The sequence below is a fragment of the Brucella pseudintermedia genome (assembly GCF_008932435.1).
Lineage (GTDB): Bacteria > Pseudomonadota > Alphaproteobacteria > Rhizobiales > Rhizobiaceae > Brucella > Brucella pseudintermedia.
The window spans coordinates 113,477-228,819 of the sequence record NZ_WBWE01000006.1 but is presented as its reverse complement, the minus strand read 5'-3'; the positions used below and the strand labels follow the sequence as shown (position 1 = coordinate 228,819).

Below are 115,343 nucleotides of genomic sequence, written 5' to 3'. Positions count from 1 at the left end.
ACAAGACCAACGATATCCGCCTCGGCATCGCATACAAGTTCTAAAGCATTTTCGCGCCAAAAGGGTGAAACGCCTGCGCATCGAAATGCGACGAAACAACTAGTTAGAGCGGCTCCGATGATACCGTTAAGATAGGAACCGCTCTTAGCACCAGGCAGTTTGTTATCGCGAAAGGCCCCACACCGGTGGGGCTTTTTTTGTGCATGGATGATTTACGTCCCTTTAAACTGCCGCATTTACCCTGCACCGGATTAAGCCCTGTCTGCTTTTGCGGCACGAACCTCGCAAAGCACGCAAACATTATCAAAATGACTGGTCCGCAGCACGATCGGGCCAGCAAACGGGTGGGCGGCTCCAGACTGACATGGCATCGCGTGACGACAAAAACCGGCGCATCGAACCTTCCTTCGGTGGCGAAGAGAAAAATGATGACGAGGTTTTTCGCGTCGATGAGGAGGACCGCATGGCTCGCTCGCAGCAGCGCCGACGCAGGCAGTCAGACGAACCGGAGCCCCGCGCTTCGCGCCGAGGCAAGAAGAAGCCGCGCGGCTTTTTCGGCTTTGTGCGCCGCTCGGTCTACTGGTGTCTGGTGCTTGGCCTGTGGGGCGGCATCGCCTTTGCAGGCGTGCTGGTCTATTTCGCCGCCAAGATGCCGCCGACGACGGACTGGGCCATTCCCGACCGTCCCCCCAATGTGCGCATCGTCGATGTCAATGGCAATCTGATCGCCAATCGGGGCACGACCGGCGGCGAGGCCGTGGGCCTGCATGAAATGTCGCCCTTCATTCCGAAGGCCGTCATCGCCATTGAGGACCGCCGCTTTTATTCGCATTTCGGCATAGATCCCATCGGCCTTGCGCGTGCGGTGGTGACCAATGTCGTTTCAGGCCGCGCCGTTCAGGGCGGCTCGACACTCACCCAGCAGCTTGCCAAGAACCTGTTCCTTTCGCCCGACCGCACGATTGAACGCAAGGTGCAGGAAGTCATGCTCGCATTGTGGCTCGAGCATAAATACACCAAAGACCAGATTCTGGAGATGTATCTGAACCGCGTTTATCTCGGTTCCGGCGCTTTCGGCGTCGATGCGGCCTCCCGGCGTTATTTCGACAAGTCCGCCAAGGATGTGAACCTGATGGAAGCGGCGACCCTTGCCGGTCTTTTGAAGGCTCCGTCACGCCTGTCGCCTGCCCGCGATCCGGAAGCCGCCGCCGCCCGCGCCAAGCTGGTGCTGGGCGCGATGCGTGAGGAAGGCATGATCGACGACAGCCAAATGGCGATTGCCGAAAGCGAACCGCCGACACGGGCGCCCTCCTACTGGCAGGGTTCGGAAAACTATGTCGCCGACAAGGTGGTGGCCGCACTGCCGGAACTGATCGGCGAGGCGAAGGACGACATCACCGTCCAGACCACGATTGATCTCAACCTGCAACGCGCGGGCGAAGAGGCGATCAAGGATCAGATTTCGCAGAACGGCAAAAAGATGAATGCGAGCCAGGGCGCGCTTGTTTCCATCGACAGCACAGGCGCGGTTCGCGCCATGGTCGGCGGCGTCGATTATGCCGCAAGCCAGTTCGACCGTGTGACGGACGCTCGCCGCCAGCCTGCGTCCTCCTTCAAGCCATTCGTCTATCTGACCGCGCTTGAACAGGGCCGCACGCCGGACTCCGTGCGCAACGATGCGCCGGTCCGCATCGGCAAATGGACGCCGAGTAACGACAATGGCAAATATATGGGGCAAGTGACGCTGGCGACCGCGCTTTCTCACTCCCTCAACTCCGTCGCCGCGCAACTCGTGATGGAAGTCGGCCCGCAGACCGTGATCGACACGGCGCACCGGCTCGGCGTCCAGTCGAAACTCGAAGCCAATGCCTCGCTGGCGCTCGGCACTTCGGAAGTAACATTGCTGGAACTGACCGATGCTTATGTGCCCTTTGCCAATGGCGGCTATCGCGCGCCGGTCTATTTCATTACCAGGATAACTGATTCGAACGACAAGGTTCTCTACCAGAAAGAAGATGGCGTCGGGCCGCGCGTGATCGACGAGCGCAATGTCGGCATGATGAATGCGATGCTGCGGCGCACCGTCGAAGACGGAACGGCGAAGCGCGCAGCCTTCGGCTGGCCGGCCGCAGGCAAGACCGGCACCAGCCAGAATTTCCGCGATGCGTGGTTTGTCGGCTATACGGCCAATCTCACCACTGGCGTATGGTTCGGCAATGATGACGGCAAGGGCATGAAGCGCGTGTTCGGCGCGACCTTGCCGGTCGCGGCCTGGAAAAGCTTCATGAAGGAAGCGCACAAGGGCGTACCCATCGCAGAGCTTCCGGGCCATTACGACATCCAGAACATCGTCCCCGGTGGCAGCGACGGCATCGACCCGAATGCGCCCTACGATCCAGGCATGATGCCGCAGGATCCCTATGGCGGACAGCCAATGACGAACAATGGCGATGACGGCTATTGGCCGCTTGCGCCGGATTCTCCGGTTCGCACTGGTATTCAGCAATCAAGCGAGACCGGCTATCCGCTTGCCGAACAGCCCGGCGCGGCGACCTATCCTGCCAATGCCGATGATAATTACCGTCCGATGCCGCCCGGCGACGTGGGCGCAGGACAACCGCAACAGTCGGGAAAATCCACAACACTGCTCGATATCATAATGGGGAACTCGCAATAGACCTTAGCAAAAAAGTTATTTTTAAAGGAAGGCAAAGAGGATGAATAGTTCATCGAAACCGGTCTGCCGGATCGTCCGTCCGGGGAACACTTATTCCGGAAAACAGGGCCTCGATTATTTTGAAGGTATTGCAGCGGAAACTGTCGGGTCGTCTGGCATTTGTATGCATCTCCTGACAATTCCGCCGGGCGCCCGCGCCAAGGCTCATCTCCACGCGTCTCACGAGACTGCGATTTATGCGCTTTCCGGCGAAACGCATTGCTGGTTCGGCGACAAGCTTGAGGAACATGTCATCGTTCGCGAAGGCGAGATGTTCTACATTCCGGCTGGTGTTCCGCATCTTCCGGCCAATCTCGGCGACAAGCCCGCGACCGCCATAATAGCGCGAACCGATCCGAACGAGCAGGAAAGCGTCGTCCTGTTGCCGGAGCTGGAACAATACGTACCGGGCTGACAGGAATAGCTGCCAGTTCCCGATGAACGCGTTTCATCGGGAATTGGCCAAACCGGGTGGAGCTCTCACTTTTCAGTATGTGCTTTAATTCCGCTCGAAATCTTGAGCAGCTTGGTCTATTCAAGATTGGAGAGCGAGGTTTCCATGTCCCAAGCCACCAAAACAGACGTAGCAAGTTCCAACACCGCCAAAGCCGATACCGAACGCAAGACCCTGGTCCTGACCGGCGCGAGCCGTGGCATCGGCCACGCGACAGTGAAGCGTTTCTCGCGCGCGGGGTGGCGTGTCATCACCTGCTCGCGACAGGATTTTTCCGACAACTGCCCATGGCCGGCTGGACCGGAGGATCACATCAAGGTTGACCTGGCCGACCCGGAAGATGTCGGCAAGGCAATCGCCGAGATCCGCCGCCGTCTCGAGGCCGATGGCAGCAAGCTTCACGCACTGGTCAACAATGCGGGCATCTCGCCCAAGGCGGAAGGCGGCCGCCGCATGAACTCCATCGAAACGCCGATGGCGGTCTGGCGCGATGTCTTCCAGGTCAACTTCATGGCCCCGATCATGCTGGCGCGCGGCCTGTTCAAGGAACTGGAGGCGGCGCAGGGCTCGGTCGTCAACGTGACCTCGATTGCGGGCAGCCGCGTGCACCCCTTCGCCGGAACCGCTTATGCGACGTCGAAGGCCGCGCTTGCTGCGCTGACCCGCGAAATGGCGTCCGACTTCGGCCCCTATGGGATCCGCGTCAACGCCATTGCGCCGGGCGAAATCGATACGGCGATCCTTTCACCGGGCACCGACAAGCTGGTGGAGCAGCTTCCCATGCGCCGCCTCGGCAAGACATCGGAAGTTGCGGAAACCATCTATTTCCTTTGCTCCGAAGCTTCATCCTACGTGACCGGCTCGGAAATTCATATCAATGGCGGTCAGCACGTCTGACGCCGTGCTGAGCGCGGAGATTGAAATTCTCCGCGCTTTTGTGCTTATGTTTGTTTCAATCGATTTAACAACTGAGTTTTGTCTTCATGATCCTGTGCTGCGGCGAATCCCTGATCGACATGCTGCCACGCGAAACCGCAGCGGGCGAAACCGCCTTCCAGCCTTTCGCAGGCGGCTCGGTTTTCAATACGGCCATTGCGCTTGGGCGTCTCGACGTGCCTACCGGTTTCTTTTCCGGCATTTCGTCGGATTTCTTCGGTGAAGTGCTGCGGGATAATCTGGCGCGATCCAATGTCGATTATTCCTTTGCCGCCATATCGGATCGCCCGACGACGCTGGCCTTCGTGCGTTTGGTTGACGGACAGGCACGTTATGCTTTCTACGACGAGAATACCGCAGGCCGCATGTTGACGGAAAGCGACATGCCCTATGTCGACGATGCCGTCGACGCCATGCTTTTCGGCTGCATCAGCCTGATTTCCGAACCGTGCGGCAGTGTCTATGAAGCGCTGATGATGCGTGAAGCGCCAAGGCGCGTCATGTTCCTCGACCCGAATATCCGCGCCAGCTTCATCATCGACCGCGAAAAGCATCTCAAGCGCATGAAGCGCATGATCGCGCTTGCCGATATTGTGAAGCTTTCCGACGAAGACCTTGCCTGGTTCGGCGAAAAGGGCAATCACGACGAGATCGCCGCCGAATGGCTGAAGCTTGGGCCTAAACTGGTGGTCATCACCAAGGGCGCGCATGGGGCCGATGCCTATACGGCGCGGGCGACCGTGCACGTGCCCGGCGTGAAAGTGGATGTGATCGACACGGTTGGCGCGGGCGACACGGTCAATGCGGGCATCCTTGCCAGCCTCCACAATCAAGGCCTTCTCGACAAGTACGCACTTGCAGACCTCACCGAAGACCAGATTCATTCTGCCGTCGCCCTCGGGGTCCGGGCTGCTGCCGTAACCGTTTCGCGTGCGGGAGCGAACCCGCCATGGGCGCATGAGATGAAGGATTGACGCACGGAACGAGCGATAGACCATGGCCCAGAATATTTATGACCGCGACGATTTCTTCACCGCTTACAGCCAGCTGCCACGCTCGGTCCATGGATTGGAAGGCGCACCGGAATGGCCTTTTGTCCGCTCACTTCTGCCCGACCTGACAGGGCTTGATGTTGCCGATCTCGGCTGCGGCTTCGGCTGGTTTTGCCGCTTTGCCCGCGAACAGGGCGCCGCCTCCATCATCGGCTACGATCTTTCGGAAAATATGCTCGAACGCGCGCGCCGCGACACGCAGGATGACGCTGTTCGCTACGTGCAGGCGGATATGGACGAGCTGACGCTTCCAGAAGCGGGCTTCGATCTCGTCTATAGCTCGCTCGCCTTTCACTATATTCGCGATTTCCCGCGTCTTTTGAAAACGATCCATGCGGCCTTGCGGCCGGAAGGCCGTTTCGTATTCACGATTGAGCATCCAATCTTCATGGCGCCACTGACGCCGGGCTGGATTGAGGATCAGCAGGGCCAGAAATGCTGGCCTGTCGATCATTATGCCGTGGAGGGCGAGCGGCGAACCGACTGGCTGGCCGAGGGCGTCATCAAGTATCACCGCCGTCTCAGCACCACGGTCAACGCGCTGATCGAAGCCGGGTTTTCCATTCACCAACTGGAGGAATGGCGTCCGTCGCCAGAGCAGATCGAAGCATGGCCGGCCCTGTCGGAGGAAATGGAGCGGCCTATGTTGTTGATCATCTCCGCTAGCGTGGCTTTGAATCCCAAATTCGTTCACGGCGCTGCTCCCAAGTGATGCGAATTTCGAATTCGCCACACTAGCCGACAGACAGCTTGACCCGCCACATTTCACGCTCTTTATAGGGAGGGGCGGGACACGAATCAGACTGGCGAGGAGAAACCATGGACGTGTTGCGCATTGCTGCCTTTTCGCAAGGCAATCAGGGCGGCAATCCCGCCGGAGTGCTGATTGCCGATCACCTGCCCTCCCCGCACGACATGCAGAAAATCGCCAAGGATGTCGGTTTTTCCGAAACCGCCTTTGCCGCGCCGGAAGGCGATAGCTGGCGCGTTCGTTATTTCGCCCCGGAAATGGAAGTCCCGTTCTGCGGCCATGCCACCATTGCTCTTGGCGCTGCATTGGCCATGCGTGAAGGCGACGGCCGTTTCGCACTCAGGCTGAACAATGGCGATATCAGCGTCGATGGCCGCAAGGAAGGCGAGCTGTTCGCGGCGAGCCTGCAATCGCCGCCAACCCGCCAGCGTGCGGCCAACGACGCGGAAGTGGAGCAGGCTTTGGCACTGTTCAGTTTCGAAAAGGACGATCTGGCGCCCGGTCTTGCGCCCGCGCTGATCCACGCCGGGGCGGACCATATCGTGCTTCCGCTTCGCTCACGCGAGAAGCTCGCTTCAATGCATTACGACATGGCGCGTGGGCGCACGCTGATGAACCGTCAGGGCTGGACGACGATCCTGCTCATCTATTCCGAGACGCCGAGACGCTTCCATAGCCGCAACCCGTTTGCCTCGGGCGGCGTTTACGAAGACCCGGCCACAGGTGCCGCGACCGCTGCCTTTGCCGCATATTTGCGCGACAGCGGCTGGCCGCATGGCGGTGAGATCGAGGTCTTTCAGGGCGAGGATATGGGCAGCCCGTCGCATCTGCGCGCGCAGATCGGCAATGAACGCGGCGGTTCCATTCGCGTTTCCGGCACCGCACGGCTGATGGAATAGAGCACGTCTCCCGAAAGTGGGAACCGGTTTCGGGATAAAGACATGCGTAATCACAAATAGATCCGCCGTAGCTCGTCACACGCGGACGAGCTGCTCCACCCGTTCCTCATTTCCGAAGAATTTCAGATAGCGCGCCACTTCCTTGGGATCGCCGGTCGCCTTTTGCGGATTGTCGGAAAGCTTGACTGCCGGGCGGCCATTGGCATCCGTCACCTTGCAGACCAGCGAGATGGCATTCAGCCCCTCGATTTCCTTCGGGGCGCAACCTGCGAAATCATTGGTGAGATTGGTGCCCCAACCAAAGCTCATGCGCACCCGCCCCTCGAAGTGACGATAGGTCTCCTCGATCGTATCCACGTCGAGCGCGTCGGAAAAGATCAGCAGCTTTTCGCGCGGGTCCTTGCCGCGCGACTTCCACCATTCGATGATGCGCTCGCCGCCCTCGATGGGCGGGGCGCTGTCCGGGCGGAAGCCGGTCCAGTCGGCAACCCAGTCCGGCGCATTGCGCAGGAAGGCAGCCGTGCCGAAGGCATCGGGCAGCACGATCAGGAGATTGCCGCCATAATAACGGTTCCAGTCCTGCAACACCCGATAGGGGGCCGAGCGCAGTTCATCGTCATTTTTGGCGAGCGCCGCCAGCACCATCGGCAATTCATGCGCGTTGGTGCCGAGTGCTTCGAGATCTGTATCCATGGCGAGCAGCACATTGCTGGTGCCGGTGAAGGCATCGCCGATGCCTTCCTTCAGTGCCTCGACGCACCAGCGCTGCCAGAGGAAGGAATGGCGGCGGCGGGTGCCAAAATCGGAAATCTTGAGGTCCGGAAGGCGGCGTAGGCGTTCGACCTTGCTCCACATCTTCGCCTTGGCGCGCGCATAGAGCACGTCGAGGGAGAACGGCCCGAGGTTTTTCATTGCCGCGCGCGAGCGCAGCTCGTTGATGATGGCAAGGGCTGGAATTTCCCACATGGTCGTGTGCGACCAGGCGCCATGGAAATGCAGCTCGTACTGGCCGTCCTTGCGGCGCAACTCATATTCCGGCAGCTGGAAATCATGCAGCCAGTTCAGGAATTCGGGCTGGAAAATCTGCTTGCGGCCATAAAAACTGTTACCCGCCAGCCAGATCATTTCCTTCTTGGAGAAGCGCAGCGTGCGGGCATGGTCGAGCTGCGCCCGCAATTCGCCCTCATCGATCTCATCGGCAAGGCGCACGGAGGTGGTGCGGTTGATGAGCGAAAAGGTTGCGTCCACTTTCGGATAAAGACCCCAGATCATCTGCAGCATCAAAAGCTTGTAGAAGTCCGTATCCAGAAGGCTGCGGACGATGGGATCGAGCTTCCATGCGTGATTGTAGACACGGCGCGCAATATCAGTCTTGGCCATGACGGCCTCCATTGCATGAACAGTACTGCAACCGCCCCGGACGAATTGCAGCAAAAGAAAGGCGGGTTTTTCACCCGCCTTTTTAGTCGTTTCACTTCTGTTTGGGAAGCTCCACGACGATTTCATGTTCGCCGTCCGGCTTGATCGGCACACCCTCTTCCGGCTTGCCAATCTTGCGGCCATTGAGCCTCACTGCCTTATCCTTGCCGCCAGCCACGACCTTGACGTGGTAGAGCGCTTCGCCGAACCGGAGTTCCGCTTCATAGCCGTCCCATTCCGGCGGCAGGGCCGGATCAAGATGCAGGCGGTCGCCGCGCTTGGTGACGCCGAGGATACCCTCCGTCGCAACGCGATAGAACCAGCCAGCGGAGCCGGTATACCAGGTCCAGCCGCCCTGCCCGCGACGCGGCTCGACCGAATAGATGTCGGCTGCGATCACATAGGGCTCGACGCGGTAGATATCCGGGTTGCGGCCATGGCTGACAGGGCTAATGAGCGAGAACAGTTTCCACGCTTCCGCAGTCTTGCCCATGCGGGCGAGCGCCAGAATGGCCCATGCCGCACCATGGGTGTACTGACCGCCATTCTCGCGAACGCCGGGCGGATAGCCCTTGATGTAACCCGGCTCCTGCACGGTTCTGTCGAAAGGCGGCGTGAAGAGGCGGAGCAGTTCGCCCTCCTCATCGAGCAGCCGTTTTTCGAGCGAGGCCATGGCCTGTTCGGCGCGCTTCGGATCGGCAACGCCCGACAGCACGCTCCACGACTGGGCGATAGCATCGATCTGACACTCGTCGCTGTCCTTCGAGCCAAGCGGCGCGCCATTGTCGTAAAAGCCGCGGCGATACCATTCACCGTCCCAGCCGTCGCGGTCGAGCGCCGCCGTCAGGCTTTCCAGATGGGCTTTCCAAATGTCGACGCGCTTCTTGTCCTTGCGGGCTTCGGCAATCGGGATGAACTTGCCGAGCGTATAGGCGAGGAACCAGCCGAGCCACACGCTCTCGCCCTCGCCCTTCACGCCGACGAGATTCATGCCGTCATTCCAGTCGCCGCCCAGAATCAGCGGCAGGCCGTGCTTGCCGGTGCGTGCGACCGCCAAGTCAAGCGCCAGGGCGCAATGCTCATAGAGGCTTGCCGTGTCCTTTGAGATTTCGGGCTCATAGAAGGCGTCGTGTTCACCCTCCTCAAGCTTGCGCCCTTCGAGGAAGGGCAGCTTTTCGTCGAGGATAGCACGGTCGCCCGTCGTCTCGACATAAAGCGATGTGCCATAGCCGAGCCAGACGACATCATCCGAGATCAGCGTGCGGACGCCTGCGCCCGTTGCAGGCAACCACCAATGCTGCACGTCGCCTTCCGGGAACTGGCGCGATGCGGCATTGAGGATCTGCGCGCGGGCCAGCGTCGGATCGATCAGCAGCAGCGACAGCGTGTCCTGCAACTGGTCGCGGAAGCCGAACGCACCGCTTGCCTGATAGAAGGCGGCACGCGCCCAGATACGGCAGGCGATTGCCTGATAAGGCAGCCAGCCGTTGACCAGAAGGTCGAAAGCCGGATCGGGCGTCTTGACCTGAACGCGGTCGAACAGGCCTTCCCACTGTTGCTTTGCAGCAGCAAGCCTGTCGCCGAACGAAACCTTGCGGGTCTCGTTGATCAGCGCTTTTGCCTGTCTCTGGTCCGCGGCATTGCCGAGCAGGAAGACGATTTCACGCGCTTCACCGGGCCCGACCTCAATATCGAGGGCAAGCGCCGCGCACGGGTCGCGGCCTGCTTCGACCGTGCCCGAAAGCGCCTTGCCAGCCAGCACGACCTCCGGCCTGTCCACCGAACCGGTGGTGCCGATGAACTCGCTGCGGTCGGCGGTGACGGATTGCGGCTTCTCGGTTGCGGCGAAGAACGCGATCTGCCCGGACTTGTCGGGATGATACGGATTGCCTGCAAAGAGCGCGCCCAGCTCCTCGTCCTGCGACGGCACGATGAACGGCACATTCTTGGCGCGGGCATTGCCCAGCACCCATTCGACATAGCCGTAGACGCGCAGCTTGCGCTTGGAGCGGCCCTTGTTGGTGACGGTCAGGCGCGAGAGGCGCACCGGCTTGTCCGCATCCACGATGTGGGTGAGGTCAAGCGCCAGCTCGCCATGCTGCGCCCCGAAGCTCGAATAGCCGTGGCCATGACGCGCTTCATAGGTCACCGCCTCGTCGCGCAGCACGCTTGCGGTTGGCGCAAAAGTGCGGCCCGTTTCACGGTCGAGGATATAAATCGCCTCGCCCGGACGGTTCGTGACCGGATCGTTCGCCCATGGGGTGAGCTGATAATCGCGGCTGTTGCCTGCCCAGGTGAAGGCCGAACCTTCCGCGGAGACATGGAAACCGAAATTCGGATTGGCGATCACATTGATCCACGGATGCGGCGTGGTGGTGCGATTGTTGATGCGCACCACATAGGAGCCTTCCTCGGCAAAGCCGCCATAGCCGTTCCAGAAGCGAAGATCGTCACCGGACGGAGCCGGACGGTTCACCGCAGGCTTGACGGCGGGGCGGCGTTCTTCCGTTCCGCGTTCGATGGCGACGGGCGCGAGCCCGGCGGCTCCCAGCCCCTGAGCGGACATCTGTGCCGAAGCCTGACCGCCAATCGCGGTCTTGGCGTCGCGCGCGGCCAAATCAACGGTGATTTCCTCGCTGCGGCGCAACTGTTCGGCCAGCGAGCCGTTCTGTGCGTGCATGACGATGCGGGCCGAGGCCAGCAGCGTGTTGTAGCTTTCGTCGCTCATCTGGTCGCGGCGCACCGCGAAGATGTGCGGCTGGCCGCCGCCACGGGCGCGAAACCCTTCGACGATCCAGTCGATGGCGCGCTGCGTGTCCTGCGCATAGGAGAAGGCGCGCTCGTTGACCGCAACGACATCGACGGTGAGGCCCTTCGAGCGCCAGTATTCCTGCGCGCGCAGCACACCACGCAACACGTCAAGATCGGCTTCATTGTCGATGCGCAGCGCGAAGATCGGATAGTCGCCCGAAATCGACATCGGCCAGAGGTCGGACTGCTTGCCGAGGCCGCTGGCGATGGTTTCCGGCGGCTGGCGCAGCGTCCGCTCGGGATAAAGCAGATAGGCGGCCACCTTCTGGTAATCCGCAGCTTCCGCGGGCTTGATGCCGATATGATAGAGCTGCACCTGCGAACTGGTCCACGACAGGGAATATTCGCGCGCAAAGGTTTCGGGGTGACGATGGGTCGCCACGGCATGTTCCACCGCATCGCGGCTTCCGCCTGCGAAGGTCCAGAAAACGAGGCTCACCTTTTTATGCGCCGGAACGCGGACGCGGGTGCGCACCGAAGCAATCGGGTCGAGCACGCAGCCCTGACTGCCGGTGAACTTGGCGCCCGGATCGAAGGCAGCCGCATCGCGCAGGCTGCGGCCGCGCCCGACAAAGGCACGGCGGTCGGTTTCGACTTCCGTCTCGCGGATCGAGCCGGAAAGATCGGTCACGAAATGCGCGACATGAATATCGGGATCGGACGGCCCGCGCTTGCGGCGTTTGGCATAGATGGTCGAACCGTTATCGGAGATTTCGGTTTCCACGAACATCTTGGCAAAGGCCGGGTGGGCGGCATCGCTGTCGCTGTCGGTCAGCACCAGTTCCGCATAGGAAGTGACCTCGATCATGCGGTCGCGGGCCGACGTGTTGATGATGTCGAGCCTGCGGCCTTCACCATCGGATTCCGACGACACGATGACTTCCATGACGGTCTTGATATCACCGGCGGTCTTGTAGAACTCCGCCTTGTCCTCGGTGAAGACTGTCTTGGTTTCCTCATCCGGATTGCGCACCGGCTCGCCGGTCGCCGACCACCAGTAGCCGCTTTCCATGTCGCGCAGGAACAAGAACGTGCCCTGAAGGTCTTCCGACGCATCGGCGTGGAAGCGGGTGATGTCCCAATTGTGCCAGCGGCTGTAGCCAGAGCCATTGGCCGTCACCATCAGCGCATATTGGCCGTTCGACATCATATGCGTGGTGCGCGGTGCCTTGAACGGCTTGTCGACGATCCGCATCGGCGCGTCGTCGAAACCGCCGGAATCCACCCGCATCGGGTTTTCCGTCTTGGCATAGATCATCGGGATTTCGCGCGGGGCCTTTTCCTGCAGCAGCAGCTCGGCGGCCTCGATCACCGGATCATTATGAAAACGCTCACGCATCCGGCCTTCGAAGATCACGTTGTTGACCGCAATGATCGACATGCCATGATGGTGGGCATAGTAGTTCTTCACGACCGCACAGGTTTCACCTTCGCGAACACGCGACGGAGTGAAGTCCACCGAATCGTGGAAGCCGTAGCGCCCGAGCGCGCCGAGCTTGGCAAGGCGCTTGAGGTTGGCGACGGCTGCGGCAGGCTGGTATTGCGCGGCAAGCAGGCTCGCATAAGGCGCAATGACCGCATTGCGCGACAGGCCGCGCTGCAGGCCGAGATTGGGCACGCCGAAGTTCGAATATTGATAGTTCATATGCGCGTCGCGCGCATTGAACGCCGCTTCCGAAATACCCCATGGCAGGCCGCGCGAGGTCGCATAGTCGATCTGGCGCTGCACCACGAGCTTGTTGGTCTGGTCGAGCAGGGAACCGAGCGGCTCGGACATGACCAGCGGCGGCATCAGATATTCGAACATCGAGCCGGACCAGGAGAGCAGAGCGCCCTTCCAGCCCACCGGCACCAGAAGACGGCCAAGCTTGAACCAATGTTCGACCGGCACGTCGCCCTTGGCGATGGCAAACAGGCTCGCCAGACGCGCTTCCGATGCGAGGAGATCGTAGCAGCTTTCGTCCAGCTCGTTTTCCTGCACGCGGAAACCGATGGAGAGAAGGCGGCGTTCCTTGCGTTCCAGGAAGCCAAACTGCATGTCGAATGCCAGCTGGCGCGAACGGGTGGCGAGATCGCGCAGGCGCTCGCGCAGCGCATCCGTGTCATGCTCGCCGATGGAATCGTCCGTATGCGCCTTGCAGGTATCGACCAAAATGCGCGCCCATTCCACGGCTTCGGCGCTTGCAGGCGTTTCGATTTCGCTATCGAGTTCGTCCATCAGACGAACGATGTCGGTCGCGAAAAGCGACAGGTTGATGGTGCGGAAGGAGGCCGTTTCCGGCTCGTCCTTGATGGACAGCACGGCACGGCGGAAATTGGCGATCCGCTCTTCCAGACGGCGGCGCAACGGACGCAGAATCCGGCGGTCGTCCGGGATTTTCGCGATGGATTCTTCAAGGATGTCGTTGACATCGAGAATGCCGTCCAGATCGCCCTGCATGTAGACGGATGGCGCTTCCGCCCATTCTTCCAGCGCCGACGACAGCGTGACCAGATGGCCGGCGAGATTGCCGCTGTCCACGGCAGACACATAGAGAGGCCGCATCGGCGTCAGCGTGTCGGTCTCGTACCAGTTGTAGAGATGGCCTTGGTATTTCTCCATCTTTTCGAGCGTCGTCACCGTCGCCGCGATGCGATCCAGCGTTTCGCCGAAGCCGATCCAGCCGAAATCGCGAGCGGCTATGACCGACAGGAGATAGACGCCGATATTGGTCGGCGAAGTGCGCTGCGCGACAATCGGCGCCGGGTCTTCCTGGAAGTTGTCCGGCGGCAGATGGTTGTTTTCCTCGTTCGCAAACTCGGCGAAATAACGCCAGGTCCGGCGCGCATAGCGGCGCAGGTCGGACTTGTCGGAAGAAAGCACTTCCAGCGTGTCCTGCGGCTTGGCCGAGCGGCTGACCAGCCAGGCGATCAGCGGCGAGGCGAACCAGATGACCGCAAAAGGTGCGGCGATCAGCGCGGCGTGGCTTTCAGCGGCAAGGGGGAAGAAGATCGCCAGTCCCGCAATGGCCATCGCGGGCCACATGAGCTGGAAATAGAACAGCAGCGTATCGGGCGAGGTTCTTGCCTGCGCCGCCGTGCGCCATTCCAGAAGATTGCGGTGGGAGACGAACAGGCGATAGACGGTGCGCGCAATGGCGTCCGCCATCAGGAAGGCCGAATGGGCGATGAAGGTGGTGCGCAGCGCCACATCCGCCGTGCCGAGCGCAATGTCGGTCAGCACCGACTGCGCATGGCCTTTCAGCGAATAGTCCATGTTGCGCGGAATGAGATTGGTGACGATGCCGAAGGTCGGCGCCACGAACATGGAAAGGATGAGGAAGCCCTGCCAGACGGCGGCGGGCCCGATCGGCAGCACACTCCAGCCGACAACGGCCGCGACCAGCCACAGGATCGGGTTGAGCGAGCGGCGAAGATTGTCGACCATCTTCCAGCGCGTGATGGCGCTGACACCGGCATTGGTCGAGAACAGCCATGGCAGAAGCTGCCAGTCGCCACGCGCCCAGCGATGGTGGCGCGAAACGTCGACATTGTAGCCGGTCGGATAATCCTCGACCACCTCGACATCGCTGACGAGGGCCGCGCGCGCATAGCCGCCTTCCAGAAGGTCGTGGCTGAGCAGCGTGTTTTCCGGCACGCGGCCCTTGAGCGCCGACTCGAAAGCATCGATGTCGTAAAGGCCCTTGCCGGTGAAGGTGCCTTCGCCGAGCAGGTCCTGATAGGTGTCGGATACGGCAAAGACGTAAGGATCGATACCGCGATTAACCGAGAAGACGCGCTGCAGGAACGAGGCTTCGTCGCCGGTGGTGAGCGAAGGCGTGACGCGCGGCTGGAGGATGCCATAGCCGCGGATGACCTTGCCGGTCTTTTCGTCGATGACCGGGCGGTTCAGCGGATGGCTGAGCTTGCCAGCAAGATGCGTGACAGATTCCGGCGTCAGACGCGTATCGGCGTCCAGCGTCATCACATATTTGATTTCCTTCGGCAGGCGCTCGTCCGGCGGGAAGAAGCTCGTATCCTGATCCCCGCGCAGAAGCAGGTTCAACTCATGCAGCTTGCCGCGCTTGCGCTCCCAGCCCATCCAGCAATTCTGCTTCTCGTTGAACAGGCGGCGGCGGTGCAGAAGGAAAAAGCGCGGCTGGTCGTCGCCGGTATAGTGCTCGTTGAGCTTGGCGATTTCCTCACGCGCATATTCGTAGATTTCCATATCCGCAGGCGTGATCTCGTGCTTCGCATCGGTCCAGTCGCTGACCAGCGCGAAGTAGATTTCACCACGCGGATTGGTGAGATAATGCACTTCGAGATTGCGAATCTGCTCATCGATGGAATCACGCGAGGTGATGAAGGTCGGCACCGCGACCAGCGTGCGCGCCTCTTCAGGCAGGCCATCCTTATATTCAAAACCGATGAGGCGCGTCGGCTGCACGAACCACGGCACCAGCGCATTGAACAGCGAATAGGACGCATCCATCGCCGGGAAAAGCGCCAGCAGCGTGAAGAGCGTGCGCAGGTCGGTCGAAAGACCGGCGCGGATCATGCAATAATTGACGAGCAACAGAATGAGGATCGTGAAGATCGCCGTCGGAATGAACAGGCCCCAGAGGCCAAGCCCGCGATAGAAACGCAGCGCCCAGACGCCGAAAGGCGCCTTGTAACCGCAGACCCGTTCCAGCTCCTTGCGGCCTTCGCCGGACAGGTAATAGGCGATTGCGCCCTTGCCTTCGGCTTCCGGATGGCCCGCCTTTTCAGCGCGGTGGCCGTCTTCCGCCAGCTTGAGCGCGGCCCATGTGATATCGATTTCGCTCATGTCCGAATAGCGGGCGAGCTTTTCGATGGTGACGCGGTAGGCATTGCGGGAGCGGAAATCCAGAAGTTCGAAATCGCTGTGGTCGCGCAGGATCGCGTCGACCTCGTTGACGGTCTCGAACCATGTTTCCCAGTCCACATCGTCGATGGACTTGAGCGACCGGATGACATTGCCCATCGTCACGCCGCCGGTGGACTGGCGGGCATGTTCCTCGACGATAGCGTCTTCGGGGTTGCTGCCTTCCTGTTCCAGAATCCGTTCCAGCCAGTGGGCGGCTGCGGTGGTATCGGTGGAAGCCGAGCGCAGGCGATAAAGAAGATGGGTCGCGAACGTGCTGTCGCGGGCTGCATCGGCATATTGCGCCAGAACCGAATCCAGTTCAGCCCCATCCGCCGCAACCACGATGCGGTCAGCCGCGGTATTGGCAAGATTGCGCATGATACGCGCGCGGTCGACGCGCAGCGCCAGACGCCGCGCATTCTCGATCAGGAAATAGCGCACCGCGGAAGGCAGCGCCCACAATTCACCGATCTTCAGCGGCTCGACGGTCTGGAAACCCTTGACGATGGCCGTCAGGGTCTTCAGCGAGAAATTGCTGTCCGTATGCGCGACATAGAGCCAGGCCAGCGCGAAAATACGCGGCATGCCCTCATAGTTTTCGGACGGCGCCTTGTAGAGCGGCAACTGGCGAATGAAGCGGCGCGGCAGGTCGCGGCGGGCCTGCTGCACGTTCTTGTCGATCTGGTAGTGATTGTCGAGCAGCCATTGCGCGGCTGGCGTAATGGTTTCGCCGGCGCGCGAAGCGGCGTCGGAGGCGCGATAGGCGTGCAGGATCAGCTTGCCGTTTTCTGACAGGCGCTGATCGAACGGGAAGGCAATATAGCCCGGCAGCGGAATGTCTTCCCCCCGCGCCACGGCAGCGGCGAGCGCGCCAAGTTCTTCCTCGGTCTTGTAGAGGGCCCGGATGGGCGACGGCTGTTCAGGCGGAATCCGGCCCGATGCATCGGGTTCGCTGGATTTGGGCTCCATCGAAGGCTGCTGCATCGGCGATTTATTCTCGGTAGAGGTTGATTTGGAGAGCGAAGAAGACAATTCCGGCATCTGCCTTAACAGCCTTTCCGAAGGAAATGAGTTATATGCGGCGGGTGGATACTGACATTAGTCCAAATTTTCATTTCAGGGAAACGGCAGTATCCGTGATCGGTTCCCTGAATGTCGGGCGCATTTGGCCAAAATGCGACGGCGCAATGTGCTGATATTCAAACCGTTTAAATCGCAACGCACAATTCTTTCCGCCCATTAATGTTGCGTTATGAAACACCCCGTTTCCTGCAACCCTAACATATTGAAAATAAAAATAATACCACCGCAGGTAACCCGCCGGGAAATTTCGGTGCGGACAGGCGCCGATCCGTCGATACGTAAAGGCCCGGCAGGCTCGCGGGGGTCGCCGCACACCTGCCGGGCCTTGTCTTTGAATAGACCGGCACTTCACTCCAAAGTGACGATCAGGAACCTGCTCCCGAACCGGTATCGCCTGCCGGAAAAACCTTCCAGTAACGCGGACGGAACGCGATGCGACTCTTTTCCGCGGCTGGATGTTCGGCGGGAATTTCGATCTCGACCCGCTCGCGCGCGCCGCCTACTTCCAGTTCGACACGCCGCTTGCCGCCCGAACGGCGGCTTGCGACCACCGTGCCAGCGATGCAGCCGCCGCAACCATCCAGCAATTCGACATCGTGCGGACGGAAGAAGAGCTGCGCGTCGCCGTCTGCTACGCCGCCTTCGACGGTCAGGCCGATATTGCGGTCCACCAGCCAGATCTCGCCTTTTTCAACCCGGACCGGAAGCGTGCTGGACTCGCCAATGAAGCCATAGACGCCGGGGGAATTCGGATTGTCATAGACCTCATCCGGGGTGCCCACCTGCTCGATACGGCCCTGACTCATTACTACCACGCGGTCGGCAAGCTCCAGCGCCTCGTCCTGATCGTGGGTCACGAAAACGGTGGTGTGGCCGGTCTTGTCGTGGATCTCGCGCAGCCAGCGGCGCAGTTCCTTGCGCACCAGCGCATCGAGCGCGCCGAACGGCTCGTCGAGAAGCAGGACTTTCGGTTCGATGGCCATGGCGCGGGCCAAAGCAACGCGCTGGCGCTGTCCGCCGGAAAGCTGCGCCGGATAACGCTTTTCCAGCCCCTGCAATTGCACGAGATCGAGCAGCTCCAGCGCGCGGCTGCGAATAGCGTCGCTCGAAGGGCGCGTCGCGCTCGGGCGCACCTTGAGGCCGAAGCCAATATTGTCCGCCACCGTCATATGGCGGAACAGCGCATAATGCTGGAAGACAAAACCGACATTGCGCTCCTGCACGCTCTTCTGCGATGCGTCCTCGTCACCGAAAAAGATCGTGCCCTCAGTCGGCGTTTCCAATCCGGCAATGAGCCGCAAAAGCGTGGTCTTGCCGGAGCCGGAAGGCCCGAGCAAAGCGATCAGCTCGCCGGAACGAATATCCAGCGAGACATTATGCAACGCCGGGAAGCGAGCGAACTCCTTACGCACACCGGCAACACGAACTTCCATTCCCAATCCTTTCCCCTGCCGCCTAGCGGCTATGCTTATTCAAATGTTAGTGCCCGTTTCCGCTGCCGGCCAGTTCATCGCCATAGCGCAATTCGAGCGCCGTCTTGATGGCGAGCGTCAGCAGCGCCAGAAAAGCCAGGAGCGACGCCACCGCGAATGCACCGACGAAGTTATATTCGTTGTAGAGAATTTCCACATGCAGCGGCATCGTATTGGTGAGACCGCGAATATGTCCAGAGACGACGGAAACCGCGCCAAACTCACCCATCGCACGCGCATTGCAGAGCAGAACGCCATAGAGCAGCCCCCATTTGATATTGGGCAGCGTCACATAGCGGAAGGTCTGCCAGCCATTGGCCCCGAGCGAAATCGCCGCCTCCTCGTCGCCGGTTCCCTGTTCCTGCATCAACGGGATCAATTCACGCGCGACGAAGGGAAATGTGACGAACACAGTCGCCAGCACAATGCCCGGAACGGCGAACAATATCTCGATCCCATGCCGCGACAGCCACGGGCCGAGCAGGCTGTGACTTGAGAAAAGCAGCACGAAAACGAGGCCGGAAATGACCGGCGACACGGAAAAAGGCAGGTCGATCAGCGTGGTCAGCAGCGCCTTGCCCCTGAATTCGAACTTGGCGATTGCCCACGCCGCGGCAATGCCGAAGACGAGGTTGAGCGGAACCGCAATGGCCGCGACCAACAGTGTGAGCCTTATCGCAGCCCAGGCGTCCGGCTCGACCAGCGCCGCCAGATATTCGCCGGCGCCCTTGCGGAAGGCTTCCACGAAGACCGCAATGACCGGCAGGATGAGAAAGAGGGCCAGAAAAGCCAGCGCCAGAGCAATCAGCGTAATGCGTGTGCCCAGGCTCTCGGTGACGGCGCTCCGGCCTTCTCGGGGCGCGGAAGAGGCAGGTTCATTCGCCATGACCATATTTCCTCCGTGTCCATGCCTGGATGAGATTGATGAAAAGCAGCATCGCAAAGGAAAGCGCCAGCATCACCGTGGCAAGTGCTGTCGCCCCGGCATAATCATATTCCTCAAGCTTGATGACGATCAGAAGCGGCGCAATTTCCGAGACATAGGGCGTGTTGCCCGCGATGAATATGACCGAGCCATATTCGCCGACCCCGCGCGCGAAGGCGAGCGCGAAGCCGGTGAGGATGGCCGGTTGCAGGCTTGGCAGCAGCACCCGCCAGATGGTCTGGAACCGCGAAGCGCCGAGCGTTGCGGCTGCCTCTTCCACCTCGCGGCTGATTTCCTCCATGATCGGCTGCACCGTGCGCACCACGAAGGGCAGGCCGATGAAGATCAGCGCGATGACGATACCCGCCCGTGAAAAGGCAATGCGGATACCGAAGGGGGTCAGCAGGCCGCCGACCCAGCCATTCGGCGCGTAGATCGCGGCAAGTGCGATACCGGCCACAGCCGTCGGCAGCGCAAACGGTATATCGACAATCGCATCGACGAAGCGGCGGCCCGGAAAGCGATAGCGCACCAGCACCCATGCAAGAATGACGCCGAAGACGACATTGACCAATGCCGCGATGAAGGCGGTGCCGAAGCTCGTTTCAAGCGCCTTCAAGGTGCGCTCGTCGGTGACGAGACGCCAGAAGCCGAGAAATCCGGCTTCGGTGGAGCGCAGCACCAGGGCTGCAAGCGGAATGAGGATGAGAAGGGTCAGATAGGCAACACTGAAGCCGAACGTCAGCCCGAAACCGGGAATGACGCTCGGCTTTCTGAAGTGCGACCCTGCTCTGGCCCGTGCAGGGAGCGAAGACATGCGCTGGTTTGTTCCCTCTTCAGTATTTGATATTACTGATTGCTCTCGGTTTCCGGATTATTTTGCCGGCTTGTAGAGCTGGTCGAACGTTCCTCCATCGCCAAAATGATAGGGCTGTGCCTTGGCCCATCCCCCGAAAATGGGATCATCGATCGTCACCAGCGTCAAGTCAGGCAACTTGCGCTGCTTGTCGGCCGGGATGACATCAGGTTTCGACGGACGGTAGAAATGCTTGGCGGCAAGGGCCTGCCCTTCCGGCGAGTACAGATATTCGAGATAAGCCTGCGCGACCTTGGTCGTGCCGTTTTCCTCGGCATTCTTGTCCACGACCGCGACCGGCGGTTCGGCCAGAATGGACTGCGGCGGAACGACGATATCGAATGCGTCCTCACCAAATTCCGCGACCGAAAGATAGGCTTCGTTTTCCCAGGCCAGCAGCACATCGCCCAACTGGCGCTGCACGAAAGTGGTGGTCGAACCGCGCGCGCCGGTGTCGAGGACCGGCACATGACGGAACAGCTCGCCGATGTAATCCTTGATCTTCTGCTCGTCACCGCCGTATTGCTTGTAGGCCCAGGCCCATGCGGCGAGGTAGTTCCAGCGCGCACCGCCGGAAGTCTTCGGGTTCGGCGTGATGACCTCGACGCCGTCCTTCACCAGATCGCCCCAATCCTTGATGCCCTTGGGATTGCCCTTGCGCACGAGGAAGACGATGGTGGACGTATAGGGGGCCGAATTGTTGGGCAGGCGCTTGCGCCAGTCCTTGTCGATCTTGCCCGAAAGTTCTGCAATCGCGTCAATATCGCTTTCGAGCGCCAGGGTCACCACATCGGCCTTGATGCCGTCGATCACCGAACGCGCCTGCTTGCCCGATCCGCCATGGGATGCGCGAATGGTGACGGTTTCGCCGGTTTCCGCCTTCCAATGGGCGGCAAAGGCGGCGTTGTATTCCTTGTAGAGTTCACGCGTCGGATCATAGGACACGTTGAGAAGCGTCTGGTCGGCAAAGCTTGGCCCGACCGTTCCGGCCAGCGAAGCCGCAGCCACCAATGCCGCCAAAGTGAGCGAAAATCTCGATATCTTCATGACCGCCTCCATGTTTCATTGGTCAAGACAGTATCAGAGCTCTTTGACGACAGGATGCCACAAGCCGGTCGTTATTTGAAACGACTTCGAAAAATCCGCGCAGTTTTGACGAGATTTCGAGGATAATTTTTTCGCCGGCAGGTCGAAACATCCCGGCGACAGCATCATTAACTCATTGGGCCGGTGCCGGTATTGCGGAAGACGCGGAAGCGCCGCTCGCGGTCAATCCAAGCTCGGGCTGCTTCGGCTCGTTCCAGCCCATGAAATTGTAGACCGCATAGCGCAGGACACCGATTTCCTCGTGAAGCGCCACATCCGTCGCCAGAAAATACAGGGCCGTCGAAGACAGGTTGGTATGGGACCCCGTCAGATAGCCGGCGGCGACCGGCTCCGGCTTCACGCCGAAATGCGCCAGATAGAGAAGATCTCGGGTCATCATCGGTGCAGCCTGCAATAAAACAACCTTCGCTGGCTTGATATCACGCAGGATCGCGGCCACGTTTCTGGAATTCTGCCAGCTGTTGCGGCTCGTTTCGTCCAGCAGGATGGAAGCCGGATCAATCCCCGCCTTTTCAAGCTGCATGGCGATGGCCACAGCCTCGGAAATGCCGGTTCCGCTCATATCCGCGCCGCTGGCGATAAACTTGCAGCTAATCCGCCTGTCGACGCACTGGCGGTTCATGGCAGCAGCCGCCAGAAGCGGCCCATAGGAGAAAGCAAGAGGCTCAACCGCTTTTCGCCCGCGCTCGTCAACGGCCTGCGTTCCCATGCCGAAGATGATGAAGGCGGTATTATCTTCAAGCGGCGTCTGCAATTGCGACGAATAGGGCGATTGCAAGCGGTTCATCAGATAGTCGGGGACAATGGCTGAAGCAATCCCCCCATAAAGAAGGACGGCAAGGCCGATCAGGACAATCCCCGTCTTGCGCCATTTGAAACGGAAAAGGACTAAACCGGCAACAGCAAAGGAAACTATGATATTAATCGCCATGAAAAATCACCCGAACTCAATATAATATTTTATATATCGGCACATTTGCGATATAATTGAACGCGTTGCTTGAAAACAACCCCAAGAATTTCGGGAATATCGACCTGTTTGTTATGAGAAGCGTCCGTGCACCCGTGCTGCAGGGGTGAGGCCCGGACTGGGGTTGCGGGGGCAAGTGTTCATCCGGGCCTCGGCCAGTCTCGCGACCGGCAGGTAACAACGGACGAAATCGATTTCGGTTGCACAGAATCCCGACAGGCAACGAATATTTTTTTGCTTTCATTTGCAGGCCCTTCGGGAGTTCTTCGTTCGAACTTGAACCGCGCAGTCGAAGAGCTATTCTTCCACATCCATTGGCTGACCAGAGGATTTTTACCATGGCATTTGACAAACGCTATTTCGGCACGCTTGTCGCGATTATGGCAGGCCCGGCACTGCTTGCGGCATCTTCTCTTTCCGTCAAGGCAGAGGAGGCGAATGCGATCGAGCGGGTCGATTACATCTGCGAACGCGGGGTCGTCGTACCCGTCACCTATATCCGCAAGGGCAGCGCCCCCGGATTTGCGGTCCTCGACGCCGAGGGCAAGATGGTCGCGATGCAATGGCACGACAGCCTGAAGAAATATGTCGCCGTCGATGAGCAGGACAGCTACCGCTGGAGCGACAATGACGGTCAGGCTGTGCTGAGTCATCTTGAAGCCGATCACACCGCCAAGGAGGTGACGCTTCTTTCGGCCTGCCGTTCGGACGATGCGGAAGAATAGGAGATCCCGCTAGGGGACGAGATAGTGCCGGTCCCACTGGTCCTGAGGCACTTCATCGCCAATATCATAGCGGAAGGATACGATATTGATGTGATCCTTGTCTGTCTTGCAGACGAAAGACAGCCTGTACCAGTGCTCACGGCTGCGGAATGCCGCGCCATCAGCCTTGATGGAGTTTTTCTTGGTCACCGGATCCGAAAAGGCGTAGGCCAGAACCTTGTCTACGGAAAACTTGCCCTGTTCCCGCGTGATGCGCTCCATGGCTTCCACGTCACAACGCTGCTCAAGGCGGGTCGCCGGGTCGAGTTTTTCAAGCTGGGCTTTCTCGGAGGCATTCATGGCGAAGGACGGGAAGATCGCCAGACCGAAGGAAAGGAAACCGGCCAGAGCGGACGCAGGCAACACAACGGACATGCATTTCATCGGACTTTCGGGAACTCCTCGCACGCAAAATATTGGCCGCAATAATAAGCATGATTTGCAGCCATGTCTGGATTATCACCGGAAAGTTACCGGCGGCCAACAGCAAAGCTGCCGTTGGCGAAATTCGTCCCCCGAATAAGCGCTGTCGCGCTTCCTGCTTTTAACGGAATCGTCGGGACGGCTCTTTTGGCTCGAAAATGGACTATTATGCGCCGCTCCGATCCCCCCCTTCCACATAGATGCGGTTGCGACCGTTCTTTTTGGCGGCATAGAGGAGTTTATCGGCCTTGTCGACCGCTTGCCAGACGCCTCCCTGCTCCGGCGGGCGGACGCAGCCGATGCTGCATGTGACGCTGGTTTCCTTTGACAGTCGTTGGAAATGGTGCGCTTCGATATTGCGGCGCCCCCCCTCCATAAGCTGGAAAACATTATCGGTCTGCATTTCACGAATGCAGATCACGAATTCCTCGCCGCCCGTGCGGGCAATCAATGAGTGCTCGCCAAGGAGCCTGCGCAGGATCCCTGCGAATTCTTGCAGTACCGCGTCGCCTGCCGCATGGCCGTAGGCATCGTTTACCGCCTTGAAGTAGTCGATATCGCAGACGGCGATCCAGCCTGACGCGCCTTTGTTCGCCTGCGAAAGGGCGCTGTAGCGCATTTCCAGTCCGCGCCGGTTAAGAAGCCCTGTCAGGGGATCGCTGTCGCGCTCTTGGGAAAGCTCGCCAATACGGTCATGTCCGGCCGCCGCCAGCAAGGCGAAACCGGTCAGAACCGCGGCGATGGCCGTGGAAAACACCGTCCATTGCCAGAAGTCGGTCATGGCGAAATTGCCGCCATCGACTTCGGCAAGCAAGGAAGGCGCGGTCAGAAGCGTGCGCGGCACCAGTTGCAACGCCGCCAGAACGAGCATGGCCAGCAATAGCTTGTCCACCAGCGGGCCCTTGGACAAACGCCGCGCCTGCCATGCAAAAGAAAGAATCAGCGTCGCCATGCCGAGATTGAGCACGTAGACGCGGGCCAGAAGATTGGACTGGACGTAGCAGAAATACCAGATCCCGCCGACGATGAGTGCGAAGCTCAGAATATAGAAAGCGGGGGTCAGGCGCAGGCCGCTGCGCTGCAAGATACCGTAGCCGCCAACCAGCGTGCCGCCCACGTAGAACGCGGCTGAAAGCACGGTGTTCAGCCCGTCATTGGCGGGAAAATTGCCAAGTTGGACCAGCATTGCAAGACCGATCAGCAGGAAACAGGTTCCGCAGGATACAAGAAAACGGCGCCCACGGTCGGACAGCCACGCCGTGAAAAAGGCGAGTGAGAACAAAAGAAGGACGGCGGGAAGTACGAATTTCATTTAAACCAGATGCGCAATTTGCAGTTTCAATAAGATTTCTTATTGCGTCCTCTCGTGAAAAATACAATTCAGTAAATCAATTCGTTTTATGAAACGGCAGACATCGGCCTGTCTGGTCGGTCTCCCTCTCCCGCCATGCTTTCGCTCTTGATTTCATCGGGCGCTCCGTGCTTGTAACCTGCAAACAGTGCTGCCACATGCGCTATCATGCGCGTCATGCGGCCCCGTCGCGAAAGGAAGAGACATGAAGCCCGTTTTCCTGCAACTGCAGTGCACGCCCGGCAAGACCTACGAAGTTGCCGATACGCTGTTTCAGCGCGAAATCGTGTCCGAGCTTTATTCCACCAGCGGCGAGTTCGACCTTCTGGCCAAGATTTACATTGCCGAGGATCAGGACATCGGCAAGTTCATCGCCAAGAATGTCCTCGACATTCCCCACATCGTTCGTTCGCTGACCACGCTGACCTTTACCGCTTTCTGACAGTGCTCCTGAAAGCTGCCAGCGGGCGGCCTGAAGCTGTCAAGGAACCGGTAAAGGTTTGATTCACCATTAACGCATTATCATGCCGGGAAAAGGAACCTCTGCTTGCGCTCGCGCATTTGTTGCGTGATGGGCTTACCTCGAAAAGGGAGGCAGCGAGACAAGTGATGAACGATCTTGGACATCGGCGGGTGTTGGTGGTGGAGGACGAGGTTTTCGTCGCCCTCGACGTCGCCGCGACTGTCGAGGATGCGAACGGAACCGTTCTCGGCCCAGTCGGCACTGTCCGGCAAGCGATTGACATCATCAACCGCAACGAAATCGACGCCGCCATTCTGGACGTGAATCTTGCCGATGGCGATGTGGAAGCGGTGCTGGACCGGCTGAAAAGCCGCGATGTCTTCGTGGTCATCCACACAGGCGGCGGATTGCCCGCCCGTCTGGCGGACCGCTACCCGGAAGTACCGGTTTTCCAGAAGCCTATCCCGCCATCCGTGCTGACGCGCACGCTGGCCTCCGCCCTTGCCTCGCATCTGGTCTGACGAGGCGGGATGCAGCCGACCTTTCCCGATTTCGCAACCGTACTGAAGGAAGTCGAGGCTGATCAGCCACCCGCAGACGGCATGCGCGGCCCGCAATTCGGATTTGCTTCCGCTGTTTTTTCCGCCGACCTGCCGGACCTGCCGGCATCCCCTCGCCAGCCCGACGATCTGGAGCGCCTGTTCGACATTGGAAGCCTGCCGGAACCGGCTCCCGATCCGGAACACGAACGGCAGGCAATTGCCGCGCGCATGCAAAGCCAGTCGCCGGATGCGATCCGCCGCGAGCTTGACCTTCAGCCGGGCCTGAAACGCGCCGAACTGCAGCGCCGCCGCCGCAGCTTTGCCGCCAGCAATCACCCCGACCGCCTGCCCGAAGAATTTCGATCCGCCGCCGAACAGCGGATGAAAACCGCGAATGCCCTGCTGGACAGTGCAATGGCCAGCGCCCGTTCTTAAATCCAAGCAATTTCCTTACGTTTTTGCCGTAAAATCTTTTGCCTTATAACAATAACGTGCTAGATTGCCTTGTCTGTGCCTGCGAAAGCTGTCGCACGCCGGAACCCTTTCCGTTGTCCGCAAGCCTGCAAATGGACCAGTCCCTGGGAATATGGGGCAATTTGCGCTTTGCTCTGCGGGGGCGGTTCTGTCATAGCGGTTAGAATTAGAATAGTTCCTAAAAGGTTTGAAAATGCCTCCTTATCGTTCGCGTACAACCACCCACGGTCGCAACATGGCCGGCGCGCGCGGCCTATGGCGCGCCACCGGCATGAAGGATGAGGATTTCGGCAAGCCGATTATTGCCGTGGTGAACTCGTTCACGCAATTCGTGCCCGGCCACGTGCACCTGAAGGATCTCGGCCAACTCGTCGCACGCGAAATCGAAAGCGCTGGCGGCGTGGCGAAGGAATTCAACACCATCGCGGTCGATGACGGCATCGCCATGGGCCATGACGGCATGCTCTATTCGCTCCCCTCCCGCGAACTCATCGCCGACTCGGTCGAATATATGGTCAATGCGCACTGCGCCGATGCGATGGTCTGCATTTCCAATTGCGACAAGATCACGCCAGGCATGCTGATGGCGGCACTTCGCCTCAATATCCCGGTCGTGTTCGTTTCGGGCGGACCGATGGAAGCAGGCAAGGTCGTCTGGGACGATCAGGTCAAGAAGCTCGACCTCGTCGATGCGATGGTTGCCGCGGCCGACGATCATTACACCGACGATCAGGTCAAGGCCATCGAGCGCTCCGCCTGCCCGACCTGCGGTTCGTGCTCGGGTATGTTCACTGCCAATTCGATGAATTGCCTCACCGAAGCGCTCGGCCTGTCGCTGCCGGGCAACGGTTCGACGCTCGCCACCCATGCCGACCGCAAGCGCCTCTTTGTGGAAGCCGGCCATCTGGTTGTCGATCTGGCTCGCCGCTATTACGAGCAGAACGACGAAAGCGTGCTGCCGCGCTCGATTGCGAGCTTCCCGGCTTTTGAAAACGCCATGACGCTCGATATTGCCATGGGCGGCTCGACCAATACGGTCCTGCATCTGCTTGCCGCCGCGCAGGAAGCGGAAATCGACTTCACCATGGCCGATATCGACCGCCTGTCGCGCCGCGTGCCGGTGCTGTGCAAGGTCGCCCCTGCCGTCGCCAATGTGCATATGGAAGACGTGCACCATGCGGGCGGCATCATGGGCATTCTCGGCCAGCTCGATCACGCGGGCCTGCTGACCACCGACGTTCCGACCGTGCACAGCGAAACGCTGGGCAAGGCACTCGATCATTGGGACGTGACGCGCACCAACAGCGAAATGGTGCACAAGTTCTATTCGGCGGCACCCGGCGGCATCCCTACACAGGTTGCCTTTTCTCAGGAACGCCGTTTCGATCATGTCGATACCGACCGCGAGAAGGGCGTCATCCGCTCCAAGGAACATGCCTTCAGTCAGGACGGCGGTCTGGCCGTGCTTTACGGCAATCTGGCCGAAGACGGCTGCATCGTGAAGACGGCAGGCGTGGATGATTCCATCCTGAAATTCTCCGGCCCTGCCCGCATCTTCGAAAGCCAGGATTCGGCTGTGCTCGGCATTCTGAACGGCAAGATCAAGCCGGGCGACATCGTGCTGATCCGCTATGAAGGCCCGCGCGGCGGCCCCGGCATGCAGGAAATGCTCTACCCGACCAGCTATCTGAAATCGAAGGGGCTGGGCAAGGCTTGCGCGCTTGTCACTGACGGGCGTTTCTCGGGCGGCTCATCGGGCCTTTCGATCGGCCACGTCTCGCCGGAAGCAGCCGAAGGCGGCACGATCGGTCTGGTACGCGAAGGCGATATCATCGATATCGACATTCCGAACCGCAAGATTCATCTGGCTGTGGACGATGCGACGCTTAGCCAGCGCCGCGCCGAGCAGGATGCAGCAGGCTGGAAGCCAGCAGAGGAACGCAAGCGCAAGGTTTCCACCGCGCTGAAGGCTTATGCCTCCATGGCAACCAGTGCCGCCAAGGGCGCGGTCCGGAAACTGCCGGATTGATAGTTTGAATGAGAAAAAAGGGCCTTAAGGCCCTTTTTCAGATATGTTATTGGCTCGCAGGATATTCCATAGTTGTTCCAATACCATCAGGCGCTGGCCAGGTTCTTACCCCGCATGCATTGTCAACGGGATCACCAAATGGAAGATCATACTTTTTGGCCTCGTAAACACCCACTACGTGAAGTGGATAAAACGTGATATCTGTAGTAGAAACTTGATCACACGGATCATCTGTTCCTTCCACCCATGAAATCATGTTCTTAAAATACGCAGCCCCTTGAGCAACCTCTATTGTTCCGATTTCTTTATTATCGATAATTTTTCCGTCTCCATCAGACACTTCAACCGTACCTGCAACAACAATATGATACTGACCTCCGCTTATAATCTTTGCATTTAGCTTGTATGTATAGCCTTCATGCGTAGGAAGATCTATTGCGCAAGTAACACCCTCTTCCGCGTCCGCACCTTTGCTACAAGTATCGCTTTTTCCAACTCCATCTTTCCCAAAGTATGAAAAATGCGCTTGCCCAGGATATCCTTGCGAAAGCTGAGTCGGGTTAACTCCTATGTACATAACCCCGACATCGCCGCCCAGTAATTTTAGCAAATCAAACTGCGTAGCGACAAACTTCGTACCACGAGGAGACTCTTTAATTTTATTAAAAGTAAAAGAACTATAAATATTAATCACGCCGCCGTTGTTGTCATCCGGCATTACATTTGCGTCATAACTAATATTAATATAATTTCCATGGTTGTTTGGCGGGAAATAACCACCCTCTTTTGCCTCACCATAAGACATGCCAGCCAAAGCAAAAAAGAACAAAAACAATATACTTTTAGTTGAAAATTCCATTCTATCCCCAAAATTTAAGTTAATAAAAAAATATTATGCTAATTTTACAATTATTAAACTGTAATAAGAGACAGGATACTTAGAGCATTTCCTGTTTTTCCTGAATCATTCGAAATGCTCTATCTATTTGTTTTCAGGCACGTCTTTACCCCAAAAACCGGTTCCCGCTTTTGGGAGACATGCTCTAGAAAAGCTACAACAGGACCTCAGATCATCAATCCAAGAATAATATCTCCAATACTATTTCCGAAGCACCTTCTCCACCGCAGGCATCAGATCGTTCTTCACTGACTCCGGCGTAAACGGCCCGACATGTTTGTAGACGATTTTGCCTGTCTCATCAACGAGGAAGGTTTCGGGCACGCCGTAGACGCCCCATTCGATGGCTGAGCGTCCGGCGCGGTCGGCGCCGACGGCGGCAAAGGGATTGCCGAGGTCGCCGAGGAAGCGGCGCGCATTTTCCGGCTGGTCCTTGTAATTGAGGCCAACCACGCGGATGCGCGCGTCCTTGGCGATTTCCATCAACAACGGGTGTTCCTGACGGCAGGGGACGCACCATGATCCCCAGACATTCACCAGCGTCAGCTTGCCCTTAAAATCTTCGCTGTTGAGGCCCGGAACAGGCACGCCATCGCGCACCAGACCTTCGACAGGCGGCAGGTTCGTCTGCGGAGCCTGCTTGCCGATCAGCGCGGACGGTATCGTCGTATTGTCCTTGCCCGACAGAAGCTGCACCGCGAACACCGCCGCCAGCCCGACGAAAATCGCCAGCGGCAGCAGGGCAACCCATGTGGCACGCTTTTTCGGCGCGGCGGGTTTTTCGGTCGTATCACTCATTGTGCCTTACCGGGGGATTTTGCGGAACGGCGGCGCACGCCCTGCGCTTCAAGCCGCTTCAATTCGTTTTTCTGGATGCGCTGATCGAGCAATATCCAGCCGATGGTGACGGCAAGCGCGGCAAGCGTGATGCCATAGGAGGCGAGAACGAAGCCAAGATGGTTCATGCTGCGCCTTTCTGTGCCTTGAGATTGCGATCTGCATTGCGGGCCGCAAGTTTCTTCATCGACGCCACGCGGCGACGCCAGATTTCATTGCGCATGGCCATCATGTGCAGCGTGAAGAACAGAAGCGAGAAGCCGATGGCCATCACGAAAAGCGGGCGCAGCATGGATGCATCGATGGTCGGGCCGTCCATGCGGAACACCGAAGCTGGCTGGTGCAGCGTGTTCCACCAGTCGACCGAAAATTTGATGATCGGGATGTTGATGAAGCCGACCAGCGTGAGCACGGCCACCGGCTTGGCGCTCTTTGCCGGATCGTCCATGGCGCGCGACAGCGCGATAATGCCGAGATACATCAGGAACAGCACGAAAACCGAGGTCAGCCGCGCATCCCACACCCACCATGTGCCCCACATCGGCTTGCCCCAGAGCGAGCCGGTGGCCAGCGCAAGCGCGGTGAAGACGGCGCCGAGCGGCGCGGCGGCGCGGATCGACACATCGGCCAGCGGATGCCGCCAGACCAGCGTGCCCAGCGCCGAAACCGCCATGATCGAGTAGCACATCATGGAAAGCCATGCGAAAGGCACATGGATATACATGATGCGGACCGTCATGCCCTGCTGGTAATCCTCCGGCGAAAGGAAGAAAACCATATAGAGCCCAACGGCCAATAGCAGCGCCGAAAGCCCGGCCAGCCATGGCAGCACCTTGCCCGCAAAGGCAAGGAACCGCGTGGGGTTGGCCAGATCGAGCCAGCTCGTGGTTTTAACCGCGTCTTTGGTCATGTCTTTTTCCATGGCCTCTATTTACCTGTCCCCCCTGTGCCGTTCAATTGACCGCAATCAACTGCGTCAATCGGTCGAACTTTTGAGCGCCGCGCTTGCAGCGAGCGGCCCGAGGACGGCAAAGAACAGGGTGAGTGCAGCAAGAATGAGGAATGGCGCAAGAAAAGGCGCATTGTCTACCGTCGCTCCGTGCGAAGCTGATACACCGAAAATGAGCACCGGAATGGTGAGCGGCAGAACGATCACCGACACCAGCAGCCCGCCGCGCGGCAGCGCCACGGCAAGCGCCGCCCCCACCGCGCCGATAAAGGCGATGGCCGGCGTTCCCACCAGAAGCGTCAGCGATGTCGCGCCGATTGCCGGTGCATCCATGTTCATGAAAAGGCCCAGCATCGGCGATGCGATCACCAGAGGCAGCACGCTTGCCACCCAATGCGCCACGCATTTCACGAAAACCGTGAAGGGAAGCATGTGGCTGTCGGCGCCGATCAGCAAAAGGTCGAGCGAACCGTCCTCGCGGTCGGCCTGAAACAGCCGGTCGAGCCCCAGAAGCGTTGCCAGCAGCGCGCCGATCCACAGCATGGCGGGACCGATGCGCGCCAGAAGGTTGAGGTCGGGCCCGACGCCGAAGGGCATGACGGCAATGACCGCGAGGAAGAACAATATGCCGATCAGCGCGCCGCCACCGGCGCGGAAACTGAGGCGCAAGTCTCTGAGGAAAAGCGCTATCATCAGGCGACCTCAAGCGAATAGGTGGCCATGTCGAGCGAGGATACGGATTCCAGTCCCAGCGGAATATGCGTTGCGGCGACGATCATGCCGCCCTCGCGCATATGTGTGCGCATGATTTCCGCAAAGCGGTTTTCCGACGCCTTGTCGAGACCGGCGGTCGGCTCGTCGACGATCCAGAGCGGGCGGTGGCTGACCAGAAGCCTGGCGATGGAAGCACGGCGCTTCTGCCCCGTCGACAGATAGCCGAACGGCAGATGCTCCACGCCGGGAAGGTCCACCGCCTCCAGCGCTTCATCGATCTCCATCTGCGCAGCACCGTTGAAATTCTGCCAGAAGGACAGGTTTTCGCGCACGCTGAGCGCGGGCTTCATCGCATTCTGGTGGCCGAGATAATGGCAGGCGGCGCGCACCGGCACGGCCACGCCGCCGTCGGTGAGTTCCACCCGCCCCGCTTGCGGTGCAAGCAGGCCGCAGATGATTCGCAAAAGCGTGGACTTGCCGGAGCCGTTGGGGCCGGTCACCACCAGCGCCTCGCCGTCACCGAGCGCAAAAGAAAGGCCCGCGAAAATCGTTTCGCAGCCCCTTTCGCCCGCAAGATTTTCGGCTTCCAGCCGCATTTTATACCCTCTAAGCCCCAATGGATAAGCGCCAGACCAATAGAACCGGAAGCCCGGAAGATCTACGCAAAGGCATCGCAACATTTCGCCGCAAGGGGCCGAATTCACGATATTCTGTCTGGAATCGTTTTAGAAAACTCTCTATATGAGGGTTACCACGCCAGCGGTCGGCGTGGAAACCATTTTTGGCCGATCTCAACCTGTTGCCCTTATGGACGCAGGCTTCGGGACGGACAGCGGAAATGACTGCACCCGCACCTTGGCGCGTCCTTGAAACGCTAGCCTAGGCGTTCGTCCTGGTTTTCCGGCCAGCAGCATAAGGACGAACGCAGTGTCGCACATCGACAGCTTTAAATGCCGCAAGACCCTCACCGTCGGGGGCAAGGATTACGTCTATTACAGCCTGACCGAAGCCGAAAAGAATGGCCTCGAAGGCATTTCCAAGCTTCCATTCTCCATGAAGGTTCTGCTTGAGAACCTGCTCCGCTTCGAGGACGACCGCTCCGTCAAGAAGTCGGACATCGAAGCTGTTGCCAAGTGGCTGAACGACCGCGGTTCCGCGGGCGCGGAAATCGCCTATCGCCCGGCGCGCGTGCTGATGCAGGACTTCACCGGCGTTCCAGCCGTCGTTGACCTTGCAGCCATGCGCGACGGCATCAAGGCGCTCGGCGGCGATCCGGAAAAGATCAATCCGCTGGTTCCCGTCGATCTGGTCATCGACCACTCGGTCATCGTCGATGAATTCGGCAATCCAAGCGCGTTCAAGGCCAATGTGGACCTCGAATACCAGCGCAATGGCGAGCGCTATCGCTTCCTCAAGTGGGGCCAGCAGGCGTTCAAGAATTTCCGCGTCGTTCCTCCGGGCACCGGCATCTGCCATCAGGTGAACCTTGAATATCTGGCCCAGGCCGTCTGGACCAAGGAAGAAGACGGCGCGACCGTCGCTTATCCCGACACCTGCGTCGGCACCGACAGCCACACCACCATGGTCAACGGCCTTGGCGTTCTGGGCTGGGGCGTCGGCGGCATCGAAGCTGAAGCGGCCATGCTCGGCCAGCCGGTTTCCATGCTGCTGCCGGAAGTCGTCGGCTTCCGCCTGACCGGCAAGATCAAGGAAGGCGTGACCGCGACCGACCTCGTGCTCACCGTCACGCAGATGCTGCGCAAGAAGGGCGTTGTCGGCAAGTTCGTCGAATTCTTCGGCGAGGGCCTCGAAAACATGACGCTGGCCGACCGTGCGACCATCGCCAATATGGGCCCGGAATATGGCGCGACTTGCGGCTTCTTCCCCGTCGACCGCGAAACGCTCAACTACATGAACACCACTGGCCGCGACGAGCATCGCATCGAACTGGTCGAAGCCTATTGCCGCGCGCAGGGCATGTGGCGTGAAAAGGGTGCGGCCGATCCGGTCTTCACCGACATTCTCGAACTCGACATGGGCGACGTCGTTCCGTCGATGGCCGGCCCGAAGCGTCCGGAAGGCCGCATTCCGCTGGAAAACATCGGCTCCGGTTTCGCCACCTCGCTTGAAAACGAGTACAAGAAGACCTCCGGCCAGGCCACGCGTTATGCCGTTGAGGGCGAGGACTACGATCTCGGCCATGGCGATGTCGTGATTGCCGCCATCACGTCCTGCACCAACACCTCGAACCCGAGCGTGCTGATCGCCGCTGGCCTTCTGGCCCGCAATGCGGTCGCCAAGGGCCTGAAGACCAAGCCATGGGTCAAGACCTCGCTCGCGCCCGGTTCGCAGGTTGTCGCCGCCTATCTCGAATCCGCTGGCCTCCAGAAGGATCTCGATGCGCTCGGCTTCAACCTCGTCGGCTTCGGCTGCACGACCTGCATCGGCAATTCCGGTCCGCTGCCGGCTCCGATCTCCAAGACGATCAACGAAAAGGGCCTGATCGCGGCTGCCGTCCTGTCCGGCAACCGTAACTTCGAAGGCCGCGTTTCGCCGGACGTTCAGGCTAACTACCTCGCCTCGCCGCCGCTCGTCGTCGCCCACGCTCTTGCCGGTACGGTCACCAAGGACCTGACCAAGGAGCCGCTCGGCGAAGACCAGAACGGCGACCCGGTCTATCTCCGCGACATCTGGCCTTCTTCGCAGGAAATCCAGGACTTCATCGCCAAGAACGTGACGCGCAAGATTTTCTCGGAAAAATATGCGGACGTGTTCAAGGGCGACGAAAACTGGCAGGCCGTGCAGGTTCCCGCAGGCCAGACCTATGCATGGGACGACAATTCGACCTATGTGCAGAACCCGCCTTACTTCGTCGGCATGGGCAAGTCAGCCGGCACGATCGGCGACGTCAAGGGCGCCCGCATTCTGGGCCTCTTCGGCGACAAGATCACCACCGACCACATTTCGCCTGCCGGTTCGATCAAGGCGCAGTCGCCTGCTGGCAAGTATCTGCTCGACCATGGCGTCGGCGTCGCCGACTTCAACCAGTACGGCACGCGTCGCGGCAACCATGAAGTGATGATGCGCGGCACCTTCGCAAATATCCGCATCCGCAACCACATGCTGGGTGAAAACGGACGTGAAGGCGGCTACACCATCCACTATCCGTCGAAGGAAGAAACCTCGATCTACGATGCTGCCATGCAGTACAAGGCCGAGGGCGTGCCGCTCGTCGTCTTCGCAGGCGTCGAATACGGCAACGGTTCTTCGCGTGACTGGGCTGCCAAGGGCACGAACCTGCTGGGCGTCAAGGCCGTGATCGCGCAGTCGTTCGAGCGTATCCACCGCTCCAACCTCGTCGGCATGGGCATTGTGCCTTTCGTCTTCGAGGAAGGCACGAGCTGGCAGACGCTGGGCCTCAAGGGCGACGAAATCGTCACCATCGAAGGCCTCGCCGATGTGCGTCCGCGCCAGAAGGTCGAAGCCTCCATCACCTATGCCGACGGCACGGTGAAGAAGGTTCCGCTCATCTGCCGCATCGATACGCTGGACGAGCTGGACTACATGAAGAACGGCGGCATTCTGCAGACCGTTCTGCGCGATCTGGCCGCTTGAACGGCACCAGTTTGAAAATCGAAGCCGCCGGATTTTTTCCGGCGGCTTTTTGTTGCGGATCAGACACGAGGAATGAGGCTCTCACCGCAACGTGAATTCCTATTGATTGCAAGACTTCTTACATAATAGATGTCAGTGACAATTATTGCGGGATGAAACGAAGTGATACTCCACGCCCCCTTCTGCGGGACAGGTCCATGGCTTGCAGGCGAGCATCTGCCCGGCTGGCGTAGCATCTGTGCCGTTCTGGGGCTGGCATTCACCGGCTGCATCTCCATGCAGGGGCAGGCCAAGGCGCAGGACAGCGACAAGAAGACGGCCGTTCTGGAGCTTTACACCAGCCAGGGCTGCAAATCCTGTCCGCAGGCCGACCGCAACCTCGCCAAATATGCCGACGACCCCAATGTTCTGGCGCTGTCATTCCACGTCAATTACTGGGATTATATGGGCTGGCGCGACACGCTTGCCAGTCAGGAAAATACCGACCGGCAGAACGCCTATCGTAATTCCTTCAATGCCCGCATGATCTATACGCCGCAGGCCGTCATCAACGGCACTGCCGAAGTGAATGGCCGCGACAGCGAGGCCATCAAGACCCACATCGCGGCCAGCAAGCTGGATGTGCCGGTTTCGATCACGCAGCTCGATGACGGGCGCCTGTCCATCGATATCGGCGCAAGCGAGAAGCCCCATGCGCCCGTTCACGTCGTCCTGTTCTATTTCCGCGATTCGGTGACGATCCCGATCACGGAGGGCGAAAATGCCGGTGAAGCCGTCACTTATCGCAATACGGTCAGCGATATCGATACGATCAGCATGTGGGACGGCAAGCCGTTGAAAATCGAAATCCCGGCTTCCGAACTGAAACGCAAGGACGTTTCGGGCTGCGCCGTGGTGCTGCAGGAAACCCGCGACGACAACTCTCTCGGCCCCATCCATGGCGCAGCCATCTTCAAGCAGAAGAAGCCTGTAAGCCTGTAGGCAGCCGGTTGCTGAACGCAGCAGGGCGCGCTTTGGCGGCGTTTTTTCAAGGGAGTTCAGCGGGTGAAAGCGTCGGCCGGGCTTCGCGGAGCGGCCATCGAACCGGGCTGACAGCCAGGCCGGGAAAGGTTGGTTCGGTCCGAGCAGGTCCTTTGGGCGGGGGGCTTGGGGTCGGACTTGCCCGAACCGAACCGTCTCAGGCAACGTGTAGATGCTGAAGCCATAATCGGGCTGCAATGCGAAGCTGACAAGGCGAAAATGTGGCCAACAATCACCATTGCAAACACACATTCTCTTTTCGTGAATGAGCCCTCGCAACAGTTAGTCCCTATTTATTGGGGATTTTTTTCCGCCCATAGCGGCGATCCAGACAGGTTCGCGGAAGCGGCCCCTTGAAATTGCTTCACAAAAGCATCACCCTGTTGTCATGCGCCGGTCCGGTTCGCTGCACCGCCTTGCCGATACCGATCCCGGTTGCACGCAGTTTGTTTTGAGCGGTCCGGTTTCCGGGTGGCTCCGCAAAAGGCTGAAAGGAAGGAAATGGATACGTCAAGCGCAGCGAATGAGGATTCCGCGTCCCCTTCTCCCTCGTCTGCTTCGCCAAAGGTCGTTTCTCTCGACCGCGCGCGACCTGCCCCCGTCAGTTTCAACCGGCACGAACTCGGCAAAATCCTGAATATCTATGGCCGCATGGTCGCCTCCGGCGCGTGGCGCGACTACGCCATCGATCATCTGGGCGACCGCGCCGTATTTTCCATCTTTCGCCGCGCGAGCGAAATGCCGCTTTTCCGCATCGAGAAGAATCCGAAACTCGCACAGAAACAGGGCGCCTATTCGGTCATCGCCGCAAGCGGGCTTATCATGAAGCGCGGTCATGAGCTGGAGCGCGTGTTGCGCGTGTTCGACAAGAGCCTCAAGCTCGTGGAAAGCTGACCCTTCGATCCTTCGACAAGCTCAGGATGAGGACAGCGGCGGCATTCCCGGTTCCGTTGAGCGTCCTCCATTGAGCGGCAGCTGCATCAGCACCGTGTCGAGCCAGCGTCCGTGCTTGAAGCCCGAACCCTTGATGCGCCCGCAATGGGTAAAGCCGAGGCTTTCATGCAGCCTGACCGAACCGATATTGTGTTCGCCGTCACCGATCACCGCCAGCAATTGCCGGAAGCCCAAGGCAGAGATCCGCGCGATGAGTTCGCGCAGCAAAAGCTTGCCGACGCCCTTTCCCTTGGCATTGGGAGCGATATAGATCGAATCCTCCGCCAGCCAGCGATAGGCCGGCCTGACGCGGAAATAGCTGGCATAGGCATAGCCGAGAATCCGGCCCTCCTCCTCCGCCACGAGGATCGGAAAGCCCTGCTCAACGAATGCCGAAAACCGCTTTGCCATTTCATCCATGGTCGGCGGCTCGATCTCATAGGAACCGGCGCCGGTCAGCACGGCATCCGTATAAATCGTGGTGATGGTTTCGATATCGGCAGGCTGGAAATCGCGAACGACAGGCATGAGGGGAACCAGACAAATCTTGGACGGGTCCTCACAATGCATCAGGAGTTGCGGCGATAAAAGCAAAAAGGGCAGCGTTTCCGCTGCCCTTTCGTTCAAGCACTCTTCGGCTGACTATTCACGGTTGCCCATGAACTGCAGCAGGAAGGTGAACATGTTGATGAAGTCGAGATAGAGACGCAGCGCGCCCATCACGACCTTGCGGCCCTGTGTATCCGAAGCATCGCCTTCGTAATACATTTCCTTGATCGACTGTGTGTCGTAGGCGGTGAGGCCTGCGAAGATCAGGACGCCGATCACCGAGATTGCAAATTGCAGCGCGGTGGAGCCGAGGAAGATGTTGACGACCGACGCCAGGATCAGGCCGAACAGGCCCATGATCAGGAACGAGCCCATGGCGGACAGGTCGCGCTTGGTCGTGTAACCATAGAGTGACAGCGCGCCGAAGGAAGCAGCCGTCACGAAGAAGGTGCGAACGACGCTCTGGCCGGTGAAGACCAGGAAGATCGACGACAGCGACAGGCCGACGAGAGCTGCATAGCCCCAGAAGACGGCATTGGCGGTCGAGACCGAAAGACGTTCAATGCGGAAGCTCAGGAAGAACACTGCCGCGAGCGGCGCCAGCATCACCACCCAACGAAGCGGGGACGTGTAAAGCGCCACGCCGAGGCCGGTGAGCATCTTGCCGTTGGCGAGCTGCGCGACGGCTGCGGACGGGTCCGTGGTCGTTGCGAGTGCAGCAACGGCAAAGGCGGCAAGGCCGGTAACGGCCAAGCCGATAGCCATCATGTTATAGACGCCGAGCATATAGCTGCGCAGGCCCTGGTCGATGCCTGCATCGGCACGAGCGCCGCCTACCGGCCTCTGCTGCGCCTGAATATTGCGAAAGTCAGCCATGACTTAAATCCTTTTGCCATGTCCCGTCCGGTGTCGGGGCGCTCCAGAAAGGCCGAGCCGCCGCCAGGCGCCGCTGGCGGGACCCCAGCATGCCTACCGGACATTATGGGGATTTCACCCCTCTCGTACAAGTAGCCGATGTAAAAAAACGTGATGTGGCGCTTGAAAAGCGAACCGCATTATCCATGCGATCCAAGGGGTTACCTCATTGGAAGCTTCAACATTACAAATGATTCATATCGTTCTCAGCACCTTTGCGGGCTTCTGGCCGAGAACGCGCCATGTTCCCGCAAGGCCGAAACCGACCGTCAGCACCAGCGCTATGGCCACCGTCATCAGCGCGACATCGGGCAGGAAGCTTGCTTTCAGTTTCATGATTTCGACCACGACATACCAGCCCGCCACGCTGCCGGCGGCAAGCGCAAAAAGGGCTGTGGCAAGCCCGAGCAGCATATATTCAAGCACATAGGCCGTAATCAGCGTGCCGCGCGTGGCGCCGAGCGTCTTCAGCACCACCGCATCATGCACCCGGGCGCGGTTGCCCGCCGCCAGCGCCCCGCCCAGCACCAGAACCGAAGCGGCGAGCGCAATGGAGGCCGCGGCGCGGATGGCGGTCGCAAGCTGGCCGATCAGGTCATTGGCGACATTGAGCGCATCGGTCACGCTGACCGTGGTGACGGCGGGCCATGTTTTCGTGACCTGCCGCAGCACATCGGGCGCAAGGCTTTTCTGGCTGTCGGGAATGGTCAGCGTCGCCAGCCATGTCGCAGGCGCACCGGCAAAGGTATTGGGCGAAAACACCATGACGAAGTTCATCGCAAGCGTTTCCCACTGCACCTGACGGAAACTTGCGATCTTCGCGGTGATGTTGCGGCCAAGCACGTTGACCGTCACCGTGTCGCCGAGCTTCAGGCCCAGTTCCTTGCCCTCGCGCTCCGCAAACGAGACCAGCGGTTCACCATTGTAACCGGGAGACCACCATTCGCCTTCGCTCAGCGTCGAATTTTCAGGGACCGTATCGGAAAAAGTTATGCCGCGATCGCCGCGCAGCACCCAGGCAGCTTCCGGCGGAATGGTCATATCACGCACATTGGTGCCGTTGAAGGCGACGATACGCCCGCGCAGCATCGGGCCGGAGGTGAGCTTGCCGTCGGGCACGATGCCGCTCACCAGTTTGGTGAAATCGCCGATGTCACGATTCTGGATATCGACAAAGAAGAAATCCGGGGCTTGGGCCGGAATATTCTCGGTCACTTGTCGGCGCAGATTGCCATCGATCAGCGCAATCGCCACCATCAGCGTCAGGCCAAGGCCGAGCGACAGCACCACCGAAGGGGTGAGCGCGCCGGGCCGATGGATATTGCCGACCGCAAGCCGAAATGCGGTCGAGCGCACACGCGGGATGCGGCGGGCAAGCCAGCGAATGCCGTCTGCGACCAGCCGCAGCACGCCGAAGGCAGCAATGGCCGAGACGATGAAGATGGCTGCGATGCGCCGGTCATAGGCGACGTAAAGCGCGAGCCCCGCAAGCGCTGCAATCAGCAGAACGGCAAGGGCGAGATAAAGGAGCCGCGGCAAGCCGCGCTGCTCGAAACCCTGCTCGCGGAAAAGCGCCGTCGCCGGAATATCGCGGGCGCGGCCGAGCGGGATGATGGCGAAGGCAAGCGTGGTGATGAGGCCGAAGACGGCGGCAAGCGCCAGCGCGCCGGGAAAGAAACCGCCGCCGCCGGCGACGGGCAGATAATCGGCAAGCGCCATTGCTGCCGCATAGGGAATGATCGCCGCCAGTATCAGTCCGAGCGCGATGCCGATCAGGCCGATCACCATGATCTGCACGAGATAGACCAGCACGGCGAAACGCGCGGGCGCGCCGAGCGACTTGAAGGTCGCGATCACGCCGCGTTTGCCGTCGAGATAGGCGCGCACCGCATTGGCGACGCCGACGCCGCCGACGATCAGCGCCGTCAGCCCCACCAGCGTCAGGAATTGCGAGAAGCGCTCGATATTGGCGCTAAGCGCTGGCGCGGCATTGGCGCGGGAGCGGATGTTCCAGCCCGCATCAGGAAAATCGGCAGCGGCCTGCCGCCTCACTTCGGCAATTGCCGCATCCGTCGCGCCGTCCGGCAAGGCAACCTTGTAGATATGGTCGACAAGGCTTCCGGGCTGAATGAGGCCGGAAGCCCTGAGGCCATCCAGCGAAACCAGAAAGCGCGGCGCGAAATTGAAGCCGGACGACAGCAGGTCCGGCTCGCTCTCAATCAGGCCGCGCAGTTCAAAGGCTTGCGAACCGAGCAGCACTTTTGCGCCGAGCGGCAGGCCCATGCGGTTCAGAAAATCCTGCGTCACGGCAGCGCCATAAACGCCATCCTTCTCGCCGGTCATAGCGACCAGCGATTGCTGCGGCTGGACCTTCAGTTCACCATAGAGCGGATAGGCGGCATCGACCGCCTTCACCTCGACCAGCGACTGGTCGGAGCCATCGGGCAGGCGCGCCATGGAGCGCATGGTGGCGCTTTCCGCGACGTTGCCCTGCTTGTCGATGAAGGCGCGCTCTTCCGGCGTTGTCTCGCGCTGATTGAGCGCGAAGCTGACATCGCCGCCGAGAATGGTCTGGCCCTCCGAGGCAATGCCGGTGCTGACCGAGCGCGCCACCGAATTGACGCCGCCGATGGCCGCAACGCCCAGCGCGATACAGGCAAGGAAAATATAGAAACCGGCAAGCCCGCCGCGCATTTCACGCAGCGCAAAGCGGAGAGCGAGCGAGAAAGACCTGGCCGCACTCATGCGCCAGCCGCCAGCGTTTCGAGGACGGAGCCGCCCTGCGCAGGCTCCTCGATCCGGCCCGAGCGCACCGGAATTTCGATGTCGCAGCGCGCCGCAAGCGCCGGATCATGCGTGACAAGCACCATGGTCAGCCCGTTCTCGCGCTGCTTGGCAAACAGGAGATCGGCAATCTGGCGACCCGTCGCGGTGTCGAGATTGCCGGTCGGCTCGTCAGCGATCAGGATTTTGGGCGAAGGCGCCAGCGCGCGGGCAATCGCCACGCGCTGCTGCTCGCCGCCGGAAAGCTCGGACGGGTAATGGGTGAGGCGTTCGCCGAGACCGACGGCGCGCAATTCGCGCTCAGCCACCTCGAACGCATCGCGGCGACCGGCAAGCTCCAGCGGCACAGCGACATTTTCAAGCGCCGTCATATTGGGAATGAGATGGAAGGACTGGAACACGATGCCGATATTGGCGCCACGAAAAGCCGCCGCCTGATCTTCGCTCATACGGCTGATCGTCTCGCCCGCAATCTTCACAGTTCCGTTATCGACATGTTCCAGACCGGCCAGAACCATCAAGAGCGTGGACTTGCCGGAACCGGACGGGCCGACGATGCCGACCGACTGGCCTTGCGATATATGAAGCGAAACGCCCTTCAGCACATGCACCTGCGAGGCGGCGTGCCCAAGGGTCAGATGAACGTTCTCAAGTTCGATAATCGGGCCAACAACCTGTTCCGTCACGCGGTTTTTATCCTATATGAGTAACAGCGCGCCACAAATTTGAACCTATGTTGCGCCAATTATTGAAGAGAAGTCCGGCGGGCCATTTGCCCACAGCCCCTCAAATATGGGTTTTCGACAATGCGTTTCAAACTCTCTATTCCCGCGTGGCTCCCTATTTTTGCAGCGATTGCGTCTTTTGTGGCGGCAAGCCCCATCATTGCGGCGCAGGCGCAGGAAGAACCGACCGGCCTTGAAGACGCATTGCCGACCGAGCAACTGTCACAGATCAGGATTGTCGGCTTCGGCGACAGCCTGATGGCGGGCTATCTGCTGCCGTCCAATGCGGCGTTTCCGCAGCAGCTCGAAAAGGCGCTCAACGACAAGGGCATCGAGGTTTCGATCGAGAATGCGGGCGTGTCGGGCGACACCACCACGGGCGGTCTTTCGCGCATCGACTGGTCTGTTCCCGACGGCACCGATCTCGTGATCCTTGAACTGGGCGCCAATGACGCGCTGCGCGGCATCGAGCCCGACATTACCGAAAAGAACCTCGACGAAATGCTGGCGCGCCTCAAGCAGCGCGGCATTTCGGTCATTCTCGCCGGCATGATGGCCCCGCCCAACATGGGCAAGGACTATGCCCAAAAATTCAACCCGATCTATCCGAGACTGGCACAGAAATACGGCGTGCCGCTCTACCCGTTTTTCCTCGACGGGGTAGCAACGAAGAAGGAGTTTTTGCTCGAGGACGGAATACACCCCAATGAGAAAGGCGTCGAAACGATGGTATCAAACTTTATGCCCACGGTCGAAAAGAGCCTGACGAACATGCGAAACAAGGGGACATCGGGAGGCTGACGCCCGCCGGGAGCATAAACAGCTTGCCCCCGGTATAAAACTTTGATTCGCTCAAGTTGCATCAGCAAATATCGAATCATCGATGGAACGATGCACTGACACTCTGGGTTAGAGCGTCTTTCACGCATCCAGCCGGATGCAGGCGCTCTGACAGGGAACGCTTCGAGGAGGATGCCTTATGCCGCGTCTTTTCACTGCCCTCGAAATCCCGCGTGATGCCGCGCTTTCGCTCTCGTTGTTGCGAGGCGGTCTTCCCGGCGCACGCTGGATTGATGTCGAAAACTACCACATAACGCTGCGTTTTATCGGAGATGTGGAAGGCCACGTGGCCGACGAGGTTGCCAATGCGCTCGATCGCGTGCGGCGGCCCGAATTCATGCTCAACCTCTCGGGTGTCAATGCGTTCGGCTCCAAAAAGCCGCACAGCATCTATGCGGGTGTATCCCCCTCGCCTGAACTCAACGCATTGCAGGCGGAAATCGAACGTATCTGCCAGCGGCTTCACATTCCAGCCGATCCGCGCAAGTTCACGCCGCATGTGACGCTGGCGCGGCTCAGAAACGCCCGCATCGACGATGTGGCGCGTTATCTGTCCTCACGCGGCAACTTCGCGACGCTGCCCTTCAAGGTGGGACGGTTCGTGCTGATGTCGTCGCGCGATTCGGTTGGCGGCGGACCCTACATCGTGGAAGAGGCCTGGCCTCTGGTCGCCGTTTCCCGCACGGGCCAGAACTGGTCGGCAAGCGCGATGGAAGCCGCCAGAACCATCCGGTAGACCTTTTCGAAATCCCCGGTCCCGCCATAATAGGGGTCGGGGATTTCAACAGCGCGGCCTTCGGCAATCTCGGTGAAAAGCCCGATATGCGCGCTTGCATTGGCGGGCTGCCGCCCGGCGATCATCCGCATATTGTAGCGGTCCATCCCGAGGATCAGGTCGAAACGGCTGAAATCACCCGCGATGAGCTGGCGGCAGCGCTGCCCCGAAATATCGAGACCATGACGCGCCGCAACGCTGATGGAGCGTTCGTCCGGTTCCTCGCCGGTATGGTAGCCATTGGTTCCGGCGGAATCGACCAGCACATGACGGATGCCGCGTTTTTCGAGCACCTGCCCCATCACGCCTTCGGCCAGCGGAGACCGGCAGATATTGCCGGCGCAGATGAAAAGAATGCTGGCCGGGGCGGGCATTTGTGCGGCTATGGATAGGGTCACGGAACTCTCGCGCTCATGTTATGTTATCTGAGGAACCGCAACATAGGCGAAAGACGATGGCACGCAACCGGCTGACGGAAAACGAACTGAACGAAGCGCTCAAGGAGCTTGAGGGCTGGCAGAAGGTTGACGGACGCGAGGCGATTTCCAAAAGCTTCAGGTTCAAGGATTTCAACGCCGCCTTCGGCTTCATGGTGCGCGCAGCGCTTCACGCCGAAAAGCTCGACCATCACCCCGAATGGTTCAATGTCTATAACCGTGTCGATGTCACGCTTTCGACCCATAGCGAGAACGGCATTACCGAACTCGACATCAAGCTTGCACGCAAGATGAACGCCTTGGTCTGAGTTTAAAGTTTTGAGATGTATACATAAATCTTCCGGCGATCATAATTGAAGCTGCCCTCGGGGTTGCGGCTCGAATAGGGAAGAACACGGGTCAGATTGATGCGATCCTGCCAGTTCTGGCCGAGCTTGCCGCCGTGGACACCGCGGATATAGACGTCTCCGAGCGAAATGGCGGCATGGAAAACATGCCCCGCCTGAACGTCATAGAAACCGATTGCCTTGCCATAAGGAAGCGCCGAATAGCCGTTCCATTGTTCGCCCGCCCGGAAATTCAGGATGGGTATCCAGTTCTGGCTGGAGGTGCCGCGCAGCGTGTTGAGCGAGATTCCGGCGCCGAAGAGGAAGCGCAGATAGACGGCGGCATCGTAGCACCCCGGTTCGAACAGATCGATGGTGATATTGTCGTCCTCGCTTCCGGCGGCCAGCAGCTGGTTGCCGCGAAACAGCCGTGTTGAACGGTCGCTGCGGATGAAATTTTCCCCATAGCCGGTCAAATGCATCAAAACCTCCATTCATGCGGCATCGCTCCAGCGTGAAAGCGATCCGGTCGAATCTGTATTTTGGGGATTTGACGGGGGCGTTGTAGCTGATGGTTCTTGCAGGATCGGACCGGAGAAATCGCCCGGACTTGCAAGGGCAGCGCAAACTCCCCATTTTTAGCCGGTCATAACCTGCATTCGATGATCGGAATCAGGACGACAGGAGTTGAACGAGAATGGATGACGTCAGAATCGGTGAAATCCTCGAACCCGGCAGCGAGAGCGAATTCAAGAAGCGCAGCGAGCGGGTGAAGAACGGATTCTGGAAGGCCGCGCGCCGCGCCGGTCGCATGGTGCCGTTCATGGACGAGGTGGTCGCCGCCTATTACTGCGCGCTCGACCAGAGGACGCCGGCCCGCGTGCGCATGACGCTGATGGCCGCACTTGCCTATTTCGTCCTGCCGTTCGACGCTATTCCAGACATTCTGGCGGGTATCGGCTTCACGGACGACGTTGCCGTGCTGATGGCGGCGCTGACCGCCGTTCGCGCCCACATCACACCCGCGCACCGGCTGGCTGCGAAGCAGGCGTTGGCTGATAAGGGAGTAAGGGAGTAAGGGAGTAAGGGAGTAAGGGAGTAAGGGAGTAAGGGAGTAAGGGAGTAAGGGAGGCGAACATTATTTTGGAACATGGCAAATATTCAGCTTGCCTTATCCCCATCCGCTTCGCACCCTATTCCCCTATTCCCCTATTCCCCTATTCCCCTAACCGACTGCCTTACTGACGCCGCTTTCTTTTAATTCAACTTCCCCCAAGGGATGGCGGGGCGACTTGGCTGCTCATTCAAGTTTTCTTTCGAAACTTCACCGTTTGGTAACCCAGATTAAGGCATTTTAATCGGCAACTGAGCGGGACGGCGTGATGAACGGCGGCATCCCGATATTCAAGTTTGAAGCAAACGAAAGAGAACCGGTAAAAACCAATGCTTGGAAAATCGATCGTCGCGGCTTCTGTGTTCATGATTGGGATGGCGGGTTCGGCACTCGCCCAGACCCCGAGCCAGATCAGCCAGTTCAATGCCTGGGGCGCCTATAGCTATCAGTCGGGCAACGGCAAGGTCTGCTATGTCCTCTCCGTACCGACCCAGAAGGCTCCGGCCAATGTCGATCACGGTGACAACTTCTTCCTCGTGAGCCAGAAGCCCGGCCAGAACATCTCGTTCGAACCGCAGTTCATGGCCGGTTACGACCTCAACACCAACGCCAAGGTCGTCGTTTCCATCGGCAACCGCAGCTTCAACATGTTCGTCAACGGCAAGTCCGGATGGATGGAAAATGCCGCCGAAGAGCCGCAGCTCATCGCAGCCATGCGCGGCGGTTCGGAAATGAAGGTGCAGGCACAGTCGAAGCGCGGCACCAAGACCAACTACACCTATTCGCTTAAAGGTATTTCGGATGCGCTGAAAGCCATCCAGAAGTGCAAGTAATCCAAGCGACTGGATGCGTTTGAAAGCCGGGCCTCGTGTCCGGCTTTTCTTTCGCCCTGCATTCCTGCATGGCAGACCGGTTTTCATGTAGGATGACGAATGCGATATTGTGTGCTAAGAGCGCGCGCAACAGGGTCGCAATGTCGGCTGTCCGACCCTATTTACCCATGAATTCGAGCCAGATTGTCTGGCAAAGCTTATAGACGCGCTCAAGGCGCCCGTTTCCAACAGTTGAAGACAGATGTCCATTTCGTTCGACCTTACCATTGATGATACGCGCGACCAGCTTGCCCGCCATGCGCGCGCCAGCCTGGAGGCAAAGCCGTCGCTGATCGGCATGTCGCGCGAGGAAATGGCCGAAGCGCTGATCAAGGTCGGCGTGCCGGAACGGCAGACGAAAATGCGCATCAGCCAGCTCTGGCACTGGCTCTATGTGCGCGGCGTTTCCGATTTCGCCGACATGCGCAATATTTCCAAGGATCTGCGCGCCCTTCTGGCGCAGCATTTCACCATTCAGCGCCCCGAAGTGGTCGAGGAACAGATTTCGCAGGACGGAACTCGCAAGTGGCTGTTCCGCTTTCCGCCGCGCGGTGCGGGCCGTCCGGTCGAAATCGAAAGCGTCTATATTCCGGAGGAAGGCCGCGGAACGCTGTGCATTTCCTCACAGGTCGGCTGCACGCTCACCTGCTCGTTTTGCCATACCGGCACGCAGAAGCTGGTGCGCAACCTGACCGCGGAAGAAATTCTGGCGCAGCTTTTGACGGCGCGCGACCGGCTTGGCGATTTCCCGGACAAGGACACGCCGGATGGCGCCATGGTGCCTGCCGAGGGCCGCAAGATCACCAATATCGTGATGATGGGCATGGGCGAGCCGCTCTATAATTTCGAGGAAGTGAAGAAGGCCCTGCTGATCGCCTCCGATGGCGACGGCCTCTCCCTTTCCAAGCGCCGCATCACGCTTTCGACCTCCGGCGTCGTGCCGGAAATCTATCGCACCGGCGACGAAATCGGCGTCATGCTCGCCATTTCGCTGCATGCCGTGCGCGACGAATTGCGCGACATTCTGGTGCCGATCAACAAGAAGTATCCGCTGGAACAGCTCATAAAAGCCTGCCGTGAATATCCGGGCCTGTCCAATGCCAAGCGCATCACCTTTGAATATGTGATGCTGAAGGACATCAATGACAGCCTGGAGGATGCCAAGCTTCTGGTGAAGCTGCTGCAGGGAATTCCGGCCAAGATCAACCTGATCCCGTTCAACCCGTGGCCCGGCACCAATTACCAGTGCTCGGACTGGGAGCAGATCGAGAAATTCGCCGATTATGTGAACGCGGCCGGCTATGCATCGCCGATCCGTACGCCGCGGGGCCGCGATATTCTCGCCGCCTGCGGCCAGCTGAAATCGGAATCCGAACGCCTGCGCAAGAGCGAGCGCCTTGCGCTGGAAGCCATGATGATCGCAGGCCACGGCGAATAGACCGAGAGGGAGCGCGCTTGAACGATACTTTTGACTACATAACGCGCTTCGTCATCGTGGTATTCGGCTATTGCTGCGCTTTGCTGGCGGCAGGCTGGTTTCTGGCCGCCATCCTTTTCCGTACCCTGGGCATCGATTCGTTCATGAACGATTTCGTCATGATGGCGAGCGACACGGATGCCGGTTCGTTCTTCGCGGCCACCAGCTTCTGGAGCGCCGTCTTTGTCGGCGGCTTCGCGCTTGCCATGCTGGCTGGCGGATTCAGCTTCGTTCCCGCCCTCGTCCTGATCATTCTGGCCGAAGCGCGCGGTTATAGGTCGTCGCTCTATTATTGCGTGGCGGGCACGCTGATCGGGCTTGCCGCCGCAAGCGCATCGCTTCCCTTCAGCGACACCCGCAGCGTGTCGGAAAGTTCGCTCTGGATTGCCGCTATCGCAGGCGCCGGCGTGGTCGGCAGCTTCGTTTATTGGCTGCTCGCAGGCCGCAACGCCGGACGGCTTTTATCCCGCCCGGCTGAGTAAGCGTTTTACTTCGCCTGCGCCGTGATGATCTTCAGCGCGAAGGCCGAAAATACACCCGCAAACATCCAGTCCACGATGCGCGTTACGGTCGGGTTCTTTTTCAGGAGCCCGGCAAAGCGATCTGCCGCCACCACCATCGGAATGGTGAAGGGCAGCGCCATCGGAATGAAGGACAGGCCGAGGAAGAACAATTTGCCCATGGCATGGGGGTCGTGCGCGGAGACAAACTGCGGCAGGAAGGTCATGTTGAACAGGATGATCTTCGGGTTCAGAAGATTGATGCCAAGCCCGGTCAGCCAGTTCTGGAACAGCGTATGCTTCTTGCCGCCATTCTTTTCCGGCGAGAAGGCCGATCCCTTGCGGATCGCCTGCACCGCGAGCCACACCAGATAGCCCGCGCCCACGATCTTGAGCGCCGTGAAAGCCGCAGGCGAGGCGATGATCAGCGCCGAAAGGCCGAGCGCCACCATAGTGGTGTGAATGACGATGCCGGTGCTGGCGCCAGCCATGCAGGCAAAGCCCGCGGCCTTGCCTTCGGAAAGGGCGCGCCCGACGAACAGCGTCATGTCGGGACCGGGGGTGATGGAAAGGATCGCGGTTGCTATCGCGAACTGGACAAAGATCGTCCATTCGGGAATGAAAGTCAGGTTCGTCAGAAAAGACATCGAAATGTGCTCCAAGAGATGGCGCACGCTAGAATAATTTCCCGGCAAAGGGAACAGCGGAATGGAGACCGGAATGCTGCTGATCGTGGGGACCGTCCGCCTGCCGCCGGAAAACCTCGACCGGGCGCGCAAGGCCATGCGGGCCATGATCGCGGCCAGCCGTGCGGAGGATGGCTGCGTGGACTATGGCTATGCCGAGGACGTGCTGGAACCGGGCCTGATCCATGTCAAGGAGTTCTGGCGCGACCGCGCCGCGCTCGACCGGCATTTTGCCTCCGCCCACATTGCCGAATGGCGGGCCGCCTGGCCCGAGCTTGGCATCGGCGACCGCAATCTGGTTGTTTATGAGGTCGGCGAACCGCAGGCCACATGATACCGCATCAGTTTTCGCGATAAGTCGCAGCCCTTCGGCTTGCGCGGCGCTTGGCAACTGATAAAAGACTTGCGGATATATCAGTTGGGTTCCATCAGAGCCTCAACCGCACCGCATTGGACGGAAGTAACTATGAGCAAGCTGAAAGACGTTAAGAAAGTCGTTCTCGCCTATTCGGGCGGCCTCGACACCTCGATTATCCTGAAGTGGCTTCAGACGGAACTGGGCGCGGAAGTCGTGACCTTTACCGCCGATCTCGGTCAGGGCGAGGAACTTGAACCGGCCCGCAAGAAGGCGGAAATGCTGGGCATCAAGGAAATCTTCATCGAGGACGTGCGCGAGGAATTCGTGCGCGATTTCGTCTTCCCGATGTTCCGCGCCAATGCCGTCTATGAAGGCGTCTACCTGCTCGGTACCTCGATTGCCCGCCCGCTGATCTCCAAGCATCTGATCGAGATCGCGAAAAAGACCGGCGCCGACGCCATCGCCCACGGCGCGACCGGCAAGGGCAACGACCAGGTTCGCTTCGAGCTTTCGGCCTATGCCTTGAACCCGGACATCAAGATCATCGCCCCATGGCGCGACTGGTCGTTCAAGAGCCGCACGCAGCTTCTCGAATTTGCCGAACAGCACCAGATCCCCGTCGCCAAGGACAAGAAGGGCGAAGCGCCGTTCTCCGTCGACGCCAACCTGCTGCACTCCTCGTCCGAGGGCAAGGTTCTGGAAGATCCGGCTGTCGAGGCGCCGGAATATGTGCATATGCGCACCATTTCGCCGGAAACCGCGCCCGACAAGGCAACGATCATCAAGATTGGCTTTGAAAAGGGTGACGCCGTTTCCATCAATGGCGAGCGTCTGTCGCCTGCAACGCTTCTTGCCAAGCTCAACGATTATGGCCGCGACAACGGCATTGGCCGTCTCGACCTCGTGGAAAACCGCTTCGTCGGCATGAAGTCGCGCGGCGTCTACGAAACGCCGGGCGGCACGATCCTGCTCGCCGCGCACCGCGCCATCGAATCGATCACGCTCGACCGCGGTGCGGCGCACCTGAAGGACGAGCTGATGCCGCGCTATGCGGAGCTGATCTATTACGGCTTCTGGTTCTCGCCGGAACGCGAAATGCTGCAGGCCGCAATCGACCACAGCCAGCGCCATGTCGAAGGCGAAGTCACGCTCAAGCTCTACAAGGGCAATGTGATGGTGATCGGCCGTGAATCGGAAAAGTCGCTCTATTCCGACAAGCTCGTCACCTTCGAGGACGATCAGGGCGCTTACGACCAGAAGGACGCCGCAGGCTTCATCAAGCTCAATGCGTTGCGCCTGCGCACGCTCGCCGCGCGCGACAGGAAATAAGCCCGATTGGCTGATCCAAGCACCCTCGTCCTTCGAGGCTCGCTTCGCTCGCACCTCAGGATGAGGGTTACTGCGGGCGCTACCGCCCTTCACCTCATGGTGAGGTGCGAATGGACCCTGAGCTTGTCGAAGGGGAAATGAGCCTCGAACCGCCAAGGTGAAGGGTTCGGAAAACAGCCAAAAGTGAAACGCCTTCCCCGTCGGAGGGCGTTTTTCTTTATTCAGGCCGCATGTTTGATGCTGGCCAGCATCTTTTCCTCGCCCGGGCGCAAGGTCAGCACCCGCACGCCGTTCGAGGTGACCGCCACCGTATGCTCGAACTGCGCCGACAGCTTTCCGTCGCGCGTCACCACCGTCCAGCCGTCCTTTTCCTGCTTCACCTTGGCTGTTCCCTGATTGAGCATCGGCTCGATGGTGAAGACCATGCCTTCGCGCAGGCGAGCGCCGGTGCCGGGCTTGCCGAAATGCAGGACCTGCGGCTCCTCATGCATCTCGCGACCGATGCCGTGGCCGCAATATTCCCGCACGATGCTGTAATCATGCCGCTTGGCGTGGCGCTCGATGGCATGGCCGATATCGCCCAAGGTCGCGCCGGGACGCACGGCGGCAATCCCCTTCCACAGCGCCTCATAAGTCACCCGGACGAGGCGCGAGGCAAAGGGCGCAACCTCTCCGACCATGTAGGTCTTGCTGGAATCGGCGATATAGCCGTCCTTTTCCAGCGTGATGTCGAAATTGATGATCTCGCCGTTTTGAATGATCTCGTCATGCGAGGGCATGCCATGGCAGACGACCTCGTTCCTCGAACTGTTCAGCACATAAGGATAGTCATACTGCCCCTTGCTGGCAGGCCGCGCCTGCAGGTCGCGGGTGATGTAATCCTCAACCAGATCGTTGACCTGCATCGTGGTCATGCCCGCCAGCGGCGTGCGGTCGAGAAGGGCAAAAACCGAGGCCAGCAGCGCTCCGGATGCCGCCATCTTTTCCACTTCGGCCGGGGTCTTGGTCATGACGGCTGCTGCACTGCCAGAACCGGCAGAACCGGCAGCTCGACCTGCGCTGCGCGCAACTGCATCTGCACGATCTCGTTGAACGACAGGTCGGGATGCGCCTGCGCCAGCATGCCGATCTTCATCCAGTATTCTGCCTGCGCATTGATCGAACGGCACATGACGTCGCTCGCCTTGCGCAATTCCTCGTGCAGCTCGTCACCGATCTTTACGATACCCATGGTTTCCTCGTTATGCGGTCCATATACAGATCATATATGATTCATATATAACTCCAAAGCATGTCCGGCAAGGATTTCCATCTGCACTTCTTTCCCTTGACTCTTCGCCTGCTCGATTCAATACTAGAACAAATAGAGAACAATTTGACAGGAATCGAACGTGAGCGGCATCGACATCGCGGCGTTGCGGCGCATGGTTACGGCCATTGCAGGCAATGATCCGCAAGGCAGTTTTGCCAGCAGAACAGGAAGCGGGACGGAAGCAGGCTTCGGTCGCGCACGCAGTTTCACGCTCGGCCTTGCCGGGGCCGATGCCGCCTTTCCGCATGGTCTGGCGGGCGATGCGCTGCATGAGGTTTTTGCCGAAAATCCGGGCGCGCATATGGCCGCAACCGGCTTTGCATTGGCGCTGGTGCTGCGGGCGACGCAGGAAACAAGGCCGGTCATCTGGATCGAGGAGGAAAGTGCGGCGAGCGAATATGGCGGGCTTTATCCGCCGGGGCTTCATGCCTTCGGGATCGATCCGTCGCGGCTTCTGATCGTGCGCTGCCCCAGTGCGCAGGATGTGCTGAAAGCGGCGAACGATGCGCTGGAGGCAGGCAGCGGCGGCAAGGCTTCGCATCTGGTTTCCGGCGTCGTCGCCGCGGTGACAGGCCAGCCGAAATGTCTCGACCTCACCGCATCGCGCCGCCTGCTTCTGGCGAGCGAGACCGCGCAATTGCCGGTCATCCTGCTCAGGAGCCACCGGACGGCGGTGCAAAGTGCTGCCGTCAGCCGCTGGCGGGTGGCGCCCGCGCCATCGCGCTCCAGCGGAGCGAACGCGCCGGGAAAACCGGCCTTTTCCGCCGTGCTGGAGCGCAACCGCCACGGCACATGCGGGCAATGGATCATGGAATGGAACAATGAAACCCTTGAATTTGGTGCAAGAGAACGGGACGGCAGAACGCTTGTTTCTCGCCCTGTGGTTTCCGTTTCTGCCGACCGACCGGCTTCGCCGCGCCGTTCCGCATGACGGCAGGGAGCGCCTGCCCCTGGTGGTGACCGAGCGCACGGCCAATGCATTGCGCCTGACGGCGGTGGATGCGGCGGCGGCAAGGCTCGGCCTTTTCCCCGGCATGGCGCTGACCGATGCGCGCGCCCGCGTGGAAAGGCTGGACGTGGCGACAGCCGCGCCGCAACACGACGCGGCAATGCTCAAGCGCCTTGCCCATTGGTGCGAGCGCTATACGCCGCTCGTCGCCCTGGATGAGCCGCATGGCCTGATGCTCGACATAACGGGCTGCGCGCATCTGTTCGGCGGGCTTGCCCCCATGCGCGCCGACGCCATCCGCCGCATTGAACGCGCCGGGCTGAAAGTGCAGGCGGCGATTGCCGATAACAGTTTAGCCGCGCGGCTTCTGGCGCGGGGAACGAAGGGCGGCGTGTTCAGCAAGGCGGAGGCCGACCGCCACCTTCCCCGCCTGCCGCTATCCGCGCTTGAACTGACGCAAGCCGCCGAAACCGGCCTCAAGCGCGCCGGGTTGAAACGGATCGGCGATGTGATGGGGCTTCCGCGCTCTGCCCTCACCGCCCGCTTCGGCACCGATCTTGCAACAAAGCTTGACCGGCTGGCGCGGCAGGAACGCGCGCCGATTTCCCCCTTGCGCATCATGCCGCTCAGCATCGCCGAACGCCGCCTGTCGGAGCCGGTGACGGGGATGGAGCTGGTGGAACATATCTTGCAGGAACTGGCGCAGGCGCTTTTTGCGCAGCTTGAACCGGAGGGCAAAGGCGCGCTTCTGGTTGAAGCGTCGTTCTTCCGTGTCGATGGCGACGTGCGTCATGTCCATGTCGAAACCGGCCAGCCGCTGCGCGACGACAGGGTTTTCCTGCGCCTTGCGCGCGAAAGGCTCAACGCCTTGACCGACCCGCTCGACGCCGGTTTCGGCTTCGACATGATCCGGCTGGCAGCGCTGCGCAGCGGCGCGATAACCCAGCGCCAGACCGGACTTGACCAGCATGAAGAGGATGAAGCCGGTTTCAGCCAGCTTGTCGACCGGCTCTCGGCGCGGCTTGGACAGGACCGCGTTCTCGTTTCCTTTGCGCGCAACACGCATATGCCGGAGCGCGCTTTCGGCCTTGTCCCTGCCCTGCACACGAACGGCAAGCGCGCAGCCGAATACGAAAGCGCGCCCAAGCTTCCCGGCGATCCACCTGCCCGTCCCATAAAACTGTTTCGCCCGCCGCAGCCGATCGACAGCGTGGCGGAAGTGCCCGACAGCCCGCCCTCGTTCTTTCTGTGGCGGCGGGTGCGCCATCAGGTGCGCCTTGCCGAAGGGCCGGAACGGATCGAGCCGGAATGGTGGCGCGCAATCGGGCAGGACGTGCCGGAACTGCGCGATTATTACCGGGTGGAGGACGAAAACGGCCAGCGCTTCTGGATTTTTCGCGAGGGGCTTTTTGACGGCGTCAATCATCCGCGCTGGTTTCTGCATGGGCTTTTTGCGTGATGATTCCTTACTTTGAAATGGCTGCCGCCAGCAATTTCTCCTTCCTTTGCGGTGCTTCGCATCCGCAAGAACTGGTAGAGCATGCGCATGAGCTTGGCCTGTCCGGCCTCGGCATTGCCGACCGCAACACGCTGGCCGGCGTGGTGCGCGCCCATGCGGAATGGAAGGAGATTCGCAAGAAAAGCGATTTCCGGTTGTTCATCGGCTGCCGCCTGTCCTTCATCGACGGCACGCCGGAGATGGTCGTCTATCCGCGTGACCGCGCCGCCTATGGGCAATTGTGCCGCCTGCTGAGCGAGGGCAAGACCCGCGCCGCCATCAAGGGCGAATGCCACCTCGAATGGGGCGACCTCCTGTTTCGCGCGCGGCAATTCCAGATCGCGGTTTTTCCTCCCGAGGAAGACCAGCCGGATTTTGCCACGCGGCTGGCGGATATCGCCAAGGCCGCGCCCGGCTCGGTCTGGCTGGCGCTCGCCATGCCGCATCAGGGGCAGGACGGACGCCGCGCGGAACGCACCGCCCGTTTCGCAGCCGCAGCCAATGTGCCGCTCATCGCCACCAATGACGTACTCTATCATCACCCGGACCGCCGCCCGCTTCAGGATGTGCTGACAGCCACGCGCCACCACACGACCGTTTTCGATGCCGGGCGGCTTCTGGAAAAGAATGCCGAGCGCCACCTGAAACCGCCGCATGAAATGGCGCGGCTGTTCCGCGATTATCCTGAAGCCATCGCGGCGACCGCCGATTTCGCCGCGCCCATCACCTTCCAGCTTGATGAGCTGAAATATGCCTATCCCGATGAACCCATCCCGCCCGGCAAGACAGCACGCCAGCACCTCCATGATCTCACCTGGGAAGGCGCTGCCCGCCATTACGGCGCGGACACGATCCCGCCAAAAGTGCAGGCGCTGATCAACAAGGAACTGGCGCTGATCGCCAAGCTTCAATACGAGCCTTATTTCCTCACCGTCTATGACATTGTGCAGTTTGCAATTTCCAAGAACATTCTGTGCCAGGGCCGCGGTTCGGCGGCCAATTCCGTTGTCTGCTTCTGCCTCGGCATTACCGGCGTGAACCCGACGCAAGTGGATCTCCTGTTCGAGCGCTTCATCTCCGCCGAGCGGCAGGAGCCGCCGGATATCGACGTCGATTTTGAGCATGAGCGGCGCGAGGAGGTGATGCAATATGTCTATGATCGCTACTCAAGAGACCGCGCCGCCATTGTCGCGACCGTCATCAGCTATCGCTCGCGCAGCGCCATCCGCGATGTCGGCAAGGCGCTGGGGCTGACCGAGGATGTGACGGCGGCGCTCGCCAATACGGTGTGGGGCATATCGGGCGGGGGCATCGACAAGCAGCATATAAGGCAGGCGGGTCTCGATCCCGACAACCCGATCATCCGGCGCGCGGTGGAACTCGCCATCACGCTGATCGGCTTTCCGCGCCACCTGTCGCAGCATGTCGGCGGCTTCGTGCTCACCCGCGACCGACTCGACGAGACCGTGCCCATCGGCCCGGCGGCGATGAAGGACCGCTCCTTCATCGAATGGGACAAGGACGACATTGACGAGTTGGGGCTGATGAAGGTCGATGTGCTGTCGCTTGGCATGCTCACCTGCATCCGCAAGGCTTTCGACCTCATTCACCAGCACAAGCCGGAAAAATATGGCGGGCAGAAGCTGACGCTGGCAACCGTCGAGCGTGAGGACAGAGCCGTCTACGACATGCTGTGCACGGGCGATTCGCTCGGCGTGTTTCAGGTGGAAAGCCGGGCGCAGATGAACATGCTGCCGCGCCTGCGGCCGCAGGAGTTTTACGATCTCGTCATCGAGGTCGCCATCGTGCGGCCCGGCCCCATTCAGGGCGACATGGTGCATCCTTATCTCAGGCGGCGAAACGGACAGGAGCCCTCCACCTTGCCGTCGCCCGCGCCGGAACATGGACCGGCGGACGAGTTGCGGCAGATCCTCGGCAAGACCAAAGGCGTGCCGCTGTTTCAGGAACAGGCCATGCGCATTGCCATGGAAGCCGCAAAATTCACGCCCGACGAGGCCAACCAGCTGCGCCGCGCCATGGCCACCTTCCGCAAGATGGGCACCATCCATACGATGGAGCAGAAGATGATCGAAGGCATGGTCAGGCGCGGCTATGAGCGGACCTTTGCCGAAAATTGCTTCAACCAGATCAAGGGGTTCGGCGAATATGGCTTCCCTGAAAGCCATGCGGCAAGCTTTGCGCATCTGGTCTATATTTCCGCCTGGATCAAGTGCCATCACCCGGAAGTCTTCGCCGCAGCGCTTCTCAATTCCCAGCCCATGGGTTTTTACGCGCCCGCCCAGATCGTGCGCGATGCGCGCGAACATGACGTGACGGTGCTGCCCGTCGATGTGAATTTCAGCCAGTGGGACAATATTCTGGAGGATACGCTCGATATCCGACCGGCGCTGCGGCTCGGCTTTCGCCAGATCGACGGCTTTGCCAAGCGGGACGCCGAACTTCTGATTGCCGACCGGCAAGAGCCTTACCGCACCATCGAGGACATGCATCGGCGGCTGCGGCTCGACCGGCGCGCCTTCACGCTTCTGGCCGATGCCGATGCTTTCGGCTCGCTCGATATCGACCGGCGCGCAGCATTGTGGGCCGTGCGCCGCCTGCCCAATGACGAGACGCTGCCGCTGTTCCGCGCCGCCGCGACCAGCGAACTGGCGGAGGAGCCGCGCACGAAACTGCCTGAAATGGCGGCGTCCGAGCATGTGATTGCCGATTACGAAACGACGCGGCTTTCGCTGAAAGGGCATCCGCTACAATATTTGCGCGAGGGACTTGCGGCGGAAGGCGTTTCCACCTGCCGCGCCGTGCAGGAAGGTGCGGACGGACGCCGCATGAAGGTGGCTGGCGTCGTCACCGTGCGCCAGCGCCCCGGCAGCGCCAAGGGCGTGGTGTTCCTCACCATCGAGGATGAAACCGGCATCGCCAATATTGTTGTCTGGCCGAAGATCATGAAGGCGTTTCGCCGCGAAGTGATGGGCGCGCGGCTGATCCATATCGAAGGGCGCATCCAGCGCAGCCCGGAAGGGGTGGTGCATCTGGTGGCGGCAAAATTGCAGGACCGTTCGGCGGCCTTGATCGAGATGAGCGGGCGCGAAGCCCAGCGCCTCGTCGCGCCGTCGCAGATGGCGCATCATCCGCGAAATATGAGGATTATGCCGAACTCACGCGACTTTCATTGAGCAATCACGCGCTCGAAACCCGTTGGCTATTTTGGCTATGACGCGACGAAAATGGTGCAATTCGAGAACCGGAGCGGAGTGTACTTTAGGGTACATGAGCACCGGAAGCGCAGAAGTGTGCCATTTGCAGGCGGTCAGAGCCGAAATAGACCGGGCTTCAGTTCCATGCGCCGACAAAGAACACGGCACAATAATGCAGCGCCGCGCCCACCACGACAAAGCCGTGCCAGATGGCGTTCTGAAAACGCAGCCGCTCCCAGACATGGAAGATCACGCCCAGCGAATAGACCATGCCTCCGGCTGCAATCAGCCAGAAGACGGCAGGCGGCAGCGATTGCACCATGGTGTCGTAGACCATCACCCCGCTCCAGCCGAGCGCCAGATAAAGCAGGATCGACAGCCTGTCGAAACGCCCCGGAAGGAAGAGTTTCAGCATGATGCCGACAAAAGCCACGCTCCACACGAACAGCAGCAGCGGCAGCGCGCGGTCGCCCATATGCATGGCAAAAGGCGTGTAGGTTCCGGCAATCAGGAGATAAATCGCCGAATGGTCGAACCGGCGCAAAAACCATTTGGTCGGCGAAACCGGCCAGATATTGTAGACGGCAGAAATTCCAAGCGCCGCCAGAAGGCTCGCGAGGTAGACGCCCGACGAGATCGAGATCGCTGCGGGCATGTTCGGCAGGAAATAGACCAGCATGGCAATCGCGCCAGCAAGCGCAAGCCCCACACCCAGAACATGGATGACGCCATCGGCCCACAGTTCGGCCCGGTCATATTTCCATTTGATGGGATGCGGCAGTCTTACATTCATGCGGTTTCCTGTCGTCGGTTCCCGAGCGCGTTTCGATCTGACTGGATCAGATCGGCGCTCCGGTCCTTGTTTTAACGCGCATCCCGAAAACCGTTTCACGCTTTTCGGGATGCGCCCTCAACAGGAAACTGCCATTACATTGCAGCGTCAAGATGACAGTTCGTTATTGAGCCGCCGGTGTGTAGGAAGCCTGTATAGGTGCTACGCCCGGAAGCGGTGCGGCGGCACCTTCCGGCAAGGAAGCAGGTTCGATGGAAGCGGCTGCCTCACGGGTCGGGCCGCTGCGCTTCCAGCTGCCGTCAAGGCCGGTTTCCTGCAGCAATCCCTTGCGCTTGGCATCATAATAATAGCCGCGCGCATAATAGCGGACCGCCTGGCTCTCGTCGCCGCCGGCCACCTTGTAGGCGCCGGACAGATAGCGAACCGCATATTTCAGGTTGGTTTCCGCATCGAGCAGGCCCTTGGCCGAACCCGTATAGCCCATGCCGCGCGCAGTCGGATGGCTGATCTGCATCAGACCCCAATAGGGCCCGTTGCGAGCAGCCGGATTGAACCGGCTTTCGCGGTGCACAACCCGGCGCACAAGGCGCTCGGGCACATCATAGGCGACGGAATATTTGGTAATGAGCGCATCGAGATCTCCCGGCGCATGGTCCGGCGTCTCGAAAGCCATATTGGCGGCAACGGAAGCGGGCGAAGCTGCGGCCTGTGCGCCCGCATAGGCCATCATCGGTTCAGACTGGCCGCGAATGCCGGGAATGGGAACGATTGCCGGCAGCACCGGATCGGAAGGATCGGTGACGGCTGCGACGGTCTGCGTTCCGGCTGCAGCGCCCGCATCGGCGGTCGCCGTGCCTGCGGCATCTGTCGCCGCGCCAGCGGCAGGGCTGCCTGCGGCGGCAACGGTCTTGCCGGATGTATCGGTCTGCGTGATCAGCGCCGTTTTCACCGGCTTGCCGCCATCGGTGGTGTTGCAGGCGCTGAGCGCCACGGCACAACCCAGAAGCAGAATGCCCTTGCGGACCATATCAGCGGAAGAAGAAAGCTGGAGACGCATGACCGGACCCGTTCTCAGGAATCGAAATCTTGTTCGATGCGTTTTTCAAGCTCGACCAGATCGTCCGGCAGAGGCAGGCCGCTTGCGCGCAGCGCATTGAGCTTCTCGCGAACCGTTTCGCGGATTTCATGAGCGTCTTGCGGCTGATTCACCATTTGCTCGAAAAGCAGCGCAATTTCCGCCTTGATGTCCTCGAATGCCATCCAGATCCTCTTGGCTTTACAGGCGTCGCAGGACACCCGTTTCAGTCAATATTCTTTCGGTCGATGAGGATCATGTACCATGCAAAAGACGGCAAACGGAAGCGCTAAACGTCAGGACACGGCCAAAATGAATATTTCAAATGGTAACAAAAAGATTAACGCACTCAGAGGATGCGGCGCACCGGCATATCTACCGCGTTGAAATTCAAGGCAAAAATAGCAAGATCGTCAAAGTCCAGCCCGCCATTCGGATCGAAGAGATAAATGCTCGACCAGACGAGCGCGATCACCAGCAAGATTGCCAGAATTGTCAGAATCAAAAGACGTCGCCCGAGCGTGGCCTTGCGGCCCGCTCCTTCCGGCGGCTGTTTGGCCATAGTCACTTGCTGCCCTGTTCAGTCGTCATTGGTCGCGTTCAGTTCATCCGGCGGGGTGCCGTGTTCCGGCTCCGCCGCGAGGTAGCCCTCGCGCACCAGCCATTTGCGCAGGATAAGCGTCACCGCCTCGGTCTGGTTGAGGCCGGGGTGCTTTTCAGCGACGAAACGCTCCAAGGCGTCGTGCACGTCCTCGGGAAGATAGATGCTCATTCATGCTCCTCCGGCTGTTCAAACGACTGTGACGGACAGTTCCCCCACGCCATCCACCTTGCCTTCCAGACGGTCGCCGCGCTTCACCGGGCCAACGCCCGCAGGCGTACCCGTAAAGATAAGATCGCCGGGGCGCAGCTCAAAGAGCGACGACAGGTAGGAAATGGTTTCCGCCACTTTCCAGATCATCTGGTTGAGGTCGCCCGACTGGCGCGTCTCGCCATTGATGGAAAGCGAAATCGCGGCGTTTTGCGGGTGGCCGATTTCCGATACCGGCACGATGGCCGAACAGGGCGCGGAATGCTCGAACGCCTTCGCCACTTCCCATGGGCGACCGGCCTTCTTGGCCACGGCCTGCAAGTCGCGGCGCGTCATGTCGATGCCGACCGCGTAGCCATAAACATGGTCCAGCGCCTTTTCGAGCGCAATGTCGGTGCCGCCGGTCTTCAGCGCCACCACCAGTTCGATCTCGTGATGCACGTCCTCGGTCTTCGGCGGATAGGGGAAATCGCCGCCTTCGATCACGAGGCAATCCGGGTTCTTCTGGAAGAAGAAAGGCGGATTGCGGGTCGGGTCGCCGCCCATTTCGATGGCGTGATCGGCGTAGTTCTGGCCCACGCAATAGATGCGGTGCACGGGAAAGCGCGCATCCGTTCCCTTCACCGGCAGAAACGGCTGCGGGGGCGGCGCGAAAACATATGTCGTCATGGGGAACTATTCCGGTCGGAAACTGATGAAGCGATTTTGCCATCATGCAGACGCAGGCGCGTCGCCGCAACCCTTGAAAGGCGCAATTCCCTGTTATCCTGCGCTCATCCTGACGATAAAATCCGCCTCGCGCGACTGTGCCGCCACCAGTTCGGCATTGGGAATATCGTTGGAAAGGGCGCGGTTCCGGGCCGTTTCGGCATCGAAGCCGAAACCGAGCCAGCGGTCGACAAGGCGGCGCTCCAGCTCGTCAAAAGGCACGTCCAGATAGACCGTCATGTCGAAAAACGGCGCAAGCTGCGCCCATGGTTCCCGGTCGAGTAGCAGGTAATTGCCTTCCACCAGAAGCACGCGATGTTCCGGCCCGACCACGGATGCGGCGGCGCGGGAAAGCTCCAGCGAGCGGTCGAAGACCGGGATGAAGATTTCGCCCTCCGCCTGTTTCAGCCGTTGCAGCAGCACCGCGAACCCGGCGCAGTCGAAGGTCGGCGGCGACCCCTTGCGGCTCAGCAATCCGCGCTTGTCGAGAATGGCGTCATCAAGGTGAAACCCGTCCATGGGCACGACGATGGACGGCGTTTCGCCGCCCTTGTTGATGGCATGGAGCAGATAGTCGGAAAGAGTGGATTTTCCGGCTCCCGGCGGGCCTGCAATGGCCACGATCAGGCGGTCGCCGGTTTGCGCCAGCCGCGCAAGAATTTCCGAAGGCAGGGCTTCGCGCTCGATAGGCGTCATGTTCGGTTTCCGTGATTCGTCCTGTCAGCCTATCAGAAACTCAAGCCGCTTCCTTCGGTCTCATCGCGCCGGTCATCAGGGCCACGGCATCCGACATGGAATATTCCTTGGGGTCGATGACCGTCAGGCGGCGTCCGAGCCGGTGAATATGGATGCGGTCGGCGACCTCGAACACATGCGGCATGTTATGGGAGATGAGCACGATGGGCATGCCGCGCCGCTTCACGTCCAGAATGAGCTCCAGCACACGGCGCGATTCCTTGACGCCGAGCGCCGCCGTCGGCTCGTCCATGATGACCACCTTGGAGCCGAAGGCGGCAGCGCGCGCCACCGCGACGCCCTGACGCTGACCACCGGACAGGGTTTCCACCGCCTGACCGATGTTCTGGATGGTCATGAGGCCCAGCTCGGACAGTTTTTCGCGCGCGATCTTTTCCATCGCGCCGCGATCCAGCATTCGGAACAGCGAGCCGAGCGGCCCCTTGCGGCGGATTTCGCGGCCCAGAAACAGATTGTCGGCGATGGAAAGCGCAGGCGACAGCGCAAGGTTCTGGTAGACCGTTTCAATGCCCGCCTGCCGCGCTTCCATCGGCGAATGAAAGCTGACCGGCTTGCCGTCAAGCAGGATTTCCCCCTCGTCCGGCTTGATCGCGCCGGACAGCGCCTTGATGAGCGAGGACTTGCCGGCGCCATTGTCGCCGATGACCGCGAGGATTTCACCGGGATAGAGATCGAAATCGGCATGATCGAGTGCGGTAACGCGACCATAGCGCTTGACCAGCCCCTTGGCCGACAGAACAGGCGTTATGTTCGTTTTCATGCGGCAGCCTTTCTGATCCACTGGTCGATGGCGACGGCGGCGATGATGAGAACGCCGATGAGGAGATAGGTCCACTGCGGATCGGTGCCCCACAGGCGCAGGCCCAGCGAAAACACGCCGACGATCAGCGCGCCGAACATGGTGCCGAGGATGGAGCCGCGCCCGCCGAAGAGCGATATGCCGCCGATCACCACGGCGGTGATCGATTCGATATTGGCGAACTGACCCGCTGTGGGTGAAACGGAACCGAGACGACCGATCATCGCCCAGCCTGCAAGCGCGCAGATGATACCGGCCAGCACATAGACCGACATGAGGATCGGCTTGACCGACACGCCGGAAAGCTGCGCCGCTTCCGGATCGTCGCCGATGGCATAGACGTGCCGTCCCCAGGCGGTATGGTTCAGCACATACCAGAGCAGCAGCACCAACAGGACCATGGCGATGACGCCATAGGTGAAGACCGCGCCGCCGATGCGGATGCTCTCGCCAAAAAATTGCAGGATCGGCGCTTCCGCCGTGATTTCCTGCGCGCGGATGGTCTCATTGGCCGAATAAAGGAAGTTGGTGGCGAGGATCACCTGCCACATGCCGAGCGTCACGATGAAGGGCGGCAGGCGCACATAGGCCACCAGAAAGCCGTTGATGAAGCCGCAGAGCGCGCCGGTGGCAAAGCCGCAGAGAACGGCAAGCTCTGCGGGAAGCCCGTAGCGGAAGGTGAACTGGCCCATCACCACCGAGGACAGCACCATGATGGCGCCGACCGAAAGGTCGATGCCGGCGGTGAGGATCACCAGCGTCTGCGCCGCCGCGACGATGCCGGTGATGGCGACCTGCTGCAGGATGAGCGTCAGCGAGAAGGCGGAGAAGAACTTGCCGCCGAGCGTTACGCCGAAGATCAGCAGCGACAGGACGAGCACGATCAGCGGCACGGCAGCGGGATTGTGATGCAGGAAATTGCGCATCCGGTAAAGCAGCGACCGGTCGCCCGCATCGAAGGAGGCGACTTCCGCCGCGCTCTGCGACAGGGTCTTTTCATAGTCCTGCATAGACGGTTTTTGTGCAGCGGAAGCCGCCTGTGGCTCACTCATCTCTGTCTCCTGCCCGCAGAAAGGGCCGGCAAATCTTGCGATCTGCCGGACCTGAACCCAAAGAGCCCGTCAGCCCCAGCACTTGTCGAGCGCGGTCTTGGTGTCGATGGACGGAACGCCTTCAACCGGCTTGTCGGTGACGAGCGACACGCCCGTATCGACAAAATCCTTGCCTTCAGTCGGCTTCGGCTTTTCGCCCGTGTCGGCGAATTTCTTGATCGCCTCGATGCCAAGTGCCGCCATCTGCAACGGATATTGCTGCGAGGTCGCGCCGATCACGCCCGCCTCGACATTCTTCACGCCGGGGCAGCCGCCATCGATGGAGACGATCAGCACGTCCTTTTCGCGGCCCACGGCCTTCAGCGCCTCATAGGCACCGGCGGCGGCAGGTTCGTTGATGGTGTGGACGACATTGATGTTCGGGTCCTTCTGGAGAAGGTTTTCCATCGCGCGGCGTCCGCCCTCCTCGTTGCCGTCGGTCAGGTCGCGACCGGCAATGCGCGGATCGTCCTCGTCGCCGAGCTTGGTCTTGTCCTTCGGATCGATGCCGAAGCCGGTGGCAAAACCCTGATCGCGCAGCACGTCGACGCTCGGCTGCGATGCGGTGAGGTTGAGGAAGGCCACATGCGCGTCCTTGGCCTTGTCGCCAAGCGTTGCCGCCGCCCATTTGCCGACCAGCTCACCGGCGAGGAAATTGTCGGTGGCAAAGGTTGCGTCCGCCGCGTCGGCTGGCTCCAGCGGCGTGTCGAGCGCGATGATGAGCATGCCCGCCTCACGCGCCTTTTGCAGCGACGGCACGATGCCCTTGGTGTCGGAAGCGGTGATGAGAATGCCCTTGGCGCCATCGGCGATGCAGGTTTCAATGGCCGCGACCTGACTTTCGGAATCGCCGTCGATCTTGCCCGCATAGGTCTTGAGATTGACGCCCAGCTCCTTGGCCTTGGCGACAGCACCTTCCTTCATCTTGACGAAGAACGGGTTGGTGTCGGTCTTGGTGATGAGGCACGCGCCCGCATCGGCGGCATTGGCCGCACTCAATGGAATGGCGGCAGCGCCAAGCGCGAAGGCAGCAAAGGCTGCCGACAGAACTGTCTTCTTCATGGACTCCTCCCAGATTGAAACCGGTTCCTCTTCCCCCGGCAGGGGAGAAGCAAAACACGGCTTTAAAACAGAGTCAATTAATAAATCCACTTGATTTATTAATGTGCTGTGTCACTCTGGAAGGCGGAGGAGAGAGGATCGAGAAGGCAGACGACAAGCTGCCACTTCATCCCGGACCTATCTTAAGCGATTGTTTTTATTTGATGTCCCGCACATTTTGGGGTTTTTCTCCTTCGATGTTTGGTTTAGGAAGTCCCGCACGCCATGGCCGCATTCCGATTGCACCCCATGGGCCGGAATCTGGGAGAGGCTATGGTCAGTCATAAAGTTGAACGCGAGCCGTACAGCGGATCGGCCGATACCGTCCCCGGTACAGTTTCCAATACAGTTTACGGTACACTTTCCGGCACGCCGGGTCCCGCCATGCAGCAATTCGCCGGGCCGGGCGCGAACGTCAATCGCGGCTCCAACCAGATCGGCGTGCGCGCCTATAATGAGCGGCTGGTTCTGGCGCTGGTGCGCAGGCACGGCGCGCTTGCCCGCGCCGACATTGCGCGCCTGACCGGGCTTTCGGCGCAGACGGTTTCCGTCATCATCCGGGCGCTGGAGAAAGACGGCCTCATCACGCAGGGCGAGCGCGTGCGCGGTCGCGTCGGCCAGCCTTCCATGCCGATGCGTCTTGCCGCCGACGGGGTTTTCTCCTTCGGCCTCAAGATCGGGCGGCGCAGCGCGGAAATCATCCTGATGGATTTTCTGGGCGCGATCCGCGAGCGGCGGCACATCACCTATCGCTGGCCGGTGCCGGATGAAATCCGCAGCTTTACCATCGACAGCGTGGCCGATTTCACCATGGCTCTCGATCCCGGCAAACGCGGGCGCATTGCAGGGCTCGGCATCGCGCTTCCCTTTGAACTGTGGAACTGGGTCGAGGAAGTGGGCGCGCCAGCCGCGGACCTGGACGCGTGGCTCGGTGCGGATCTGGTCGGCGATTTCGCCCATGCATTCTCGTTTCCGGTCTTCATCCAGAATGACGGAACGGCGGCTTGCGGCGCGGAACTGACCTTTGGCCGCGGGCCTGAATTTACCGATTTCGTCTATTTCTTCATCGGCTCGTTCATCGGCGGCGGCGTGGTGCTGAACAACACGCTCTATCCCGGACGCACCGGCAATGCGGGCGCGCTCGGCTCCATGCCGATGCGCATGCGCGGCACGTGGGAGCGCGGCGAAACCTTGCAGCTTATCGACACGGCCTCGCTGTTCGTCCTCGAACGCATGTTGCAGGAGCGCAACCTGCCGTCCGACGACCTGTGGCTTTCGCCGGAAAACTGGCGCAATTTCGGCACCCCGCTCGACGAATGGGTGGCGCTTGCCGCGCGCGGGCTGGCCCATGCGGCGGTGGCGGCTGCTTCCGTCATCGACTTTCCCGCCGCCGTCATCGACGGCTGGCTGCCGGGCAATGTGCGCCACCGCATCGTGGAAGCGACCCGCATTGAGCTTTCATGTCTCGACTTGCAGGGCCTGCGCGCGCCGGAGATCATCGAGGGCAAGGTTGGCGTCCATGCCAAGGCGGTGGGCGCGGCGAGCCTGCCGCTTTCCAACCGCTACCTGTTCGACCAGAGCGTGCTGTTCAAGGATGCAGGCTGACACAACAAACACACGCTTTGTTATTTTCAATCAATAAGTTTGATCTATGTTGTCTTGCAATGACCGCAAATGCCGACAAGTTAACCGCTTGAAACCATTGAATCGAACGGGAAAAACATGACCGTCAAGACGATTGCGACCACGCCATACCAGGACCAGCAGCCGGGCACTTCGGGCCTGCGCAAGAAGGTTCCGGTTTTCCAGCAGCAGAACTATGCTGAAAACTTCATCCAGTCGGTTTTCGATGTGCTGGAAGGCTTCGCCGGCAAGACGCTCGTGGTCGGCGGCGACGGACGCTATTACAATCGCGAAGTGATCCAGAAGCTGATCAAGATCGCCGCCGCCAACGGTTTTGGCCGCATCATGGTCGGTCAGGGCGGCATTCTTTCCACGCCTGCCGCTTCCAACATGATCCGCAAATACAAGGCTTTCGGCGGCATGGTGCTTTCCGCCAGCCACAATCCCGGCGGTCCGAATGAAGATTTCGGCATCAAGTATAATATCGGCAATGGCGGGCCTGCGCCGGAAAAGATCACCGAGGCGATCTTCGCCCGCTCAAAAGTGATCGACCAATATAAAATTGCCGATGTGGCGGATGTCGATATCGACAGGATCGGCACCACACGGATCGGCGATACCGAGGTCGTCATTTTCGATCCGGTCACCGACTATGCCGAACTGATGGAAAGCCTGTTCGACTTCGATGCCATCCGCGCCATGATCAAGGGCGGGTTCCGCATGAAGTTCGACGCGATGCATGCCGTGACCGGGCCTTATGCCAAGGAAATCTTCGAGAAGCGGCTCGGCGCGCCGGAGGGCAGCGTGGTCAATTTCGTGCCGCTGCCGGATTTCGGCGGTCATCACCCGGACCCGAACCTCGTTTACGCCAAGGATCTCTACGATCTGCTGATGTCCGATAATGCGCCGGATTTCGGCGCGGCTTCCGATGGCGATGGCGACCGCAATCTCATCATCGGGCGCGGCATCTTCGTCACGCCATCCGATTCGCTTGCCATGCTTGCCGCCAATGCGCATCTGGCGCCGGGCTACAAGGACGGCATCAAGGGCATTGCGCGCTCCATGCCGACAAGTGCAGCCGCCGACCGCGTGGCGGAAAAGCTTGGCATCGGCATGTTTGAAACGCCGACCGGCTGGAAGTTCTTCGGCAATCTGCTCGACAATGGCAAGGTGACGATCTGCGGCGAGGAAAGCTCCGGCACCGGCTCCGACCATGTGCGCGAAAAGGACGGCCTGTGGGCCGTGCTGCTCTGGCTTAACATTCTGGCGGTGCGCAAGCAGAGCGTGAAGGAAATCGTCGAGGAGCACTGGGCGCGCTTCGGGCGCAACTATTATACCCGCCACGACTATGAAGCGGTCGATTCGGATATCGCAAAGCAGCTTGTTGCGGATCTGCGTGGCAAGCTTGCCGCCCTGCCCGGCACGACCGTCAACGGCCTCACGATCGAGAAGGCCGATGACTTCGCCTATCGCGATCCGGTCGACGGCTCGGTGAGCGAACATCAGGGCATCCGCATTTATTTTCCCGAAGGTGGCCGCGTGGTGCTGCGCCTCTCCGGCACCGGCACATCGGGCGCCACCATCCGCATCTATATCGAACGCTATGAGGCGGATGCCGCGAAGCACAATCTCGATACGCAGGAAACGCTGGCTCCCTATATCGAAGCGGCAGAACAGATCGCGGAAGTGAAGAAACGCAGCGGACGTGACGCGCCGTCGGTGGTGACTTAGGGCAGTAGGGCAGTAGGGCAGTAGGGCAGTAGGGCAGTAGGGCAGTAGGGCAGTAGGGCAGTAGGGCAGTAGGGCAGTAGGGCAGTAGGGCAGTAGGGCAGAGAAGGATATGGTTGGCGCGGTCATCCGCAACCAAAACATACTCCCCTACTCCCTTACTCCCCTATTCCCTTAACATACTGCCCTACTGCCTTATTGCCTTAACCCCCTACTCAAAAACAATCGCCGGCGCTGCACGAGCGCCCTTGCCGCCCTTCATGTTTTCCCAGACCTTCCGGGCAATCTCGCGATAGATTTTCGCGTGTTCGCTGTCCGGGTCCTTGACGGTGATCGGGGTTCCGGCATCCGAATAGGCGCGCACATCCATATGCAGCGGCACTTCGCCGAGGAACGGCACGTTCAGCCGCTCGGCTTCCTTGCGCGCGCCGCCATTGCCGAAAATATCGTAGCGCGTGCCGGTATCGGGCGCGATGAAATAGCTCATATTCTCGACGATACCGAGAAGCGGCACATTCACCTTGTGGAACATGTTCAAGCCCTTGCGCGCGTCGATCAGCGCGAGATCCTGCGGCGTCGAAACGATAACCGCGCCCGCCAGCGGCACCTGCTGCGCCATGGTAAGCTGCGCGTCGCCGGTGCCGGGCGGCATGTCGACCACCAGAACGTCAAGCTCGCCCCAGGCCACTTCGCGCAGCATCTGCGTCAGCGCCGACATGACCATCGGCCCGCGCCAGATCATCGGCGTTTCCTCATCGACCATGAAGCCCATGGACATGACCTTGACGCCGTAGTTTTCCATCGGCTTCAGCGTGCGGCCCTCGATCGTTTCCGGACGGCCGGAAAGGCCGAGCAGGCGCGGCATGGACGGCCCGTAAATATCGGCGTCCAGAATGCCGACCTTCAACCCGTTGGCGGCAAGGCCGAGCGCCAGATTGACCGCCGTGGTGGATTTGCCGACGCCGCCCTTGCCCGATGCGACGGCGATGATCGCGCCGACGCCCGGAATGCCGGGTTTTGCCGCCGGGCGCGGCTGGGGTGCATGTCCATGCTTGCCCTGTCCGGAAACCGCGACGGGGCGCGGTGCCGGTTGCGGCTTTGGCGGCGGCGGTGCGTCGTCGCTGGTGCGCCCGCCCTTCTTTTCTGCCGTAAGCGTGACCAGCGCGCCGGTGACGCCCGGGATTTCCTTCACGGCCTTTTCAGCGGCAAGCCGCATCGGTTCCAGCGCGTCGGCGCGCTCGGCAGGGACCGTGATGGAGAAGAAGACCTTGCCGTCGGCAATGAAGATATCCGACACCAGACCGAGCGACACGACATCGCTTTCGAAATCCGGTCCCGTCACGGCCCTCAGCCGTTCCTGAACCTGTTCGCGTGTTACGCTTGTCATTCCGATTCCTTTAATGAAGGCAGGAAGGGAGTAAGGGAGTATGTATGGAACATATTGCCCTACTGCCTTATTGCCCTATTCCCTTATTCCTTATGCCTTTTTCACCAAAAGGCCAATGCCCACCCGGGCTCGTTTCACGCGGCCTCCTCACAAACGGCAGCCTCGGGGCGATGGCCCATGAGGTAAAGCGCGCAGGTCGTGCGCAGCATGGAGGCGAAGTTGGGGATCGCGCCATTGGCCTCCAGCGCTTCATCGTAAAGCGTGGATATGAAGCGGGGCGTCGTCAGGTTCTGGCTGGCCGCGATCTCGTCCAGCAGGCGCCAGAAGGTGGCCTCCAGCTGAATGCTGGTGGAATGGCCGCCTATGCGCACGGAGCGATTGATCTGCCGGTAGCCTTCCGGGTCCTGCTCGGCGAAAACCTTGCACATGGGTTCCTCCGTTGGTTCAGAGCACGAACTTGGCTGTGGTAGCCGATTGCCACCACGCCGCCGTTTTTTCTACCATAATCGACAACCAGCAAGACAATCGCAAGCCGCATTTGACGAAGCGGCAAAGAAACAGGAGCAGCTTGTGGCCAAAGCCATTCATTCGATGATCCGCGTTCTCGACGAGGAAAAATCCGTTTCCTTCTACAAACAGGCCTTTGGCCTCGATATTGCCGAGCGCATCGATTTCGAAACCTTCACGCTGATCTATCTGCGCAATGCCGAAGCCGATTTCGAAGTCGAGCTGACGGTCAACAAGGGCCGCACCGAGCCTTACAATCTGGGCGACGGCTACGGCCATCTTGCCGTCGTGGTCGATGATGTCGATGCCGAACATGCCCGCTTCACGAAACTTGGCTTCAAGGTCGGCAAGCTTGTCGATTTCAAGAACAACGGCGTGCAGCTCGCCCGCTTCTTCTTCGCGGAAGACCCGGACGGCTACAAGATCGAAGTTCTGCAACGCGGCGGGCGCTACCAGTAGGCCCGCCCCATCGTCTTCCACGGCCTGGAGGAGAGGCCGTGATGGACGCAAATGCCAGCATTCCCGGTGGTGAAAATCTCCGGGAACGCACAGCCAGCCCGCCCATTCCGGACGGGCAAGCAATGGAGGAGAACCGAATGACAACCGTTTTCGACGGTCTTTCCAGCAGGCAGAAAAAGACGCTGTCGCGCCGCGACGTTCTCAAGCGCGGCGCGGGGCTCAGCCTCGGCGCCATGCTGGTCATCAGCGGCAATGCCGTTATCTGCCCGCAATTCGCATGGGCGCTTGAGACCGCCACGCTCAAGCCCGAGACCATGGCGACCCTGATCCAGCTCGCACGCGACATCTACCCGCACGACAAGCTGCCGGACCGTTTCTACGCCATCGCCGTCAAACCCTATGACGCGGATTCCGCCAAGGACGAGACGCTGAAGAAGCTGATCGAGGACGGCGTTGCCGATCTGGACAAGCGGGCCGGAGCCGGAGGCTATCTGGGACTTGGCTGGGAGGAAGAGCGCGTCGCCATCCTGCGCGATATAGAGAAAAGCCCCTTCTTCCAGAAGGTGCGAAGCGGGCTTGTGACCGGCCTTTACAACCAGAAGGAAATCTGGCCGCTCTTCGGCTACGAGGGCGAGGCCTATTCCAAGGGCGGCTACATCCAGCGCGGCTTCGACGATATCGAATGGCTGTAAGCGCCCCGGCGCGAAAACACACCGGTTACAAAGCGGCACCACCGTCCGGCAGACGCATCACGTCTTGCGGAAACGGGAAAGCATTGGGAGGAAACAATGGCTGCTCCATATGATCTCAAGGACGACAAGGTCGTCGTCATTATCGGCTCGGGCGCTGGCGGCGGCACGCTCGGCAACGAACTGGCCCAGAAAGGCATTGATGTCGTTATTCTGGAAGCGGGAAAACGCCACGAATTTGAAGATTTCATCAATGACGAATGGGACAGTTTCGCGCAGCTCGCCTGGCTCGACAAGCGCACCACATCGGGCAGCTGGCGCGTGTCGCATGATTTCCCCAACCTGCCCGCATGGATCGTGAAGGCGGTTGGCGGCACCACCACGCACTGGGCTGGCGCATCGCTGCGCTTTCAGGATTACGAGTTCCAGACGCTCACCCATTACGGCAAGATCGAAGGGGCGAACCTGCTCGACTGGCCGATCACGCTCGCCGAACTGGAGCCCTATTACGCCAAGGCCGAGGACAAGATGGGCGTCACCCGCACCAACGGGATCGAGGGCCTGCCCGGCAACAATAATTTCAAGGTTTTGAAGGCGGGCGCCGACAAGCTCGGCTACAAGGAATGCCATACGGGCCGCATGGCGATCAACTCCGCGCCGCGCGACGACCGCATGGGCTGCCAGCAGACCGGCTTCTGCTTCCAGGGCTGCAAATGGGGCGCGAAATGGTCGACGCTCTATACGGAAATCCCGAAGGGCGAGGAAACCGGCAAGCTGGAAGTCCGCCCCGAATGCACGGCGCTGAAGATCGAGCACAATGCGGCGGGCAAGGTGACGGGCGTGCTCTATGCCGACAAGGACGGCAAGCAGCATTTCCAGAAGGCGCGCGTCGTCTGCGTGGCGGGCAATTCGATCGAAAGCCCGCGCCTGCTGCTCAACTCGGCCTCGTCGAAATTCCCGGACGGCCTTGCCAATTCCTCGGGACAGGTCGGGCGCAACTATATGCGCCACACCACCGGCTCGGTCTATGCCTCGTTTGAAAAGCCGGTGCACATGTATCGCGGCACCACCATGGCAGGCATCATCCGCGACGAGGCCGCGCATAATCCGAAACGCGGTTTCGTTGGCGGCTATGAGATGGAAACCATTTCGCTCGGCCTGCCCTTCATGGCGGCCTTCCTCAATCCGGGCGGCTGGGGGCGCGGCTTCACTTCGGCGCTTGACGATTATGTCAACATGGCGGGCCTGTGGATCGTCGGCGAAGACATGCCGCAGGAGAAAAACCGCATCACGCTCAGCAAGGATGTGAAGGACGAACACGGCCTGCCGGTTCCCGATGTCTATTATGACGACCATCCGAACGATATTGCCATGCGCAACCATGCCTATGCGCAGGGCAAGGCGCTCTACGAGGCCGTCGGCGCGATCCGCACCTTCCCGACGCCGCCCTATCCTTCAACGCATAATCTGGGCACCAACCGGATGAGCGAAAAGCCGCAGGATGGCGTGGTGAACAAACACGGGCAGACGCACGACATCAAGAACCTGTTCGTTTCCGACGGCAGCCAGTTCACCACCGGCGGGGCGGAAAACCCGACCCTGACCATCGTGGCGCTCGCCATCCGTCAGGCAGATTATATCGCCGAACAGATGAAGAAGCGGGCGATCTGATCCCCGTCCATCCTCCCCTGACCGCTTGAGAGAGAAACGGCGCGACCAATGCGCGCCGTTTCTGTTTGATGCTTGGCAAAGACGGCTCGCATGGGCTAGGTAAAGTCCGCCTGCATGGAGAAGCTTTGAGTTGACGACGAGCATCGGCCAATATCGGATGTCTCTGGCGATACGCATCTTGAGCGTATTCGCCCTGATATTCGTCGCCTTTGCGCATAAGCCCGTCGACCTCAATGCGCCCGACAGCTACCTGCTGGCCCAGTACCAGTTGCCGGATGGCAGCTATCCCGTGCTCTGCATTGGCGACCATGGCTCCGATCCGGACCAGAAGGGCCATGACAGGCACTTCAGCAACAATGGATGCGAAGCCTGCCGGATTGCGTCCGCCTTCCTGTGCCCCGCGCCAGCCGGTTCCACCGGCGCCGCCCCGCACATCGCCATGGCCGACGGCATCGTGCCGCCGCAGCCCGTCCTGCGGCACAGCACCTATCCGCCTTCCGCGCCGCCGCAAGCGCCGCCCCTCGCCTGAACAGGATCGCTTGAACGAATGCCTCCCCCGCATTCGGAACTGAACGCGCCCGGACCCTGTTCGGCGTGCCTGTCCATGATTATTCAGGTTTGAAACAATGAAGAACCATCGTCTTTTCGCCTCCGCAATCTCACTTGCCGCACTGTGCGCTTCCGCGGGCCTGGCCCAGGCCCATTCCTCGCTCGACCAGCGCGAAGCCGGGGCAGGCAGTTTCTACAAGGCCACCTTCCGCGTGCCGCATGGCTGCGACGGCATGGCCACGACCGAAGTGAAGATCGAGCTTCCGGAAGGTTTCATTTCCGCCCAGCCGCAGGTGAAGCCCGGCTGGAAGATCGAAACCGTCAAGGGCGACTATGCCCAAAGCTACAAGGTGCACGGCAAGGACGTGACATCGGGCGTGAAGGAAGTCCGCTTCACCGATGGCAGCCTGCCGGGCGACTTCTATGACGAGTTCACCGTCGTCGGCCAGCTCGCCCCGTTCGACAAGGACACCACCCTCTCCTTTCCCGTGACGCAGCTTTGCGGCAGCGCCGCCTCGGTTGCCTGGACGGAAGTGCCGCAGGACGGCCAGAACCCGCACGATCTCGAACACCCCGCACCGCAGCTTCTGGTGAAGGCCGCTGGCGCTGGCGGCGATCACGGCCAGATGGACCATGGTTCCATGCAGGCGGCAGCGCCGACAAAGCTTGGCGACCTCGAAATCACCGGCCCGTCAGTGCGCGCCATGGTTCCCGGCGCCAAGGTTGCCGGCGGGTTCCTGACCATCGCCAATGACGGCAAGGAGGCCGACAAGCTGGTTTCCGCCGCCACCGAAGGCGTCAAGCGCGTCGAAATCCACGAAATGACCATGCAGAACGACGTGATGAAGATGCGCAAGCTCGAAGGCGGTCTCGATATTCCGTCCGGGGAGAAGGTCGTGCTGAAATCCGGCGGTTATCATCTCATGTTCATCGAGCCGGAAAAGCCCTACAAGGAAGGCGAGACCGTGCCGGTCACGCTGGAATTTGAAAAGGCCGGCAAGGTGACAATCGATTTCCCCGTTACCGCGCAAAGCGGCCAGAAGAGCGTAGGGCATTCGGGGCATTAGAGCACTTCCAGCACAAGCGTGAAACGGGGCGTTTCGATCCGGCTGAACCGGACCGGCGCTCCTTTCCGGCGCCCTTGGCGCAGCAATCGCAGATCGGTCAGGCCGTGGCGGAAGTTTCTCCGGAGTACCGGAATACGTCCCGTTCCCGGCATGGCCGTTCAGCTCCCTGAAAATGCGATTGCCGGGCCAGCAAGCGGGCGGATGATCGCGGTGTCTCTCCGTCGCGCATTATGCGCCCGTTTGCCGCAACCGCTGAACCCCCGCAGCGGTTGCGTTCCCTTGCAAATGCTGTAAACATGACTATTAAAGTCTAGAATAATTCCAAACTATTGAAATCTAATAAGATTTTAAAGATGAGTAATTGACTCCAGATGGATTTTCGGGCTTTTATGGATGTGCAGATTTACACCCTTTGATGTCTGGGCCTTGAACCCTTTCGATTGGAGGACCCTATGATTGGTCTCGGCGAATGCCGGTCCGCAAATGTCGACGGCCTGCCCTGGCAGCTTCGTCTCTTGCCGACCGGATATTGCAATGTGCGGACAGAAACGCAACGTTTCTCGGACAGGTCCGGCCCGCGCATCACGTCATGCTCCCGCTTCTTCGGGAGGCGGACATGAACATGCGCATATCCCAACTGAACGGCGCCAACAGCGCGGGCTATTTCGACCGCCTGCCGGAAAAGCTGGTGCTGGAAGGCTATCGCCGCTGGACGGCGGGTTTCGAGACGGGTTCGATCATCCCGTGGGAAATGACCTGGGGCCTCTATTCGGAAGTGCTTGGGCCTTCGGAAGCAAAGCGCGCCGTGGGTGAGCTGTCGCATTTCATCCGCGTTCTGCGCCATTGCGCCAGTTGCCCGTTGCGCGCTTTCCCCTTCGATTCGCACCATGTCTGCCGCGAGGAATGCCTGACGCTGGGGCTGATTTCCGGCATCCAGAATCAGGATGCGCTGCTGCTCGAAACCTGCCTTGAGGCCATTGCCTGTCATCGCCGCTGCGACGATGTGGCAGGGGCAGCCCGCAATTTTGCAGATACGCTGGCTGATTTCGGCCAGACTTTGTTGCCAATACCGATTCACGCCATCGACAGCGCACTGAATTTTACGCCGCGCGCGACTTTTCACTGACCGGCCCCGACCGGAAAAGTCCAGCGTTTGCGAATGAACGGGATTCCAGATTTTAGTCGCCGTCCGTCGGCGCAAGGAGATTGAAATGCAGGCCAGAACCGAACGACGCCTCGGCATTGCCGCCGCCCTCGTCCTGACCGCAGGAGCCTTTGTCATGCCCGGCCTATCCACCGAGGTCGTGCAGAACGAGGTCGCGCCGCAGAGCCATATTCATATGGCTTCGGCGGAAAATCTGCGCGCCGAAATAAGCCACTTCGTCAAGCTCGGCGAGGCCATGCCGAAGTCGGTGCGCTACGAATAATCGTGCCGAGGCTGAACAGGCCGTCAGGACCGGAATGCCTACGGTTACCCTACGATAATCGGCGCCTTCCCCTCCACGCGATTGTAAAGATCGATAATGTCCTGGTTCATCAGGCGGATACAGCCCGATGACATGGACTGGCCGATTGACCACCATTCCGGCGAGCCGTGAATGCGATAGCCGGTGTCGCGCCCGTTCTGGAAAATATATAGAGCGCGCGCGCCGAGCGGATTTTGCGGGCCGGGTTCCTGACCGTTGCGGTATTTTTCCAGTTCCGGCTTGCGCTGGATCATTTCCGGCGGCGGTGTCCAGCGCGGCCATTGCTTCTTGTACTGGACATTGGCGCGGCCCTGCCACTCGAAACCGGCCTTGCCGATGCCCACGCCATAGCGCAGCGCCTCGCCGCCCGGCAGGACATAATAGAGATAGTGGTCCTTGAGGCTGACCACGATGGTACCCGGCGCCTGACCGGTCGGGTCCGGCACGATCTGGCGGCGGAATTGCTTCGGCACCTTTTCATAAGGAATTGCCGGCAGATCGTAAGGGCCTTCCTTCACGGAAGCATACATGACATCCGGCGTGGTGATGGCCTTGTCGACGCTGATTTGCGGGCGCATCGGCGTAATGCCGCCTGTCGACATGGGATCGACATTCATCTGGAATGCCGACATGTCCATCGTCTGACTGCACCCGGCGGCACCGGTGAGGAGGATGGCTCCGGTGCCCAAAAGGAAATGGCGGCGGCTTAGATCATCACGCGACTTCGACATGCAACTGGCCCTGAAACAAGGGATGGAACGAAAGTTCAAAAACAGCCGCAGCGCGACCGCCATTACTAGCCAGCAATTTGCGGTCTTATGGTTGAAGAACGGTTAAACAACTCGCGCAAACGTGTCTGAAAATTGCAGTTTAAAGCTTAAATTGCAGCGAGGAACCGTATTCAATCGATTAAAAAACAAAGGCAAATGCGGCAAACATGTGTCATTCATGGTTTTTTGATGGCAAAATTGTGGTTTTTGCTATTCTTGGTTGTATTTAGACTGCAAGACCGGGTTCAAGGAACCCGGCCTGTCCCGCTCATTATTTGCGGCGCTCAATAATCTTTTTCGTAGAAAATGCCGCCGCTGGAGTCGCCTTCCGCACCCAATGCGCCCTTGGCTTTCAGATTGCGGGTAATGTCGAGATTGACAGTGCCTTTCGTCGTGCCGCCCGACCCTGCTTCCACGCCAAGATAGATATTATCGCGGATATAGCGTCCGGCACGAACCGCCGTCTGGCCCTTGTCGTCCGTCACCACATCGAGGTCATCGAGACCTGTCCCGGCGCGCAGCTTGTTCATCAGCGAGTTGTTGGAACCGCCCGCAAGTTCTGCCGCCGCGGCGGCAAGCTGCGCGATCTGGAAGGCCGACAATTCGCCGATGGAGCGCTTGAAGATCAGCTGCGCCAGCACTTCATCCTGCGGCAGTTCCGGCGTCGAGGAGAACTTGATGTCGAGATTATCGACCGTGCCCGTCACCGTCACGATTGCGGTGATTTCATTGCCTTCGGAACGGGCAACGAAGTTGAGTTGCGGATTGAGATCGCCTACCAGCGTGACATGGCCTTCGTCGAAGGTAATGCGCTGGCCGAGAATGCCGATGCGGCCGCGGATCATGTCGAAGGCCCCGACCGGCTTGATGTCGGTCACCGGCCCGGTCAGGCGAAGGCGTCCGCCCAGTTCCGTGTCAAGGCCGCGACCGCGCACGAAAATCTGGTTGGGTGCATTGATCAGAACATCAAGGCGCGGCACGGTCGGGCGCGACGTTGGCGTCGGCACCTTGCTCTTGCGCGTTTCGACCTTGGCGCGGTCCAGCGTCACCTGCACGTTCTTCGGCGTATTCTTGTGCTGCACCGGCACATAGGCCGCGCCCCCGCCGAGATTTTCCGGCACCGAGATTTCGGCACGGTCAACGTCGATCCGGCCTGAAATCAGCGGGTCGCGCATCAGCGGCCCATTGATCGTGATCCCGCCATTGACCGTCGCCACCACCAGCTTGCCGTCGGCATAGCGGGCGCGATCCAGCTTGATTTCGATATTGGCCGGGAAATTCGCCTCGGCATTGGTCGAAATCGTGCCGCTGGCAGAAACCGCTCCACCGCTGCCAAGCGCGGCATTGACCTGGCGCAGCGTGATGGTTTCGCCATCCATGCTGCCCATGACATTGATATTGTTCAGGCGGACATTGGTGTCCGGATCGACAAAGGTTGCGCCATTGGTGGAGAACATGCCGCGCAATTGCGGACGGTTGAAGCCGCCCGAAACGCTGGCCGTCAGCGTCAGCGTGCCGTTTGCCTGTGCGCCGCGATCAGCCAGGAAGCGGTTGGCAAGCGCCAGCGGAACGCTGCCGTTGACATTGACGCCAAGCCCCTGCCCCGAAAACGGCACCTTGCCATTGGCGGTGACATTGAGCCCACGCGGACCATCGACGGTCACCGACGAAAAGTCGATGGCCATGGCCGCATAGCTGCCCGCAGCCTGTAAGGTGAGCGGCGCAAGCCCGTTATCGCGCAGCGGCTTGGCCGCAAGGCCGGTGCTGCGCAGGTTGAATGTCGCAGCCGGATTGTTGAGCGGCCCGGTGACCCGCGCCGTGCCGGTGACATTGCCAGCGAGATCCTGCCCCTTGACCGCACCGTTCAGCGCCGTCAGCGGGAGATTGGCGAGATTGACATCGACCGCCAGATCACCTTTTCCAAGCGGCACGCCGCCATTGGCGCGGACATCAATGCCGCCCCCTCCGGTGACATGCGCATCGACATTCAGCCGGTTATTGGCGGAAGTGCCCTTGGCATCGGCATTGAGAGCGGCGATGCCCTGCTTCTTGAGCTCGGCTGCCGTCACGCCGCGCGCCGCCATGTCGAAGGCGACATTGGGCGCATCCTTGGTGCCGGTGATGCGGGCCGTGCCGTTGACCGTGCCGCCAAGCCCCAGTTCCGGCTTGAACGTATTGGCAAGCGCCAGCGGCAGGTTGGAGAGCGCGACCGAAAGATCGAGACGGCCATCGACGACGCCATTGACCTTGACCTGACCCGCGCTGGCATCCGCGCCCGTATTGATGACGATATCCCCGAAGGAGATTTCCTCGCCCTTCATGGAAATGGTGGCTGGCGCGGCCAGATTGGCGCTAAGCGTCCCCTGCTTCACATTGGCCGAGGCGAGACCCAGTTCAAAACCGCCATCCTTCGGCTCAAGCGAACCGGCGGCGCTCGCAACCGTGCCGATCTTCAATTTGGTATTGGCCGTGAAATCGGTCTTCGACCCGGTCGCATTGGCCTTGGCGTCAAAACTGTCGATGCCGAACGTGCCGACCAGAATGTCGCGCGCCGCGGCATTGCCGTCGACCACCGGCACACCGAACAGATCCCTTGCCGTCAGGGCAATATCCGCCGAGGTGATGCGGTTGCCATTGACCTTGATGCCCTTGGCGTTTGCGGTGACCGATGCATTCTGGCGACCGTCGCTGGCGTCCAGCGTGATATCGGCATTGGCGGCACCGGTCGCTTCGGCAAGCGCCAGGGCTGCGGCGGTAGAAATATCGGGCGCATCCAGTTTCAGCGCGCCGGTGAAAAGGCCCTTCGCGCTCTGGGTCACATTGCCGGAAAGATGCGCACCGCCCGCATTGAAGACGAGATCGGTCAGGCGCTTCTCGTCATTGACGATATCGATCACGGTTCCCAGATCGATGCGCTGGCCATTGAGGAAGGCGCTGCCGGCAAGCTTGCCGGAAAGGGCAGCGCCTGTCGTTGCATTGCCGTCAAGCATGGCGTTGAAGTCGAGACCGCCTTCGGAAAGCTTGCGTCCTGCCAGCGTGCCTTGCGGCGCATCGGCGCGGAGTGCCAGCGCGATCAGCTTGTCGTCGCCGCGCGCGCTGCCCTTGACCGTCATGCGGCCCGATGCCTGATCGGAAAGAAGCTTGAGATCGGACAGCATGACGCCGAAATCGAAATTGGCCTTGTCGGACGCAAAGGAACCGTTTGCGGTGATTTCGCTCAACTCGTTGCCGATGCGGAAATCACGCGCTGAAAATCCTTCGCTGCTGCGGCCAAGCGCGCCGCCCAGCGTAACCGCGCCGTCGAGAATGCGATCCACGGCTTCAGTGCCGGTGCGCATGTTCTGCGCCGTGCCATTGAGGTCAAGCTGGAAAGCGCCGCTGATCGGGCGCACGATGCCCTTCGCGTTGACATCGATGCTGCCCGCGAGGTCACGGCCAGCCAGAGCGCCGAAAGGCGCGAGGCTTGCCACCTTGGCGGCGATGTCGCCATTGAAGGCGAAGTCGTCAATATTGCCCTTGAGATCGAGGCTGAGGCCATTGCCGGAAATATTGGCCTGCGCAAGCTCGACCGGCGAGCCGGCGCGCCAAGCGCCGTCGACGGCGAGCGCTATCCTGTTTCCGAGCGCCTCGGCGATTTCGGCGCGTTCCGCCGAAATGCCGTCCACCCCGCCATTGACCTTGAAGGAGATATGGCGATTGGCGGCGTCATCCAGATTTTCGGCAACGCCGCCCATGTCGAGCGCGATGCTCCGCGCAGAAATCGTTGCATTCTTGAGACCGGCAACGGCAAGCGTGCCCGTCCAGTCATTGGTCGGGCGATCACCGTAGGCGATCTGAAATTTTGCGTTGTCGATATAGGTTTCGGCGCCCTTGACCGGCAGGAGAACGCGGCCCTTGCTCTCATCGGCAATGGAAGCGTCAACGCGCAGCCTGTTCAGGAAGCGGTCATTGCCGGTTTCGGCGGAAGCCTTGAGCTTCAAGGCGGCGCTGTTCAGCGCCAGATCGTCGAGGCGGAAACCGCCCGCATCCTTGAGGAAGCCATCGGCGGAGAGAACCGTTTCGGCACCGAAGAAATCACGGAAGACCGGCGGCACCAGCACCGCGATCGGGCCATTGAAGCGGGCGGAGAAAACGCGGCCGCCATCGGGGGCCTGACCTTGCCGGTTGAGCGTAAATTCACCCGTCAGCGTGCGGCTGCCATTGGTGTCGAGCGCCAGATCGACTTTCAACCCGTCGAGCGGACCGGCACCCGTCAGGGTGAGATCGACAGGGGGACGGCCATCGATGTTCAACAGGTTGGCGACGATGCCATTGGCCGGTTCGGAGACTTTCAGGTCGAGATCGACCTTCTGGTCGGCATTGGCATAGGCCGCGCGAAGCGCGAAAGTGCCGCCCGGACCGTCGAGGCGCTTGATGTCGAAACTGGAATCCAGCGAGCCATCGGCAAGCGACAGGCGGCCATTGGCCGACACTTCCGATTCGAGACCGAAAATATCAGGCCCGAAATGCAGGCGCGCTATGGCAAGCCGGTCGAGATTGATCGATATCGGCAGTTCCGGCAGGCTGAAACTGGACGATTCCGGTGACGGCAGGCTGTTGTCCGGCAATGGCTTGCGAATGAAGTCGATGCGCTCGGCGGCCAGCGACTGGATGCTGAGACGCCCGACCAGAAGCGCGGTGCGGCTCCAGTTCAGCTTGGCATTCTCGATGCGCAGCCACACCCCTTCGCGGTCGGCGATGGTGATCGAACCGACCGTTGCTTCCGAAGACAGAACGCCGCTGATGCCGGAAATGGAGATGCGGCGGTTGGGCGCGGAAAGCTGGCTTTCCACGAAGGACAGGAAATAGGATTTCTCTTCCTCAGGCGCTGCCTGCTGCGCGCTGTCCGGCTGTTGCGCCTGCGCATTAGCCTGAGCTGGGGCCAGCACCGGCGCCTCCCGCTCCGGCCAGCCGAAGATGACTGCCGTAACGGCGAAGGCGATGAAGGCGATGATTGCGAGAAATCTGGTCAAAACGCCTGTCCTATACCTACGTACAAGCCATAGCTCGGATCGCCCGAGCGGCGGTTGAGCGGAACGGCGACATCAAGGCGGATCGGCCCGAGGCCGGTCAGGTAGCGCAGACCGCCACCGACGCCGACGCGCATCTGTTCCGAGAAATCGGGGAATGATTTTTCGCCGACATAACCGGCATCGACGAATGCCACCGCGCCGATGGAATCGGTAATGCGGGTGCGCACTTCGCCATTGGCCTCGACAAGCGAGCGCCCGCCGACGATCTCGCCATTGCCCGCGCTGACGCCGATATTGCGATAGCCGTAACCGCGAACCGAGCCGCCGCCGCCTGCGAGGAAAAGCTGGCTCGGCGGCAGGTCCTCGATGGACGCGCCGACAATGGAACCGACCTTGAGGCGGCCCGCGAGAATTACCCGGTCCTTCTCGCCGAAACCATAATAGGTGCGGCCTTCGGCGGTGAAACGGGTGGCGAAATTGCCGTACTGGAATTCATAGAAGGGCTGGATATTGCCTTCCAGATAGATGCCCGAACTCGGGTCCGGCTTGTTGTTGCGGCTGTCATAGAGGAGATTGCCCTCAAGACCCGCGGTGGTGAAAGTGCGGTCACCGAACACGTCGTCGTTGAAGCGGCCATGGCTCGCCTTGGCATAGAGCGCGCCCGACAGTTCGTCGCTGAATATCTGCGTGAAGCCGGTTTTCGCATTGACCGAGGTTTCGGTATAGGCGTCCAGCACCTCGCGCTTGGCGTCGAGCGAGGCTACAAAATCCGTATCCGGCGTATAGACACCCGGCTTGGTGAACGTGGTGCCAAGGAGATAGGTGTAATTCTTCGGATCGAAGGAATTGTCCTGCGTGCCGCCAATGCCGCTGACCTTGGCATCGAAGCGCAGGCGTTCGCCGCGCCCGAAGAGGTTGCGGTGCATCCAGTAGCCCGTGACGCCAAACCCGTCGATGGTCGAATATTCGGCGCCGAAGCCGAATCGACGGGGTTTTCGCTCCTGCACGTTAAGCGTCATCGGCAGGCTGCCGTCCGGCTCGATCTTCTCGGCTTCCTCAAAGCTCATCGCCCGGAACACTTCCATGCGGCCAAGGCGCTTCTTGGCTTTCTCAATGTCGTCCGGGTCATATTCCTGGCCCTCTTTCAGGCCCGTCATCCAGGCCACGAATTGCGGGTCCATGCGCGCCGTCCCGACGACGCTGACCGGGCCGTAATGCGCCTTCTGCCCCGGATCAAGCGATATATCGGCGGAAACCCGGTTGTCGGCATGATCGGCCACGATGTCCTCGCCGGTCACGCGGGCCTTGGCGTAACCCTGCTGGCGCCACGCCTCGACGGCCAGGCGCTCGGCCTTGATGACCGTGCCCGAACGCGCCACCTGCCCCTGGGCGAAACCGGCGTCTTCGGGCGACTGCACGTGATCGCGCTTGTCGACCGGCGGCGGCGCGATATTGGAAATCGCGGTGCGGGAAAACAGGAATTGCGGGCCGGGATCGACGGTGATCGCGATCTTGGCATTGTCGGGTATGTCCGCGTCCGGCGGAATGTCGTTGGCCTCGCGCCCGTCGACCTTGATCGATATGGTGCCCCCATAACGGCCCTCGCCGTAGAGGGCGGCGAGAATGCGGCGATAATCCCCACGCGCCTTGGCCAGCAGTCCGGCGGAACCCGAAGCGGGTTTTTCCTGATCGGTAACGAGGCCCGAAGCGCCTTCAATGGTGGATTTCAGATCGGCTTCGGTGCCGTCCGCATTCTTGCGGTCGCCCGTGGTCGTGACCTCGACCGTATAGGTCTTCGGATCGATGATATCCGGGTCTTCCTTCTTGTCCTCGCCCCACAGGCGGATTCCGAACAGCTCGAATGCCAGCGCAGGCGACACCGCGAGCGAGGAAAAATGCGCCGCCAGCAAAAGCATGGCAATGCTCTTTCCCTGTATCGTCCTGCTACTCCAAGTCATACGCTTTACTGTCCGGTTCCTGTCTATGCGGTCGCCTGGCAGCGTCCCGATCGTCATCCCCAGCCCAGGACGATTCAGGGATTACCATGGGGAGAACGGAACTCCAAGCGACAACGCTAGATATGGACCATTTCAGTCAACGGAGTATTAACGTTACCACAGTCTCGTGGACGCTCGCGCAGGTTGAGCCCGCCGCGCCCATGCATTTTCTGATGATTATCGAAAATTCCAAAAAGGCACGGCCCGCCGGAAGGGTCTCGGCGGGCCGTCCATCAGGTCACGGGAGGAGGGAGGAGGATGACCTGACGAAATGTTCCGGCTATCAGCGACCGGAATGGATCGGGCGCATATTGCCGAAATGACCGCCGCCGAAACCGGGATTAAATGCAGGTCTGCTGAACGCGGGCGTGTTGAACGCAGGTCTGCTGAACGCAGGCGTGTTGAATGCAGGCCTGCTGAATGCGGGCGTATTGAATGCAGGTCTGCGGAATGCGGGCGTATTGAATGCAGGCCTGCTGAATGCCGGCGTATTGAATGCGGGCTGGCTGAAGCCGCCCCCATTGAAGTGGGGCGGGCTTACCGGAGCCGCCCACCCATAATGGTAAGCCGGCCCGGTCCGCCACGCAGGGCCGACGCCCCAGCCATAGCCCCAACCGGGATCCCAATAGCCGCCGGTTGCCCAGCCGAGACCGAGACCGAGGCCAAAGCCCGGCGCCCAGCCGTCAGAGTAGCCATTATCGACGATGACGGTCGTCGAGGACGGCGCGGGATAGGCCTGACCTTGGTAGGAACCGAAGCGGAGATAGCGCGCGGACACAAAGCCGACGCTGTTGCCGTTATAAATCTGGCACCAGCCGTTGCGGCAGGAACCGGCATTGACGGAGGCACCGGCGGGAAGTGCGGCAAGCCGGGCATAGTTGGCCCCCGGCCCCGATCGAATATTGACCGCAGCCGAGACATAGGCCGTGGCCGCGGAAGCAACCTCCGGCGCGATCAGAACTACAGCCGCAACAGCGACACCGATAAAACGATTATTATTAAGCAATCTCTTAAATAATGGCATCACATCTACTCCATATTTGCGAGTACACAGAGACGCAATAGAGTATCAATCAAAATTGATACTAACCCAATATAGGTCAATATGCAAACCTATACCTCAATAATGGTAAATTAATGACGCATATTATACTTTACTACACTTATATAATTTCCCCATCAACTTTTCCTTACGGAAAGTAATATCAATTTTACGCAAATTTTACTTGAGTCTAAGAGGTGTGAATTCTGCTACTCAACCCGCAAACGAAAGGCGCCCCGGAATGAACCGGGGCGCCACGCGGCTTTGGGGGGAGAGAGGGAGGATAAAGCCGCGATCACGGGCCGTCAGGCCACTTGTTTCGCGCAGCGCATGGAAGCATTCCCCGCAGGCGTTGCGATGCAGGGAATGCCCTTGGCGGAGCTTATGGCAGGTTGCGCACGTCTTCCGGTGACATGTACATCGGCATCATATTGGTATCGAGGTGATGCATGACCCAGATGGAGCCGGCAAGCACGATAGCCAGGATGATGACCGTGAAGATGAGCGCCAGAATGTTCCAGCCGCCTTCCGACTTCGGATCGAGGTGCAGGAAGTAAACCAGATGCACCAGGATCTGGACGACGGCGATACCGAGCACGATGGCGGCGGTGGTGGCCGGCGTGAAGTAGCCGTTCATGGCGAGCATGAAGGGAACGACGGTGAGGACAACCGCCAGCACGAAGCCGATCAGATAAGACTTCAGGCTGCCGTGGCTTGCGCCGTGGTCATGTGTTTCGTGTGCAGAGCTCATCACAGTACACCCAGCAGATAGACAAGAGTAAAGACGCCGATCCAGATGATGTCCAGGAAGTGCCAGAAGAGGCTGAGGCACATCACGCGCGTCTGGTTCTTTTCGGTCAGGCCGTCACGCAGAAGCTGGGCGGAAAGCACCAGGATCCAGATGAGGCCGGACGTGATGTGCAGACCGTGGGTTCCCACCAGCGCGAAGAAGGCGGAGAGGAACGCGCTGCGTCCCGGTCCGGCACCTTCATGGATCAGGTGATTGAACTCATAGACTTCCATCGCGAGGAAGGCGGCGCCGAGCAGGAAGGTCACGCCCAGCCAGAACAGAAGGCCAGCGCGGTTCTTCTTGAACATCGAAAGCGTGGCCAGACCATAGGTCAGCGACGACACCAGCAGCAGCATGGTTTCGATCAGAACGAAGTTCAGGTCGAACAGTTCACGGCCGGTCGGGCCGCCCGCGAACTGGTGTGCCAGAACGGCGTAGGTTGCAAACAGCCCCGAGAAGAGGACGCAGTCGCTCATCAGGTAGATCCAGAAGCCGACCAGCGTGGTCGACCCTGCATCGTGATGGTCCTCATGCGCGGGGTGCTCGTTTCCGCCCGTGAACGGAGCGGCGGTCGAAATGCTTGCGCTCATCGGAATCAGGCCTCCTGAGCAGTCAGTTGCCGGGTGCGGAGGTCTTCAACTTCCTGCACCTCTTCGGCCGAGACGTAAAAGTCCCTGTCATTATTGAAGGAGTGAGCGATGGCAACGGCCAGCACAGCGAGGGCAGAGGCGATTGCCAGCCACCAGATGTGCCAGACGAGGGCAAAGCCGAGCGGAATGTTCAGCATGCCGATGATGAAGCCGGTGCCGGTATTCTTCGGCATATGAATGCGCGCGAACTTTTCGGTGCGGCGCACATAGCCGTTCTGCTTCATATCCCACCAGGCATCGTGGTCGCGCACATGCGGCACTTCGGCGAAGTTGTAGAAGGCGGGCGGCGAAGCCAGCGACCATTCCAGCGTGCGGCCCGTGCCCCAGCTGTCGCCGTTGGTGTCGCGCAGCTTTTCGCGGTCGCGGATCGAGATGGCGATCTGCAGAACCTGGAACACGATGCCGCAAAGGATGATCGCAACGCCGATGGCGGCAACGATGAGGTAGATGTGCCATGCCGGGTTTTCGGTGTGGTTCAGGCGACGGGTCATGCCCATCAGGCCGAGCACGTAGAGCGGCATGAAGGCGAGGATGAAGCCGACGAGCCAGCACCAGAAGGCGTTCTTGCCCAGACGTTCGTTCAGCTTGAAGCCGAAAGCCTTCGGCCACCAGTAGACGACGCCGGCAAAGCAGCCGAACAGGACGCCCGAAATGATCACATTGTGGAAGTGGGCGATCAGGAACACCGAGTTGTGCAGCACGAAGTCCGCTGGCGGAACCGCGAGCAGAACGCCTGTCATGCCGCCAACGACGAAGGTGCACATGAAGCCAATGGTCCACATGACCGGCGTTTCCATGCGAACGCGGCCCTTATACATGGTGAAGAGCCAGTTGAAGACCTTCGCCCCTGTCGGGATGGAGATGATCATGGTTGCCACGCCGAAGAAGGCGTTGACATTGGCGCCGCCGCCCATGGTGAAGAAGTGGTGGACCCAGACCAGGAACGACAGGATGGTGATGGCAACGGTGGCGTAAACCATCGACTTGTAGCCGAACAGGCGCTTGCCGGAGAAGGTTGCCACGATTTCCGAGAAGATGCCGAAGCACGGCAGAACCAGAATGTAGACTTCCGGGTGGCCCCAGATCCAGATGAGATTCACATACATCATCGGATTGCCACCGGCATCATTGGTGAAGAAGTGGAAATCCAGATAGCGGTCAAGGGACAAAAGCGCCAGCGTGACGGTGAGGATCGGGAAGGCCGCGACGATCAGCACGTTGGAGCAGAGCGCCGTCCAGGTGAAGACCGGAACCTGCATCATGCCCATGCCGGGCGCACGCATCTTGATGATGGTGGTGATGAGGTTGACGCCGGAAAGCAGCGTGCCCATGCCGGAAATCTGCAAGGCCCAGATATAGTAATCCACCCCGACATCCGGGCTGAACTCCTTGCCGGAAAGCGGCGGATAGGCCAGCCAGCCGGTCTTGGCGAATTCGCCGATACCGAGCGAGATGTTGATGAGGATGGCGCCGGCAACCGTCAGCCAAAAGCTGAGCGAGTTGAGGTAGGGGAACGCCACGTCGCGCGCGCCGATCTGAAGCGGCACGGCGAAGTTCATCAGGCCGACGATGAAGGGCATCGCCACGAAGAAGATCATGATCACGCCATGGGCGGTGAAGATCTGGTCGTAGTGGTGCGGCGGGAGGAAGCCTTCATTCGCGCCCGAGGCAATGGCCTGCTGGGCGCGCATCATGATGGCATCCGAGAAACCGCGGAACAGCATCACGAGAGCCAGGATGATATACATCACACCGATGCGCTTGTGGTCGACGGAGGTGAGCCAGTCGTTCCAGAGCGGTACCCATTTGCGGTAGTAGGTTATGGCTGCCAGAATAGCGAACGCCCCGCCAGCCACCGCGGCCAAAGTGACCATGATGATTGGCTCGTGATAGGGTATCGCTTCGAGCGTAAGTTTTCCGAACATTTTTATCACGCTTCGATTGGAGCAATTCCGGGGCGGCGCAAGAGCGCGATCTTTCCGGAACCGCGTGAAACAAGGGATTGAATGCGAATGGCCGTGACCTCATTCGAGATCACGGGCCTATCGGCACATCAGTTTTCGAGCTGCGAAAGGCGCTGCGGCTGAACTGCGCAGATGATGTCGCTCGCCCACTGGCTGAAATCGACAGGCGAAGACTTGCGCAGGTTGGCGCGCGCTTCCCGGATCATCTGTTGACGATGCATTTCATCGTCGAGGCAGACGGACTTGCCGTCCCAGCAGCGGTTCACGATGTTGTGGAACAGCGTCTGGTCACTATAGGTGAAGAACTGCGGCGGAACCTTCTCGCTCGGCTGGACCAGCGAGGCGTAACGATCCCGGCTCAGCTCTTCGCCATTTGCCTTTGCCTTGACATCGGCCACCCATTTGTCGAAGTCGGCCTGGTTGTAGGCATGCGCCTTGAAGCGCATCTGGGCAAAGCCCTGACCGCTATAGTTGGCGGAGATGCCGTCGAACTCGCCTGCATGATTGGCAACCAGATGCAGCTTCGTCTGCATGCTCGGCATGGTGTAGACCTGGCTGCCGAGCTGCGGAATGAAGAAAGAGTTCATGATGTTGCTGGAGGTCAGCTTGAAATTGACCGGCACATCAACGGGCATTGCCATTTCATTGACGGTGGCGATGCCCTGATCCGGATAGATGAAAAGCCATTTCCAGTCGAGCGCGACGACTTCGACATTGATCGGCTTCGCGTCCGATACCAGCGGACGATACGGATCGAGCTTGTGGGTGCTGATCCAGGTGACCGTGCCCAGAACGACGATGATCGCCATCGGGATGAGCCAGACGGCAAGCTCGATCTTGGTCGAATGGTGCCAGTCGGGCTGGTAATCCGCCTTTTCGTTCGAGGCGCGGTACTTCCAGGCGAAGTAAAGCGTCATGAAGATGACGGGAAGCACGACTAGCAGCATGAGGCCGGTCGCAAAGAAGATGAGATCGCGTTCTGCCATGCCGACTTCCCCTTTCGGGGACAGAAGGACCTGGTTCTCGCAGCCAGCGAGAAACGCCGTGAGGGCCATGACGGCGAACGAAACGATCGTCCGGGGGGTGCCGTGTTTCATTTGTCTTTCCATCCTGCGCGCAGAGTGTCATCTCCGGCGCATGCGTCATTTCCTAGTTTTCGGTAAATTCTGAAATTTCCAAAAGTACCGTTATATCGAATAGCCGCATTTGTCACGTCTCTGACGAAAATTGTGCTGGATCGTAATGTCGCGCCCAAAACGGGCATTCTGTCTAAATAATCGGGGCTCAGCGCTGATGTGCGGGCCATTTGTCAGGCAATGTCTTATGCAATCATCGATCTCACTGTCGGGGATCGATGGGCCGACAGATCGGGCCAGATAGGGCGCAAGCCGTCAGACGCGGTGCAATAGGCCCAACGCACAGGGTTTGCAAGTTGAAACCACTGTTTTCCCTCAAAGGAACGGGATTGTGATGGGATTTTACCGGATCCGCAGGCTGTTTCTCACCTGAATTCACGGAAATACGCAATCGACACGGGCGTTTGACAGGTGCATTCGCATAATGCTGATGGTCACTGTTTCACTCCGGCCCGATTATGTTCTATTGGATTTTCACGAGGGAATTGGGGGTGAACATGATATTTGCCGAAATACCGCTCGATGAGGCCGAAGGTGCAATCCTCGGTTATCCGACGGCTGCCGGTGCGCTCACCTTGCGCAAGGGCACGGTTCTCGATGCGCTCAACCTTGCCATGCTGCGGGAGGCGGGCGTCAGCGCGGTTCTGGCCGCGCGCCTGGAAGAGGGCGATGTCGGCGAGGACGAGGCGGCGCTTGCCGTTGCGCGCATAGTCGCATCCGCCGATGTGGAAATCGGCAATGCCTCGACCGGTCGCGTCAACCTGCATGCCCGGAAGAACGGCGTGTTTTCAGCCGAGACAGGCCGCATCGATGCCATCAACGCGCATGATGCGCGCATTTCCATCGCGACACTACGCAACCATGTGCGGGTGGAAGCCGGGCAGATGATCGCTACCGTCAAGATCATTCCTTTCGCGGTGCCGAAGACCCTGCTGCACGAAATCGGCGTCGATGCGCGACCGGCATTGCATGTCCATCCGTTCAACGGCGCGCGGATCGGGCTGATCCAGTCGCGCCTCCCTTCGATCCGCGAGACCGTTCTTGAGAAGACCCGCGAGCTCTTGGAAATGCGGGTCGCCCGCAATGGCGGCAAGCTTGTTTGCGAAAAGCGCGTCGCCCACGATCAGGCCGCACTGGCTGCGGCAATCGCGGAAGTGGGCCCGGCCTGCGACATCGTCGTGATTTTCAGCGCATCGGCCGTTGCCGACGAGGCGGATATCGTGCCGCAATCGATCCGTATTTCGGGCGGCGAAATCTTGCGCATCGGCATGCCGGTCGATCCCGGCAATCTGCTGGTTCTGGGGCGGCACCACGGAAAATATATCGTCGCCGCGCCCGGATCGGCCCGCAGCGCCCGCGAAAACAGCCTCGACCGCGTGCTGGATCGGCTGATGGCGGGCATGGCGCTCTCCGCCGACGACCTTTCGCGCATGGGCGTGGGCGGGCTGGTATTGTAGGCTGCATCGCTGCAGCAATCCCGGAGCCTGAATCAAAAAGCGGCGGGCTGCGAAAAATCGCTCATGAGAGGTATGCGAGCACCGGAATGCAGAAAGCACCGTTTGCAGACCGGCGTGGCGACGAGGCACCACGACAGACTGCAACCGCTCTTCGATCTGCGCAGCTCCGAGAGCATTTCCAGCAAAAGTGCAAAGGCAGTTCCCACTTTCGGGAGACATGCGCCTGACGCGAAAAAGGCCGGGCTGAACCCGACCTTCCGCTTTCACCTGAGTTGCGCCAGTACATCCGTGGTCACGATCCCAAGTGAATTCCCGATACGCATATGGGTATAACCCGTCTGCATTTCAGGAATATGACATTGCGGACAGTGGCCAGATTGCTCCAAAACCGGTTCAACCCGGCCCTGCCCCGACAGTTTCGGCCCACAAACCGTTGCCAGAAACCGCCGTATTCTCGCGCAAGCGCCGCATTCGCGCCCAATTATGCCGGCATCCGTTCCGCTCCGCGGTCCGATGCCTGCCCACAGAACCCGCCGTCAGGCCGCCATCGGCGCTTCGGCCAGTTCCGGATGATTGTAGTTCCACACCTCGATCAGGCATTGCCGCATCAAATCGAGATCGACCGGACCGATCCGGCTCAGTACGAGATCGAGCTCATCGGGCTCCACGCCCCGGTTGAGCAATTCAACAATTGCCTCGATCAGAATTCTTTTATCGTCAAATCTGTAGCGCTGCATAAACCTGCTCCGCTAACCGCCCCATCCATGATCGCAGATTAAACAGACATGGTTAACCGAAGCTTAAGCCCGCGAAAAACCACCTGCTCCACCGACGCTGAACAGAGGCTTGCCCCAACAAATTTCCCACACGTGTCTGCGGGACCCCGAACAAAATAACTTAAAAAGAAACGTCAAACTCTTGCCCGAACGGACAAGATTAAGTCAAATTTTTAGTATATTTCCCACGAAAACCAAGAAGAAAGTTTCCAGCCATTCCATTTTTTATATCCATTCATTCGAATGAGGCCCTATGTCATTCTTTCGCAGATATTGGTCCTTTACCCGCGTCCGCTGAGCCCCACCTACGCCATGGAAAAGACATTCGAGGCTATCGAAGCCGAACTCGGCTATACCGGCTCCTGATCACTCCACAAACGCAAAACGCCGGGGTTAAACCCCGGCGTGTCTATTTCACGATTACTGCCTTATTCGAGGCCGACGATCTTGCCGCCATCCCACTTGAAGATGTCGAAGCTCGGCGAGCTGAGGTCGCCGTTTGCGCCATAGGTCAGCGTGCCGATAGCCGTTTCGATCGGCTGGCCGTCATGCAGCGCCTTGGCAACGGCAGCCGAATCATCGGTCGAACCGGCGCGTTCGATGCCAGCCTTGATGACTTCAACAGCGGCGTAGGCGTTCATGGTGAAGGCTTCAGCCGGGATGTTCTTGGCCTTCAGGGCCTCGATGGCATCCTTGGAAGCCGGGTTCTTGGTGGCGTCCTTGGCGTTGGTGAACAGCGTGCCCTGTGCATTGGTGCCGCCGATTGCCCAATATTCGGTGTTGGACAGACCTTCACCGCCGAGAACCAGAGCCTGAAGACCGGCATCGTGCAGCTGGCGCGACAGGAGACCGCCTTCGGCATGGTAGCCGCCGAAATAAACCACTTCAGCACCGGCTGACTTCAGCTTGGTGACGAGCGCGGAAAAATCCTTGTCGCCCGGCGTGACCGAATCATAATGGACTTCCGTGACGCCGCCCTTGTTGAGCGCTGCCTTGAAAGCATCGGCCAGCCCCTTGCCGTAAGCGCCCTTGTCGTGGATCACGGCGACCTTCTTGTCCTTCATGTTCTTCAGGACGTAATCGGCCATGACTTCGGCCTGCTGGTCGTCACGACCGCAGGTGCGGAACACGTTTTCCAGATTGCGCGCGGTCAGGTCCGGGCCGGTGGCGGTCGGCGTGACCATCAGGACGCCGTTTTCCGAGAAGACGTCGGAAACCGGAATGGCAACGCCGGTCGTGACCGGGCCGACAACGAACTTGATGCCGTCGCCGACGATCTGGTTGGCAGCGGAAACGCCCTGCTTCGGTTCGCCCGCATCATCGGCAAACTTCAGGACGACTTTCTCGCCCTTGATGCCGCCCGCCTTGTTGATGACCTCAACGGCGGTTTCCGCGCCCTTCTTCACCTGATCGCCGAAAGCGGCAACCGGGCCCGTCAGCGGTGCAACCACGCCGATGGTGATGTCTGCATAAGCGGCGCTGGCAAAGCCGATGCTGGCGGCAAAAGCCACGCTGGACAGAAGTTTCAGGTTCATTCTTTTTCTCCTTTGGTGGGGCGGCGTCCTCCGACGGCCCCGAGACAACCCTTGCCGGTCAAATCTCAGCGCATCCGCGCTGCCGAATTGCCGGGCCCTCCCTTTTGTTCATCGCATGATCTCAAAGGGTCAATCCAAAAGCGCACCGCCGCCTCGAACAGGCCAGAGCCATAATATTATCCGAAACTGCATCCGCCCTTTCGGAATCATGCTCCAGACAGGGAGCGCGCTTTCATGATGTAATAAGAATGCATTTCCGGCTTTCGATTGCAAGCGCCAAGTACCCGCAACTACAACGAAAATCGGCTCCTCCCAAAGTCTTAGTCTCCTCCCTTCCATGATGGTGATTTCTTCGCAAAAAAGGCCGCGATTCCCTCTGCGGCCTCCGGTGTCTCCCATGTATCGGCAAGGCGAGTGAGCGTCATGTCGATCACCGCCTCGTCTATCGGCGCGCCCAGCGCATGGACCAGCCGCTTGGATGCGGCGACGGCTGCGGGCGCGGTGGAAAAGTAAGGTTTTATTTCCGCCTCAACCGCCGCATCGAGCCTTTCGGCTTCGACCACATCATGCAGCAGCCCGATGCGCCGTCCTTCCTCGGCATCGAACAGGCGGGCGGATGTGAATGTGCGCAGCGCATTGGCCTGCCCGATACGCGCCAGCACATAGGGGCTGATAGTGGCCGGTATCAGGCCGAGTTTTGTTTCGGTCAGCCCGAAGCGCGCGCCGGAAACGCCGATCGCCGCATCGCACACGCTGATGAGACCGACGCCGCCGCCATAGGCCTGCCCGTTGATGCGCCCGATCAACGGCTTTGGCAGATCGCGCAGCGCTTTCAGCATGAGGGCAAGCTTGCGCGCTTCTTCAATGCGCTGTTCACGCGTGGCCTTGACCTGTTCCCGCATCCAGCCCAGATCGCCGCCCGCGCAAAAGCTCATGCCTGCGCCGGTCAGGATCACGATGCGTATGGCTTCGTTATCGCCCAGATGCAGCGCTGCGGTGGTTAGCTCATCGATCATCAGGCCCGACAGCGCATTGTGCTGTTCGGGCCGGTTCAGCGTGAGCGTCGCCACGCCACGTGGGTCGACCGCAATCTGGATGGTTTCGAAGTCGCTCATAATTGCTCCTAGGCCGCTTTATCCTGACGCAGCGCTTGCGCAAAAAGTGCAGCCGATCTCAGTTTTTGAATATCGAGACCGGTTTCGAAACCAAGATCATGCAGCATTTCAGCGACCAGCACCGTGTCGACATTGCCCTTCGCACCGGGCGCGAACGGACAGCCGCCAAGCCCGCCGACGGAAGCATCGAACACGCGCAGGCCCTTCTCCAGACTGACGCGGATATTGTCGAGCGCCCGCCCGCCAGTGTCATGATAATGACCGGCAAGGCTGTGCGCCGGGGCGATGGCCAGCACCGCGTCCAGCATGGCGGCAACCTTGTCCGGCGTGCCGCGCCCGATCGTGTCGCCGAGGCTCACCTCGTGACAGCCAAGCGAGAAGAGTTGCTCGGTCACATCGGCAACTGCCTGCGGGGCCACCGGCCCGTCATAGGGGCATTCGACCACGCAGCTCACATAGCCGCGAATGGCCAGGCCGTCATTGATCGCAGCACCGATGACGGGCGACAGGCGCTCGATGCTTTCCGCAATCGTGCAATTGATGTTGGCTTTGGAAAAGCCTTCGGAAGCGGAAATGAAAACCGCTATTTCATCGACATTGGCTGCTGCCGCCGCCTCATAGCCCTTCATATTGGGCACGAGAGCCGAATAACGCACGCCATCGGCGCGCCTAATACCCGCCATGACTTCCCGGCTATCCGCCAGTTGCGGCACCCATTTGGGGCTGACGAAACTCGTCGCCTCGATGCGCGAATAGCCGCTATCCGACAGGCGGTCGATCAGCGCAATCTTGTCGGCGGTCGGCACAAAACGCTTTTCGTTTTGCAGGCCGTCACGCGCTGCCATTTCGACGATTTCAACGTGTTCAGCCATGTTGTTCCTCCAGCTCCACCAGCAATGCGCCTTCACTGACCTGATCGCCCGCCGTAACGGTTACGGATGCGACCTTGCCGTCGCGCGGCGCGGTCAGTGACAGTTCCATCTTCATGGCTTCCATCGTCACCAGCGGATCGCCCCTGGCGACATGCGCACCTTCGACCACGGAAACCAGCGCTACCCGCCCCGGCATCGGCGACAGGATGCGGCTTTCGCTCGAGACATCCTCCTCCGCGCCCAGCGACTGCACATGATGAAATATGGTGTCCCAGCCTTCCAGTTGCACGGTCACATCATGGCCGATGCGCAAGACCGATGCCTCCGTCACGCGACCATCGAGGGCGAAACGGACGAGACCGTTTTCATGGGCACGGATTTCCAGTTCGCCGAAAGCAAAGCTGAAACGGTTGCCGCCTCTGGCCGCAAAGCTGACCATGCGGCGCTCGCCCCGATGATCGAGCAGAACCGAGCGCGATGCCTCGTCCCATAGACGGAAACCGCGCAGGCTTACCCATGGGTCGCCTTCTCGCGGCGCATCCAGAAGGTCGAGCGCGCCAAGCGCGGCCAGGGCAAAGGCAATATCCGAAGGCTGCTTTTCGGTGAAAAGCCCTGCCGTCTCGCGTCCGATCAGCCCGGTATCGACATCGCCGGTGCGGAAAGCTTCAAGATTGCAGAGCGCCGACAGGAACTGGCGGTTCGTGACCAGCCCCGCAATACGGGTTTTGCCAAGTGCCGCATCGAGCCGGTTCAGCGCCTCATCGCGGGTTGCGCCATGGCTGATGATCTTGGCGATCATCGGGTCATAGAACGGCGTGATCGTGTCGCCGGTGCGCACGCCGGAATCGACACGCGCCTGTTCAGGCGGCGCGAACAAGGCGAGCTTCCCCGTGGCAGGCAGAAAATCACGCGCCGGGTCTTCCGCATAAAGCCGCGCCTCGAAAGCCCAGCCGTTTATGGACAGTTCGTCCTGACGCTTCGGCAATTTTTCGCCGGAAGCCACGCGCAATTGCCATTCGACCAGATCAAGGCCGATGATTGCTTCCGTGACCGGATGCTCCACCTGCAAGCGCGTGTTCATTTCCATGAAGAAGAAGCGGTCGGGCCGCAGCCCTTCCGACACATCGGCGATGAACTCCACCGTGCCAGCGCCGGAATAACCAATCGCCAGCGCCGCCTTTACCGCCGCCTCACCCATGGCGGCGCGCATTTCCGGTGTCATGCCGGGCGCTGGCGCTTCCTCGATCACCTTCTGGTGGCGGCGTTGCAGCGAGCAATCGCGCTCGAACAGGTGCACGGCATTGCCGTGATTGTCGCCAAAAACCTGCACCTCGATATGGCGCGGCTTCGCCATGTATTTTTCGATCAGCACCGCGCCATCGCCGAACGAGGCTTCCGCCTCGCGCCGCGCGCTGTCGAGTGCTGCGGCAAAATCAGAAGCCTGATCGACGCGGCGCATGCCCTTGCCGCCGCCGCCCGCGCGCGCCTTGATCAGCACCGGATAGGTGATCCGGTCGGCCTCGCTTTTGAGAAAAGCGCCATCCTGATTGTCACCGTGATAGCCCGGCACGACCGGCACGCCCGCTTTTTCCATCAGCGCCTTGGCGGCATCCTTCAGCCCCATGGCGCGGATGGCCTTGGCCGATGGGCCGATGAAGACAAGTCCCGCTTCTTCGACCGCATCCACGAAACCGGCATTTTCGGAAAGAAACCCATAGCCCGGATGGATGGCCTCCGCGCCGGTTTGCCTTGCGGCCTTGATGATCGCATCGACATTCAGATAGCTTTGCGCCGAAATGGCAGGGCCGACACGCACCGCCTCGTCAGCCATCTCCACATGCAGCGCATTTGCATCCGCATCGGAATAAATCGCGACCGTTGCGACACCCAACTCGCGCGCCGTGCGAATGACCCGGCAGGCGATTTCTCCGCGATTGGCAATCAGTATTTTGCTAAACATCTGATTGTCTTCCTACATCCTGAAGATGCCGAAACGCGTCGGCTCGACCGGCGCGTTCAGCGTGGCGGAAAGCGACAGGCCAAGCACTTCTCGGCTCTTGCGCGGATCAACGATGCCATCATCCCACAGCCTTGCAGATGCATAGAGCGGGTGGCTCTGGCGCTCGAACATTTCGAGCGTCGGGCGCTTGAACTCCGCCTCTTCTTCCGCCGACCAAGTGCCGCCGGTGCGCTCGATCCCGTCACGCTTGACGGTTGCCAGCACCCCTGCCGCCTGCTCGCCGCCCATCACCGCGATGCGGCTGTTCGGCCATGTCCACAGGAAGCGCGGCGAATAGGCCCGCCCGGCCATGCCGTAATTGCCCGCGCCATAGGATGCGCCAATCAGCATGGTGAGCTTCGGCACATTGGCGGTTGCCACCGCCGTCACCAGCTTGGCGCCATGCTTGGCAATGCCTTCGGCCTCATATTTGCGCCCGACCATAAAGCCGGTGATGTTCTGCAAGAACACCAGCGGAATGTTGCGCTGGCAGCAAAGCTCGATGAAATGCGCGCCCTTTAGCGCCGCTTCCGAAAACAAGACGCCATTATTGGCGATGATGCCGACCGGCATGCCATAGACGCTGGCAAAACCGCAGACCAAGGTGGTGCCGAAACGCGCCTTGAACTCATCGAAATCCGAACCATCGACAAGGCGCGCAATCACCTCGCGCACATCATACGGGATGCGCGTATCGGCGGAAACGATGCCCAGAATTTCTTCCGGGTCGTAAAGCGGCGCGGCGCCAACACCTCTTGGGATAAAGCTACGCTTCTCGCTGTTGAGATTGGCGGCAATGGCGCGCGCGATCTGCAAGGCATGGGCATCGTCGTTGGCCAGATGATCGGCGACGCCCGAAAGCCGCGTGTGGACATCGCCGCCGCCAAGATCCTCCGCGCTCACCACTTCGCCGGTCGCGGCTTTCACCAAAGGAGGACCCGCCAGAAAGATGGTGCCTTGATTACGCACGATCACCGTTTCGTCGCTCATGGCGGGCACATAAGCGCCGCCTGCCGTGCACGATCCCATCACCACGGCGACCTGCGGAATGCCCGCCGCCGACATTTGCGCCTGATTGTAGAAAATGCGCCCGAAATGGTCGCGATCCGGGAAAACCTCATCCTGATTGGGCAGGTTCGCGCCACCGGAATCGACCAGATAGATGCAAGGCAGGCGATTTTCGCCCGCGATCTCCTGCGCGCGCAGGTGTTTTTTCACCGTGACGGGATAATAGGTGCCGCCCTTCACCGTCGCATCATTGCAGACGATCATGCAGTCGCGGCCCGACACGCGCCCGATGCCGGTAATGATGCCGCCGGAAGGTGCTGCCCCGCCATACATGCCATGGCCTGCCGTTAGCCCCACTTCCAGAAAGGGCGAACCCGGATCGAGCAGTTGCGCCACACGCTCCCGCGGCAGCAGTTTTCCGCGTGCAACATGACGCTCGCGCGCCTTCTCGCCGCCGCCATCAATGGCGATGCGCGCGGCTTCCGCCACCACGTCGATAGCCGCCAGCATTGCCTTGCGGTTGGCCTCGAAGCTGGCGCTTCGGGTGGAGATTTCCGATTTCAGGACCGCCATCAACGGGTCTCCTGAAAGAGTTCCCGTCCGATCAGCATGCGCCGGATTTCCGACGTGCCCGCGCCGATTTCATAAAGCTTGGCGTCACGCAACAGGCGTCCGGTCGGGTAGTCGTTGATATAGCCATTGCCGCCGAGAGCCTGTATTGCCTGCAAGGCCATCTGGGTGGCGTTTTCCGCCGTATAGAGAATGCAGCCCGCCGCATCCTTGCGCGTCGTCTCGCCCCGGTCGCAGGCTGCTGCCACGGCATAGGTATAGGCGCGCGAAGCGTTGAAGATCACATACATGTCGGCAAGCTTGCCCTGCATGAGCTGGAACTCGCCAATCGGCTGGTCGAACTGCTTGCGCTCATGCACATAGGGCACGACGACATCAAGACACGCCGCCATGATGCCGAGCGGCCCGCCCGCCAGCACCACGCGCTCGTAATCAAGCCCGGACATCAGCACATTGACGCCCTTGCCCTCGGCTCCAAGCAGGTTTTCGGCTGGCACTTCGCAATCCTGAAACACCAGTTCGCACGTATTTGAGCCGCGCATGCCGAGCTTGTCGAGCTTTTGCGCGGTCGAAAAGCCTTTAAACCCTTTTTCGACGATGAAGGCGCTGATGCCGCGTGGGCCTGCCGCCGGATCGGTCTTGGCATAGACCACCAGCACGTCGGCATCGGGGCCGTTGGTGATCCACATCTTGTTGCCGTTGAGAACGTAACGGTCGCCCCGTTTTTCAGCGTGAAGCTTCATCGAAACAACGTCGGAACCGGCCCCCGGCTCGGACATGGCCAGCGCGCCCACTTGCTCGCCGGAAATAAGCTTCGGCAGATATTTCGCGCGCTGTTCGGGCGAGCCGTTGCGGGTGATCTGATTGACGCAGAGATTGGAATGCGCGCCATAGCTGAGGCCGATGGAGGCGGAAGCGCGGCTGATTTCTTCCATCGCGACGCAATGGGCGAGATAACCCATGCCAGCGCCGCCATGCTCTTCGGGCGCGGTAATGCCAAGCACGCCAAGCTCGCCCAGTTCACGCCACAGATGCATAGGAAACGCGTTGTTGCGGTCGGTTTCGGCGGCCAGCGGCGCAATGCGGCTTTCCGCGAAACGGCGCACCGTATCGCGAAGGGCTTCGATCTCCTCGCCAAGACCGAAGTTCATGCCCCCATTTTGGCCCAAAGCAAACATACTCGTCCTCCACAAGTTCTGCCCGGCGACCATCCTTTGCAGGATGGCTTATGTGGAAGGCAGAGTGTCCCGTGGCGGTCAAATAGGCAATGGGGTTGCGCGGCGTTCTGTGGCTATTTATTACCGGATAACGAAATTTTGTTGCGCCCGTTATCCGGCACCCATTCAGTCCTGCTGCAGCTCGGCTATGTCCCGATAGAGCTCCAGTGCTTGCGGGTTGGCAAGCGCCTCACGGTTCTTCACCTCGCGACCGTGCACAATGTCGCGGACGGCCAGTTCCACGATCTTGCCCGACTTGGTGCGCGGAATATCCGACACGGCTACGATTTTCGCCGGGACATGACGCGGCGTCGCGCCGGTGCGGATTTTTGTTTTGATGCGCGCCTTGAGATCATCGTCCAGCACGGCACCTTCGGCAAGCCGCACGAACAGAACCACGCGCACGTCCTTGTCCCAATCCTGCCCGATGCACAGCGCCTCGGCCACTTCCGGCATCTGCTCGACCTGATTGTAGATCTCCGCCGTGCCGATGCGCACGCCGCCGGGGTTCAGCGTCGCATCAGAACGGCCATGGATGACGATGCCGTCATGCGCGGTCCATTCGGCAAAATCGCCGTGGCACCAGATATTGTCGAAACGCTCGAAATAGGCGGCCTGATATTTGGCATCGTCCGGATCGTTCCAGAATTGCAGGGGCATGGAGGGGAAAGCCTTCGTGCAGACCAGTTCGCCCTTTTCGCCCCGCACCGGCTTGCCGTCATCGTTCCAGACATCGACGGCCATGCCAAGGCCCGCCCCTTGAATCTCGCCCTGCCAGACCGGCTCGGTCGGCACGCCCAGCACGAAGCAGGACACGATATCGGTTCCGCCGGAAATGGAGGCGAGGTGCACATCCTGCTTGATCGCCTCATAGACGAAGGCAAAGCCTTCCGGCGACAAGGGCGAGCCGGTGGAGGAAATGGTGCGCAGCGCCGACAGGTCATGCGTCTGCCCCGGTTTCAGCCCGGCTTTCAGCACTGCATCGATGAATTTCGCCGATGTGCCGAAGAAGGTCATGCCCTCGGCTGCGGCATAATCGAACAGCACATTGCCATCGGGGTAGAACGGAGATCCATCATAAAGCAAAAGCGTCGCGCCCGATGCGATGCCGGACGCCAGCCAGTTCCACATCATCCAGCCGCAGGTGGTGAAATAGAAAAAGCGGTCGCCATCGCGCAAGTCCGCATGGAGGCGGTGTTCCTTGAGATGCTGCAACAGCACCCCGCCCGCCCGGTGCACGATGCATTTCGGAATGCCGGTCGTGCCGGAGGAAAAGAGGATATAGAGCGGATGATCGAAGGGAAGCTGCGTAAACGCCACCGGCCTTGCGGTGAATGGAGCGAGCGCCGCATCGAGCGCGATGCCCTTTTCGGCCTTGCTCGCGACCGTTTCCGCCTCGCCCAGATAGGTGACGATGACGGCGCGCTTCAGCCCCGGCAGTTTCGCGGTGACTTCGGCAACCTTGTCTGCCACCTCGATGCGCTTGCCATTATACCAGTAGCCGTCGCAGGCGAAGAACAGCTTCGGCTCAATCTGGCCGAAGCGGTCGAGCACACCCTGCACGCCGAAATCCGGCGAGCAGGATGACCAGACCGCGCCAATTGAGCTTGCCGCCAGCATCAGCGCCACTGCTTCCGGCATATTGGGCATCATGCCCGCCACGCGGTCACCGGGTTCCACGCCTTCGGCTAGCATGAATTGCTGCAACTTTGAAACCAGCGCATGAAGATCGTCCCATGTCAGGCGGCGCTGGACCTTGTCTTCGCCGCGAAAGACGATCGCATCCTCACGGCCTTTGTATCGCAGCAGGTTTTCCGCAAAATTGAGCCTTGCTTCAGGGAAGAATTTCGCCGCGCGCATATGGCCCTGATCGACCAGTGCCTTGCTGCCGCGCTCGCCGACGACCTCACAGAAATCCCACACAAGCGTCCAGAATCCGGCACGATCCTCCACCGACCAGCGATGCAGCGCGGCATAATCCGGCAGGCTGAGGCCCGACCGCTGTTCGGCGCGAATGCGGAACTGCTCCAGATTGCTGGCCGCGATGCGCCGGGCATCCGGCTGCCATAGCGGATGGTCATGCGAAAACTGCGTGGGGACTGCGTTGGTGCTCATCATTCCTCCCAGAACCATGCGGAGCCGACCCCTCTCCCGGTCAACCCCGTTACGGATTTCTAGAAGAGAGTTGCCGATACGTCCATGCTTTTCCGATGGCATGGCACTCGAGGGCGCAGCAAGAGGCATCAGGGCGCATCATTGCCGCACGAGCAGTGAGTATCTTGCCTTGCGAAAAAACGGGGCCTATTTATTGCCAGCCTCGGATGCAACTTCATGCCATCCGGTGCAAAAGAAATATCCAGTTCTCAGGGCGGGGTGAAATTCCCCACCGGCGGTAACGGGTGAAACACCCGAAGCCCGCGAGCGCCTGACATGAAAAACGTGTCAGGGTCAGCAGATTCGGTGCAACTCCGAAGCCGACGGTCATAGTCCGGATGAGAGAGAACGAGGTTGGAATCATGCTTGGCTGGACGGCTTGCCGTCTTCGTCCTGCAGTTTTTCTTCCCGTACCCTGAGGTAGCAGGCTTAAAAAAGGGAAGAAACCGTTGAGCCAACTTGCCTCTGCCCCAACTTTGAAACCCACCGTGCGCGGCGCAGCGCTAATGGTCGCGGCCTGTTCGGCCTATGCCGCGGTCAATGTCGCCACCCAATGGGCGGGAACGCGTACCGGCATTCCATCCGTCATCATCGCCTTCTGGCAATATGTGATTGCGCTGGTGCTGACACTGCCCATGATCATTCGCGATGGCGCGGGAGCCCTGCTCACCAGCCGCCTCGGCCTTCATGTCATGCGCGTCGCGCTGGCCGCCGCCGGCGTACAGGTCTGGATTTACGCGCTGACCCATGTGCCGATCTGGCAGGTGGTCGCCCTGTCCATGACCTCGCCGTTCTTCGTCATCCTTTGCGCGCGGCTGTTTCTGCGGGAAAAGGTCACGCCGGCGCGGCTGCTCACCACATTCGCCGGCTTTGTCGGCGCGCTGGTCATCATCGCGCCCTGGTCGGATTCCTATACGGTCTATTCGCTGCTGCCGGTCCTCGCCGCCGCACTATGGGCGGGCTATTCGGTGATGACCAAATATCTGACCCGTTTTGAAAGGCCCGCCAGAATTTCGGCCTATATGCTGGTGCTGCTCACCCCCATCAATGCAGCGCTCTGGCTGGCATCCGGCCTCAGCATGACGGCAATCGCAGCGCCGAGCGTAGAGATCTGGTCGATATTGATCGTCATCGGGGCTTTCACTGCCTTGGCGCAATATTTCCAGATTGCAGCCTATTCGATCGCGGATGCGGTTTATCTGCAGCCGTTCGACGATCTGAGACTGCCGATCAATGTGATTTTCGGCTGGATCGTTTTTGCCGCCGCACCCGGCATCAACTTCTGGCCGGGGGCCGCGCTGATCGTCGGCGCATCGCTCTATCTGATGCGACAGGACAGCGGCACGACGCGCACGGCCTGATCGGTCGGGTGGCACGCCTGTCTATCGGACGACAGGCAGGCCGCCTTGCGTGATTTCGGCAGAGCCGCGCTCGTATCTGGCGAGCCAGGCGTCTATCCTTTTCACCAACCGGCGGTGAAGCGGATTCTCGAACAGGTGATAGGCGGCGGCGGCAATCAACACGCTGGCGACAGCAGCGCCGCAGATGGTCAGCACCGCGCCCGCCGTCGTCTCGCTCCACCGCTCCGGGGCCATTCGGAAAAACATCATCCCGACGAGGGGATGCAGGATGAAGATGCCGAAACTGTAACGCGAGAGTTTTGCCAGCACGCGCCATTGCAGCGGCGTATAGATGCCCTGAACGGATGCGAGATAGAGCACATAAACGCTCGTATAAACGAATGCCAGCCGCAAAGGACCTTCCAGCGTATGGGGTTCACCCGGTCCGTTATACGGGTGGCAGAACAGGAATACGGCAAGGCACACGGCAAGCAGGCTTTTGACGGCCGCGCGCGGCATGACCGGATGCTCCCGCCTCGCAAGCCACATCCCGAAGAGGAAGGAAGGCAAGGTGCGGAACACGCCCACATTGGATATCTGTATGCGGGTGAGTGATAATACGCCAAGTTTCTGCGCCAGATATTCACCGCCGATGGCCGCAACGATGACGCCGACCAGAACCCAACTTCCGAAACGGCGGCACAACATGTCGAACAGCGGAAACGCCAGATACATGGCGAAAAGTGCGCTCAGCGACCAGCTCACATAATTGTAGGAGGACGTGCTGCCCAATCCCCAATTGTGAATCAGCAGGAGCTGGGTCAGCCCATCAAGCCAGCTTGTACTGGGATTGCCCAGGGGATGCAGGATTCCCGCTGCCGTGAGGATGGACAGCAGCGCGAAACAGGAAAAAGCAAGCACGTGCAGCGGATAAATCCGCGCCAGCCGTTTTCCGACAAAGGCAACATAACGGGGCCAGTTCCAGAGATAGTTTCGCCGGCGCGCCAGAAAAAGACCGGAAACAATAAAGAAGATGTCGGTAAAATAAGAGAAGGCTAATATAAATTCATTCAACGCTTCATTCTTCACCGGAATGCGGAAGGAAAAATGAAAGACGGCGATTCCGATACACAACAAAAACCGCAGCCCATCGAAATCAGGAAGCCTGCTCATTCGAAATAGCCATGCCGAAATACTTCGGAATTTCACTTACCAACTTTTTGGGAGTTGTCGAGCGGCATATCCCTGAAAGATCCGGTTAAATGTCACCCGAGATCATTTTGACGCACGAACACGTCTGTCCAAGGACAGCTATCGCGTCGATAGATACGGGTATGTCTTCCGGATTTCAGTAAGGAATTGGTGGAGCCAAGCGGGATCGAACCGCTGACCTCCTGCATGCCATGCAGGCGCTCTCCCAGCTGAGCTATGGCCCCATCAGACCTCTTTCGAGGTGGGCCAGGCAGGACTTGCTGCCCGGTGTGGCGGCTTATTAAATGGCGTTCGCGAGAAGATCAAGAGCTAAATCGCAACTCTTTTCGCATCTGCCAAAAATAATTCACAGATCGCGGCGGTCTTCCCGTGCAAGACGCGCCCAAACGAAACGAGGCGACCCGAAGGCCGCCTCGCAAAAGCATCGTATCCGGAGCGGCTGAACGGATCAGCCTTCTTCGTCGTCGCCGCCGACGCCACCGCCGAGGATACCCGACATATCGTCGTCCTCGTCTTCCTCTTCTTCGAGGAAGGTGTCGTCATCGTCGTCACCCAGATCGACATCATCGTCGTCGATATCCGGCAGATCGTCACCGCCGCCCTTGGTTTCGTCGTCAGCATCCTCGAGCGAGACGAAATCGGGCTTTTCCAGCGCCGTATCCAATTCTTCCTCTTCGGTTTCCTCTTCAACGACACGGCTTTCAAGCGTGGAATCGAAATAGGACCGCGGATAGGAAATGCCGGTGTAGGGCGAAACGATCGGATCGCGATTGAGATCGTAGAATTTCTTGCCCGTTTCCGGGTCGATACGCTTGGTACCAAGTTCAGCTTTTGCCACGTCTAGCCTCGTTAATTTGCACGGGGACACAAGTTCATAATATCGCGCCGGGATGCCTGCCTCGAAGCATACAGCCCGTCACCATGCTGTTCGCTGAGCCATATGGCAAGGGGCAAGTCTTAAGCGCGTTTATAGTGTTGTCCGGTGCATAAACGCAATTTGGCGCGTTTGTCAAAGCCAAACGCACGCGCATATGCAGACTCTTCCGCCTCAGTGTCGCCCGCGCCGCGTATTCGCGGATGACCGCACAATATTACTATGCTAGGGAAGCCCCGCTTATCTCTCAATCCCGGCGCGTGTCCGCGCCAAAATGTGACTGTGAAAAATCCATGTCCCATTCTGCATCCCCGAAACCAGCAACCGCCCGCCGCTCGGAGGCACTTACGGGCGAAATCCGCATTCCGGGCGACAAGTCCATCTCGCACCGCTCCTTCATGTTCGGCGGTCTGGCTTCGGGTGAAACCCGCATTACCGGCCTTCTGGAAGGCGAAGACGTCATCAATACCGGCCGCGCCATGCAGGCCATGGGCGCGAAAATCCGTAAAGAGGGCGATGTCTGGATCATCAACGGCGTCGGCAATGGCTGCCTGCTGCAGCCCGAAGCAGCGCTCGATTTCGGCAATGCCGGAACCGGTGCGCGCCTCACCATGGGCCTTGTCGGCACCTATGACATGAAAACCTCCTTTATCGGCGACGCCTCGCTGTCGAAGCGCCCGATGGGCCGCGTGCTGAACCCGTTGCGCGAAATGGGCGTTCAGGTGGAAGCAGCCGAAGGCGACCGCATGCCGCTGACGCTGATCGGCCCGAAGACGGCCAATCCGATCACCTATCGCGTGCCGATGGCCTCCGCGCAGGTGAAATCCGCCGTGCTGCTCGCCGGTCTCAACACGCCCGGCGTCACCACCGTCATCGAGCCGGTCATGACGCGCGATCATACCGAAAAAATGCTGCAGGGCTTTGGCGCGGACCTGACGGTGGAAACCGACAAGGATGGCGTGCGCCATATCCGCATCGTTGGACAGGGCAAGCTCACCGGCCAGACCATCGACGTGCCGGGCGATCCGTCCTCGACCGCCTTCCCGCTCGTCGCCGCCCTTCTGGTGGAAGGTTCGGACGTCACCATCCGCAATGTGCTGATGAACCCGACCCGCACCGGCCTGATCCTGACGCTTCAGGAAATGGGCGCCGATATCGAGGTGCTCAATGCGCGGCTCGCAGGCGGCGAGGACGTTGCCGATCTGCGCGTGAAGGCGTCGAAGCTGAAAGGTGTCACCGTTCCGCCGGAACGCGCGCCGTCGATGATCGACGAATATCCGGTCCTGGCGATTGCCGCCTCCTTCGCGGAAGGCGAAACCGTGATGGACGGGCTGGACGAACTGCGCGTCAAGGAATCGGATCGTCTGGCAGCGGTCGCACGCGGCCTTGAAGCCAATGGCGTCGATTGCACCGAAGGCGAAATGTCGCTGACGGTCCGTGGCCGTCCCGACGGCAAGGGACTGGGCGGCGGCACGGTCGCAACCCATCTTGATCACCGCATTGCAATGAGCTTCCTCGTCATGGGCCTTGCATCGGAAAAGCCGGTGACGGTTGACGACAGCACCATGATCGCCACGTCCTTCCCCGAATTCATGGACATGATGCCGGGACTGGGCGCGAAGATCGAACTGAGCGGCGCGCAATGATGCCGTTTATCGTCGCCATCGACGGACCGGCCGCCTCGGGCAAGGGAACCCTTGCCCGGCGCATCGCCATTCACTACGGCATGCCGCATCTGGATACCGGGCTGACCTATCGCGCCGTCGCCAAGGCGCTTCTCGACAAGGGTCTGCCGCTCGATGACGAAGCGGTGGCGGCTGACGCTGCACTCAACCTCGACCTGCGCGAGATGGACAAGGCCGTCCTTTCCGCGCATGCAATCGGCGAAGCGGCGTCCAAGGTCGCCGTCATGCCGAAGGTCCGGCGGGCGCTTGTCGAAGCGCAACGCAATTTCGCCAATGCGCTCCCCTCAAGCGTGCTGGACGGGCGCGATATCGGCACCGTCGTCTGTCCCGATGCAGCCATAAAGCTCTTCGTCACGGCCTCGCCGGAAGTGCGTGCCGAGCGTCGCTATGAGGAAATCGTGGCGCGCGGCGACAAGGCCGATCTTGGAGAAATCCTTGCCGACCTCAGGAAGCGCGACGAGCGCGACACGAACCGCGTCGATTCTCCCTTGAAGCCTGCGGAAGACGCGCACTTGCTTGATACGAGCGAAATGAGTATAGAAGCGGCATTTCTGGCCGCAAAAAAGCTGATTGATCATGCTTTGGCGCAGCATCGGGGATGAATCCGGCAGGTTTTCAAGCCTTTCGGGTATCATTGTGCCCTGAAAAGCTGGATTATCCCGAGTTCGGACCTATATAGGCTGCACTCATACTGAAAAGCCTGACTTCGCGTTCCACGCGCCGGTTGTCTGCAAAGACGGGGCCGAGGTCTGGCATAACGCAACACTAACCCCCGGCGCTGCATCCGATGAATTTTCCGGATGCATCAGGAGTATTCATGTCAGATTTCAATCCATCCCTCGCAGATTTCGAATCGCTGCTGGCGGAATCCTTTGCCACGAACGACCTTGCTGAAGGTTATGTCGTCAAGGGCCGCATCGTAGCCATTGAAAAGGACATGGCGATCATCGACGCCGGTCTGAAGGTCGAGGGCCGCGTGCCGCTGAAGGAATTCGGCGCCAAGGGCAAGGACGGCACGCTGAAGCCGGGCGACGAAGTGGAAGTTTACGTCGAGCGCATCGAAAACGCTCTGGGCGAAGCTGTCCTGTCGCGCGAAAAAGCACGCCGTGAAGAAAGCTGGGTCAAGCTTGAGCAGAAGTTCGCCAATGGCGAGCGCGTCGATGGCGTGATCTTCAATCAGGTCAAGGGTGGTTTCACCGTCGACCTCGACGGCGCTGTTGCCTTCCTGCCGCGTTCGCAGGTCGACATCCGTCCGATCCGCGACGTCACCCCGCTCATGCACGTCCCGCAGCCGTTCGAAATCCTCAAGATGGACAAGCGCCGCGGCAACATCGTTGTCTCGCGCCGTACCGTTCTTGAAGAAAGCCGTGCGGAACAGCGTTCGGAAATCGTCCAGAACCTTGAAGAAGGTCAGGTCGTTGAAGGCGTCGTCAAGAACATCACCGATTACGGTGCGTTCGTCGACCTCGGCGGCATCGACGGTCTGCTGCACGTCACCGACATGGCATGGCGCCGCGTCAACCATCCGTCGGAAATCCTCACCATCGGCCAGACGGTCAAGGTGCAGATCATCCGCATCAACCAGGAAACCCATCGTATCTCGCTCGGCATGAAGCAGCTCGAGAACGATCCTTGGGATGGCATCGGCGCGAAGTACCCGATCGGCAAAAAGATCACCGGCACCGTCACGAACATCACCGACTACGGTGCGTTCGTCGAAATCGAGCCGGGCATCGAAGGCCTCATCCACGTTTCCGAAATGTCGTGGACCAAGAAGAATGTCCATCCGGGCAAGATTCTCTCCACCACGCAGGAAGTCGAAGTCGTTGTGCTCGAAGTTGATCCGGTCAAGCGCCGCATCTCCCTCGGCCTCAAGCAGACCCTCGACAATCCGTGGACGACCTTTGCCCAGAAGTACCCTGTCGGCACCGTTGTTGAAGGCGAAGTCAAGAACAAGACCGAGTTCGGCCTGTTCATCGGTCTCGACGGCGACGTTGACGGCATGGTTCACCTCTCCGACCTCGACTGGAACCGTCCGGGCGAACAGGTCATCGAAGAGTACAACAAGGGTGAAGTCGTCAAGGCTGTCGTTCTCGACGTTGACGTCGAGAAGGAACGCATCTCGCTCGGCATCAAGCAGCTTTCCGGCGACAAGGTCGGCGAAGCAGCAGCTTCGGGCGAACTGCGCAAGAACGCCGTTGTGACCTGCGAAGTGACCGCCGTTACCGACGGTGGCCTCGAAGTCCGTCTCGTCGACCACGATCTGGAAAGCTTCATCAAGCGTTCGGATCTGTCGCGCGACCGCGACGAACAGCGTCCGGAACGCTTCACGGTCGGTCAGAAGGTTGACGCCCGCGTCATCGCCTTCGACAAGAAGACCCGCAAGCTGCAGGTCTCGATCAAGGCGCTTGAAATCGCTGAAGAAAAGGAAGCTGTCGCTCAGTACGGTTCGTCCGACTCCGGCGCTTCGCTCGGCGACATCCTCGGCGCCGCTCTGAAGAAGCAGGAAAAGAACTAATCTTTTCCGGTTTCGACCGAACATGGAAAGCCCGCTTCTCGGCGGGCTTTTTCTTTTTCAGATTACGCGAGCGCCGATACGTGCAGCCAGAGCATTTCCAGCAAAAGCGTGAAACGGTTTGCATTCGGAAATACCGGAAAAATAGATAGAGCGGATCCAACGATTCCGTTGGATTCGGAACCGCTCCAAGTCATCTCCAGTGAAATAGGAACCACTCCAGACGGACTGGCAACCTGGGTGCGTTTGGTTCGGCTTATCGCCACAGGCGCGATTGCTGTCGCCTTCGCACGGCGGTTTTTAGTCACGTAAAAATTGTACCCGCTGTATTGGACATGCGCCTATTTCAAGAGAGACGCATAATATAACCGTCTTGAAGGAGATGGTTATGAAAAACCTAGTAATGGATGTACTGACGAGATTTGCCAATTGGTATGTTTCCAATTGCATGCCGCCGCATTATTACGAGAATGACTCCTATACAGAGGAAGAGCTTCTGGCCATAGCTCATTCATCCTATTTCTGTTATTGGTTCTAGAGCGTATCTCCAGCGGGTTGAACCCGATCTTCGCTCTATTGTTTGCTTTTACCTGTGCCTTGTCCGAAAACCGTTGCGCGTTTCAGGACGAGGCCAATTGCTTTTATCGCATTATCCGACGCCAACGCGCTTCGCGTCGCTGAAAATGCCCTAGTCTTTTTAACGTGTTTGATAAATCAGCGTGTTGAAGCACCGCTCATGTCGGGCTTTGTCTTTCGCCATGGGTCACGATGGCCGAAGAGGTTGTACCTCCCGCCAGAGAAATCATTCAGGTATCGGGCGAAGCATTCATCGCCACTTTCTCCAGTATTTCATCGCGCTGTTCTGCCGTCAGGTGATCGAGAAAGAGCACGCCGTTCATATGGTCGATCTCATGCTGGAAGCAGGTGGCCAGAATGCCATCGGCATCGATCCGCTTTTTTTCGCCATTCAGGTCCGTATAGGAAACGGTAATCCGCGCAGGGCGCGAAACCGAGCCGCGATAGGCAGCCCCGACAGACAGGCAGCCCTCGTCATACGTGCTTTTCTCCTCCGAGGCGGCGATGATTTCGGGGTTGATGGCGATGATAGGCTTGGGCTCGCCATTGCGATATTCGACATCGATCGCGGTCATGCGCAGGAGCCTGCCAACCTGCACGGCGGCAATGCCCGCGCCCGACGATTCATACATGGTTTGGAGCATATCCTCCGCGAGTTGGCGGATTTCGCCATTGATGGTTTCGACAGGAAGGGACAGCTTGCGCAGGATTGGGTCGGGGATCATGGTAAGCGGCAACAGGGTCATGGCAATCTCTCACATATTGGCAAGCCCTATCGCACCATGTTCTAAAAGCCGCAACAATCGCAATTTTTGCGGAGTGCATTGGTGCCCGCGCCTGTGGCCTCAGGCAATGTTCAGCAGATGAATCAGCCCAAGGCTGATGAGGCCCAGCACAAGCAATGAGAGAATCGCAGTCAACGTCACACGGCCACCGGCGGCTGCGACGGAACGCACATCCACGCCAAGCCCCAGCGCCGCCATCGAAACGATAGTGAGGATGGTCGAGGCAGACTGAATCGCGGGGAGGATCGATTCCGGTATCAGGTGCAGCGAATGCAATGCCATCATGCCGAGAAAGCCCAGAATGAACCATGGCACGAGCTGGAAGAAGCCGGGCTTGGCATTCGCATCCTTGTTACCGGCAAGAAGCGCGAGAACAAGAATCACTGGGCCCAGCATGAGCACGCGGACCAGTTTGACCAGCGTGCCGAGCTGCACGCTGACCGTCGCGACCGGCGCAGTGGCCGCCAGAACCTGCGGCACCGCATAAACGGTCAGCCCTGCCAGCACGCCATATTGCGTGTGCGACAAGCCCAAAAGCGGCACCAGCAGCGGCAAGGTCAACACCACAACCACACCCAAAATCGCGGTGAAGGCGATGGAAGCCGCCACATCCTCGCTACCCGCGCCGATGACTGGCGCAGTGGCGGCAATCGCCGAATTGCCGCAGATGGAATTGCCGCAGGCGACCAGTGCCGCCATGCGATGCGGCAGCTTCAACAGGCGACCGATCCCGTAGCTGAGCGAAATCGCCACCACAACGACGCCCGCAATGCCGAAAATGAGCCCCGAGCCAGCAGCAACGACCGCGCTTGCGCTGATCGAAGCTCCGAGCAATACCACGGCGATCTCCAGCAGCAGCTTGGCGGAAAAGCCTATTCCCTTGTTGAACCGTGGGCCGGGCCGCAGGAACGTCCGGACGACCGTACCGAGCAGGATGGCGATAACCAGCGCTTCCAGCCATGCCCGCCCCGCATAATACTCCTCGATTTTTTCCAGCGTCAGCGCCGCGGCGGTGACGGCAATACTCAAGGCGAGGCCCGGGAGGATGTTCTGGATTTTGGAGTATGTCATTTTGGCATTTCATCGAGAAAGAAAAATATTTTCCGATCAGATGCTTGATTTTTACTGTTCATTCCATTTCATTATATGGCATATTTCATTCGATAAAATCGAACGATTATCGCTATGACACTGGAACAACTGCGAATTTTCATAGAAGTTGCCGAGCGGGAGCACCTCACCCAAGCCTCGGAAGCCCTGCATCTGACCCCTTCGGCGGTCAGTTCAGCCATCCGCACGATGGAAGACCGCTACGGCGCGACCCTCTTCAACCGCATCGGCCGGCGCATTGAGTTGACCGGCGATGGACGCATGTTTCTGGATGAGGCGCGCGCCACGCTTGCCCGCGCGCGTTCCGCCGAGCGTATGCTGTCGGAACTTGGCGGCGGCAAGCGCGGCATTCTCGCCATCCATGCCAGCCAGACCATTGCAAGCTACTGGCTGCCGCCCTTTCTGGCGCGATTTCACGCTGCCTACCCCCTGATCGATGTGCGGCTGACGCTCGGAAACACGGAAAGCGTGACCCAGGCGACAGAGGAAGGCGTTGCCGATATCGGCCTCGTGGAAGGGGCGGTGCAGGCTCCGTCGCTATCGATCACCAAGGTTGCAAGCGATCAGCTCATTCTGGTGGTGCGTCCCGACCATGACTGGGCAGGCAGCGGGAAGCTGAACTGGGACCGGCTTTTTAAGGGAAAATGGATTTTGCGCGAACAGGGATCGGGAACGCGCAGCGTTTTCGAGGATGCCATGCGCGCTTCCGGCTATGACCCGGCGCGGCTCCATGTGGCGCTGGAACTGCCCTCCAACGAAGCCATCTGTTCGGCGGTGCGCTCCGGCGATTATGTGACCGCCATATCGGAGCTTGTCGCGGCGCCGCATCTGGCAGCGGGAACACTGGTAAAGGCAGATTTTCCCCTGCCCCGGCGTCAGTTCCTCATGCTTCAGCACAATGACCGCTACAGGACCAAAGCCTTGCAGGCTTTTGCCGATCTCATTCAGCGAATCTGACGCAGCAATTCCGGTTGCGGGAAGCAGGTAGAAGCCATGCCGTTCCTGGCCTGCCACAGGCCGATGGAGCGGCGCGTCTTGAAGCCGGTCAACCCGTCCGGCTTGCCGACATCATAGCCGAGCGCCTGCATGCGCTTCTGCATTGCGCCAATATCGGAGCGATACATGGAGCCGACATCGCCCCATGCACGGCTGAAATCGCCCGCGCCATAGGCGATGCGATCACCGACATGGCCGATAAAGAGCGCATAGAGATCGCTCATATTATAGTCCTTGAGCACATAGAAATTCGGGCTCACCACAAAGGCGGGGCCGTGGTGACCGGCAGGCATGAGCAGAAAACCCTCGCCCTTCAATTCATGGGCGGGAAACGGCTTGCCATTCACCCTGGTGACGCCGAGCTTCGCCCATTCGCCAATCGACTTGCCCTGATCCGGTCCTTCCAGCGAGCATGAGACATTCTCCGGAACGTTGACCTCAAAGCCCCAGTCGCGCCCATTCTGCCAGCCATGCAGTTTCAGATAATTGGCAATGGAGGCGAGCGTATCGGGCACAGAATTCCAGATGTCGCGCTTGCCGTCGCCGTCGAAATCGACGGCGTGCTTGAGATAGGAGGTCGGCATGAATTGCGGCTGGCCGAGCGCGCCCGCCCAAGAGCTTTTCATGGCGCTCTCGTCGATATAGCCTTTCGAGGCGATTTCGAGCGCGGCGATCAGTTCCTTGCGGAACATGTCCTTGCGGGTTGCCATAAAGGCCTTGGTGCCGAGAACCTCATAGGCATTATAGGGAATCTTCACCGTGCCGAAGCCGGATTCGCGGCCCCATACGGCGAGCAGGATCGGCCCCGGAACGCCGTACTTCTGTTCGATGCGCTTCAGGAGGCTGGCATATTGGCCGTAGCGCGCCTGTCCGCCACTTGTGACGGCGCCCATCGTCTTGGCGTTAAAATATTTCCCGGGCGCGCCAAATTCCGCCTGCTTCTGCTCTTTTGGCGTCGAGGGCTTTTCGCCGGGAATGACAAGATCGGGCAGCTTCCAATTGATCGAGACACCGGCGAAAGCCTGATCGAACACGGCGCGGGACACACCTGCCGCCTTCGCTTCCGGCCAGAGATCTTTCTCCAGCCAATTGCGATACTGGCTTTCGATCTGTGCCTTCGAGGGCGCGGCGATGGCGGGGGAAATGACAAGACCGGCAAGCAGTGCGAGACCAATCTTCAGGCTACGCTTCCAATGTCCCGCTGCCATGCATGTCTCCAAACCTAGATTTGTTTTGTCGCATTATCCTGCGCAAAACCGTTTCACACTTTTGCTGGAAATGCTCTAAAGCGTTGTCCGTGCCCGTAACGCTGCGGCAAGCGTGCCTTCATCCAGATAGTCGAGTTCGCCGCCGACCGGAACGCCATGGGCAAGCCGTGTCACGCGCACATCGAAATTCGATAGCTGGTCGGTGATGTAATGCGCGGTCGTCTGGCCTTCGACGGTGGCGTTGACCGCCAAAATCACTTCCTTGATTTCACCGGCCGCGACACGTTCCACCAATCCCTTGATGTTGAGATCGTCCGGGCCGATGCCATCGAGCGGCGACAGGCGACCGCCGAGAACGTGATACCGCACATTCATCGTACCGGCGCGCTCCAGCGCCCAGAGATCGGAAACATCCTCCACGACGATCAATGTCGCCGGATCGCGGCGCTCATCGGTGCAGATCGTGCATGGATCGGACGTATCGACATTGCCGCAGCACGAACAGATGCGCACCTTTTCGGCAGCCTCCTGCATCGCGCCGCCAAGCGGCACCAGAAGCGCTTCCTTCTTCTTGATGAGATGCAGCGCCGCGCGACGGGCCGAACGCGGCCCAAGCCCCGGCACGCGGGCCAGAAGCTGGATGAGACGTTCGATTTCAGGACCGGCTATTCGTTTGGACATCTTTTAAGGCAGTAAGGCAATAGGGC

Annotated in this window: 103 protein-coding genes, 1 tRNA gene and 1 riboswitch (1 of these 105 cut by a window edge); of the genes, 44 read left to right on the top strand and 60 right to left on the bottom strand. The window is 59.9% G+C overall.

Annotation, left to right across the window (positions count from 1 at the left end; all coding sequences use genetic code 11):
* The 7 genes from F9K78_RS10350 to F9K78_RS10320 all read left to right on the top strand — a co-directional run.
* Nucleotides 1-44, top strand: the end of a protein-coding gene (locus tag F9K78_RS10350) for an outer membrane protein (RefSeq protein WP_121985762.1). Its footprint begins 649 nt before the window's first position; only the last 44 of its 693 coding nucleotides appear in the window; its start codon lies beyond the left edge, outside the window; it ends in the stop codon at nt 42-44.
* 320 nt (nt 45-364) lie between these two features.
* Nucleotides 365-2,677 (top strand): transglycosylase domain-containing protein, encoded by a 2,313-nt coding sequence (locus F9K78_RS10345; RefSeq protein ID WP_121985763.1) that lies wholly within the window; start codon nt 365-367, stop codon nt 2,675-2,677.
* Between the two features lie 40 nt (nt 2,678-2,717).
* The gene (locus tag F9K78_RS10340; RefSeq protein WP_121980693.1) at nt 2,718-3,131 is read left to right on the top strand and encodes a cupin domain-containing protein; all 414 of its coding nucleotides are present in this window, start codon (nt 2,718-2,720) and stop codon (nt 3,129-3,131) included.
* A 144-nt stretch (nt 3,132-3,275) separates the two neighbouring features.
* The gene (locus F9K78_RS10335; protein ID WP_121980692.1) at nt 3,276-4,067 is read left to right on the top strand and encodes an SDR family NAD(P)-dependent oxidoreductase; all 792 of its coding nucleotides are present in this window, start codon (nt 3,276-3,278) and stop codon (nt 4,065-4,067) included.
* Nucleotides 4,068-4,153: 86 nt separating this feature from the next.
* Nucleotides 4,154-5,080 (top strand): carbohydrate kinase family protein, encoded by a 927-nt coding sequence (locus F9K78_RS10330; protein ID WP_121985764.1) that lies wholly within the window; start codon nt 4,154-4,156, stop codon nt 5,078-5,080.
* Between the two features lie 22 nt (nt 5,081-5,102).
* Nucleotides 5,103-5,870 (top strand): class I SAM-dependent methyltransferase, encoded by a 768-nt coding sequence (locus tag F9K78_RS10325; protein WP_121985765.1) that lies wholly within the window; start codon nt 5,103-5,105, stop codon nt 5,868-5,870.
* 107 nt (nt 5,871-5,977) lie between these two features.
* Complete coding sequence (locus F9K78_RS10320) at nt 5,978-6,808, top strand: PhzF family phenazine biosynthesis protein (RefSeq protein WP_121985766.1); 831 nt, start codon at nt 5,978-5,980, stop codon at nt 6,806-6,808.
* 75 nt (nt 6,809-6,883) lie between these two features.
* Here F9K78_RS10320 and pncB read toward each other — a convergent pair whose 3' ends face one another.
* The 7 genes from pncB to F9K78_RS10285 all read right to left on the bottom strand — a co-directional run bounded on the left by pncB (nt 6,884) and on the right by F9K78_RS10285 (nt 22,279).
* On the bottom strand, nt 6,884-8,188 hold the full coding sequence (pncB, locus tag F9K78_RS10315) for a nicotinate phosphoribosyltransferase (RefSeq protein ID WP_121985815.1): 1,305 nt from the start codon (nt 8,186-8,188) through the stop codon (nt 6,884-6,886).
* Between the two features lie 91 nt (nt 8,189-8,279).
* Nucleotides 8,280-16,946 carry a GH36-type glycosyl hydrolase domain-containing protein gene (locus F9K78_RS10310; protein WP_151682175.1) on the bottom strand — a complete coding sequence of 2,889 codons (8,667 nt, stop codon included), beginning with the start codon at nt 16,944-16,946 and terminating at the stop codon, nt 8,280-8,282.
* Nucleotides 16,947-17,353: 407 nt separating this feature from the next.
* Nucleotides 17,354-18,421, bottom strand: a complete 1,068-nt coding sequence (locus tag F9K78_RS10305) for a sulfate/molybdate ABC transporter ATP-binding protein (RefSeq protein ID WP_121985768.1) — start codon at nt 18,419-18,421, stop codon at nt 17,354-17,356.
* 46 nt (nt 18,422-18,467) lie between these two features.
* Nucleotides 18,468-19,352: a sulfate ABC transporter permease subunit CysW gene (gene cysW / locus F9K78_RS10300; RefSeq protein ID WP_121985769.1), complete on the bottom strand. Its 885-nt coding sequence runs from the start codon at nt 19,350-19,352 to the stop codon at nt 18,468-18,470.
* A complete protein-coding gene (gene cysT / locus F9K78_RS10295) occupies nt 19,336-20,202 on the bottom strand; it encodes a sulfate ABC transporter permease subunit CysT (RefSeq protein ID WP_121980684.1) in 867 nt (288 codons plus the stop codon). Before cysT ends, cysW begins: the two co-directional genes overlap by 17 nt.
* A gap of 57 nt (nt 20,203-20,259) precedes the next feature.
* Nucleotides 20,260-21,288: a sulfate ABC transporter substrate-binding protein gene (locus F9K78_RS10290; protein ID WP_121985816.1), complete on the bottom strand. Its 1,029-nt coding sequence runs from the start codon at nt 21,286-21,288 to the stop codon at nt 20,260-20,262.
* A 172-nt stretch (nt 21,289-21,460) separates the two neighbouring features.
* Nucleotides 21,461-22,279 carry a YdcF family protein gene (locus F9K78_RS10285; RefSeq protein WP_121985770.1) on the bottom strand — a complete coding sequence of 273 codons (819 nt, stop codon included), beginning with the start codon at nt 22,277-22,279 and terminating at the stop codon, nt 21,461-21,463.
* 377 nt (nt 22,280-22,656) lie between these two features.
* Between F9K78_RS10285 and F9K78_RS10280 the strand changes: the two genes are divergently transcribed.
* A complete protein-coding gene (locus F9K78_RS10280) occupies nt 22,657-23,043 on the top strand; it encodes a hypothetical protein (protein ID WP_121985771.1) in 387 nt (128 codons plus the stop codon).
* A gap of 9 nt (nt 23,044-23,052) precedes the next feature.
* Here F9K78_RS10280 and F9K78_RS10275 read toward each other — a convergent pair whose 3' ends face one another.
* Together F9K78_RS10275 and F9K78_RS10270 are read right to left on the bottom strand one after the other, a co-directional pair.
* On the bottom strand, nt 23,053-23,382 hold the full coding sequence (locus tag F9K78_RS10275; protein ID WP_235925407.1) for a DUF930 domain-containing protein: 330 nt from the start codon (nt 23,380-23,382) through the stop codon (nt 23,053-23,055).
* A 289-nt stretch (nt 23,383-23,671) separates the two neighbouring features.
* Entirely contained in the window at nt 23,672-24,817 is a 1,146-nt protein-coding gene (locus F9K78_RS10270) for a GGDEF domain-containing protein (RefSeq protein ID WP_121985772.1), read from the bottom strand.
* 244 nt (nt 24,818-25,061) lie between these two features.
* On the opposite strand from F9K78_RS10270, the gene F9K78_RS10265 reads away from it, so the two are divergent.
* The 4 genes from F9K78_RS10265 (at nt 25,062) to ilvD (ending at nt 28,364) form a co-directional block, all read left to right on the top strand.
* The gene (locus tag F9K78_RS10265; RefSeq protein ID WP_121980680.1) at nt 25,062-25,298 is read left to right on the top strand and encodes an Lrp/AsnC ligand binding domain-containing protein; all 237 of its coding nucleotides are present in this window, start codon (nt 25,062-25,064) and stop codon (nt 25,296-25,298) included.
* A gap of 167 nt (nt 25,299-25,465) precedes the next feature.
* Nucleotides 25,466-25,840 (top strand): response regulator, encoded by a 375-nt coding sequence (locus F9K78_RS10260; RefSeq protein WP_121980679.1) that lies wholly within the window; start codon nt 25,466-25,468, stop codon nt 25,838-25,840.
* 9 nt (nt 25,841-25,849) lie between these two features.
* Nucleotides 25,850-26,296, top strand: a complete 447-nt coding sequence (locus tag F9K78_RS10255) for a hypothetical protein (RefSeq protein ID WP_121985773.1) — start codon at nt 25,850-25,852, stop codon at nt 26,294-26,296.
* 232 nt (nt 26,297-26,528) lie between these two features.
* On the top strand, nt 26,529-28,364 hold the full coding sequence (ilvD, locus tag F9K78_RS10250) for a dihydroxy-acid dehydratase (RefSeq protein ID WP_121985774.1): 1,836 nt from the start codon (nt 26,529-26,531) through the stop codon (nt 28,362-28,364).
* Between the two features lie 46 nt (nt 28,365-28,410).
* Here the strand turns inward: ilvD and F9K78_RS10245 are convergent, their stop codons facing one another.
* From F9K78_RS10245 to ccmA, 6 genes are all read right to left on the bottom strand, one after another.
* Nucleotides 28,411-29,223, bottom strand: coding sequence for a hypothetical protein (locus F9K78_RS10245; protein WP_121985775.1), 813 nt, complete (start codon nt 29,221-29,223; stop codon nt 28,411-28,413).
* A gap of 240 nt (nt 29,224-29,463) precedes the next feature.
* Nucleotides 29,464-30,060, bottom strand: a complete 597-nt coding sequence (locus tag F9K78_RS10240) for a DsbE family thiol:disulfide interchange protein (protein ID WP_121985776.1) — start codon at nt 30,058-30,060, stop codon at nt 29,464-29,466.
* Entirely contained in the window at nt 30,057-30,227 is a 171-nt protein-coding gene (gene ccmD / locus F9K78_RS10235) for a heme exporter protein CcmD (RefSeq protein WP_121985777.1), read from the bottom strand. The genes F9K78_RS10240 and ccmD overlap by 4 nt, the downstream gene beginning before the upstream one ends.
* Nucleotides 30,224-31,009 (bottom strand): heme ABC transporter permease, encoded by a 786-nt coding sequence (locus F9K78_RS10230; protein ID WP_162929744.1) that lies wholly within the window; start codon nt 31,007-31,009, stop codon nt 30,224-30,226. The genes ccmD and F9K78_RS10230 overlap by 4 nt, the downstream gene beginning before the upstream one ends.
* A gap of 66 nt (nt 31,010-31,075) precedes the next feature.
* Nucleotides 31,076-31,741: a heme exporter protein CcmB gene (gene ccmB, locus F9K78_RS10225; protein WP_121985779.1), complete on the bottom strand. Its 666-nt coding sequence runs from the start codon at nt 31,739-31,741 to the stop codon at nt 31,076-31,078.
* Nucleotides 31,741-32,358: a heme ABC exporter ATP-binding protein CcmA gene (gene ccmA, locus F9K78_RS10220; RefSeq protein ID WP_121985780.1), complete on the bottom strand. Its 618-nt coding sequence runs from the start codon at nt 32,356-32,358 to the stop codon at nt 31,741-31,743. Before ccmA ends, ccmB begins: the two co-directional genes overlap by 1 nt.
* Nucleotides 32,359-32,689: 331 nt before the next feature.
* On the opposite strand from ccmA, the gene acnA reads away from it, so the two are divergent.
* From acnA to F9K78_RS10200, 3 genes are all read left to right on the top strand, one after another.
* A complete protein-coding gene (acnA, locus tag F9K78_RS10210; protein ID WP_121985781.1) occupies nt 32,690-35,377 on the top strand; it encodes an aconitate hydratase AcnA in 2,688 nt (895 codons plus the stop codon).
* A gap of 246 nt (nt 35,378-35,623) precedes the next feature.
* Entirely contained in the window at nt 35,624-36,358 is a 735-nt protein-coding gene (locus tag F9K78_RS10205; RefSeq protein WP_121980807.1) for a DUF1223 domain-containing protein, read from the top strand.
* 540 nt (nt 36,359-36,898) lie between these two features.
* Nucleotides 36,899-37,291, top strand: coding sequence for a DUF2794 domain-containing protein (locus F9K78_RS10200; RefSeq protein ID WP_121985782.1), 393 nt, complete (start codon nt 36,899-36,901; stop codon nt 37,289-37,291).
* Nucleotides 37,292-37,312: 21 nt separating this feature from the next.
* Here F9K78_RS10200 and F9K78_RS10195 read toward each other — a convergent pair whose 3' ends face one another.
* The 4 genes from F9K78_RS10195 to F9K78_RS10180 form a co-directional block, all read right to left on the bottom strand.
* Nucleotides 37,313-37,858: a GNAT family N-acetyltransferase gene (locus F9K78_RS10195; protein ID WP_121985783.1), complete on the bottom strand. Its 546-nt coding sequence runs from the start codon at nt 37,856-37,858 to the stop codon at nt 37,313-37,315.
* A gap of 114 nt (nt 37,859-37,972) precedes the next feature.
* Nucleotides 37,973-38,755, bottom strand: coding sequence for a Bax inhibitor-1/YccA family protein (locus F9K78_RS10190; RefSeq protein ID WP_121980666.1), 783 nt, complete (start codon nt 38,753-38,755; stop codon nt 37,973-37,975).
* Between the two features lie 234 nt (nt 38,756-38,989).
* Nucleotides 38,990-41,539: an ABC transporter permease gene (locus F9K78_RS10185; protein WP_122066361.1), complete on the bottom strand. Its 2,550-nt coding sequence runs from the start codon at nt 41,537-41,539 to the stop codon at nt 38,990-38,992.
* Nucleotides 41,536-42,264, bottom strand: a complete 729-nt coding sequence (locus tag F9K78_RS10180; protein ID WP_121980664.1) for an ABC transporter ATP-binding protein — start codon at nt 42,262-42,264, stop codon at nt 41,536-41,538. The genes F9K78_RS10185 and F9K78_RS10180 overlap by 4 nt, the downstream gene beginning before the upstream one ends.
* Before the next feature lie 120 nt (nt 42,265-42,384).
* On the opposite strand from F9K78_RS10180, the gene F9K78_RS10170 reads away from it, so the two are divergent.
* A complete protein-coding gene (locus tag F9K78_RS10170) occupies nt 42,385-43,104 on the top strand; it encodes an arylesterase (RefSeq protein ID WP_121980663.1) in 720 nt (239 codons plus the stop codon).
* Between the two features lie 178 nt (nt 43,105-43,282).
* Complete coding sequence (gene thpR, locus F9K78_RS10165; protein ID WP_121980662.1) at nt 43,283-43,879, top strand: RNA 2',3'-cyclic phosphodiesterase; 597 nt, start codon at nt 43,283-43,285, stop codon at nt 43,877-43,879.
* On the opposite strand, the gene F9K78_RS10160 is transcribed toward thpR, so the two are convergent.
* On the bottom strand, nt 43,783-44,292 hold the full coding sequence (locus tag F9K78_RS10160; RefSeq protein ID WP_121985785.1) for a low molecular weight protein-tyrosine-phosphatase: 510 nt from the start codon (nt 44,290-44,292) through the stop codon (nt 43,783-43,785). The genes thpR and F9K78_RS10160 overlap by 97 nt on opposite strands.
* 80 nt (nt 44,293-44,372) lie before the next feature.
* Here F9K78_RS10160 and F9K78_RS10155 point away from each other — a divergent pair, with 80 nt between their 5' ends.
* Nucleotides 44,373-44,663, top strand: a complete 291-nt coding sequence (locus tag F9K78_RS10155) for a 4a-hydroxytetrahydrobiopterin dehydratase (RefSeq protein ID WP_121985786.1) — start codon at nt 44,373-44,375, stop codon at nt 44,661-44,663.
* Between the two features lie 2 nt (nt 44,664-44,665).
* Here the strand turns inward: F9K78_RS10155 and F9K78_RS10150 are convergent, their stop codons facing one another.
* Nucleotides 44,666-45,163: a hypothetical protein gene (locus tag F9K78_RS10150; RefSeq protein ID WP_235925406.1), complete on the bottom strand. Its 498-nt coding sequence runs from the start codon at nt 45,161-45,163 to the stop codon at nt 44,666-44,668.
* Between the two features lie 215 nt (nt 45,164-45,378).
* On the opposite strand from F9K78_RS10150, the gene F9K78_RS10145 reads away from it, so the two are divergent.
* From F9K78_RS10145 to F9K78_RS10130, 4 genes are all read left to right on the top strand, one after another.
* The gene (locus tag F9K78_RS10145; RefSeq protein WP_121985787.1) at nt 45,379-45,759 is read left to right on the top strand and encodes a YkvA family protein; all 381 of its coding nucleotides are present in this window, start codon (nt 45,379-45,381) and stop codon (nt 45,757-45,759) included.
* Nucleotides 45,760-46,124: 365 nt separating this feature from the next.
* On the top strand, nt 46,125-46,628 hold the full coding sequence (locus tag F9K78_RS10140) for an invasion associated locus B family protein (RefSeq protein WP_121981392.1): 504 nt from the start codon (nt 46,125-46,127) through the stop codon (nt 46,626-46,628).
* Nucleotides 46,629-46,869: 241 nt separating this feature from the next.
* On the top strand, nt 46,870-48,105 hold the full coding sequence (gene rlmN / locus F9K78_RS10135) for a dual-specificity RNA methyltransferase RlmN (protein WP_121987059.1): 1,236 nt from the start codon (nt 46,870-46,872) through the stop codon (nt 48,103-48,105).
* 17 nt (nt 48,106-48,122) lie between these two features.
* On the top strand, nt 48,123-48,626 hold the full coding sequence (locus tag F9K78_RS10130; protein ID WP_121981390.1) for a hypothetical protein: 504 nt from the start codon (nt 48,123-48,125) through the stop codon (nt 48,624-48,626).
* A 5-nt stretch (nt 48,627-48,631) separates the two neighbouring features.
* Here the strand turns inward: F9K78_RS10130 and F9K78_RS10125 are convergent, their stop codons facing one another.
* Nucleotides 48,632-49,291, bottom strand: a complete 660-nt coding sequence (locus F9K78_RS10125; protein WP_121981389.1) for a LysE family translocator — start codon at nt 49,289-49,291, stop codon at nt 48,632-48,634.
* A 73-nt stretch (nt 49,292-49,364) separates the two neighbouring features.
* On the opposite strand from F9K78_RS10125, the gene F9K78_RS10120 reads away from it, so the two are divergent.
* Together F9K78_RS10120 and F9K78_RS10115 are read left to right on the top strand one after the other, a co-directional pair.
* Nucleotides 49,365-49,664: a putative quinol monooxygenase gene (locus F9K78_RS10120; protein WP_121987074.1), complete on the top strand. Its 300-nt coding sequence runs from the start codon at nt 49,365-49,367 to the stop codon at nt 49,662-49,664.
* A gap of 132 nt (nt 49,665-49,796) precedes the next feature.
* On the top strand, nt 49,797-51,017 hold the full coding sequence (locus F9K78_RS10115; RefSeq protein WP_121981388.1) for an argininosuccinate synthase: 1,221 nt from the start codon (nt 49,797-49,799) through the stop codon (nt 51,015-51,017).
* A gap of 221 nt (nt 51,018-51,238) precedes the next feature.
* On the opposite strand, the gene map is transcribed toward F9K78_RS10115, so the two are convergent.
* Together map and F9K78_RS10105 are read right to left on the bottom strand one after the other, a co-directional pair.
* Nucleotides 51,239-52,027 (bottom strand): type I methionyl aminopeptidase, encoded by a 789-nt coding sequence (gene map, locus F9K78_RS10110; RefSeq protein WP_121987060.1) that lies wholly within the window; start codon nt 52,025-52,027, stop codon nt 51,239-51,241.
* Nucleotides 52,024-52,248, bottom strand: coding sequence for a ParD-like family protein (locus tag F9K78_RS10105; protein WP_121987061.1), 225 nt, complete (start codon nt 52,246-52,248; stop codon nt 52,024-52,026). Before F9K78_RS10105 ends, map begins: the two co-directional genes overlap by 4 nt.
* A 160-nt stretch (nt 52,249-52,408) precedes the next feature.
* On the opposite strand from F9K78_RS10105, the gene F9K78_RS10100 reads away from it, so the two are divergent.
* Genes F9K78_RS10100 through F9K78_RS10090 form a run of 3 tightly spaced genes read left to right on the top strand, consistent with a single transcriptional unit; the run spans nt 52,409 to nt 57,970 of the window.
* Nucleotides 52,409-53,260, top strand: coding sequence for an ImuA family protein (locus F9K78_RS10100; RefSeq protein WP_121987062.1), 852 nt, complete (start codon nt 52,409-52,411; stop codon nt 53,258-53,260).
* Nucleotides 53,196-54,737, top strand: a complete 1,542-nt coding sequence (locus F9K78_RS10095; protein WP_121987063.1) for a Y-family DNA polymerase — start codon at nt 53,196-53,198, stop codon at nt 54,735-54,737. The genes F9K78_RS10100 and F9K78_RS10095 overlap by 65 nt, the downstream gene beginning before the upstream one ends.
* Nucleotides 54,737-57,970, top strand: a complete 3,234-nt coding sequence (locus F9K78_RS10090) for an error-prone DNA polymerase (protein ID WP_121987064.1) — start codon at nt 54,737-54,739, stop codon at nt 57,968-57,970. Before F9K78_RS10095 ends, F9K78_RS10090 begins: the two co-directional genes overlap by 1 nt.
* Before the next feature lie 157 nt (nt 57,971-58,127).
* On the opposite strand, the gene trhA is transcribed toward F9K78_RS10090, so the two are convergent.
* The 10 genes from trhA to F9K78_RS10035 all read right to left on the bottom strand — a co-directional run bounded on the left by trhA (nt 58,128) and on the right by F9K78_RS10035 (nt 65,086).
* A complete protein-coding gene (gene trhA / locus F9K78_RS10080) occupies nt 58,128-58,784 on the bottom strand; it encodes a PAQR family membrane homeostasis protein TrhA (protein WP_121987066.1) in 657 nt (218 codons plus the stop codon).
* Nucleotides 58,785-58,947: 163 nt separating this feature from the next.
* Complete coding sequence (locus tag F9K78_RS10075) at nt 58,948-59,841, bottom strand: lytic transglycosylase domain-containing protein (protein ID WP_121987067.1); 894 nt, start codon at nt 59,839-59,841, stop codon at nt 58,948-58,950.
* Nucleotides 59,842-59,855: 14 nt separating this feature from the next.
* Nucleotides 59,856-60,044 (bottom strand): hypothetical protein, encoded by a 189-nt coding sequence (locus tag F9K78_RS10070; RefSeq protein WP_121981380.1) that lies wholly within the window; start codon nt 60,042-60,044, stop codon nt 59,856-59,858.
* Nucleotides 60,045-60,208: 164 nt separating this feature from the next.
* The gene (locus F9K78_RS10065; RefSeq protein ID WP_121987068.1) at nt 60,209-60,421 is read right to left on the bottom strand and encodes a hypothetical protein; all 213 of its coding nucleotides are present in this window, start codon (nt 60,419-60,421) and stop codon (nt 60,209-60,211) included.
* A gap of 18 nt (nt 60,422-60,439) precedes the next feature.
* Entirely contained in the window at nt 60,440-60,631 is a 192-nt protein-coding gene (locus F9K78_RS10060; protein WP_121981378.1) for a ribbon-helix-helix domain-containing protein, read from the bottom strand.
* 18 nt (nt 60,632-60,649) lie between these two features.
* The gene (locus tag F9K78_RS10055; RefSeq protein WP_121987069.1) at nt 60,650-61,339 is read right to left on the bottom strand and encodes a fumarylacetoacetate hydrolase family protein; all 690 of its coding nucleotides are present in this window, start codon (nt 61,337-61,339) and stop codon (nt 60,650-60,652) included.
* Nucleotides 61,340-61,432: 93 nt separating this feature from the next.
* The gene (locus F9K78_RS10050) at nt 61,433-62,074 is read right to left on the bottom strand and encodes a nucleoside/nucleotide kinase family protein (RefSeq protein WP_121987070.1); all 642 of its coding nucleotides are present in this window, start codon (nt 62,072-62,074) and stop codon (nt 61,433-61,435) included.
* A gap of 40 nt (nt 62,075-62,114) precedes the next feature.
* Complete coding sequence (locus F9K78_RS10045) at nt 62,115-62,894, bottom strand: ATP-binding cassette domain-containing protein (protein WP_121987071.1); 780 nt, start codon at nt 62,892-62,894, stop codon at nt 62,115-62,117.
* The gene (locus F9K78_RS10040; RefSeq protein ID WP_121981375.1) at nt 62,891-63,985 is read right to left on the bottom strand and encodes an ABC transporter permease; all 1,095 of its coding nucleotides are present in this window, start codon (nt 63,983-63,985) and stop codon (nt 62,891-62,893) included. Before F9K78_RS10040 ends, F9K78_RS10045 begins: the two co-directional genes overlap by 4 nt.
* Before the next feature lie 69 nt (nt 63,986-64,054).
* Nucleotides 64,055-65,086 (bottom strand): sugar ABC transporter substrate-binding protein, encoded by a 1,032-nt coding sequence (locus F9K78_RS10035; RefSeq protein WP_121981374.1) that lies wholly within the window; start codon nt 65,084-65,086, stop codon nt 64,055-64,057.
* Between the two features lie 312 nt (nt 65,087-65,398).
* Here F9K78_RS10035 and F9K78_RS10030 point away from each other — a divergent pair, with 312 nt between their 5' ends.
* Nucleotides 65,399-66,730, top strand: coding sequence for an ROK family transcriptional regulator (locus F9K78_RS10030; protein WP_121987072.1), 1,332 nt, complete (start codon nt 65,399-65,401; stop codon nt 66,728-66,730).
* Between the two features lie 117 nt (nt 66,731-66,847).
* On the top strand, nt 66,848-68,479 hold the full coding sequence (locus F9K78_RS10025) for an alpha-D-glucose phosphate-specific phosphoglucomutase (protein WP_121987073.1): 1,632 nt from the start codon (nt 66,848-66,850) through the stop codon (nt 68,477-68,479).
* Between the two features lie 208 nt (nt 68,480-68,687).
* Here the strand turns inward: F9K78_RS10025 and apbC are convergent, their stop codons facing one another.
* Nucleotides 68,688-69,863 carry an iron-sulfur cluster carrier protein ApbC gene (gene apbC / locus F9K78_RS10020; protein ID WP_121986937.1) on the bottom strand — a complete coding sequence of 392 codons (1,176 nt, stop codon included), beginning with the start codon at nt 69,861-69,863 and terminating at the stop codon, nt 68,688-68,690.
* Between the two features lie 134 nt (nt 69,864-69,997).
* Entirely contained in the window at nt 69,998-70,291 is a 294-nt protein-coding gene (locus F9K78_RS10015; RefSeq protein WP_006471202.1) for a ribbon-helix-helix domain-containing protein, read from the bottom strand.
* 142 nt (nt 70,292-70,433) lie between these two features.
* Here F9K78_RS10015 and F9K78_RS10010 point away from each other — a divergent pair, with 142 nt between their 5' ends.
* The 5 genes from F9K78_RS10010 (at nt 70,434) to F9K78_RS09990 (ending at nt 74,805) form a co-directional block, all read left to right on the top strand.
* Nucleotides 70,434-70,829 carry a VOC family protein gene (locus F9K78_RS10010; RefSeq protein WP_121981370.1) on the top strand — a complete coding sequence of 132 codons (396 nt, stop codon included), beginning with the start codon at nt 70,434-70,436 and terminating at the stop codon, nt 70,827-70,829.
* A gap of 137 nt (nt 70,830-70,966) precedes the next feature.
* Nucleotides 70,967-71,521 carry a gluconate 2-dehydrogenase subunit 3 family protein gene (locus F9K78_RS10005; protein ID WP_122066375.1) on the top strand — a complete coding sequence of 185 codons (555 nt, stop codon included), beginning with the start codon at nt 70,967-70,969 and terminating at the stop codon, nt 71,519-71,521.
* A gap of 96 nt (nt 71,522-71,617) precedes the next feature.
* Complete coding sequence (locus tag F9K78_RS10000) at nt 71,618-73,189, top strand: GMC family oxidoreductase (protein WP_121986938.1); 1,572 nt, start codon at nt 71,618-71,620, stop codon at nt 73,187-73,189.
* A gap of 130 nt (nt 73,190-73,319) precedes the next feature.
* Nucleotides 73,320-73,718: a hypothetical protein gene (locus F9K78_RS09995; RefSeq protein WP_121986939.1), complete on the top strand. Its 399-nt coding sequence runs from the start codon at nt 73,320-73,322 to the stop codon at nt 73,716-73,718.
* 97 nt (nt 73,719-73,815) lie between these two features.
* Nucleotides 73,816-74,805: a DUF1775 domain-containing protein gene (locus F9K78_RS09990; protein ID WP_121981366.1), complete on the top strand. Its 990-nt coding sequence runs from the start codon at nt 73,816-73,818 to the stop codon at nt 74,803-74,805.
* Here the strand turns inward: F9K78_RS09990 and F9K78_RS21885 are convergent.
* Complete coding sequence (locus tag F9K78_RS21885) at nt 74,802-74,957, bottom strand: hypothetical protein (RefSeq protein ID WP_162929745.1); 156 nt, start codon at nt 74,955-74,957, stop codon at nt 74,802-74,804. The two genes, F9K78_RS09990 and F9K78_RS21885, sit on opposite strands and share 4 nt — an antisense overlap.
* 464 nt (nt 74,958-75,421) lie before the next feature.
* On the opposite strand from F9K78_RS21885, the gene F9K78_RS09985 reads away from it, so the two are divergent.
* Both F9K78_RS09985 and F9K78_RS09980 read left to right on the top strand, forming a co-directional pair.
* On the top strand, nt 75,422-75,931 hold the full coding sequence (locus tag F9K78_RS09985; RefSeq protein WP_174813447.1) for a hypothetical protein: 510 nt from the start codon (nt 75,422-75,424) through the stop codon (nt 75,929-75,931).
* Nucleotides 75,932-76,016: 85 nt separating this feature from the next.
* Nucleotides 76,017-76,232: a hypothetical protein gene (locus F9K78_RS09980; RefSeq protein ID WP_121986940.1), complete on the top strand. Its 216-nt coding sequence runs from the start codon at nt 76,017-76,019 to the stop codon at nt 76,230-76,232.
* A gap of 44 nt (nt 76,233-76,276) precedes the next feature.
* Here F9K78_RS09980 and F9K78_RS09975 read toward each other — a convergent pair whose 3' ends face one another.
* The 8 genes from F9K78_RS09975 to cyoA form a co-directional block, all read right to left on the bottom strand.
* Nucleotides 76,277-77,002: a L,D-transpeptidase gene (locus tag F9K78_RS09975; RefSeq protein WP_121986941.1), complete on the bottom strand. Its 726-nt coding sequence runs from the start codon at nt 77,000-77,002 to the stop codon at nt 76,277-76,279.
* A 323-nt stretch (nt 77,003-77,325) separates the two neighbouring features.
* Nucleotides 77,326-82,053, bottom strand: coding sequence for a translocation/assembly module TamB domain-containing protein (locus tag F9K78_RS09970; protein WP_121986942.1), 4,728 nt, complete (start codon nt 82,051-82,053; stop codon nt 77,326-77,328).
* Nucleotides 82,050-84,011, bottom strand: a complete 1,962-nt coding sequence (locus tag F9K78_RS09965; protein WP_449247252.1) for an autotransporter assembly complex protein TamA — start codon at nt 84,009-84,011, stop codon at nt 82,050-82,052. Before F9K78_RS09965 ends, F9K78_RS09970 begins: the two co-directional genes overlap by 4 nt.
* 322 nt (nt 84,012-84,333) lie before the next feature.
* A complete protein-coding gene (locus F9K78_RS22410; RefSeq protein ID WP_121986944.1) occupies nt 84,334-85,074 on the bottom strand; it encodes an SH3 domain-containing protein in 741 nt (246 codons plus the stop codon).
* A 400-nt stretch (nt 85,075-85,474) separates the two neighbouring features.
* Nucleotides 85,475-85,843: a cytochrome o ubiquinol oxidase subunit IV gene (locus F9K78_RS09955; RefSeq protein WP_121981359.1), complete on the bottom strand. Its 369-nt coding sequence runs from the start codon at nt 85,841-85,843 to the stop codon at nt 85,475-85,477.
* Nucleotides 85,843-86,472: a cytochrome o ubiquinol oxidase subunit III gene (gene cyoC, locus F9K78_RS09950; protein WP_121981358.1), complete on the bottom strand. Its 630-nt coding sequence runs from the start codon at nt 86,470-86,472 to the stop codon at nt 85,843-85,845. The genes F9K78_RS09955 and cyoC overlap by 1 nt, the downstream gene beginning before the upstream one ends.
* A gap of 5 nt (nt 86,473-86,477) precedes the next feature.
* A complete protein-coding gene (gene cyoB / locus F9K78_RS09945; protein ID WP_121986945.1) occupies nt 86,478-88,457 on the bottom strand; it encodes a cytochrome o ubiquinol oxidase subunit I in 1,980 nt (659 codons plus the stop codon).
* Nucleotides 88,458-88,585: 128 nt separating this feature from the next.
* Complete coding sequence (cyoA, locus tag F9K78_RS09940) at nt 88,586-89,593, bottom strand: ubiquinol oxidase subunit II (RefSeq protein ID WP_121981356.1); 1,008 nt, start codon at nt 89,591-89,593, stop codon at nt 88,586-88,588.
* A gap of 536 nt (nt 89,594-90,129) precedes the next feature.
* On the opposite strand from cyoA, the gene F9K78_RS09935 reads away from it, so the two are divergent.
* The gene (locus F9K78_RS09935; RefSeq protein WP_121986946.1) at nt 90,130-91,089 is read left to right on the top strand and encodes a molybdopterin-binding protein; all 960 of its coding nucleotides are present in this window, start codon (nt 90,130-90,132) and stop codon (nt 91,087-91,089) included.
* Nucleotides 91,090-91,625: 536 nt separating this feature from the next.
* On the opposite strand, the gene F9K78_RS09930 is transcribed toward F9K78_RS09935, so the two are convergent.
* Nucleotides 91,626-91,826, bottom strand: coding sequence for a hypothetical protein (locus tag F9K78_RS09930; protein ID WP_006465760.1), 201 nt, complete (start codon nt 91,824-91,826; stop codon nt 91,626-91,628).
* A gap of 282 nt (nt 91,827-92,108) precedes the next feature.
* Between F9K78_RS09930 and F9K78_RS22230 the strand changes: the two genes are divergently transcribed.
* Nucleotides 92,109-92,231 carry a hypothetical protein gene (locus F9K78_RS22230; RefSeq protein ID WP_259697858.1) on the top strand — a complete coding sequence of 41 codons (123 nt, stop codon included), beginning with the start codon at nt 92,109-92,111 and terminating at the stop codon, nt 92,229-92,231.
* A 62-nt stretch (nt 92,232-92,293) separates the two neighbouring features.
* Here the strand turns inward: F9K78_RS22230 and F9K78_RS09920 are convergent, their stop codons facing one another.
* From F9K78_RS09920 to F9K78_RS09885, 7 genes are all read right to left on the bottom strand, one after another.
* Nucleotides 92,294-93,400 (bottom strand): branched-chain amino acid ABC transporter substrate-binding protein, encoded by a 1,107-nt coding sequence (locus tag F9K78_RS09920; protein WP_121981353.1) that lies wholly within the window; start codon nt 93,398-93,400, stop codon nt 92,294-92,296.
* A gap of 320 nt (nt 93,401-93,720) precedes the next feature.
* On the bottom strand, nt 93,721-94,515 hold the full coding sequence (locus F9K78_RS09910; RefSeq protein ID WP_121986947.1) for a crotonase/enoyl-CoA hydratase family protein: 795 nt from the start codon (nt 94,513-94,515) through the stop codon (nt 93,721-93,723).
* Between the two features lie 8 nt (nt 94,516-94,523).
* Nucleotides 94,524-95,387 carry a hydroxymethylglutaryl-CoA lyase gene (locus F9K78_RS09905; protein ID WP_121986948.1) on the bottom strand — a complete coding sequence of 288 codons (864 nt, stop codon included), beginning with the start codon at nt 95,385-95,387 and terminating at the stop codon, nt 94,524-94,526.
* Complete coding sequence (locus F9K78_RS09900; RefSeq protein WP_122066367.1) at nt 95,380-97,347, bottom strand: acetyl/propionyl/methylcrotonyl-CoA carboxylase subunit alpha; 1,968 nt, start codon at nt 97,345-97,347, stop codon at nt 95,380-95,382. Before F9K78_RS09900 ends, F9K78_RS09905 begins: the two co-directional genes overlap by 8 nt.
* A gap of 12 nt (nt 97,348-97,359) precedes the next feature.
* Nucleotides 97,360-98,967, bottom strand: coding sequence for a carboxyl transferase domain-containing protein (locus F9K78_RS09895; RefSeq protein ID WP_121986950.1), 1,608 nt, complete (start codon nt 98,965-98,967; stop codon nt 97,360-97,362).
* Nucleotides 98,967-100,142 (bottom strand): isovaleryl-CoA dehydrogenase, encoded by a 1,176-nt coding sequence (locus F9K78_RS09890; protein ID WP_121986951.1) that lies wholly within the window; start codon nt 100,140-100,142, stop codon nt 98,967-98,969. Before F9K78_RS09890 ends, F9K78_RS09895 begins: the two co-directional genes overlap by 1 nt.
* Nucleotides 100,143-100,307: 165 nt before the next feature.
* Complete coding sequence (locus F9K78_RS09885; RefSeq protein WP_121986952.1) at nt 100,308-102,296, bottom strand: acetoacetate--CoA ligase; 1,989 nt, start codon at nt 102,294-102,296, stop codon at nt 100,308-100,310.
* Between the two features lie 240 nt (nt 102,297-102,536).
* Nucleotides 102,537-102,689: riboswitch (FMN riboswitch) on the top strand.
* 95 nt (nt 102,690-102,784) lie between these two features.
* Here F9K78_RS09885 and F9K78_RS09880 point away from each other — a divergent pair.
* Entirely contained in the window at nt 102,785-103,696 is a 912-nt protein-coding gene (locus tag F9K78_RS09880) for a DMT family transporter (protein WP_268903001.1), read from the top strand.
* 21 nt (nt 103,697-103,717) lie between these two features.
* Here the strand turns inward: F9K78_RS09880 and F9K78_RS09875 are convergent, their stop codons facing one another.
* The 3 genes from F9K78_RS09875 to F9K78_RS09865 form a co-directional block, all read right to left on the bottom strand.
* A complete protein-coding gene (locus F9K78_RS09875; RefSeq protein ID WP_121986954.1) occupies nt 103,718-104,848 on the bottom strand; it encodes an acyltransferase family protein in 1,131 nt (376 codons plus the stop codon).
* 187 nt (nt 104,849-105,035) lie between these two features.
* A tRNA-Ala gene (locus F9K78_RS09870) sits at nt 105,036-105,111 on the bottom strand.
* A 224-nt stretch (nt 105,112-105,335) separates the two neighbouring features.
* Complete coding sequence (locus tag F9K78_RS09865) at nt 105,336-105,725, bottom strand: TIGR02300 family protein (protein ID WP_006471224.1); 390 nt, start codon at nt 105,723-105,725, stop codon at nt 105,336-105,338.
* Between the two features lie 329 nt (nt 105,726-106,054).
* Between F9K78_RS09865 and aroA the strand changes: the two genes are divergently transcribed.
* From aroA to F9K78_RS21880, 4 genes are all read left to right on the top strand, one after another.
* Nucleotides 106,055-107,407 carry a 3-phosphoshikimate 1-carboxyvinyltransferase gene (gene aroA, locus F9K78_RS09860; RefSeq protein WP_121981347.1) on the top strand — a complete coding sequence of 451 codons (1,353 nt, stop codon included), beginning with the start codon at nt 106,055-106,057 and terminating at the stop codon, nt 107,405-107,407.
* On the top strand, nt 107,407-108,048 hold the full coding sequence (cmk, locus tag F9K78_RS09855) for a (d)CMP kinase (RefSeq protein WP_186443320.1): 642 nt from the start codon (nt 107,407-107,409) through the stop codon (nt 108,046-108,048). Before aroA ends, cmk begins: the two co-directional genes overlap by 1 nt.
* A 215-nt stretch (nt 108,049-108,263) precedes the next feature.
* A complete protein-coding gene (gene rpsA / locus F9K78_RS09850; protein WP_121981345.1) occupies nt 108,264-109,964 on the top strand; it encodes a 30S ribosomal protein S1 in 1,701 nt (566 codons plus the stop codon).
* A gap of 385 nt (nt 109,965-110,349) precedes the next feature.
* Nucleotides 110,350-110,499 (top strand): hypothetical protein, encoded by a 150-nt coding sequence (locus tag F9K78_RS21880; RefSeq protein ID WP_162929746.1) that lies wholly within the window; start codon nt 110,350-110,352, stop codon nt 110,497-110,499.
* A gap of 268 nt (nt 110,500-110,767) precedes the next feature.
* Here F9K78_RS21880 and def read toward each other — a convergent pair whose 3' ends face one another.
* The gene (def, locus tag F9K78_RS09845) at nt 110,768-111,283 is read right to left on the bottom strand and encodes a peptide deformylase (protein WP_121986955.1); all 516 of its coding nucleotides are present in this window, start codon (nt 111,281-111,283) and stop codon (nt 110,768-110,770) included.
* 99 nt (nt 111,284-111,382) lie between these two features.
* Nucleotides 111,383-112,393 carry a YeiH family protein gene (locus F9K78_RS09840; RefSeq protein WP_121986956.1) on the bottom strand — a complete coding sequence of 337 codons (1,011 nt, stop codon included), beginning with the start codon at nt 112,391-112,393 and terminating at the stop codon, nt 111,383-111,385.
* Between the two features lie 114 nt (nt 112,394-112,507).
* On the opposite strand from F9K78_RS09840, the gene F9K78_RS09835 reads away from it, so the two are divergent.
* A complete protein-coding gene (locus F9K78_RS09835) occupies nt 112,508-113,389 on the top strand; it encodes a LysR family transcriptional regulator (protein WP_121986957.1) in 882 nt (293 codons plus the stop codon).
* Here F9K78_RS09835 and F9K78_RS09830 read toward each other — a convergent pair.
* Together F9K78_RS09830 and recR are read right to left on the bottom strand one after the other, a co-directional pair.
* Nucleotides 113,377-114,636, bottom strand: coding sequence for a lytic murein transglycosylase (locus F9K78_RS09830; protein WP_151682174.1), 1,260 nt, complete (start codon nt 114,634-114,636; stop codon nt 113,377-113,379). The two genes, F9K78_RS09835 and F9K78_RS09830, sit on opposite strands and share 13 nt — an antisense overlap.
* 75 nt (nt 114,637-114,711) lie before the next feature.
* Complete coding sequence (gene recR, locus F9K78_RS09825) at nt 114,712-115,317, bottom strand: recombination mediator RecR (RefSeq protein WP_121986959.1); 606 nt, start codon at nt 115,315-115,317, stop codon at nt 114,712-114,714.
* Nucleotides 115,318-115,343: the final 26 nt, after the last annotated feature.

Coding starts and splice junctions, on each gene's coding strand:
- F9K78_RS10265 (WP_121980680.1), top strand. CDS start 25,062: ATGAAGCCCGTTTTCCTGCAACTGCAGTGCACGCCCGGCAAGACCTAC.
- F9K78_RS10245 (WP_121985775.1), bottom strand. CDS start 29,223: ATGGAATTTTCAACTAAAAGTATATTGTTTTTGTTCTTTTTTGCTTTG.
- F9K78_RS10035 (WP_121981374.1), bottom strand. CDS start 65,086: ATGAAGAAGACAGTTCTGTCGGCAGCCTTTGCTGCCTTCGCGCTTGGC.
- F9K78_RS09835 (WP_121986957.1), top strand. CDS start 112,508: ATGACACTGGAACAACTGCGAATTTTCATAGAAGTTGCCGAGCGGGAG.
- F9K78_RS10065 (WP_121987068.1), bottom strand. CDS start 60,421: ATGGCCAAACAGCCGCCGGAAGGAGCGGGCCGCAAGGCCACGCTCGGG.
- F9K78_RS10230 (WP_162929744.1), bottom strand. CDS start 31,009: ATGACCAAAGACGCGGTTAAAACCACGAGCTGGCTCGATCTGGCCAAC.
- F9K78_RS10025 (WP_121987073.1), top strand. CDS start 66,848: ATGACCGTCAAGACGATTGCGACCACGCCATACCAGGACCAGCAGCCG.
- F9K78_RS10075 (WP_121987067.1), bottom strand. CDS start 59,841: ATGCGTCTCCAGCTTTCTTCTTCCGCTGATATGGTCCGCAAGGGCATT.
- thpR (WP_121980662.1), top strand. CDS start 43,283: ATGCCGCGTCTTTTCACTGCCCTCGAAATCCCGCGTGATGCCGCGCTT.
- rpsA (WP_121981345.1), top strand. CDS start 108,264: ATGTCAGATTTCAATCCATCCCTCGCAGATTTCGAATCGCTGCTGGCG.
- F9K78_RS10105 (WP_121987061.1), bottom strand. CDS start 52,248: ATGGGTATCGTAAAGATCGGTGACGAGCTGCACGAGGAATTGCGCAAG.
- aroA (WP_121981347.1), top strand. CDS start 106,055: ATGTCCCATTCTGCATCCCCGAAACCAGCAACCGCCCGCCGCTCGGAG.
- ilvD (WP_121985774.1), top strand. CDS start 26,529: ATGCCTCCTTATCGTTCGCGTACAACCACCCACGGTCGCAACATGGCC.
- F9K78_RS10270 (WP_121985772.1), bottom strand. CDS start 24,817: ATGAAATTCGTACTTCCCGCCGTCCTTCTTTTGTTCTCACTCGCCTTT.
- F9K78_RS10115 (WP_121981388.1), top strand. CDS start 49,797: ATGAGCAAGCTGAAAGACGTTAAGAAAGTCGTTCTCGCCTATTCGGGC.
- F9K78_RS09920 (WP_121981353.1), bottom strand. CDS start 93,400: ATGAACCTGAAACTTCTGTCCAGCGTGGCTTTTGCCGCCAGCATCGGC.
- F9K78_RS10005 (WP_122066375.1), top strand. CDS start 70,967: ATGACAACCGTTTTCGACGGTCTTTCCAGCAGGCAGAAAAAGACGCTG.
- F9K78_RS10190 (WP_121980666.1), bottom strand. CDS start 38,755: ATGGCTGACTTTCGCAATATTCAGGCGCAGCAGAGGCCGGTAGGCGGC.
- F9K78_RS10345 (WP_121985763.1), top strand. CDS start 365: ATGGCATCGCGTGACGACAAAAACCGGCGCATCGAACCTTCCTTCGGT.
- cysW (WP_121985769.1), bottom strand. CDS start 19,352: ATGGTCATGGCGAATGAACCTGCCTCTTCCGCGCCCCGAGAAGGCCGG.
- cyoC (WP_121981358.1), bottom strand. CDS start 86,472: ATGAGCGCAAGCATTTCGACCGCCGCTCCGTTCACGGGCGGAAACGAG.
- F9K78_RS10040 (WP_121981375.1), bottom strand. CDS start 63,985: ATGAGTGAGCCACAGGCGGCTTCCGCTGCACAAAAACCGTCTATGCAG.
- F9K78_RS09980 (WP_121986940.1), top strand. CDS start 76,017: ATGCAGGCCAGAACCGAACGACGCCTCGGCATTGCCGCCGCCCTCGTC.
- F9K78_RS10015 (WP_006471202.1), bottom strand. CDS start 70,291: ATGTGCAAGGTTTTCGCCGAGCAGGACCCGGAAGGCTACCGGCAGATC.
- F9K78_RS10120 (WP_121987074.1), top strand. CDS start 49,365: ATGCTGCTGATCGTGGGGACCGTCCGCCTGCCGCCGGAAAACCTCGAC.
- F9K78_RS10155 (WP_121985786.1), top strand. CDS start 44,373: ATGGCACGCAACCGGCTGACGGAAAACGAACTGAACGAAGCGCTCAAG.
- F9K78_RS10280 (WP_121985771.1), top strand. CDS start 22,657: ATGGCATTTGACAAACGCTATTTCGGCACGCTTGTCGCGATTATGGCA.
- F9K78_RS09875 (WP_121986954.1), bottom strand. CDS start 104,848: ATGAGCAGGCTTCCTGATTTCGATGGGCTGCGGTTTTTGTTGTGTATC.
- F9K78_RS10030 (WP_121987072.1), top strand. CDS start 65,399: ATGGTCAGTCATAAAGTTGAACGCGAGCCGTACAGCGGATCGGCCGAT.
- F9K78_RS22230 (WP_259697858.1), top strand. CDS start 92,109: ATGAGGCCCTATGTCATTCTTTCGCAGATATTGGTCCTTTACCCGCGT.
- cmk (WP_186443320.1), top strand. CDS start 107,407: ATGCCGTTTATCGTCGCCATCGACGGACCGGCCGCCTCGGGCAAGGGA.
- ccmA (WP_121985780.1), bottom strand. CDS start 32,358: ATGCGGCTGGAAGCCGAAAATCTTGCGGGCGAAAGGGGCTGCGAAACG.
- map (WP_121987060.1), bottom strand. CDS start 52,027: ATGACCAAGACCCCGGCCGAAGTGGAAAAGATGGCGGCATCCGGAGCG.
- ccmD (WP_121985777.1), bottom strand. CDS start 30,227: ATGAACCATCTTGGCTTCGTTCTCGCCTCCTATGGCATCACGCTTGCC.
- F9K78_RS10125 (WP_121981389.1), bottom strand. CDS start 49,291: ATGTCTTTTCTGACGAACCTGACTTTCATTCCCGAATGGACGATCTTT.
- F9K78_RS22410 (WP_121986944.1), bottom strand. CDS start 85,074: ATGCCATTATTTAAGAGATTGCTTAATAATAATCGTTTTATCGGTGTC.
- F9K78_RS10090 (WP_121987064.1), top strand. CDS start 54,737: ATGATTCCTTACTTTGAAATGGCTGCCGCCAGCAATTTCTCCTTCCTT.
- F9K78_RS10195 (WP_121985783.1), bottom strand. CDS start 37,858: ATGCCTGTCGTTCGCGATTTCCAGCCTGCCGATATCGAAACCATCACC.
- trhA (WP_121987066.1), bottom strand. CDS start 58,784: ATGAATGTAAGACTGCCGCATCCCATCAAATGGAAATATGACCGGGCC.
- F9K78_RS09840 (WP_121986956.1), bottom strand. CDS start 112,393: ATGACATACTCCAAAATCCAGAACATCCTCCCGGGCCTCGCCTTGAGT.
- rlmN (WP_121987059.1), top strand. CDS start 46,870: ATGTCCATTTCGTTCGACCTTACCATTGATGATACGCGCGACCAGCTT.
- apbC (WP_121986937.1), bottom strand. CDS start 69,863: ATGACAAGCGTAACACGCGAACAGGTTCAGGAACGGCTGAGGGCCGTG.
- F9K78_RS10050 (WP_121987070.1), bottom strand. CDS start 62,074: ATGACGCCTATCGAGCGCGAAGCCCTGCCTTCGGAAATTCTTGCGCGG.
- F9K78_RS10045 (WP_121987071.1), bottom strand. CDS start 62,894: ATGAAAACGAACATAACGCCTGTTCTGTCGGCCAAGGGGCTGGTCAAG.
- def (WP_121986955.1), bottom strand. CDS start 111,283: ATGACCCTGTTGCCGCTTACCATGATCCCCGACCCAATCCTGCGCAAG.
- F9K78_RS10260 (WP_121980679.1), top strand. CDS start 25,466: ATGAACGATCTTGGACATCGGCGGGTGTTGGTGGTGGAGGACGAGGTT.
- F9K78_RS10150 (WP_235925406.1), bottom strand. CDS start 45,163: ATGCATTTGACCGGCTATGGGGAAAATTTCATCCGCAGCGACCGTTCA.
- recR (WP_121986959.1), bottom strand. CDS start 115,317: ATGTCCAAACGAATAGCCGGTCCTGAAATCGAACGTCTCATCCAGCTT.
- F9K78_RS21885 (WP_162929745.1), bottom strand. CDS start 74,957: ATGCCGGGAACGGGACGTATTCCGGTACTCCGGAGAAACTTCCGCCAC.
- F9K78_RS10330 (WP_121985764.1), top strand. CDS start 4,154: ATGATCCTGTGCTGCGGCGAATCCCTGATCGACATGCTGCCACGCGAA.
- F9K78_RS10305 (WP_121985768.1), bottom strand. CDS start 18,421: ATGGAAGTTCGTGTTGCCGGTGTGCGTAAGGAGTTCGCTCGCTTCCCG.
- F9K78_RS09830 (WP_151682174.1), bottom strand. CDS start 114,636: ATGGCAGCGGGACATTGGAAGCGTAGCCTGAAGATTGGTCTCGCACTG.
- F9K78_RS10170 (WP_121980663.1), top strand. CDS start 42,385: ATGCGTTTCAAACTCTCTATTCCCGCGTGGCTCCCTATTTTTGCAGCG.
- F9K78_RS10145 (WP_121985787.1), top strand. CDS start 45,379: ATGGATGACGTCAGAATCGGTGAAATCCTCGAACCCGGCAGCGAGAGC.
- F9K78_RS09985 (WP_174813447.1), top strand. CDS start 75,422: ATGAACATGCGCATATCCCAACTGAACGGCGCCAACAGCGCGGGCTAT.
- F9K78_RS09895 (WP_121986950.1), bottom strand. CDS start 98,967: ATGGCGGTCCTGAAATCGGAAATCTCCACCCGAAGCGCCAGCTTCGAG.
- F9K78_RS10310 (WP_151682175.1), bottom strand. CDS start 16,946: ATGCCGGAATTGTCTTCTTCGCTCTCCAAATCAACCTCTACCGAGAAT.
- F9K78_RS09900 (WP_122066367.1), bottom strand. CDS start 97,347: ATGTTTAGCAAAATACTGATTGCCAATCGCGGAGAAATCGCCTGCCGG.
- F9K78_RS10185 (WP_122066361.1), bottom strand. CDS start 41,539: ATGAGTGCGGCCAGGTCTTTCTCGCTCGCTCTCCGCTTTGCGCTGCGT.
- F9K78_RS09890 (WP_121986951.1), bottom strand. CDS start 100,142: ATGTTTGCTTTGGGCCAAAATGGGGGCATGAACTTCGGTCTTGGCGAG.
- F9K78_RS10055 (WP_121987069.1), bottom strand. CDS start 61,339: ATGACGACATATGTTTTCGCGCCGCCCCCGCAGCCGTTTCTGCCGGTG.
- cyoB (WP_121986945.1), bottom strand. CDS start 88,457: ATGTTCGGAAAACTTACGCTCGAAGCGATACCCTATCACGAGCCAATC.
- pncB (WP_121985815.1), bottom strand. CDS start 8,188: ATGGCCAAGACTGATATTGCGCGCCGTGTCTACAATCACGCATGGAAG.
- F9K78_RS10140 (WP_121981392.1), top strand. CDS start 46,125: ATGCTTGGAAAATCGATCGTCGCGGCTTCTGTGTTCATGATTGGGATG.
- F9K78_RS09935 (WP_121986946.1), top strand. CDS start 90,130: ATGATATTTGCCGAAATACCGCTCGATGAGGCCGAAGGTGCAATCCTC.
- F9K78_RS09885 (WP_121986952.1), bottom strand. CDS start 102,296: ATGAGCACCAACGCAGTCCCCACGCAGTTTTCGCATGACCATCCGCTA.
- F9K78_RS09975 (WP_121986941.1), bottom strand. CDS start 77,002: ATGTCGAAGTCGCGTGATGATCTAAGCCGCCGCCATTTCCTTTTGGGC.
- F9K78_RS09910 (WP_121986947.1), bottom strand. CDS start 94,515: ATGAGCGACTTCGAAACCATCCAGATTGCGGTCGACCCACGTGGCGTG.
- F9K78_RS10285 (WP_121985770.1), bottom strand. CDS start 22,279: ATGGCGATTAATATCATAGTTTCCTTTGCTGTTGCCGGTTTAGTCCTT.
- F9K78_RS10335 (WP_121980692.1), top strand. CDS start 3,276: ATGTCCCAAGCCACCAAAACAGACGTAGCAAGTTCCAACACCGCCAAA.
- cyoA (WP_121981356.1), bottom strand. CDS start 89,593: ATGAAACACGGCACCCCCCGGACGATCGTTTCGTTCGCCGTCATGGCC.
- F9K78_RS21880 (WP_162929746.1), top strand. CDS start 110,350: ATGAAAAACCTAGTAATGGATGTACTGACGAGATTTGCCAATTGGTAT.
- ccmB (WP_121985779.1), bottom strand. CDS start 31,741: ATGATAGCGCTTTTCCTCAGAGACTTGCGCCTCAGTTTCCGCGCCGGT.
- F9K78_RS10070 (WP_121981380.1), bottom strand. CDS start 60,044: ATGGCATTCGAGGACATCAAGGCGGAAATTGCGCTGCTTTTCGAGCAA.
- F9K78_RS10240 (WP_121985776.1), bottom strand. CDS start 30,060: ATGAGTGATACGACCGAAAAACCCGCCGCGCCGAAAAAGCGTGCCACA.
- F9K78_RS10275 (WP_235925407.1), bottom strand. CDS start 23,382: ATGAATGCCTCCGAGAAAGCCCAGCTTGAAAAACTCGACCCGGCGACC.
- F9K78_RS10340 (WP_121980693.1), top strand. CDS start 2,718: ATGAATAGTTCATCGAAACCGGTCTGCCGGATCGTCCGTCCGGGGAAC.
- F9K78_RS10255 (WP_121985773.1), top strand. CDS start 25,850: ATGCAGCCGACCTTTCCCGATTTCGCAACCGTACTGAAGGAAGTCGAG.
- F9K78_RS09965 (WP_449247252.1), bottom strand. CDS start 84,011: ATGACTTGGAGTAGCAGGACGATACAGGGAAAGAGCATTGCCATGCTT.
- F9K78_RS09990 (WP_121981366.1), top strand. CDS start 73,816: ATGAAGAACCATCGTCTTTTCGCCTCCGCAATCTCACTTGCCGCACTG.
- F9K78_RS10325 (WP_121985765.1), top strand. CDS start 5,103: ATGGCCCAGAATATTTATGACCGCGACGATTTCTTCACCGCTTACAGC.
- F9K78_RS09930 (WP_006465760.1), bottom strand. CDS start 91,826: ATGCAGCGCTACAGATTTGACGATAAAAGAATTCTGATCGAGGCAATT.
- F9K78_RS09955 (WP_121981359.1), bottom strand. CDS start 85,843: ATGAGCTCTGCACACGAAACACATGACCACGGCGCAAGCCACGGCAGC.
- F9K78_RS10060 (WP_121981378.1), bottom strand. CDS start 60,631: ATGAGCATCTATCTTCCCGAGGACGTGCACGACGCCTTGGAGCGTTTC.
- F9K78_RS10200 (WP_121985782.1), top strand. CDS start 36,899: ATGGATACGTCAAGCGCAGCGAATGAGGATTCCGCGTCCCCTTCTCCC.
- F9K78_RS10320 (WP_121985766.1), top strand. CDS start 5,978: ATGGACGTGTTGCGCATTGCTGCCTTTTCGCAAGGCAATCAGGGCGGC.
- F9K78_RS09905 (WP_121986948.1), bottom strand. CDS start 95,387: ATGGCTGAACACGTTGAAATCGTCGAAATGGCAGCGCGTGACGGCCTG.
- cysT (WP_121980684.1), bottom strand. CDS start 20,202: ATGTCTTCGCTCCCTGCACGGGCCAGAGCAGGGTCGCACTTCAGAAAG.
- F9K78_RS10290 (WP_121985816.1), bottom strand. CDS start 21,288: ATGAAGATATCGAGATTTTCGCTCACTTTGGCGGCATTGGTGGCTGCG.
- F9K78_RS10000 (WP_121986938.1), top strand. CDS start 71,618: ATGGCTGCTCCATATGATCTCAAGGACGACAAGGTCGTCGTCATTATC.
- F9K78_RS10160 (WP_121985785.1), bottom strand. CDS start 44,292: ATGCCCGCCCCGGCCAGCATTCTTTTCATCTGCGCCGGCAATATCTGC.